Source organism: Actinoplanes ianthinogenes (assembly GCF_018324205.1).
Classification (GTDB): domain Bacteria; phylum Actinomycetota; class Actinomycetes; order Mycobacteriales; family Micromonosporaceae; genus Actinoplanes; species Actinoplanes ianthinogenes.
The window spans coordinates 5106807-5222149 of sequence record NZ_AP023356.1 but is presented as its reverse complement, the minus strand read 5'-3'; the positions used below and the strand labels follow the sequence as shown (position 1 = coordinate 5222149).

General features: G+C 71.1%; 99 protein-coding genes, 3 rRNA genes and 1 riboswitch (2 of these 103 cut by a window edge). Of the genes, 48 read left to right on the top strand and 54 right to left on the bottom strand.

Annotated elements, in window-relative coordinates:
- A protein-coding gene (locus Aiant_RS23535; RefSeq protein ID WP_425322613.1) for a sugar isomerase domain-containing protein crosses the window boundary here: on the bottom strand, window positions 1-140 show its start. 625 nt of this gene lie to the left of the window's left edge; the window shows 140 of its 765 coding nt (coding positions 1-140); the start codon lies at window positions 138-140; the stop codon falls past the left edge of the window.
- Window positions 141-447: 307 nt separating this feature from the next.
- Here Aiant_RS23535 and Aiant_RS23530 point away from each other — a divergent pair, with 307 nt between their 5' ends.
- From Aiant_RS23530 to Aiant_RS23520, 3 genes are all read left to right on the top strand, one after another.
- Entirely contained in the window at window positions 448-1224 is a 777-nt protein-coding gene (locus Aiant_RS23530) for a S1 family peptidase (protein ID WP_189329024.1), read from the top strand.
- Between the two features lie 156 nt (window positions 1225-1380).
- The gene (locus tag Aiant_RS23525) at window positions 1381-2034 is read left to right on the top strand and encodes a biliverdin-producing heme oxygenase (protein WP_189329023.1); all 654 of its coding nucleotides are present in this window, start codon (window positions 1381-1383) and stop codon (window positions 2032-2034) included.
- 191 nt (window positions 2035-2225) lie between these two features.
- Window positions 2226-3728, top strand: a complete 1503-nt coding sequence (locus tag Aiant_RS23520) for a hypothetical protein (protein WP_189329022.1) — start codon at window positions 2226-2228, stop codon at window positions 3726-3728.
- On the opposite strand, the gene Aiant_RS23515 is transcribed toward Aiant_RS23520, so the two are convergent.
- The 5 genes from Aiant_RS23515 to Aiant_RS23495 all read right to left on the bottom strand — a co-directional run bounded on the left by Aiant_RS23515 (window position 3703) and on the right by Aiant_RS23495 (window position 8933).
- Complete coding sequence (locus tag Aiant_RS23515; protein WP_189329021.1) at window positions 3703-5871, bottom strand: NB-ARC domain-containing protein; 2169 nt, start codon at window positions 5869-5871, stop codon at window positions 3703-3705. The two genes, Aiant_RS23520 and Aiant_RS23515, sit on opposite strands and share 26 nt — an antisense overlap.
- 104 nt (window positions 5872-5975) lie before the next feature.
- A complete protein-coding gene (locus Aiant_RS23510; RefSeq protein WP_425322612.1) occupies window positions 5976-7013 on the bottom strand; it encodes an ABC transporter ATP-binding protein in 1038 nt (345 codons plus the stop codon).
- Window positions 7010-7798 carry an ABC transporter permease gene (locus tag Aiant_RS23505; protein WP_189329020.1) on the bottom strand — a complete coding sequence of 263 codons (789 nt, stop codon included), beginning with the start codon at window positions 7796-7798 and terminating at the stop codon, window positions 7010-7012. Before Aiant_RS23505 ends, Aiant_RS23510 begins: the two co-directional genes overlap by 4 nt.
- On the bottom strand, window positions 7795-8505 hold the full coding sequence (modA, locus tag Aiant_RS23500; RefSeq protein ID WP_189329729.1) for a molybdate ABC transporter substrate-binding protein: 711 nt from the start codon (window positions 8503-8505) through the stop codon (window positions 7795-7797). The genes Aiant_RS23505 and modA overlap by 4 nt, the downstream gene beginning before the upstream one ends.
- 20 nt (window positions 8506-8525) lie before the next feature.
- On the bottom strand, window positions 8526-8933 hold the full coding sequence (locus tag Aiant_RS23495) for a TOBE domain-containing protein (protein ID WP_189329019.1): 408 nt from the start codon (window positions 8931-8933) through the stop codon (window positions 8526-8528).
- 167 nt (window positions 8934-9100) lie between these two features.
- Between Aiant_RS23495 and Aiant_RS23490 the strand changes: the two genes are divergently transcribed.
- On the top strand, window positions 9101-10720 hold the full coding sequence (locus tag Aiant_RS23490; RefSeq protein ID WP_229829869.1) for a rhamnogalacturonan lyase B N-terminal domain-containing protein: 1620 nt from the start codon (window positions 9101-9103) through the stop codon (window positions 10718-10720).
- A 99-nt stretch (window positions 10721-10819) separates the two neighbouring features.
- Here the strand turns inward: Aiant_RS23490 and Aiant_RS23485 are convergent, their stop codons facing one another.
- The gene (locus Aiant_RS23485) at window positions 10820-11686 is read right to left on the bottom strand and encodes a M48 family metallopeptidase (protein ID WP_189329018.1); all 867 of its coding nucleotides are present in this window, start codon (window positions 11684-11686) and stop codon (window positions 10820-10822) included.
- A 36-nt stretch (window positions 11687-11722) separates the two neighbouring features.
- Window positions 11723-12793, bottom strand: a complete 1071-nt coding sequence (locus tag Aiant_RS23480) for a Gfo/Idh/MocA family protein (protein WP_189329017.1) — start codon at window positions 12791-12793, stop codon at window positions 11723-11725.
- Window positions 12794-12857: 64 nt separating this feature from the next.
- On the opposite strand from Aiant_RS23480, the gene Aiant_RS23475 reads away from it, so the two are divergent.
- Window positions 12858-14354 (top strand): MFS transporter, encoded by a 1497-nt coding sequence (locus Aiant_RS23475; RefSeq protein ID WP_189329016.1) that lies wholly within the window; start codon window positions 12858-12860, stop codon window positions 14352-14354.
- Window positions 14355-14722: 368 nt separating this feature from the next.
- Here the strand turns inward: Aiant_RS23475 and Aiant_RS23470 are convergent, their stop codons facing one another.
- Both Aiant_RS23470 and Aiant_RS23465 read right to left on the bottom strand, forming a co-directional pair.
- Entirely contained in the window at window positions 14723-15613 is an 891-nt protein-coding gene (locus tag Aiant_RS23470; RefSeq protein ID WP_189329015.1) for an NAD-dependent epimerase/dehydratase family protein, read from the bottom strand.
- 108 nt (window positions 15614-15721) lie between these two features.
- Complete coding sequence (locus tag Aiant_RS23465) at window positions 15722-17698, bottom strand: glycosyl hydrolase family 28-related protein (protein ID WP_229829868.1); 1977 nt, start codon at window positions 17696-17698, stop codon at window positions 15722-15724.
- A gap of 77 nt (window positions 17699-17775) precedes the next feature.
- Between Aiant_RS23465 and Aiant_RS23460 the strand changes: the two genes are divergently transcribed.
- The gene (locus Aiant_RS23460; RefSeq protein ID WP_189329013.1) at window positions 17776-18804 is read left to right on the top strand and encodes a WD40 repeat domain-containing protein; all 1029 of its coding nucleotides are present in this window, start codon (window positions 17776-17778) and stop codon (window positions 18802-18804) included.
- Here the strand turns inward: Aiant_RS23460 and Aiant_RS23455 are convergent.
- The 4 genes from Aiant_RS23455 to Aiant_RS23440 all read right to left on the bottom strand — a co-directional run bounded on the left by Aiant_RS23455 (window position 18801) and on the right by Aiant_RS23440 (window position 22913).
- Window positions 18801-20384: a methyl-accepting chemotaxis protein gene (locus Aiant_RS23455; protein WP_189329012.1), complete on the bottom strand. Its 1584-nt coding sequence runs from the start codon at window positions 20382-20384 to the stop codon at window positions 18801-18803. The genes Aiant_RS23460 and Aiant_RS23455 overlap by 4 nt on opposite strands.
- Window positions 20385-20457: 73 nt before the next feature.
- Window positions 20458-21612, bottom strand: a complete 1155-nt coding sequence (locus tag Aiant_RS23450; RefSeq protein ID WP_189329011.1) for an RNA polymerase sigma factor — start codon at window positions 21610-21612, stop codon at window positions 20458-20460.
- Window positions 21605-21931 (bottom strand): YciI family protein, encoded by a 327-nt coding sequence (locus tag Aiant_RS23445; protein ID WP_189329010.1) that lies wholly within the window; start codon window positions 21929-21931, stop codon window positions 21605-21607. Before Aiant_RS23445 ends, Aiant_RS23450 begins: the two co-directional genes overlap by 8 nt.
- A 61-nt stretch (window positions 21932-21992) precedes the next feature.
- Window positions 21993-22913 (bottom strand): LacI family DNA-binding transcriptional regulator, encoded by a 921-nt coding sequence (locus tag Aiant_RS23440; RefSeq protein ID WP_189329009.1) that lies wholly within the window; start codon window positions 22911-22913, stop codon window positions 21993-21995.
- An 83-nt stretch (window positions 22914-22996) separates the two neighbouring features.
- On the opposite strand from Aiant_RS23440, the gene Aiant_RS23435 reads away from it, so the two are divergent.
- The 4 genes from Aiant_RS23435 to Aiant_RS23420 all read left to right on the top strand — a co-directional run bounded on the left by Aiant_RS23435 (window position 22997) and on the right by Aiant_RS23420 (window position 27739).
- Window positions 22997-23851 (top strand): hypothetical protein, encoded by an 855-nt coding sequence (locus tag Aiant_RS23435; RefSeq protein ID WP_189329008.1) that lies wholly within the window; start codon window positions 22997-22999, stop codon window positions 23849-23851.
- A gap of 128 nt (window positions 23852-23979) precedes the next feature.
- The gene (gene ahcY / locus Aiant_RS23430; RefSeq protein WP_189329007.1) at window positions 23980-25440 is read left to right on the top strand and encodes an adenosylhomocysteinase; all 1461 of its coding nucleotides are present in this window, start codon (window positions 23980-23982) and stop codon (window positions 25438-25440) included.
- Window positions 25441-25516: 76 nt separating this feature from the next.
- Window positions 25517-26038, top strand: a complete 522-nt coding sequence (locus Aiant_RS23425; protein ID WP_189329006.1) for a DUF4142 domain-containing protein — start codon at window positions 25517-25519, stop codon at window positions 26036-26038.
- Between the two features lie 72 nt (window positions 26039-26110).
- Window positions 26111-27739 carry a Na+/H+ antiporter gene (locus Aiant_RS23420; RefSeq protein ID WP_189329005.1) on the top strand — a complete coding sequence of 543 codons (1629 nt, stop codon included), beginning with the start codon at window positions 26111-26113 and terminating at the stop codon, window positions 27737-27739.
- A gap of 36 nt (window positions 27740-27775) precedes the next feature.
- On the opposite strand, the gene Aiant_RS23415 is transcribed toward Aiant_RS23420, so the two are convergent.
- From Aiant_RS23415 to Aiant_RS23395, 5 genes are read right to left on the bottom strand one after another with little or no spacing between them, the layout of a single operon-like run.
- Window positions 27776-29347 (bottom strand): ABC transporter permease, encoded by a 1572-nt coding sequence (locus Aiant_RS23415; RefSeq protein ID WP_189329004.1) that lies wholly within the window; start codon window positions 29345-29347, stop codon window positions 27776-27778.
- On the bottom strand, window positions 29344-30249 hold the full coding sequence (locus tag Aiant_RS23410; protein ID WP_189329003.1) for an ABC transporter ATP-binding protein: 906 nt from the start codon (window positions 30247-30249) through the stop codon (window positions 29344-29346). The genes Aiant_RS23415 and Aiant_RS23410 overlap by 4 nt, the downstream gene beginning before the upstream one ends.
- Window positions 30233-30862 carry a TetR/AcrR family transcriptional regulator gene (locus Aiant_RS23405; RefSeq protein WP_189329002.1) on the bottom strand — a complete coding sequence of 210 codons (630 nt, stop codon included), beginning with the start codon at window positions 30860-30862 and terminating at the stop codon, window positions 30233-30235. Before Aiant_RS23405 ends, Aiant_RS23410 begins: the two co-directional genes overlap by 17 nt.
- A 40-nt stretch (window positions 30863-30902) precedes the next feature.
- The gene (locus tag Aiant_RS23400) at window positions 30903-31805 is read right to left on the bottom strand and encodes an ABC transporter substrate-binding protein (RefSeq protein ID WP_189329001.1); all 903 of its coding nucleotides are present in this window, start codon (window positions 31803-31805) and stop codon (window positions 30903-30905) included.
- Window positions 31802-33760 (bottom strand): putative bifunctional diguanylate cyclase/phosphodiesterase, encoded by a 1959-nt coding sequence (locus Aiant_RS23395; protein ID WP_189329000.1) that lies wholly within the window; start codon window positions 33758-33760, stop codon window positions 31802-31804. Before Aiant_RS23395 ends, Aiant_RS23400 begins: the two co-directional genes overlap by 4 nt.
- Window positions 33761-33839: 79 nt before the next feature.
- On the opposite strand from Aiant_RS23395, the gene Aiant_RS23390 reads away from it, so the two are divergent.
- Window positions 33840-35069 carry an outer membrane protein assembly factor BamB family protein gene (locus tag Aiant_RS23390; protein WP_229829867.1) on the top strand — a complete coding sequence of 410 codons (1230 nt, stop codon included), beginning with the start codon at window positions 33840-33842 and terminating at the stop codon, window positions 35067-35069.
- Between the two features lie 62 nt (window positions 35070-35131).
- On the opposite strand, the gene Aiant_RS23385 is transcribed toward Aiant_RS23390, so the two are convergent.
- Together Aiant_RS23385 and Aiant_RS23380 are read right to left on the bottom strand one after the other, a co-directional pair.
- Complete coding sequence (locus Aiant_RS23385) at window positions 35132-35848, bottom strand: ABC transporter permease (RefSeq protein WP_189328999.1); 717 nt, start codon at window positions 35846-35848, stop codon at window positions 35132-35134.
- Window positions 35845-36537: an ABC transporter ATP-binding protein gene (locus Aiant_RS23380; protein WP_189328998.1), complete on the bottom strand. Its 693-nt coding sequence runs from the start codon at window positions 36535-36537 to the stop codon at window positions 35845-35847. The genes Aiant_RS23385 and Aiant_RS23380 overlap by 4 nt, the downstream gene beginning before the upstream one ends.
- Window positions 36538-36648: 111 nt before the next feature.
- Between Aiant_RS23380 and Aiant_RS23375 the strand changes: the two genes are divergently transcribed.
- Window positions 36649-37767 (top strand): sensor histidine kinase, encoded by a 1119-nt coding sequence (locus Aiant_RS23375; protein WP_189328997.1) that lies wholly within the window; start codon window positions 36649-36651, stop codon window positions 37765-37767.
- Entirely contained in the window at window positions 37764-38435 is a 672-nt protein-coding gene (locus Aiant_RS23370; protein ID WP_189328996.1) for a response regulator transcription factor, read from the top strand. The genes Aiant_RS23375 and Aiant_RS23370 overlap by 4 nt, the downstream gene beginning before the upstream one ends.
- 17 nt (window positions 38436-38452) lie before the next feature.
- Here Aiant_RS23370 and Aiant_RS23365 read toward each other — a convergent pair whose 3' ends face one another.
- The 4 genes from Aiant_RS23365 to Aiant_RS23350 all read right to left on the bottom strand — a co-directional run bounded on the left by Aiant_RS23365 (window position 38453) and on the right by Aiant_RS23350 (window position 43600).
- Window positions 38453-39235: an ATP-binding cassette domain-containing protein gene (locus tag Aiant_RS23365; protein ID WP_189328995.1), complete on the bottom strand. Its 783-nt coding sequence runs from the start codon at window positions 39233-39235 to the stop codon at window positions 38453-38455.
- Complete coding sequence (locus Aiant_RS23360) at window positions 39232-40278, bottom strand: ABC transporter permease (protein WP_229829866.1); 1047 nt, start codon at window positions 40276-40278, stop codon at window positions 39232-39234. Before Aiant_RS23360 ends, Aiant_RS23365 begins: the two co-directional genes overlap by 4 nt.
- A complete protein-coding gene (locus tag Aiant_RS23355; protein WP_189328994.1) occupies window positions 40251-41273 on the bottom strand; it encodes a sugar ABC transporter substrate-binding protein in 1023 nt (340 codons plus the stop codon). The genes Aiant_RS23360 and Aiant_RS23355 overlap by 28 nt, the downstream gene beginning before the upstream one ends.
- Before the next feature lie 131 nt (window positions 41274-41404).
- Window positions 41405-43600: a discoidin domain-containing protein gene (locus Aiant_RS23350; protein WP_189328993.1), complete on the bottom strand. Its 2196-nt coding sequence runs from the start codon at window positions 43598-43600 to the stop codon at window positions 41405-41407.
- A gap of 419 nt (window positions 43601-44019) precedes the next feature.
- On the opposite strand from Aiant_RS23350, the gene Aiant_RS23345 reads away from it, so the two are divergent.
- Window positions 44020-44952 carry a hypothetical protein gene (locus Aiant_RS23345; RefSeq protein WP_189328992.1) on the top strand — a complete coding sequence of 311 codons (933 nt, stop codon included), beginning with the start codon at window positions 44020-44022 and terminating at the stop codon, window positions 44950-44952.
- A gap of 5 nt (window positions 44953-44957) precedes the next feature.
- Here the strand turns inward: Aiant_RS23345 and Aiant_RS23340 are convergent, their stop codons facing one another.
- A complete protein-coding gene (locus Aiant_RS23340; protein ID WP_189328991.1) occupies window positions 44958-46382 on the bottom strand; it encodes a glycine hydroxymethyltransferase in 1425 nt (474 codons plus the stop codon).
- 20 nt (window positions 46383-46402) lie between these two features.
- Window positions 46403-46493: riboswitch (ZMP/ZTP riboswitch) on the bottom strand.
- Window positions 46480-47349, bottom strand: coding sequence for an oxidoreductase (locus Aiant_RS23335; RefSeq protein ID WP_425322611.1), 870 nt, complete (start codon window positions 47347-47349; stop codon window positions 46480-46482). It overlaps the preceding riboswitch by 14 nt.
- 131 nt (window positions 47350-47480) lie before the next feature.
- Between Aiant_RS23335 and Aiant_RS23330 the strand changes: the two genes are divergently transcribed.
- Window positions 47481-48017: a TetR/AcrR family transcriptional regulator gene (locus Aiant_RS23330; protein WP_189328989.1), complete on the top strand. Its 537-nt coding sequence runs from the start codon at window positions 47481-47483 to the stop codon at window positions 48015-48017.
- 153 nt (window positions 48018-48170) lie between these two features.
- Window positions 48171-48788, top strand: coding sequence for a hypothetical protein (locus tag Aiant_RS23325; RefSeq protein ID WP_189328988.1), 618 nt, complete (start codon window positions 48171-48173; stop codon window positions 48786-48788).
- A 130-nt stretch (window positions 48789-48918) separates the two neighbouring features.
- Here Aiant_RS23325 and rrf read toward each other — a convergent pair.
- The 3 genes from rrf to Aiant_RS23310 all read right to left on the bottom strand — a co-directional run bounded on the left by rrf (window position 48919) and on the right by Aiant_RS23310 (window position 54109).
- A 5S ribosomal RNA gene (gene rrf / locus Aiant_RS23320) occupies window positions 48919-49035 on the bottom strand.
- 106 nt (window positions 49036-49141) lie between these two features.
- Window positions 49142-52219: ribosomal RNA gene (locus Aiant_RS23315) — 23S ribosomal RNA — on the bottom strand.
- 376 nt (window positions 52220-52595) lie between these two features.
- Window positions 52596-54109: ribosomal RNA gene (locus Aiant_RS23310) — 16S ribosomal RNA — on the bottom strand.
- The 16S, 23S and 5S rRNA genes sit together here, the layout of an rRNA operon.
- A 937-nt stretch (window positions 54110-55046) precedes the next feature.
- Here Aiant_RS23310 and Aiant_RS23305 point away from each other — a divergent pair.
- From Aiant_RS23305 to Aiant_RS23295, 3 genes are all read left to right on the top strand, one after another.
- On the top strand, window positions 55047-55865 hold the full coding sequence (locus tag Aiant_RS23305; RefSeq protein ID WP_189334653.1) for an RNA polymerase sigma factor SigF: 819 nt from the start codon (window positions 55047-55049) through the stop codon (window positions 55863-55865).
- Window positions 55866-55965: 100 nt separating this feature from the next.
- On the top strand, window positions 55966-56634 hold the full coding sequence (locus Aiant_RS23300; protein WP_189334652.1) for a DedA family protein: 669 nt from the start codon (window positions 55966-55968) through the stop codon (window positions 56632-56634).
- Window positions 56635-56798: 164 nt separating this feature from the next.
- Window positions 56799-57635, top strand: coding sequence for an SDR family NAD(P)-dependent oxidoreductase (locus Aiant_RS23295; RefSeq protein WP_189334651.1), 837 nt, complete (start codon window positions 56799-56801; stop codon window positions 57633-57635).
- A 201-nt stretch (window positions 57636-57836) separates the two neighbouring features.
- On the opposite strand, the gene Aiant_RS23290 is transcribed toward Aiant_RS23295, so the two are convergent.
- Complete coding sequence (locus Aiant_RS23290; protein ID WP_229831020.1) at window positions 57837-59009, bottom strand: NHL repeat-containing protein; 1173 nt, start codon at window positions 59007-59009, stop codon at window positions 57837-57839.
- A 6-nt stretch (window positions 59010-59015) separates the two neighbouring features.
- On the bottom strand, window positions 59016-61055 hold the full coding sequence (locus tag Aiant_RS23285) for an alkaline phosphatase family protein (RefSeq protein WP_229831016.1): 2040 nt from the start codon (window positions 61053-61055) through the stop codon (window positions 59016-59018).
- 97 nt (window positions 61056-61152) lie between these two features.
- Here Aiant_RS23285 and Aiant_RS23280 point away from each other — a divergent pair, with 97 nt between their 5' ends.
- Window positions 61153-62313: a glycoside hydrolase family 18 protein gene (locus tag Aiant_RS23280; protein WP_229831015.1), complete on the top strand. Its 1161-nt coding sequence runs from the start codon at window positions 61153-61155 to the stop codon at window positions 62311-62313.
- 13 nt (window positions 62314-62326) lie between these two features.
- Here Aiant_RS23280 and Aiant_RS23275 read toward each other — a convergent pair whose 3' ends face one another.
- Entirely contained in the window at window positions 62327-63013 is a 687-nt protein-coding gene (locus tag Aiant_RS23275) for a LamG-like jellyroll fold domain-containing protein (RefSeq protein ID WP_189334672.1), read from the bottom strand.
- A 5-nt stretch (window positions 63014-63018) separates the two neighbouring features.
- Window positions 63019-63513 carry a hypothetical protein gene (locus tag Aiant_RS23270; RefSeq protein WP_189334650.1) on the bottom strand — a complete coding sequence of 165 codons (495 nt, stop codon included), beginning with the start codon at window positions 63511-63513 and terminating at the stop codon, window positions 63019-63021.
- Between the two features lie 116 nt (window positions 63514-63629).
- On the opposite strand from Aiant_RS23270, the gene Aiant_RS23265 reads away from it, so the two are divergent.
- Together Aiant_RS23265 and Aiant_RS23260 are read left to right on the top strand one after the other, a co-directional pair.
- On the top strand, window positions 63630-64070 hold the full coding sequence (locus Aiant_RS23265) for a MarR family winged helix-turn-helix transcriptional regulator (RefSeq protein WP_189334649.1): 441 nt from the start codon (window positions 63630-63632) through the stop codon (window positions 64068-64070).
- Between the two features lie 4 nt (window positions 64071-64074).
- Entirely contained in the window at window positions 64075-65886 is a 1812-nt protein-coding gene (locus tag Aiant_RS23260) for an MFS transporter (protein WP_189334648.1), read from the top strand.
- A 448-nt stretch (window positions 65887-66334) separates the two neighbouring features.
- Here Aiant_RS23260 and Aiant_RS23255 read toward each other — a convergent pair whose 3' ends face one another.
- On the bottom strand, window positions 66335-66904 hold the full coding sequence (locus Aiant_RS23255; RefSeq protein ID WP_189334647.1) for a TetR/AcrR family transcriptional regulator: 570 nt from the start codon (window positions 66902-66904) through the stop codon (window positions 66335-66337).
- Window positions 66905-66989: 85 nt separating this feature from the next.
- Between Aiant_RS23255 and Aiant_RS23250 the strand changes: the two genes are divergently transcribed.
- The 6 genes from Aiant_RS23250 to Aiant_RS23225 all read left to right on the top strand — a co-directional run bounded on the left by Aiant_RS23250 (window position 66990) and on the right by Aiant_RS23225 (window position 73417).
- Entirely contained in the window at window positions 66990-68186 is a 1197-nt protein-coding gene (locus Aiant_RS23250; RefSeq protein ID WP_189334646.1) for an MFS transporter, read from the top strand.
- 90 nt (window positions 68187-68276) lie between these two features.
- Complete coding sequence (locus tag Aiant_RS23245; RefSeq protein ID WP_189334645.1) at window positions 68277-69866, top strand: alpha/beta hydrolase; 1590 nt, start codon at window positions 68277-68279, stop codon at window positions 69864-69866.
- A gap of 237 nt (window positions 69867-70103) precedes the next feature.
- Window positions 70104-70691, top strand: coding sequence for a TMEM165/GDT1 family protein (locus Aiant_RS23240; protein ID WP_189334644.1), 588 nt, complete (start codon window positions 70104-70106; stop codon window positions 70689-70691).
- Window positions 70692-70714: 23 nt separating this feature from the next.
- Entirely contained in the window at window positions 70715-71608 is an 894-nt protein-coding gene (locus Aiant_RS23235; protein ID WP_189334643.1) for a cyclase family protein, read from the top strand.
- Complete coding sequence (locus Aiant_RS23230; RefSeq protein ID WP_229831013.1) at window positions 71608-72624, top strand: tetratricopeptide repeat protein; 1017 nt, start codon at window positions 71608-71610, stop codon at window positions 72622-72624. The genes Aiant_RS23235 and Aiant_RS23230 overlap by 1 nt, the downstream gene beginning before the upstream one ends.
- A gap of 73 nt (window positions 72625-72697) precedes the next feature.
- Complete coding sequence (locus Aiant_RS23225) at window positions 72698-73417, top strand: tetratricopeptide repeat protein (RefSeq protein ID WP_189334642.1); 720 nt, start codon at window positions 72698-72700, stop codon at window positions 73415-73417.
- Window position 73418: 1 nt separating this feature from the next.
- Here the strand turns inward: Aiant_RS23225 and Aiant_RS23220 are convergent, their stop codons facing one another.
- Entirely contained in the window at window positions 73419-74453 is a 1035-nt protein-coding gene (locus tag Aiant_RS23220; RefSeq protein ID WP_189334641.1) for a lysylphosphatidylglycerol synthase transmembrane domain-containing protein, read from the bottom strand.
- 80 nt (window positions 74454-74533) lie between these two features.
- Between Aiant_RS23220 and Aiant_RS23215 the strand changes: the two genes are divergently transcribed.
- Window positions 74534-75817 carry an NAD(P)/FAD-dependent oxidoreductase gene (locus Aiant_RS23215; RefSeq protein WP_189334640.1) on the top strand — a complete coding sequence of 428 codons (1284 nt, stop codon included), beginning with the start codon at window positions 74534-74536 and terminating at the stop codon, window positions 75815-75817.
- On the opposite strand, the gene Aiant_RS23210 is transcribed toward Aiant_RS23215, so the two are convergent.
- Complete coding sequence (locus Aiant_RS23210; RefSeq protein WP_189334639.1) at window positions 75807-77366, bottom strand: APC family permease; 1560 nt, start codon at window positions 77364-77366, stop codon at window positions 75807-75809. The genes Aiant_RS23215 and Aiant_RS23210 overlap by 11 nt on opposite strands.
- Window positions 77367-77505: 139 nt before the next feature.
- On the opposite strand from Aiant_RS23210, the gene Aiant_RS23205 reads away from it, so the two are divergent.
- The 9 genes from Aiant_RS23205 to crcB all read left to right on the top strand — a co-directional run bounded on the left by Aiant_RS23205 (window position 77506) and on the right by crcB (window position 86976).
- Window positions 77506-79749: a putative bifunctional diguanylate cyclase/phosphodiesterase gene (locus tag Aiant_RS23205; RefSeq protein WP_229831011.1), complete on the top strand. Its 2244-nt coding sequence runs from the start codon at window positions 77506-77508 to the stop codon at window positions 79747-79749.
- Window positions 79750-79810: 61 nt separating this feature from the next.
- A complete protein-coding gene (locus tag Aiant_RS23200; RefSeq protein ID WP_189334638.1) occupies window positions 79811-80872 on the top strand; it encodes a glycosyltransferase in 1062 nt (353 codons plus the stop codon).
- A gap of 4 nt (window positions 80873-80876) precedes the next feature.
- Window positions 80877-81326 (top strand): GNAT family N-acetyltransferase, encoded by a 450-nt coding sequence (locus Aiant_RS23195; RefSeq protein WP_189334637.1) that lies wholly within the window; start codon window positions 80877-80879, stop codon window positions 81324-81326.
- Window positions 81323-82339, top strand: a complete 1017-nt coding sequence (pseI, locus tag Aiant_RS23190; RefSeq protein WP_189334636.1) for a pseudaminic acid synthase — start codon at window positions 81323-81325, stop codon at window positions 82337-82339. The genes Aiant_RS23195 and pseI overlap by 4 nt, the downstream gene beginning before the upstream one ends.
- A 1-nt stretch (window position 82340) precedes the next feature.
- Window positions 82341-83900 (top strand): hypothetical protein, encoded by a 1560-nt coding sequence (locus tag Aiant_RS23185; protein WP_189334635.1) that lies wholly within the window; start codon window positions 82341-82343, stop codon window positions 83898-83900.
- Window positions 83897-84847, top strand: a complete 951-nt coding sequence (locus Aiant_RS23180) for a hypothetical protein (RefSeq protein ID WP_189334634.1) — start codon at window positions 83897-83899, stop codon at window positions 84845-84847. The genes Aiant_RS23185 and Aiant_RS23180 overlap by 4 nt, the downstream gene beginning before the upstream one ends.
- On the top strand, window positions 84844-85791 hold the full coding sequence (locus tag Aiant_RS23175; RefSeq protein ID WP_189334633.1) for a hypothetical protein: 948 nt from the start codon (window positions 84844-84846) through the stop codon (window positions 85789-85791). The genes Aiant_RS23180 and Aiant_RS23175 overlap by 4 nt, the downstream gene beginning before the upstream one ends.
- A gap of 430 nt (window positions 85792-86221) precedes the next feature.
- Complete coding sequence (locus Aiant_RS23170; protein ID WP_189334632.1) at window positions 86222-86623, top strand: fluoride efflux transporter FluC; 402 nt, start codon at window positions 86222-86224, stop codon at window positions 86621-86623.
- Window positions 86620-86976, top strand: coding sequence for a fluoride efflux transporter CrcB (gene crcB / locus Aiant_RS23165; protein WP_189334631.1), 357 nt, complete (start codon window positions 86620-86622; stop codon window positions 86974-86976). The genes Aiant_RS23170 and crcB overlap by 4 nt, the downstream gene beginning before the upstream one ends.
- Before the next feature lie 917 nt (window positions 86977-87893).
- On the opposite strand, the gene Aiant_RS23160 is transcribed toward crcB, so the two are convergent.
- The 10 genes from Aiant_RS23160 to Aiant_RS23115 form a co-directional block, all read right to left on the bottom strand.
- A complete protein-coding gene (locus Aiant_RS23160; RefSeq protein ID WP_189334630.1) occupies window positions 87894-90098 on the bottom strand; it encodes an MMPL family transporter in 2205 nt (734 codons plus the stop codon).
- 70 nt (window positions 90099-90168) lie between these two features.
- Complete coding sequence (locus Aiant_RS23155) at window positions 90169-90813, bottom strand: response regulator (protein ID WP_189334629.1); 645 nt, start codon at window positions 90811-90813, stop codon at window positions 90169-90171.
- Window positions 90814-90834: 21 nt separating this feature from the next.
- Window positions 90835-92391: a M1 family metallopeptidase gene (locus tag Aiant_RS23150; RefSeq protein ID WP_189334628.1), complete on the bottom strand. Its 1557-nt coding sequence runs from the start codon at window positions 92389-92391 to the stop codon at window positions 90835-90837.
- Between the two features lie 40 nt (window positions 92392-92431).
- Window positions 92432-93739, bottom strand: a complete 1308-nt coding sequence (locus tag Aiant_RS23145) for a sensor histidine kinase (RefSeq protein ID WP_189334627.1) — start codon at window positions 93737-93739, stop codon at window positions 92432-92434.
- 65 nt (window positions 93740-93804) lie between these two features.
- The gene (locus tag Aiant_RS23140) at window positions 93805-96099 is read right to left on the bottom strand and encodes a hypothetical protein (protein WP_189334626.1); all 2295 of its coding nucleotides are present in this window, start codon (window positions 96097-96099) and stop codon (window positions 93805-93807) included.
- A gap of 11 nt (window positions 96100-96110) precedes the next feature.
- Window positions 96111-97298 carry an acyl-CoA reductase gene (locus tag Aiant_RS23135; RefSeq protein ID WP_189334625.1) on the bottom strand — a complete coding sequence of 396 codons (1188 nt, stop codon included), beginning with the start codon at window positions 97296-97298 and terminating at the stop codon, window positions 96111-96113.
- The gene (locus tag Aiant_RS23130) at window positions 97295-98329 is read right to left on the bottom strand and encodes a LuxE/PaaK family acyltransferase (protein WP_189334624.1); all 1035 of its coding nucleotides are present in this window, start codon (window positions 98327-98329) and stop codon (window positions 97295-97297) included. The genes Aiant_RS23135 and Aiant_RS23130 overlap by 4 nt, the downstream gene beginning before the upstream one ends.
- Window positions 98326-99549 (bottom strand): AMP-binding protein, encoded by a 1224-nt coding sequence (locus Aiant_RS23125; RefSeq protein ID WP_189334623.1) that lies wholly within the window; start codon window positions 99547-99549, stop codon window positions 98326-98328. The genes Aiant_RS23130 and Aiant_RS23125 overlap by 4 nt, the downstream gene beginning before the upstream one ends.
- Window positions 99546-100277 (bottom strand): SDR family NAD(P)-dependent oxidoreductase, encoded by a 732-nt coding sequence (locus tag Aiant_RS23120; RefSeq protein WP_189334622.1) that lies wholly within the window; start codon window positions 100275-100277, stop codon window positions 99546-99548. Before Aiant_RS23120 ends, Aiant_RS23125 begins: the two co-directional genes overlap by 4 nt.
- A complete protein-coding gene (locus Aiant_RS23115; RefSeq protein ID WP_189334621.1) occupies window positions 100274-100516 on the bottom strand; it encodes an acyl carrier protein in 243 nt (80 codons plus the stop codon). The genes Aiant_RS23120 and Aiant_RS23115 overlap by 4 nt, the downstream gene beginning before the upstream one ends.
- A 189-nt stretch (window positions 100517-100705) precedes the next feature.
- On the opposite strand from Aiant_RS23115, the gene pseB reads away from it, so the two are divergent.
- The 6 genes from pseB (at window position 100706) to Aiant_RS23085 (ending at window position 107311) form a co-directional block, all read left to right on the top strand.
- Window positions 100706-101686: a UDP-N-acetylglucosamine 4,6-dehydratase (inverting) gene (pseB, locus tag Aiant_RS23110; RefSeq protein WP_189334620.1), complete on the top strand. Its 981-nt coding sequence runs from the start codon at window positions 100706-100708 to the stop codon at window positions 101684-101686.
- On the top strand, window positions 101686-102810 hold the full coding sequence (locus tag Aiant_RS23105) for a DegT/DnrJ/EryC1/StrS family aminotransferase (RefSeq protein ID WP_189334619.1): 1125 nt from the start codon (window positions 101686-101688) through the stop codon (window positions 102808-102810). The genes pseB and Aiant_RS23105 overlap by 1 nt, the downstream gene beginning before the upstream one ends.
- Window positions 102811-102813: 3 nt before the next feature.
- Complete coding sequence (locus tag Aiant_RS23100; protein WP_189334618.1) at window positions 102814-103674, top strand: hypothetical protein; 861 nt, start codon at window positions 102814-102816, stop codon at window positions 103672-103674.
- On the top strand, window positions 103671-105293 hold the full coding sequence (locus Aiant_RS23095; RefSeq protein ID WP_189334617.1) for a class I SAM-dependent methyltransferase: 1623 nt from the start codon (window positions 103671-103673) through the stop codon (window positions 105291-105293). Before Aiant_RS23100 ends, Aiant_RS23095 begins: the two co-directional genes overlap by 4 nt.
- 45 nt (window positions 105294-105338) lie before the next feature.
- The gene (locus tag Aiant_RS23090) at window positions 105339-106037 is read left to right on the top strand and encodes a cytidylyltransferase domain-containing protein (RefSeq protein ID WP_229831029.1); all 699 of its coding nucleotides are present in this window, start codon (window positions 105339-105341) and stop codon (window positions 106035-106037) included.
- A gap of 263 nt (window positions 106038-106300) precedes the next feature.
- On the top strand, window positions 106301-107311 hold the full coding sequence (locus Aiant_RS23085; RefSeq protein ID WP_189334615.1) for a PseG/SpsG family protein: 1011 nt from the start codon (window positions 106301-106303) through the stop codon (window positions 107309-107311).
- Here the strand turns inward: Aiant_RS23085 and Aiant_RS23080 are convergent.
- Together Aiant_RS23080 and Aiant_RS23075 are read right to left on the bottom strand one after the other, a co-directional pair.
- A complete protein-coding gene (locus Aiant_RS23080; RefSeq protein ID WP_189334614.1) occupies window positions 107286-108305 on the bottom strand; it encodes an NADPH:quinone reductase in 1020 nt (339 codons plus the stop codon). The genes Aiant_RS23085 and Aiant_RS23080 overlap by 26 nt on opposite strands.
- 19 nt (window positions 108306-108324) lie before the next feature.
- Entirely contained in the window at window positions 108325-108828 is a 504-nt protein-coding gene (locus tag Aiant_RS23075; RefSeq protein WP_189334613.1) for a GNAT family N-acetyltransferase, read from the bottom strand.
- An 87-nt stretch (window positions 108829-108915) separates the two neighbouring features.
- Between Aiant_RS23075 and Aiant_RS23070 the strand changes: the two genes are divergently transcribed.
- Together Aiant_RS23070 and Aiant_RS23065 are read left to right on the top strand one after the other, a co-directional pair.
- Window positions 108916-109404: a response regulator transcription factor gene (locus Aiant_RS23070; protein ID WP_189334612.1), complete on the top strand. Its 489-nt coding sequence runs from the start codon at window positions 108916-108918 to the stop codon at window positions 109402-109404.
- Window positions 109405-109439: 35 nt separating this feature from the next.
- Entirely contained in the window at window positions 109440-110918 is a 1479-nt protein-coding gene (locus Aiant_RS23065; protein WP_189334611.1) for a DHA2 family efflux MFS transporter permease subunit, read from the top strand.
- On the opposite strand, the gene Aiant_RS45880 is transcribed toward Aiant_RS23065, so the two are convergent.
- The 4 genes from Aiant_RS45880 to Aiant_RS23045 form a co-directional block, all read right to left on the bottom strand.
- Window positions 110875-111159: a hypothetical protein gene (locus tag Aiant_RS45880; protein WP_229831008.1), complete on the bottom strand. Its 285-nt coding sequence runs from the start codon at window positions 111157-111159 to the stop codon at window positions 110875-110877. The two genes, Aiant_RS23065 and Aiant_RS45880, sit on opposite strands and share 44 nt — an antisense overlap.
- 382 nt (window positions 111160-111541) lie before the next feature.
- Complete coding sequence (locus tag Aiant_RS23055; protein WP_189334610.1) at window positions 111542-112267, bottom strand: zf-HC2 domain-containing protein; 726 nt, start codon at window positions 112265-112267, stop codon at window positions 111542-111544.
- Entirely contained in the window at window positions 112264-112800 is a 537-nt protein-coding gene (locus Aiant_RS23050; RefSeq protein WP_189334609.1) for a sigma-70 family RNA polymerase sigma factor, read from the bottom strand. Before Aiant_RS23050 ends, Aiant_RS23055 begins: the two co-directional genes overlap by 4 nt.
- Before the next feature lie 151 nt (window positions 112801-112951).
- Window positions 112952-114025, bottom strand: a complete 1074-nt coding sequence (locus Aiant_RS23045; protein WP_229831004.1) for a neprosin family prolyl endopeptidase — start codon at window positions 114023-114025, stop codon at window positions 112952-112954.
- Window positions 114026-114351: 326 nt separating this feature from the next.
- Here Aiant_RS23045 and Aiant_RS23040 point away from each other — a divergent pair, with 326 nt between their 5' ends.
- A complete protein-coding gene (locus Aiant_RS23040; RefSeq protein ID WP_189334607.1) occupies window positions 114352-114825 on the top strand; it encodes a cysteine dioxygenase in 474 nt (157 codons plus the stop codon).
- Window positions 114822-115217, top strand: coding sequence for a rhodanese-like domain-containing protein (locus tag Aiant_RS23035; protein ID WP_189334606.1), 396 nt, complete (start codon window positions 114822-114824; stop codon window positions 115215-115217). The genes Aiant_RS23040 and Aiant_RS23035 overlap by 4 nt, the downstream gene beginning before the upstream one ends.
- A 27-nt stretch (window positions 115218-115244) precedes the next feature.
- On the opposite strand, the gene Aiant_RS23030 is transcribed toward Aiant_RS23035, so the two are convergent.
- Window positions 115245-115343, bottom strand: partial view of a TetR/AcrR family transcriptional regulator gene (locus Aiant_RS23030; RefSeq protein WP_189334605.1) — the 3' end only. Its footprint extends 621 nt past the window's final position; only the last 99 of its 720 coding nucleotides appear in the window; its start codon lies beyond the right edge, outside the window; its stop codon occupies window positions 115245-115247.

Genomic DNA, 115343 nt, shown 5'->3' with positions numbered 1-115343 from the left:
ACGCCCCCGTTACGCACCGTGGTGGTGAGCAGGTCGGCAGCACGTCGCTTCTCGTCGACCTGACCGGTGCCGATCCGGTCCACCACGACCCGGACCCGGTGCAGGAAGTCACTGCTGGTGACGCCGCTCTCTCCGGTCACGTCGGACATCCTTTTCATCGACGGCTGTTGCCGATGAAAATTACGACTGTTAAGACAGCTAGTCAATAAGAAATTTCCATGCTTCGATCGGCGGCATGGTGGAGAAGGTCGGCGGCTCGGGACAGGAGGTCGGCGGCTCGGGCCGGGAGGCCGGCGGCCGAGGGCCGGGGGCAGGCGGCATGACGGCGACGCGGGCGACCCTCCGGCGGTATGACCGATTTGGGATAACCGAATTCATAGATGTGAATGAAACTCTCTCCTCAGCGCCCCACCGGGCGCACCCCCCCGGCACCGAGGAGAACCGAAGATGCGCAGATGGCTGACCGTTCTCGCCACCTTGATCACTACCGCCACCGCGGGCCTGCTGACCGCGCCCGGAGCCGCGCACGCCGACGCGAACGTGGTCGGCGGCACCCGCGCGGCGCAGGGCGAGTTCCCCTTCATGGTGCGGCTGTCGATGGGCTGTGGCGGCGCCCTGTACAGCCCGAACCTGGTGCTCACCGCCGCGCACTGCGTCGGCCGGACCGGCACGAACACCTCGATCACCGCCACCCTGGGCGTGGTCGACCTGAACTCGACCAGCAAGATCACCCGCAAGTCGAACTACGTGTACCGGGCGCCCGGCTACACCGGGAACGGCAAGGACTGGGCGCTGATCCGCCTCGCCAGCCCGGTCAACGGACTGGCCACGCTGCCGATCGCGACCACCACGGCGTACGACTCGGGCACCTTCACCATCTCCGGCTGGGGCGCGGCGACCGAGGGCGGCTCGCAGCAGCGCTACCTGCTCAAGGCGACCGTCCCGTTCGTCAGCGACGCCACCTGCAACTCCAGGTCGATGTACAACGGCGAGATCATCGCGACCGACGAGATCTGCGCCGGGTACACCTCCGGCGGGGTGGACACCTGCCAGGGTGACTCGGGCGGCCCGATGTTCCGCCGGGACGCCGCCAACGCCTGGATCCAGGTCGGGATCGTGAGCTGGGGCGACGGATGCGCGCGGCCGAACAAGCCGGGCGTTTACACCCAGGTCAGCTACTTCGCGTCGACGATCGCCGCGGCCGCGGCGAGCCTGGGCGGCTGACTCCGCGCCGAAGTTAGGTTACCCTAACCTGAAGATGCCGGTGCTCGATCGAGACGGGAACCGGCCGGGAATTCCGCAACGATTCCCGGCCGGCTCTCCCCCATCGTAGGGATCACCACCGTGGCACCGGCAACCCAGGAAGGACGAACCGTACGCATGACCGGATTCGCCGCACGCCTCCGCAGGGCCACCATGTCCGAGCACCGCGACGCCGAGACCCGCGGTTTCATCACCCGGCTGCTGGGTGGCGCCGTCCCGCCCGCCGGTTTCGCCGCCCTGACCGCGCAGTACCTGATCATTTATCGGGAGCTGGAGGCCGCCGCCGTCGCCATGCGGGCGAACCCGGTCGCCGCGGACTTCGCCGATCCGGCCCTGTCCCGGATCGCCGCCCTGGAGTCCGACCTGGCCCACCTGTACGGCCCGGACTGGGCGGCACACGTCCGGCCGGTCCCGGCGACCCAGCGGTACGCGGATCGGCTGCGCGAGCACTGCCACACCTCGCCGGCCCACTTCGTGGCCCACCACTATGTCCGCTACCTGGGCGACCTCTCCGGCGGGCAGCTGGTCGGGCGCAAGGTCGCCGCGACCTACGGCCTGGGCTCGGCGGGCACCGCGTTCTACCGGTTCGACCGGATCGCCGACCCGAAGGCCTACAAGACGGCCTACCGCACCCGGCTGGACGCCCTCGGCCTGCCGGACGCCGCGCTGGACACGCTGGTCGCCGAGTCGCAGCTCGCCTTCGCCCTGAACGCGGCGGTCTTTCACGAGCTCGGCACGGCGTATCCGGAGGATCTGCCCGCCGCGGCCTGACCGTCTAGGTTGGCGGGATGCGCTAGACATCGAGCAAGCCCGTAACTTCGGCGCATGATTCATCGTTCCCCCGGACCCCGGACCCCGGACCCCGGACCCCGGACCCCGGACCCCGGACCCCGGACCCCGGACCCCGGACCCCGGGGATCCGCGGCCCGTGGACGACTGTCGGCCATGAGCGGGTCGTCCTGGTGGTGGCGCGCACCGTCACCGCACTCACCCGCCTCCTGGACGTCGTCTCACTGATCGCCACCGACCACCGGATCCAGATCGTCTTCACCGTCGACGACGAGCGCCCGGCGATCTTCGAGGCCGGCGCCACGGCCCTGCTCGACGAGCTGGCCCCCCGCCGGATCTCCTGGACGCAGGCCCGCAAGACCCGCTTCGACCTGATCCTGTCGGCCAGCGAGAACGACGGCCTGTCCGACCTGGACGGCCCGATCCTGCTGCTCCCGCACGGTCTCGCCTTCCAGAAGTACTACCCCGGCAGCACGGTCGTGGCCGGCCTCGACCCGGCCCGGCTGCCGCACACCGGCGCCGTCACCGTCGGCCTCCCGCACCCGGCACAGCACCCGCCCGCCGGCGCACCGGCCGCGGTGCTGGGCGACCCCGCCTGGGGCCGGATGCTCGCCGGCCGGCACCGGCGGAACGCCTACCGGGCCGCGTTCGGCGCGACCGGCCGGCGGCTGATCGTGCTGGCCTCCACCTGGGGACCGGACTCCCTCCTCGGCGCCTGCCCCGATCTGCCGGGACTCCTTGCCGGGCAGCTGCCGATGGACGAGTACCGGGTGGTCGCGGTTCTGCATCCGGGTGTGTGGGCGGAGCACGGCCCGTGGCAGGTACGCGCCTGGCTGTCCCCGGCCGCCGGCCTGCGTGTGCTCGAACCGGACACCAGCTGGCAGGCGGCCCTGACGGCGGCCGACTGCGTGCTCGCCGATCACGGGTCGCTGGCCGGTTACGCCGCGCTGACGGGTGTCCCGGTGCTGCTCGGCCCACGACCGAGCGACACCACCGTGCCCGGTTCGGTGGCCGATCGGCTCGGCGAGCGGTGCGCCCGGCTGGACCCGTACGCCGATCTGCGCGAACAGATCGACGTGGCGATCCGGGGGCACGTGCCGGACGCCTATCGGCCGCTCCTGGCCGGCGCGGTGGCCGAGCCGGAGACGACCGCGGCCAGGTTGCGGGCCTGGCTCTATCGGACCATGGAACTGTCCGAGCCGGCCGTGCCCGCCGAGTTCCCGCCACCGCCGGTGCCCGCGGCCGCGTCACGGCCGGTCGGCGCGTGGGTGGCCGGCGTCCAGCGGGACGGCGACCAGGTGACGATCATCCGGTTTCCGGCGCTCGGCGCGGTGCACGAGGAACTCGCCTATCGGCACGTGGTGGCCCGCCTCGAACACGCGACCGCGACGCAGGTCGCCGGAGCGGCGATCCTCGGCGTCGACACGGCACCCGAGGAGGACCTGTTCCGGCAGTGGCCACACGCCACGCTGATCGCCGCCGCGGAGCGGAACGAGTGTCGCGTCTGGACACCCGGCGGCGAGGAGGTGTTGCTCCGCGCCGACAGCGCGGTGATCGACCCGTGGGCGCTGGCCTCCTGGGCCTACTGGCGGGTCCGGCGGGGCGAGCCGCTGACCGGGACCGCCCGGCTCCGGATCGGCCGGCGACCCGTCACGATCCGGGTGTCTCCCGGCTGAGCCGGTCGGCGAACTCCCGCGCCCGCGGGTGTTCGCCGAGGAAGTACTGGTAGGCGACCCAGCCCCACCATTTCCGGGCGGCCTCGGTGTCACCGGTCAGGTGCGCCGCCCAGCCGCGCAGATCAGCCAGTTCCAGCTCGTACTGGGTCGCTCCGCTGTCCGTGGTCAGCCCGCGTGCCCGGTCCAGCTCGCCCGTGGCCTCCGCGGCGGCTCCCAGCGACAGCCAGGCCTTCGCGCGCACCAGGTGGATCCGGGCCGCGTTCCGCGCGTCCCCGGCCGGCGCCGCGGCCCCGTCCAGCAGGGCCAGTGCCTCCCCGGCACGACTCGCCTCGACCAGCACGTTCGCCAGCATCCGCAGGTGCAGCCCGAGCCCGCGCCGATCGTCGAGCGCCCGGTCGATCGTCACCGCGCGCCGCAGCATCGACTCGGCCGAGGCCAGCTCGCCGGTCGCGCCGAGCCGGGCCCGCTCCTGCGCCCAGCGCGCCCGGAACTCCAGCAGCGACGACGTCAGCTGGCGGTCGGCGTCGTCCGGGACCAGCGACTCGGCGGCGCTCAGCTCGGCGTCGGCCCGGTCCAGCTGCCCGAGCAGCACGTGGATCCGGCCCTGCAACGCGTGCAGCCGCGCGGCGGCGAGCGGGAGGCCGAGCGCCTCGGCGCCGGCGATGCCCCAGGCGTTGGCCTCGAGGCAGAGCCAGTGGTGGCCGCGCAGGGTGAGCAGCGCCTCCATCGCCCCGCACAGTTGCAGCACTTCGACGTGGTAGCCGCGGTGGTGTGCCTCGCGCAGCAGGTCGGGGACCAGGTGCGCCTCACCCTGGAGCCAGTCGACCGGCCGCAGGTGCGGGAACGGCCACGCGGCCGGCTCCGGCGCGGGGTACCGGCGCAACCGGCCCTCGCGGGCGCGGTCGGTCACCCCGGCCGGATCCATCGCCAGGTCGGCGGCCCCGGCCAGGTCCCGGAACCAGCGCAGGTACCGCGCGAAGGCGGCGTCGTCCCCGGCCGGACGCAGGTGGCGGCGGACCGACCACAGCAGACTCAGCCGGCCGTGCGGGCCGCGGACCAGCAGCGCGGCGTCGAGCAACCGGTCCACCAGATCGTCCGCGGGCCGGCCGAGCAGCGCCGCGACCCCGGCGTCGCTGATGTCCGTGCCCGGGTGCCCGGCGAGCGTCACCAGGTCGGCGGCGGTCCCGGCATCGAGCTCGGCCACGCTGAGCCGGACCGAGTCGTCGAAGAGGGTGCCCACCTCGCCCGCGCCGCGGAGCCGGGCGACCATCTCGGCGACCGCGCCCGGCTTGCCCTGCCTGCGGGCCAGCCAGGCGCCGGCCTGCCCGAGGATCGACGGGATCCCGTCGCAGCGCCGGATCAGCTCGCGGACCGCGTCCGGCTCGGCGGCCAGCATCTCCGGCCCGCAGCGGCTGGCCAGGATCAGCTCGGCGCCGTCCGGATCGACCGCGCCGAGCACCTCGGGCCGGCCCGGATGCCAGACGCGCAGGTCCTGGGTCAGCACCCGGGTGGTGACCAGCACCGTCGCGTGCTCCCACGGATGCACCAGCGCCTCGGCCTCGGCGGCGCCCGCCACGTTGTCGAGCACGAGCGCGAAGCGCCGGTGCCGCAGCGCCCGGCGGTACTGATCCGCGACGATCGGGGCGGTGTCGTCCACCTGGGGCACGCCGAGCTGCCGCAGCACCTCCTGCCGCACCTCGGTCACCCGCAGCACCGCGCCGTCGCGATACTCGTCCAGGTCCACGACGGCGTAGGCGTTGATGCTCTCCCGCAGGTCGTGGACGACCTGCCAGGCCAGCGCGGTCTTCCCGGTCCCGTGCGCGCCGCCGATCAACCGGACGCCGGGCGCCGCCAGGCGGGCCCGGACCTCCTCCCGGTCGGCGAACAGCGCCGGGGCCACCACGGCGACCGCGTCGACGCTGTCCACCGCGACCAGCTCCTGCGCCAGCTCGGCCGCGAACGTCTCGTCCTCCCGGGCCCGGCGCAGGATGAACGCCACCCGCCCGGCCGGGTCCGCCGGCAGCCGCTCGCCACGGTTGGTGAGCAGGGCCAGCAGGCGCCGGGCTCCGCCGCTGGCGGCACCCGCGACGCTGGGCGCCATGACCCGCACGGCCTCCGAGGCGAGCACCTCGATCATGGACATTCCGGCCACTCCCCCTCGTGCGCGCGGTCACCGGAAGCTAACACGTGACGCGGCACAAAAGGGGTGCCGCTGGACGGTGCTCAGGGCGTACCCAAAAAGGATCTTCAAGCGGCGGGGTAAGCCCTCGTCTCGCTCGCCTTGACCGCGGCCCACAGCTCCCGGCCGGGCTGCAGGTCCAGCTGCGCCGCCGCGGCCGGGGTGATGTCGGCGGCCACCACGATCGGGCCGGCCAGCCGGACCCGCAGGTTGTCGCCGTGCCGCTGAATGTCGGTGAGCACGGCGGGCCAGGTGTTGCGCGGACTGCCGTCCGGCTGCCGCGGGTGCAACGCGACGGCCGCCGGGGAGAAGGCGACAAACGCGTCGCCATGCACGACGTCGGTCGCGGTCAGGACGAAATCCCCGCTTATCCGTACGACGTGACCGTCCCCCCGCCCCCGGAACAGGTTCAGCCCGACCAGTTGCGCCACATAGTCGGTCCGCGGCCGGGCGGTGATCGTCGCCGCGTCGCCCTCCTGCACCACCCGCCCGCCCTCGATGATCACCAGCCGGTCGGCCAGCACCAGCGCGTCCAGCGGATCGTGGGTGACCAGCAGCGTCGCCCCCGGGTGCGCGGCCAGATGCCGGCGCAGCTCGGCCCGGGTCTCCAGCCGGGTCCGCGCGTCCAGCGCCGCCAGCGGCTCGTCGAGCAGCAGCAGTGCCGGGTCCACCGCGAGCGCCCGGGCCAGCGCCACCCGCTGCGCCTGCCCGCCGGACAGGTGCCGGGGCTTGCGCCGGGCGAACTCGGCGAGCCCGACCCGCTCCAGCCAGCGGTCGGCGATCGCGTGCGCCCCGCGCCGGTCGACGCCCTGCCGGCGCGGCCCGAACGCCACGTTGTCCCGCGCGCTGAGGTGCGGGAACAGCAGGTAGTCCTGGAACACCACGCCGACCCGGCGACGCTCCGGCGGGGTCGCCGAGAGATCCTGCCCGGCCAGCGTCACGTGCCCGCCGGAGAGCGGGGCCAGCCCGGCCAGGGCCCGCAGCGCGGTGGTCTTGCCGGCCCCGTTCGGCCCGAGCAGGGCGACCGTCTCACCCGGCTCGATCGTCAGCGCGATGTCCAGCTCGAAGTCGCCGCGCCGCACCACCAGGTGCGCGTCCACGGTCACGGAGCGGCCAGCCAGCGGTCGCGCAGCGCGGCCAGGATGGTGACCGAGACGGCCAGCAGGATCAGGCTGAGCACCACGGCGCCGTCCAGGTCACCGCTCTCCATGGTCTGATAGACCGCGAGCGGCATGGTCTGGGTGATCCCCGGATAGTTCCCGGCGAAGGTGATGGTGGCGCCGAACTCGCCGAGCGCCCGCGCCCAGCAGAGCACCCCGCCGGCCGCGATCCCGGGCGCCACCAGCGGCAGCGTCACGTGGGTGAAGGTGATCCAGCGGCTCGCGCCGAGGGTGGCGGCGGCCTCCTCATATCGGGTGTCGGCGCCGCGTAACGCGCCCTCCACCGCGATGACCAGGAACGGCAGCGCCACGAACGCCTCGGCGACCACCACGCCGGCCGTGGTGAACGGCAGGCTGACCCCGAACGTCTCGTCCAGCCAGCCGCCCAGCAGGCCGCGCCGGCCCAGAGCGAGCAGCAGGGCGATGCCGCCGACCACCGGGGGCAGCACCAGCGGCACCGTGATCAGCGCCCGGACCAGCCGCCGGCCCGGGAAGGTCACCCGGGCCAGCAGCCAGGCCAGCGGCACGCCGAGGACCAGGCAGAGCAGGGTGGCGAGGCTCGCGGTGAGCAGCGACAGCCGGAGGGCCTGGGCCACCTCCGGCTCGCGGAGCCGGCTGAGCAGGGTGGACCACGGGGTACGCCAGAGGAGTCCCGCCAGCGGCAGGACCAGGAAGAGCAGGCCCCCGATCGCCGGCACGAGCAGCGCCGGCGGGACCCTCTGTCGCGTCACGGCGCCTGGAACCCCGCTGCGGTCAGCACCTCGATGCCGTCGGCGGAGAGCACGTAGTCGACGAACTGCCGGGCGCCGGTCGGGTTGGCCGCGCCCTTGAGGACCGCGATCGGGTACTCGTTGATCGCCTTGGCCGACTCGGGGAACTCGACGGTGTCCACGTCGGCCGATGCCGTCCTGGCGTCGGTGCGATAGACCAGGGCGGCGTCCACCTCACCCAGCTTGACCTTGGAGAGCGCCGCCTTGACGTCCTGTTCCAGGGTGACCGGGGTGAGCTTCACACCGGCGGCGTCCAGCGCGGTTCCGGCCGCCGCGCCGCACGGCACCTCGGCGGCGCAGAGCGCGACCTTGAGGCCCGGCTCGGTCAGGTCGGCCACGCCGGTGATCTGCTTCGGGTTGCCCTTCGCGGTGGCGATCACGAGCTGATTCTTCACGAACATGGTGGGGGTAACAGCGGCGTCACCGATGGTCGCCATGTTCTTCGAGGCGGCGGAGGCGAACACGTCGGCCGGCGCGCCCTGGGTGATCTGGGTGGCCAGGGCCGAGCTGCCGGCGAAGTTGAACTTCACCGTGGTGCCCTGGTGTGCCGCCTCGAACTGCTTGCCGAGCGTCGTGAACGACTCGGTGAGCGAGGCGGCCGCGAAAACGGTGACGGTGCCCTTCTCCTCCGGCCCGCCGCAGCCGGACAGACCCAGCGTGAGCACCATCGCCGCGACCAAGAGCTTTTTCAACCGGTCCTCCTCGAAGTGGCCCGCTCCACCACGACGGTGGTCGACTTGATCACCGCCACCGCCACCGAGCCGACCTGGAGATCGAGCTCGTCGACGGCCTCCCGGCTCATCAGCGACACCACCCGGAACGGCCCGGCCTGGATGTCCACCTGCGCCATCACGGTGTCCTTGACCACGGCGGTCACTATCCCGCGCAGCCGGTTGCGCGCCGACGAGGCGTCGGAGCGCTCGTCCGGCTCGGCCGCCTGGGCCCGGACGAAACCGGCGAGGTCCACCCCGTCGATCACCCGGTGCCCGTGCTCGTCACGGGACGCGGCGAGCCGACCGGCATCGACCCAGCGGCGCACCGTGTCCGGGCTGACCCCGAGCAACTCGGCCGCCTCACCGATCTGGAACACCGTCATGCCACTCACCCTACTTAATCGCAGTTGCCAACCAAAAGGCCATGAAAAACCAGCACCCTCAAGGTTGGTTGCCCGTTGTTGCCTCGCACCTGCGCCGACGCCGCCTGGCTCGGAAAATTCTCCGGCGGGCGGAGCAACCTTTCCGGCGCCCGGAGACACCACCACGCATGACCCCCATCCCCACTCGCAAGCGCCGGAAGCTCCTCGCCGGCGGCATCGCCACGGTCGCGGTGCTGGCCGGCGCCGGTCTGCTCGGCGGCCAGCCCTGGGCGAACGCCGCGGCCGGCATCACGTTCGACACCGGGACCGGCGTCTCGTTCGTGGTCGACACCACCAACGGGAACATGACGTCGCTCAAGCACAACGGCATCGAGCTGACCGCCGCCGGTCAGGCCGCCGGACAGTTCGAGTCGGGCTGGTCGTCCGCGACGGTCACCGGCCAGACGTTCAACGGTGGCAACTCGATCCTGGTCAGCGCGACCAACTCGTCGATCGGCGTGACGCAGTACTACTTCGCGCGCAAGAACGACAACACGATCTACCTGGCCACGAACATCACCAAGGCGCTGAACCCGGGCGAGGCCCGGTTCATCACCCGGCTGAAGAGCTCGCTGCTGACCACGTCACCGGTCGCCGCGAGGACCGCCGGCACCACGTCGACGGTGGAGGGTTCGGACGTCTTCGCGTTCGCTAACGGGCAGACCGCGTCGAAGTTCTACAGCTCGCAGCGGCTGATCACGCAGACGCCGTTCGGGGCGAGCGGATCCGGGCACGGGGCGTTCCTCATCCCCGGCACCAACGACATGACCTCGGGTGGCCCGTTCTTCCGCGACATCGAGGTGAACGACACCGGCACCGCGGTCAACATCACCCACTACATGTTCAGCGGGCACCAGCAGACCGAGGCGCTGCGGCTGGGCCTGCACGGCCCGTACGCCCTGGCCCTCACCGGCGGCGCCGCCCCGGTCGTGCACAGCATGGACTTCCTCAGCGCGTACATTCCGGGTCTGCTCTCCAACGCCCAGCGTGGCGGCGTGAGCGGCACCGTGACCGGCAACCGCAACGGCCTCACCGCGACCGTCGGCCTGGCCGGCCCGAACGGCCAGTACTGGGGGAAGGTGAAATCCGGAAATTTCGTGATCGGGCATGTGAAGCCGGGTACCTACACCGCCACGCTCTACGCCGGCGAACTGGCCATCGGCGCCACCAAGTCGATCACGGTGACCGCCGGCGCGACCACCACGCTGGCGATGTCCGGTGACGTCCCGGCCGTCGGCACGCTGTTCCAGCTCGGCGCCTTCGACGGCACCCCGGCCGGTTTCCGCAACTCCGACAAGATCGAGACGATGCACCCGTCGGACAGCCGGATGTCGTCCTGGACGGCCGGCAGCTACAGCGCGACGGACGCCGCGAAGTTCCCGATGGCCGAGTTCAAGTCGGTGAACTCGCCGATGGCGCTGACCTTCAGCCTCTCCTCGGTCCCGGCCAACGGCGTCAAACTGCGCATCGGCACCACGTCGAGCTTCGCCGGCGGCCGTCCCGCGGTCACCGTCGGCAGCTACTCGTCGCCGGCCTCGGCCTCGCCCGCACCGGCCAACCTGGACTCCCGCAACGTCACCCGGGGCACCTGGCGCGGCGTCAACACCACCTACACCTTCACCATCCCGGCGAGCGCGCTCAAGACCGGCAGCAACACGCTGTCCATCGCCACGATCAGCGGCAGCAGCGGCGCCACGTTCCTGAGCCCGAACTTCATCTTCGACGCCCTGGCCCTCGACCCGGCCTGAAGATCAACACCATGCGGGGGACCGGCCAGGCGGCCGGGCCCCCGCTTCATTTTTTGATGCTTTCGGTACGCCCGCAGCCCCGCCCTTCCCTCCGCGGCGTCAGGCCTGCTCGTTCATGGCCCGGTGCATCGCCTCGGCATACGGGTCGATCTCCCGCTCCAGCCGGGCCGCCGTAGCGGTGTCCACCACCACCCGCGCCGCCTCGTAGGGCCGAGCACTCAGCCACTGATGACGACGCCCCGCCGGCGGATGACTCGCCAGCAGCGACGCACCGCTGCGGATGGAGAGCTGGCGATGGGCCGGCAGCGCGGGCGTCTCCCGCTCCCGCACCGCGTGCACCAGCCGCCGCCAGGTCGCCGCCGCCTCACCGGCCGGCACGTGCCGCTCGATGTGCCCGACGATCGGGCCGGCAGCCGCCAGCACGTCGAGCGTGTCGAGCACCGCCGCCGACCCGGCCGCCCGCGCCGCCAGCGCGTCGGCCCGCAGCACCGCCTCGCGCCGCTCGTCGGCGCCGAGCGCCGCGAACCACGTGTGCACCGCGGCGAACACCAACGACAGCAGCCCGGCGACGAACTGCAGGGCCAGGTAGAGCAGGTGGAAGATGCCGGACCGGCGGTGCACCCACTCCACCGAGATCTTCGGCCGGATCATCCGGGACAGCCGGCCGAAGAAGGTCCGGGCCGGATGGGTGAGCAGCGACCGGGTGCCGTCCAGATGCTTCAGCTGGCCCAGCCCGTGGCCGATCAGCGCGACGAGTTCCTGCGGCCGCAGCGCCAGCAGCATCGGCACGCCCAGCGTCAGCACCCTGGTCCGGCGCAGGCCGACCGTCGCGGCCCCGGCGTTCGCCTGGAAGTCGACGTGGATCCGGTCCGGCATGGGCGCGCCGGTCCCGGCCGCGACCCGCTCGACGAGCCGGTACAGCTCGGGCATGTGCTCGCGCCCGACCACCAGGGTGTAGTCGTTCATCGGTCGACACGACCGGTGATCTTGCAGGTCAGCGGCCTACCGGTCAAACGCCTCGATCATCTCGAGGATCTCGGCGGCCCGGACGGCGTCGTTCAGGGTCGGCCCGTGCGGGGTTCCGCCGGTGATCGAACGCAGGAACAGCGCCGCCTCGATCACCTTCAGATCGTCGTAGCTCATCGCGATCCCGGCCGCGGGCTGGAACGCGGCGTACTCACCGTCCCCCGGCCCCGCGAAGACCGTGCGACCGTCCACCAGCAACTCGCCCATCCGCCGGAAGTCCCAGCTCAGCATCCCCCGGGTGCCATGGATCGTGAACCCGTAGTGGTTCTGCTCCCCGGCCGCCACCCGGCTCGCCTCGACCACCACCCGGGCCCCGCCGGCCGTCCGCATCAGCGCCGCGAACCAGTCGTCGTTCTCCACCGGCCGCAGCGGCCCGGTGCCCCGCTCGTGCCCGGTGGTGACGCCACGGGGCGCCGGCCGCTCCGGGACGAAGATCGCCCGGTCCGCCGCCACCACCGCGTCGATCTCACCGAGCAGATGCCGGACCAGGTCGACCGCGTGCGCACCGAGGTCGCCGAGCACCCCGTTCCCGCCGCGTTCCCGCTCGAACCGCCAGGTCAGCGCCGCGTCCGGAGCTGCCGCGTAGTCGCTGAAGAAGCGGAACCGGGCATGCGTCACCGCGCCGATCCCGCCGTCCCGCAGGATCGCCCGGGCGCGCTGCACCGCGGGCGCGTGCCGGTAGTTGAAGCCGACGCAGACCTGTCCGGTCCCGGCGACGGCCCGGGCGTCGGCCGCGCTCAGGCCGACCGGCTTCTCGATCCAGATGTGCCGCCCGGTCGCCGCGAACGCCGCCCCGATCTCCCGGTGCAGGAAGTTCGGCGCGGTGATGCTGACCGCCTCGATCCGCGGGTCACCGAGCAGGTCCCGCCAGTCGGTGGTCACGCTCGCGAAGCCGTGCCCGTCCGCCCGGCCGGGCACGTCGTCGGCCCCGGCGATCAACCGGGGCGCCGGGAGATCGGGATAGTGCCGCGGCAGCCGGGCATACGCCTGGGTGTGCACCCGGCCCATCCAGCCGAGACCGATCACGCCGACGCCGATCACATCCATGCCCGTGCATGGTAATCGGCACCGTGGGTAATGCGTGAGCTACATCACGAATCATGGAGGCACCATGGCGCAAAGTCTGGGATCTCCTGCCCCGGCCTCCGACGCAGGAACGATCCGCAGCCTGATCCCCGCCCGCATCGACCGGCTCAGCTGGTCGCCGTTCCACACCCGCATGATCCTGGCGCTCGGCACCGCCTGGGTGCTCGACGGCCTGGAGATCACCATCGCCAGCGCGATCGGCCCGGTGCTGACCGAAAAGGAGACCCTCGCGCTGAGCAGCACCCAGGTGGGTGCGATCGCGACCGTCTACCTGCTCGGCGAGGTGTTCGGCGCGCTGTTCTTCGGCCGTCTCTCCGACAAGCTGGGCCGCAAGAACCTGTTCGTCGTCACCCTCGGCGTGTACCTCGCGGGCAACGCGCTCACCGCACTGACCTGGGGGAACGGCGTCGTCGCGCTGATCTTCCTGTATCTCACCAGATTCATCGCCGGCGCCGGCATCGGCGGCGAGTACGCCGCGATCAACTCGGCGATCGACGAGATGATGCCGGCCAAGTATCGGGGCCGGGTCGACATCGGCGTCAACGGCACCTACTGGGGCGGCGCGATCCTCGGCACCCTGGGCACGTTCGTGCTGCTCAACCAGATGGACCTGAACCTGGGCTGGCGGCTCGGCTTCCTGATCGGCCCGGTCATCGGCGCCTGCATCTGGAGCCTGCGCAAGCACCTGCCGGAGAGCCCGCGCTGGCTGATCATGCACGGCCGGGAGGCCGAGGCCGAGGAGAACATCCAGCAGATCGAGCGGGCCGTGGAGTCGTCCGGGCAGCAGCTCGCGCCGGTCGACGAGTCCAAGGCGATCGAGATCCGGCCGACCCAGGAACACGGGTATCTGTCGCTGCTCCGGGTGCTCTTCAAACAGCTGCCACAGCGGTCGATCCTCGGCGCCACCCTGATGATCACGCAGTCGTTCCTGTACAACGCGATCTTCTTCACCTACACGCTGGTGCTGACCAACTTCTACGGGGTGGACGAGAAGAACGCGCCGCTCTACCTGATCGCGTTCGCGGCCGGGAACCTGATCGGGCCGCTGACCATCGGGCACCTCTTCGACGTGGTCGGCCGGCGCAAGATGATCGCCGGGACGTACCTGCTCTCCGGCCTGCTGCTGGCGATCAGCGCGTTCCTGTTCAACGCCGGTGTGCTGAACGCGATCACCCAGACCATCGCCTGGTGCGTCATCTTCTTCTTCGCGTCGGCGGGCGCCAGCTCGGCGTACCTGACGGTGAGCGAGATCTTCCCGTTGGAGATCCGGGCCCAGGCCATCGCGGTCTTCTTCGCGATCGCCCAGTGCTTCGGCGCGATCGGCCCGGTCTTCTACGGCGCGCTGATCGGCGAGGGCGAGGACCCGGGCAAGCTCTTCATCGGCTACCTGATCGGCGCGGCCGTCATGGCGATCGGCGGGATCGTCGAGATCTTCCTGGGCGTCGACGCCGAAGGAAAATCCCTGGAGGACGTCGCGACGCCACTGTCCGCCGTCACCTCACGGCCGCGCGCGAGCGGATAGAAAATCTCTATTTACGCAGGTCCGCGCGGGTACAGATCGCATGCTCCCGCGCGGGCCGGGGTCGGCGATCTGGCCGCTGGCGCGTCCAGAGCGATCGCCGACCCCTTTACTGTCCGCGGGTGGTTCCGGAGATCAAAACCGGGCTGGCCCCCAGCGCCCTATCCCACTCCCGGATAGGGCCACCAGGACCAGCCCCACACTCCCCAGCTGGCCCTCAGCGCCCCATCCCGTTCCCGGATAGGGCCACCAGGACCAGCCCGACACTGCTCGGCTGGTCTTCAGCGTTCTGGGCAGACGCGGGATCGGGCCGAGCCGCTTGACACCCCTGGCAGATGGGATGCCTTACTGTCCGCGGGTGGTTCCGGAGATCAAACCCGGGGGTGCGCGGCGACGAACTTGGCGATGTAGTCGTCGAGCTGGGTTTCCGGGTGCCAGCCCAGGCTCCCCGCCTTGGTCAGGTCGGCCTGGCCGCGGACGCGCTCGCCGGGCAGCGCCGGGATCATCGTGATCTCGGCGCCGAACAGCTTGGCCACCTCGGCGAGCGGCCACTCGCGGCCGGTGCCGAGCAGGTAGCCGTCGCCGGCCCCGCCCCGGGCGACCAGCACGATGCCGCGCACGATGTCGTCGATGTGGGTGAAGTCGCGGGTCTGCGTGCCCGGGGAGACCACGGTCAGCGGCTCGCCGGCGAGATATTGCCGCTCGAAGATGCCGATCACGGTGGCGTACTTGCCGTTGCCGATCTGGCCCGGCCCGTAGACGTTGTAGAAGTACGTGATGGCGTAATCCAGCCCGTACCAGTTCGAGTAGTTCTTGATGTACTCGATGTTCTTCGCCTTGGTCCAGGCGTACGGGTTCAGGTTCTCGTCGTCGCCGTCGTTGCCGAACTTCGAGCTGGACCCGGCGTAGATCAGTTTCGCGCCCTTGCCGGCCGCGAACTTGACCACCTCTTTGGTGCCCAGCAGGTTGAAGTCCCAGGTCAGGTCGTGGTCCTCGAACGACTGCACGATCCGGCTGTACTCACCGAGGTGGAAGACCAGCTCCGGCGCCGGGAGACCGTGGTCCGCCCAGATCTTGGCGAGGTCGGCGGTGGAACCCTCCAGGTACGTCACCCGGGGGTCGTTCACATGGTTCGCCGGGCTGCCGGTGAAGTAGTTGTCCAGCGAGACGACCGCGGCGTCGGGGAACTCGGTCAACAATGACTTGACCAGGGCACTACCGACGAATCCGGCGCCGCCGGTGACCAGCAGGGTTTGACTCAACGTAGTTCCCAACTTCTCTCCAGCCGCGGCAAATGCGTCGACAAGGCTACCAAGCACAACGGCCGCACCCGAATGCTCGGGTACGGCCGCAGGCTGATTAATGAAAGGTCACCAGGACGAAGGCGGCGGAGGCGGGACGACCGCGGGACGGTCGTCACAGGTGATCACGTTCGGCAGGTACGGGCCGAGCCAGCCCCCGTCGTTGCCACCGAGGTCACTGAGGGTGAACTCGGACCCGCTCGGCGTGAAGTGGAACGAACCGCAGTTGTTCACCCCGGCCGCGCCGACGTTGCGGGCGTCGACGTTCTCGAACGAGGCGCCGCCGGCGGTCCGGGCGCTGACCACACTGGTGCCGGTCCCGTCCACCCGGACGTCCTTGAAGTGCACGCCGTTGATCGAGTACTGGTCCTTCACCCCCCACTCGGAGACCAGCATGATCGCGTTGTAGGTGTTGTCCAGGTAGTGGTCCCCGGTCACCCGGATGTCCGCGTCAATGCTGGAGTCGAGCGCCATGAACCAGATCGCGCCGAGCCCGATGTTCCAGTTCAGGTCGTACGTCCCGGCCCGCACCGTGGTGTTGTCGGTGATCCACAGGTGGCCGGTGAACGGCTCGGCCCCGAACCGCGAGCCGACGTGGATCCCGCTGCCCTCCCGGATCGGGTCGGCGATCAGGTTCCGGGACACGGTGTTGTCCGCGCCGCCGTAGATCGCGATGCCGTTCGCCAGGGTCGGCGTCTGGACGGTGTTGCGGTCGAAGGTGTTACGGCTGTCCGCGGTCTTCTCCGACCACATCGCGAGGGCGTCGTCACCGGTGTTGCGGACGAAGTTGTTCCGCACCAGCGAGTCGCTGACCCCGACGTGGAAGTTCAGGCCGTCGGCGATCTGGTCCACGACGATGTTGCCGCTGATCGTGGTGTTCGACATCGGACCGTCGAACCAGAGGCCCACCTTGGTGTGCTGGATGTGCAGCCCGGTGATGGTGGAGTCGCTCATCGCGCCGCCGATCGCGTTCACCTGGTCGGTGTCGATCCGCTCCCGGACGTCGCCCTCGATCGCGAAGTCGGCCAGGTGCACGTTGTGCGAGCCACCGTCTTTTCCGTAGAACCCGACGCCAGTGTGCACCGAGCCGTCCGCGGCAGGCGTGTCCAGGGAAACCTCGTGGCCCTTGACCGTGGTGTACCAGTTGCCGGCCCCGGTGATCGTCACGTCGTCGACGATGATGTGCCGGTTCACCTGGAACGTGCCGGGCGGCAGGTAGACCGCGCGGTGCACCTTCTTGGCGAACGCGATGGCCTTCTCGATGGCGCCGGCCGAGTCCCGCCGGCCGGTCGGGTCCGCGCCGAACAGCAGCACGTTCACCGCTTTGAGGTCGATCTTCGGAGCCTCGACCAGCTCCGAGTCGAGCAGGTCGATGGTGGTGGGCACCTGGCGCGCGGTCAGCCGGATCTTGTCACCGGCCCGGTAGGTACGACCCAGCGCCAGCCGCTGCTCGTCGTAGAAGTGCATCGGCCGGAACGGCTTGCTGATCGCCGGCGCCGGCTCGGTGGCGGCCGGCACGCAGGCACACTCGGTGATCCACCAGTCCGGGTGCAGCAACCCGGCCTGCGGGTCGTTGGTGAACGGGTACTGGTTGTAGAGCCAGGAGTACTGCGAGGTCAGCGTCATGGTGCGGGTGCCGCCCGGCGTGCCGACGGAGAGCGGCGCGGTGATCCCGCCGCCGGTCGGCGCGTCCGGGATGCTGTACCGCACGGTGATCGCGTTGGCGGCCTTGGGCAGGGTGAACTCGACGTACTCGCCCGGGTCCAGGGTGACCGCGGAGCGGCCGGAGGCTTCGGCGGCGAGCGTGTATGCGGTCCGGTCGGCGGGGAGCACGGCGCCGGTGGTGACGGCGTGCTCGGCCTCCTGCTCGGTGAACGCGACTCCTGCGCCGCGTCCGGCGACCAGGGCCGGATCGAGAGCGGCCCGGGTGGCCGCGGGTGAGATCGAGGACGGATGGGCGGCGGCGGAATCGGACAGACCGATCGCCACGCCGAGGGTGACCAGCGGTGTGGTCAGGAGAGCGGCCCAGCGGGGCGGAGCGAACATGTCGAGGACCATAGAATTCCTGTGATCTGCTCCACAAGAGCCTGTCCCGTTTTCTCGGTGAATTGCTTGGATCTTTCATGAGGGCCTGGATTTCTTGCGGCTTGCTCGTCACCGCGCTGCTCACGGCTTGCAAGAGCGAGCCGGTCGAGCCGGCCTGGGCCACGGTCGAGCTTCCGGGTGCGGCCGGCGCGACGTTGCGGGCCGCCGCCTGCGGCGATTTCTGGTACGTCGCCGGCGCGCTCCCCGCCGCCGGCGGCACCTCCCGCCCGGCCGCCTGGCGCAGCGCGGACGCCGTCACCTGGACCCCGGTCGCGTTCCGGCCGCTGCCCGGCAGCTATTACGGCCCGCAGCAGGTCATCTCGATGGTGGCCTGCGCGGACGGCCGGGTCACGATGCTCGGCGGGGCGCCCGGCGGCGCGCACGGCAACCTGCGGATCAGCTCCTGGCGCGGGCTCCCGGACGGCCGGATGGCGGAGAACCCGGCGCCGTTCGAGACCTACGGCGGGGACACCGCGGTCGACGTGGCGCACCTGGCCGCCGGCCCGGACGGGGTGGCCATCGCCGGCAACCGGTCGTCCGGCGCGGCGTTCTGGCTCTCCCCGGACGGCGGCACGTTCACCCTCTTCGAGAACGCGCCGGGCCTGGCCGGGCCGGGCACCGCGGCCCGGGACGTCGTCGAGCTGCCGGACCGGCGCTGGCTGGTGGCAGGCAGCCGGAACGGGCGGGCCGCCGCCTGGACCAGTGTGGACGGAACCCGGTGGAGCCGCCTCGACCCGCCGGACGCGGGTGTCTACACCGAGTTGCAGCGGGTGCTGATCGACGGCGAGGACGTGCTGGCGGCCGGGCCGCACGGGACCTCGTTCGGGGTGTGGCGGCTGCACGGCGGCGCCTGGAGCGAGGTGGCCACGTTCGGTGGGGCGCCGACCGGGGTGCAGTCGCTGACCAGGGCGAACGGGCGGTTCGTGGTGTCCGGCGGCGGACTGTGGGAGTCGGCTGATGCGCGTGGGTGGCGGGCGGTGGGCGTACCGGAAAGGGTCGTTAACGCGGCCGGCCGCGATCGCCACCTGGTGGTGATCGCGGCCGGCGGGGTCTATCGGTCCGGTTAGAGGCGGAAGCGATCGACGATCTGGCGCAGGTCGCTGGACATCCCGGCCAGGTGCGTGGCGGCGCGGTCCGCCTCGGCCACGCCGACCGTGGTGAGCTGCACCGACGCGGCCACTCCGGTGATCGTCCCGGCCACCCGGGAGCCGGCCTCGGCGGCCTCGGTGACGTTGCGGCTCATCTCCTGGGTGGTCACGGTCTGCTCCTCCACCGCCGAGGCGATGGTGGTCTGGAAGTCGTTGATCTGCCGGATGATCTCGCTGATCTCCTGGATCGCGGTCATCGCGCCGGCCGTGTCCGCCTGGATCGCGGCGACCCGCTGGCCGATGTCCTCGGTGGCCCGCGCGGTCTCCTGGGACAGCTCCTTGACCTCGCTCGCGACCACCGCGAAGCCCTTGCCCATCTCGCCCGCCCGGGCCGACTCGATGGTGGCGTTCAGCGCCAGCAGGTTGGTCTGCTCGGCGATCGCGGTGATCGTCTTGATCACGTCACCGATCTCCGCCGACGACTCGCCCAGCTTGGCCATCACCGCGCTGGTGTTGCGGGTGACGTCGACCGCCCGGTTGGCCACGTGCACGGCCTGGGTGGCGCTCTCGCTGATCTCCCGGATCGACGCGCCCATCTCCTCCGAGCCGGCCGCCACGGTCTGGATGTTCAGCGACATGGTGGCCGCCGAGTCGGCGACCGTCGCGGCCTGCTGCGCGCCCTGCTCGGCGCTGACCGTGCTCTGCTTGCTGGTGGCGGCGAGCGCGCCGGCCTCGGAGGCCAGCGACTCGGAGTGCGCGGCCAGGTCGGTCACGGTCTGCCGCAGCGATGTGGTGGCGGCCCGCAGGGAGTCGGCCATGTGCCCGAGCTCGTCGCGCTGGTGCACGTCCGGGTCGCCGGAGAGGTCACCCTCGGCGACCTGGTCCAGCACGCCGCTCACCTTGCGCAGCGGCACGATGATCAGCCGGGCCACGAACAGCGCGCAGCCCACGCCGAGCAGCAGCGCCGCGGCCAGGGCGGCGATCACCAGGGTCCGGGTCCGGTCCGCCGCGTGGTCGAACCCGCGCCCGGCGAGCAGCGCCTGGTTGGCCGCGCTGATCTCCTCGGAGAGCAGGGCCTCGTAGCTCTTGCGCAGGTCCCGGTTCGCCCCGAGGGCGAGTTCGACGGCCGCCCTGGGCTTGGTCTCGTAGAGGGTGAACTCGTCCTTGACCGCCACGAACCACTTGTCGCTGGCCGCCTCGATCGCGTCGACCTTCGCGGTCTCCGGGCCGGCCAGCGCACGGGCCGCGTCCAGCGACGTTTTCACCTTCTCCTGCCGCCCGAGGGCCTCCTTGGAGAATTTCGGGTCGCCGGTGATCAGGTAGCCCCGCTCGTCGTTGGCGGCGCCCTTGAGCAACAGCGCGGCGTCGTTGAGATCCGTGACGTACGGCAGCATCTGCCCGATCTCAGCGTTCCGCGTGGTCGCCATGTCGCTGATCCCGGTCACGGCGAGCACACCGGTCACCACTGTCCCGGCGATCGCCACGCCGGCGACCGCAAGCACCTTGGTCGAGACCTTACGGTCCCGGCACCACTGCCCGAGCCCACCGTTTCCGGCCATTGTCCATCCCTCTCCTCGTCGGTACCCGCTGGTTCGGCACCTCCTCGGCGGGACTGACCCCGGCAACCAAGAGTCAACCGGTTCGCTTCAGCAACGCACGCCGTTCCGCGTCCGAGGTCGCCGCCGCGGCCGCCCGGCGGAACAGCTCGGCGGCGGCCGCGCGGTCACCGGCACGGGCGGTGAGATCGGCCTCGGCCGCCAGCGCCGGTGCGTAGTCGGCGACCGCGTCCCGGATCGGCGCGAGCAGTTCCAGGCCGGCCGCCGGGCCGTACGCGTAGCCGTGCGCCACCGCCCGGTTCACCTCGATCACCGGGGACGGGTGCACCCGGGCGAGCTGGTCGTACCAGGCGGCCAGGGCGGACCAGTCGGTGGCGGCGAAGTCCGGTGCGGTCGCATGGCAGGCGGCGATGTGCGCCTGGATGGCGTACGGGCCGGTCACCGGATGGGCGGCGAGCAGGCCGACCGCCTCGGCGATCGCGATGTGGTCCCACCGCGACCGGTCCTGCCGCTCCAGGGTGACCAGGTCACCGGCCGCGTCCTGGCGGGCCGCCCGCCGGGAGTGCTGCAACAGGCAGAGGGCCAGCAGGGCGGACACCTCCGGCTCGGCCGGCATCAGCGCGGCGAGCAGCCGGGCCAGCCGGATCGCCTCCCGTTCCAGCTCCGGCTCGCCGTCGTAGCCGTGCGTGAAGAGCAGGTAGAGCACCGCGAGCACGCTGGGCAGCCGCTCGGTCAGGGCCGCGCCGGACGGCACCCGGTACGGGATCCGGGCCTCCGCGATCTTGGATTTGGCCCGGGTCAGCCGCTTGGCCATGGCCGCCTCGCCGACCAGGAAGAGCCGGGCCACCTCGGTGGTCGGCAGGCCGGCGACGGTGCGCAGGGTGAGCGCCACCCGGGACTCCATGGCGAGCGCCGGGTGGCAGCAGGTGAAGATCAGCCGCAGCCGGTCGTCCTCCTCCGGCGCCGGCGCGTCGTTCTCCTGGAGAAACGCCAGGTCACGCAGTTTCCGCTCGGCCATGGCCGCCCTCCGCAGCTGGTCGATCGCCCGGTTCCGGGCGGTGATCATCAGCCAGCCGCCCGGATTGTCGGGTTCCCCGTCGCGGGGCCAGCGCCGCAGGGCCGACTCGATGGCGTCCATGGCGCAGTCCTCGGCCAGGGTCCAGTCGCCGGTCAGCCGGATCAGCGTGGCGACGATCCGGCTGAACGACTCCCTGAAGAAGACCTCATTCACCGTGGTACGGCCGCAGCTCCACCCGTCCGCCCCAGGCCATCGGGTGGGCGCGGGCCACCTCGATCGCCTCGTCCAGGTCGGCGCACTCCAGGATGTCGAAGCCCACGATCACCTCCTTGGTCTCGGCGAACGGGCCGTCGGTGAGCAGCAGCTTGCCGCCGCGGACCCGGACCGTGGTGGCCGCCGACGGCGAGGCGAGCTGGTTGCCCAGCACCCGCCGCCCGCTGGCGTCGTTCTCGGCCACCCACTTCTCGATGTCCGGGGCCTCCAGCTCGGTCTCCGGCTCGGTGTCGGTGCAGACGAACATCATGTACTTCATCGGTCTCCCTTTCTCGGTCTCACCCGCATGTCTCACCTGCATGACGAACGACTGCCGGGGATCAGGACACCGGGACGTTGAACGGGGTGAAAATCTGCACGGCGGCCGGGTGCGAGCGGATCGGCCCGGGCAACACCCCGTGTGCCCGCAGAATCGCCCGGCACGCGTGCCGCAGGTCGGCGCGCAGATCCTGGTGCAGCACCGCGGAGATCTGCTGGGCGCGCAGCAGCGCCAGGGTGTCCGGATCCAGCCCGTGCGCCACGACCACGTCGTAGTTGCGCTGCTCGGCCGCGAACGCCGCGACCACCTCGGCGCAGCCGCCCGCGGCCGGCACGTACGCGGCCCGCACCGTCGGGGTGCCGGCCAGCGTGGCCCGCGCCTGCTCCGGCCCGCTCACCTCGTGCAGCCGCCGGGCCGGGCCGAGCACCGACCGGAACCCGGCCGTCCGTCGCTCCGCCGCCGCCCCGCCGGCCACCAGCACGTCGCCGGCCCGGTCGTGCAGCCACTGCTCGACCAGGTACGCCGCGGTCGCCCCGGCCTCGAAGTCGTCCACCCCGACGTGCGCGATCCGCTTGCCCGCCGGCAGATCCACGTTCAGCGTCACCACCGGCACGTCCAGCCGGCCCACCGCGTCGGCCACCTCGGGCAGCGGTGGCGCCAGCACGATCACGCCGTCCGAGCGGGACCGGGCGACCTGGTGGAGCGCGGCGACCGGGTCGTCGGCGAGATGCGTGCGGAGCTGGATCGGCAGGTCCAGATCCAGGGCCGCGGGCACGTCCGCGCCGGAGCCGCGGGGCAGCACCAGGTCGACGGTCAGGACGCGGATCTGCTCGAACTCCCGATCCAGCTCGGCGACCGCCTGATGGACCCGGCGGGCGGTGCTCTCCCGGACACCGCCCCGCTGGTGCAGCACTCGGTCCACGGTGGCCGGGCTGAGACCGGCCCGCGCGGCGATCTCCTGGATCCGGTGCGGGGGCTTCACGCCGTACAGAATGATGGGTTTCTGAGGTCGCATGGAAGGTCTTTGATCTCATTCCGCCCCATCGCGTGACGTACTCTTCCCGCGTGCGCGTGATCTCCCGCCGGTCCGGCGACGACGTCCAGGTGTTCGACGAGGCCCTCGAGCCGCTCCGGATCTTTCCGCTGCCGCCGGACGTCTGGAGCTGGTCGGTCTCCTCGGCCCGCGACTCGCTGGTCTACGCGACCGACGACGCGGTCGTCCGGATCGACCCGGACGGACGTGAGCGGTGGCGCTTCGAGCTCGGCCCGCAGGGCGAGTGGGCCGGCTCCTTCATGATCGACGCGGTGTTCTCCGCCGACGACACCCTGGTCTGGGTCTACGCGCCGCAGAGCGAGGCGGGCCGCGGCGACCTGGACGAGTGGATCGTGCTGGACGCGGCCACCGGCGAGCCGCGCCGCCGGTTCCCGCTGGAGACCGCCGGACAGGGTGGCGGCCAGCACGCCCTGCGCGACGGGCGGATGCTGCTCGACGTCGGCGAGGGTCAGGACGGCGGCCGGGTCTTCCTCGCCGGGCCGGACGGCGAGCCGCACGACTTCGGCTGGTACGACCGGGTGCCGATCAGCGTCGCGCCGGACGAGAGCCAGTTCATGACGGTGGAGCACGGGCAGGACGACGTCGCCTTCCACGACCTGCCCGGTGGCGAGGTCCGGTTCCGGCTGACCGCGGAGGACTTCGGGGCGGACTCGGTCGAGTTCGCCGGTGGTTACCTGGACGACGAGACCGCGATCGTGGTCGTCGCCGGCGGTGACGACTCGTGGCGGCATTTCCGGGTCGGCACCCGCACCGGTGAGGTCCTCGGCGACCTGGGCATCGTCACGATGGAGCCGGACGATCTCGAACCGCTCGGCGACGGGACCTATGTCATTACCGACACCGACGGAACCCTCAGGCGCATGTGATCAAGCGACGAAGACGATAAAGTAGTCACGCCTATCCGAGAGGCGCTGCAACGGGCAACGACGCCCGCCACGCTCGGTCTGGCGTTTTGACGTAAGGGCGCCTCCTGAGAGGGAGGAGCCCTCTTTCTATGAGCGACAAACTTCGATCCGTCAACGGTCTTGACTTCGCGATCGCCGACATCACCCTGGCCGAGGCCGGCCGCCACCAGCTCCGCCTCGCCGAGCACGAGATGCCGGGCCTGATGTCGCTGCGCGCCGAGTTCGGCGAGTCGAAGCCCCTCGCGGGCGCCCGGATCGCCGGTTCGCTGCACATGACCGTGCAGACCGCGGTCCTGATCGAGACGCTGGTCGCGCTCGGCGCCGAGGTGCGCTGGGTGTCCTGCAACATCTTCTCCACCCAGGACGAGGCGGCCGCCGCGGTCGCGGTCGGCCCGACCGGCACCGTCGACGCCCCGGCCGGCGTCCCGGTCTTCGCCTGGAAGGGCGAGACCCTCGAGGAGTACTGGTGGGCCACCACCCAGCTCTTCGACTTCGGCAACGGCCGGGGTCCGAACATGATCCTGGACGACGGCGGCGACGCCACCCTGCTGGTGCACAAGGGTGTCGAGTTCGAGGCGGCCGGCGCGGTCCCGCAGGCCACCGAGGCCGACTCGCACGAGTACTCGATCATCCTGGACACCCTGCGGACCAGCCTCGCCGAGGACCCGCAGCGGTTCACCCGGATCGCCGCCGAGATCCGCGGCGTGACCGAGGAGACCACCACCGGTGTGGCCCGGCTCTACAAGCTGGCCAAGGAGGGCACCCTGCTCTTCCCGGCGATCAACGTCAACGACGCGGTCACCAAGAGCAAGTTCGACAACAAGTACGGCATCCGCCACTCCCTGGTCGACGGGCTGAACCGGGCCACCGACGTGATGCTCGGCGGCAAGCTGGCCGTGGTCTGCGGCTACGGCGACGTCGGCAAGGGCTCCGCGGAGACCCTGCGCGGCCAGGGCGCCCGCGTCGTGGTGACCGAGGTCGACCCGATCTGCGCGCTGCAGGCGGCGATGGACGGCATGCAGGTGGTTCGCCTGGAGGACGTGGTCGGCGAGGCGGACATCTTCGTCACCACCACCGGCGGCACCGACATCATCCGGGTCGAGCACCTGCAGGCGATGAAGCACAACGCGATCGTCGGCAACGTCGGCCACTTCGACGACGAGATCGACATGGCCGGCCTGGCCAAGGTCCCCGGCGTCGAGAAGGTGGAGATCAAGCCGCAGGTGCACGAGTGGCGCTTCCCGGACGGGCACTCGGTGATCATCCTGTCCGAGGGCCGGCTGATGAACCTGGGCAACGCCACCGGCCACCCCAGTTTCGTCATGTCGAACTCGTTCACCAACCAGGTGATGGCCCAGATCGAGCTCTGGACCAAGCCGGGCGAGTACGCCAAGCAGGTCTACGTCCTGCCCAAGCACCTGGACGAGAAGGTGGCGCGCCTGCACCTGGACGCGCTCGGCGTCCGGCTCACCACGCTGACCAAGAAGCAGGCGGAGTACCTGGGCGTGGACGTCGAGGGCCCGTACAAGCCGGAGCACTACCGCTACTGAGTTATAAGCAGTAAATAGTCCCCCTATGTCGGTTTTATCGCGGTTAGCCTGCGGTCTCCGACATAGGGGGATTTTCATGCACGCTGCACGCCTTGTGGCAGTCCTCGGCCTGGCCGCCGCGATGATCGCGCCCGCCACCGCGGCTTCGGCGATGGCGCCGCCGGCCCGCCGCCTCGACCCGGACGCCGCTTTCCTGCGCACCGCCCACCAGGGCAACCTCGCCCAGATCCGGCTCGGCCGGATCGCCGCGCACAAGGCCGCCGACCCGCGGATCCGGGAGTTGGGCGCCCGGTTCGCCGCCGACAGCGTCCACCTCGACGCGGCGGTCCGCGACGTCGCCGCCGCCCTGCACGTCGAACTGGACACGGCGCCGAACAGCACCGTCCAGCAGGGCATCGCGCTCTACCAGGCGACCTCCCGCACCGATTTCGACGAGGTCTTCCTGACCAGCCAGGCGACCCTGCACGCACAGGCCGCGCGCCTGATCCGCACCGAACTGGCCGACGGCGACGAGGCCGAGGTGCAGCAGATCGCCCGGGGCGCACTGCCGATCATCAAGCGTCACCGCGCCGCCCTGAGGCGGGCCGGCCGGGATTGATTTCGGGATTACTCCCGATCACGTCATCGACCTGCCACAACGATGTGATCGGGAGTAGCGAAGAATAGGCGGATGAGCCTCGAGGAGACCCTTCTTTTCGGTCTGGGCGCCGTCGCGGTCATCGTGCTGGTGCACTGGATCACCGGGAAGACCGGCCTGCCCGCCGCTGTCCTGCTGACCGTTTTCGGAATCGCCTACGCCTACCTGCCCGGTCCGAACGTCGAACTCGAACCGGAACTCATTCTCACATTCATCCTTCCGCCACTGCTCTACAACGCGGCGCTGGACTCGTCACTGCTCGACATCCGGCGCAACATGCGTACCGTGATCAGCCTGTCGGTGGCCCTGGTGATCGCCACCGCGCTGCTGGTCGGTTACGGGTTCTCCTTCTGGGTCACCGGCGTCAGCCTGGCCGCGGGCGTCGCCCTGGGCGCGGCGGTGGCCCCGCCCGATCCGGTCGCCGCGCTCGCCGTCGGCCGCAAGGCCGGCCTGCCCACCAACCTGATCACCCTGATCCAGGGCGAGGGCCTGCTCAACGACGCGACCGCGCTGACCATCCTGCTGGTCGCCAGCGACGTGGCCACCGGGCACGAGGACTTCTCGGTCAAGGCGACGGTCGGCGAGTTCGTCGTGGCCGCGGCCGGTGGCGTGCTGGTCGGCTGGGGGGTCGCCTGGATCGTGCGGTTCCTCCGGGTGCTGCGCGCCGACCCGCTGACCGCCAACGCGATCTCGCTGGTCACCCCGTTCGCGGCATACCTGGCCGGTGAGCACCTGCACGTCTCCGGGGTGCTCGCGGTGGTGGTGGCCGGCCTGATCATCGGTCACGACACCCCGCGGTACGCGTCCGGCGCCAGCCGGCTGCAGACCAGCGCGGTCTGGCGGCTGATCGACTTCCTGCTGGAGGGCGTGGTCTTCCTGCTGATCGGCCAGCAGATGAAGACCGTGGTGCAGGAGCTGAAGCACTACGAGACCAGCACGATCGTCATCGCGCTGGCGGTCACGCTCGGCGTCGTGCTGATCCTGCGCCCGCTGTGGCTGGTGCTCACCCAGCTGCTGCCCCGCTCGCTGCACACCCGGCTGGGCGGCGAGGACGACTCCGGCACGGTCAAGGAGAGGTCGCTCAGCGGCAAGGAGTCCATCGCGCTGAGCTGGGCCGGCACCCGCGGCGTGATCACGCTCGCCGCGGTCTACAGCCTCCCGGACTTCGAGAACCGCGACCTGCTGGCCTTCTGCGCCTTCTCGGTGGTGCTGGTCACCCTGGTCGGCCAAGGCCTCACCTTCGCGCCGCTGGTCCGCCGGCTCGGCCTGCGCGCCAACGAGACCGACAAGGCCCGGCTGCGCAACGAGGCCCGCTCGGCCGCGGTCCGCGCCGCGCTGAACCGCCTCGACGACATCCAGAGCGAGCACCACGACAACGTCGAGGACGAGGCGATGGAGACCATGCGCAAGCAGCTCCAGGTCCGCCTCGACCGCTACCGGCACCGGCTCGACGTGCTGGAGCAGGCCGACTCGCCGGAGGTGCCCCCGTCACCGCAGTACGAGGCGGCCCTGTCCGTCCGGCAGGCCGTGATCGACGCGGAACGGGAGGAGCTGCTGCGCTGGCGCGACGCCGGCCGCCTGGACGACGAGAACCTGCGAGTCCTCAACCGCGAGCTGGACCACGAGGAACTGGTGCTGCCCAAACGGAGCAAGACCCACTGAGCGGATCGGCCGGCGGCACTCGCCGCCGGCCGGCCCTCACGCCGGGATGTCCCGGCGCCGCAGTCCGGCGAGTCCGACACCGCCGAGCGTCACGGCAATCACGATCAAAACAATTTCCGGTACGACCGTGAAGCTCGCCGCCGGCAGCTGCGGCACGTGCGTGAACGGCGAGACGTCCATCGCCCACTGCGGGAACTCCAGCAGCCCACCGACCAGCAGAATCAGCAGCGACACCGCCACCGCGCCCCAGGCCACCGCCGCGAACCGGGGCAGCACCCCGATCAGCAGCACGGCAACCGACCCGAGCACCCAGACGGCCGGCAACTGGGCCAGCGACCCGGCCAGCACCACCCCGACGTCGCCGAAGGTCGCCCCGGCCAGTGCCCCCTCGGCCGCCAGCGCCACGGCCGGCCCGAACAGCGCGAACAGCAGATGGCTCGCGGCCCACGAGGTGCGCCCGACGGCGGTGCTCAGGATCAGCTCGGCATGCCCGTTCTGCTCCTCGTCGCGGATCCGCAACCCGGCCTGGATCGCGTAGATCGCCACGATCAGTCCACAGAGCCCGGCGGTCGTCGCGAAGTAGGCGTCGGTCACCGACCCGGTGCCGCCGATCTTGCTGAAGGCGTCGCTCACCCCGCTGTTGCCCTCGGCCAGGTCCACCACGCTGGTGCCGACCCCGCCGAACACCACACCCAGCGCGGCGAACCCGGCGGTCCAGCCGAGCAGCAGCCCGCGGTGCAGCCGCCAGGCCAGGCCGAGCGGCGAGGACAGCCCGGCTGCGGCGTGGGCCGGGCCGAGGCGGGCGGCGAGCAGCCCGGCGCCCAGGTCCCGCTTGGTGAGCAGGTAACCCGCCACGCCCAGGGTCACCGCCGTGACGAGCAGCGACAGGATCGCCGGCCACCAGGCGTTCTCGCCGTACGGCACGATCTTCTGCACCCAGCCGAGCGGGGAGAGCCAGGCGAGCCAGTCCAGCCGCCCGTCCCCGATCGCCGAGATGTCGCCGCCCATCCGCAGCACGAACGACACCCCGAGGACCAGCACCGCGATCATCCGGGCGCCCCGGGCGCTGCCGGTGAGCTGGGCGGCGATCGCGGCCACCCCGGCGAACAGCCAGCCGCTGAGCGTGAACAGCGCGCCGAACGCCACCGAGCCGCCGGCCGGCTCCCCCGCCCCGATCATCGAGGCGGTCACGATCAGGCCCATCACCAGGCACCCCGTCATGGTGACGAGCAGGGCGGCGGCCAGCTGGGCCCACCGGCCGACCACGGTGGCCCGGATCAGGTCGCTGCGCCCGGCCTCCTCCTCGGCCCGGGTGTGCCGGATCACGGTGAGCAGCGCGGCCAGCCCGATCATCACCGGGACGAACCCGGCCCGCCAGACCACCAGCTCGCCGAGGCTGTCCCCGGAGAGCGGCCCGTACAGCCCGGTGAACCCGGCGTTGGACGCGCTGACGTGCGCGTACGCCAAGCGCTCGGCGTCGGTGGTGAACAGTTTCTGAAAGCCCGCGATGTAGACCTGCGGGAGGATGCCGAGCAGCAGCACCCAGAGCGGCAGGATCATCCGGTCCCGGCGCAGGATCAGCCGCAGCAGCTTGCCGGTGCCGGTCATCGCGCGCTCCCGGCCGCGCCGCGGGTGTAGTGCCGCAGGAACAACTCCTCCAGCGACGGCGGCTGGCTGACCAGGCTGCGCACCCCGGCCGCGACCAGGGACTGCAACGCCGGCTCCAGCGCGTCGGCGTCCACGTCGAAGGCCACCCGCCCGTCCGTGGTGGTCAGGCCGTGCACCCCGGCGAGGCCGGCCAGGCCGTTGACCGGGCCGGTCAGCTCGGCCCGGATCGTGGTGCGGGTCAGGTGCCGCAGGTCGTCGAGCGTGCCGGTCTCCACCGCACGCCCGTCGCGGATGATGGTCAGCCGGTCGCAGAGCGCCTCGACCTCGGCCAGGATGTGGCTGGACAGCAGCACCGTCCGGTCACCGCGCTGTTTCTCCTGCACGATGACCTCGCGGAAGACCTCCTCCATGAGCGGGTCCAGCCCGGAGGTCGGCTCGTCGAGCAGCAGCAGCTCCACGTCCGAGGCGAGAGCGGCGATCAGCGCCACCTTCTGCCGGTTTCCCTTCGAGTACGTCCTGCCCTTCTTCCGCGGGTCCAGCTCGAACCGCTCGATCAGGTCGTCGCGGCGTCGCGGATCGAGCCCGCCGCGCAGCCGGCCGAGCAGGTCGATCACCTCGCCGCCGGTGAGGTTCGGCCAGAAGGTGACGTCGCCGGGCACGTACGCCAGCCGCTGGTGCAGCCGGGTCGCGTCGGACCACGGGTCACCGCCGAGCAGGCGCACGCTCCCGCCGTCGTTGCGCATCAGCCCGAGCAGGATGCGGATCGTGGTGGTCTTGCCGGCGCCGTTCGGCCCGAGGAACCCGTGCACCTCCCCGGTCCGGACCGTGAGGTCGAGCCCGTCCAGGGCAGTGACCTTCCCAAACCGCTTGATCAGTCCTTCGGCATCAATCGCCTCGGCCATGGTGCGACTCCCCTTCGTGGAGTGCGAGCCGATCCAGCGCCTGCCTGGCCTGGTCGGCCTGTTCCGGGGTGAGCAGCGGCTGCCGGAAGATCTCCACCGAGGCGCGGACCATGCGCAGCCAGCCGGGCATCAGGCTGACGTCCTCGCCGAGCACGTCGCTGAGCTGCTCGTGCATGAGGAACATGCCCATCTTCATCGCCGCGAGCACGGCGACGAAGGCGCGCGGGTCGGCGCTGTCGATGCCGGTGCGCTCCAGCCAGAGGCCGCCGCGGTCGACCGACTCGGCGAACATCTTCATCCCGGTGGGCGAGCCGTCCATCAGCGACCGCACCAGGTAGCGCTGGAGGCTCATGGTGTCCGGCGGCAGGGCGCCGACCACCTGGGTCTCGGCGAACCGGAGCTGGAGCTCGGAGACGCGGCTCATGGCCCACTCGTCGCAGGCGTCGCGCAGCCCGTCCTTCGACCCGAAGTGGTGCCGGAGCAGGCCGGAGGAGACCCCGGCGGCCTGCGCGATGTCCCGGATCGTGGCGCCCGCGATGCCCCGCTCGGCAAAGAGCGTGATCGCGGCGTCGCGGATCCGGGCCCGCGCGGTCAGGTCGCTGTCGCTACTCACATGTGCAGCCTACTACACACGTGTATAGCTCCAACAGTTGTCAATTGCCGGCGTTCACCGTCGCCTGGGTCACCGCGCCGGAGTCGAGGCCCCAGCGCTTGAGCAGTTCGCCGTACGTCCCGGTGTTGATCAGCCGCTGCAAGGCGCCCCGCAGCGCGTCCCGCAGTTGCGGGTTGCTCTTCGACACCGCGATCCCGAACAGCCCGGTCTCGTACTGCATGTCCGAGACCAGCTGGTAGTACATGTTGGTCCGGGCGTCGTTGACCAGGTACGACGCCGGCGGGAAGTCGTTGAGCACGGCCACCGCGCGCCCGGTCCGCAGGTGCACCAGGGCGTCCGCGTTGGTCTTCAGCGCGGAGACGACGATCGGGTCCGGGCCGCAGCGCTTCTGCCGGCGGGCGAGCATGCCCTCCTGGTACGTGCCGGCCTCCACCGCGACCGTCTTCCCGCACAGGTCGCTCAGGTTCCGGATGCCCCGCGGGTTCCCGCGCTGCACCAGGATCGCCGTCCCGGTGCTGAAGTAGTTGACGAAGTCCGCCTTCTTCTCCCGCTCGGCGCTGTCGGTCATCGACGAGAACACCCCGTCGTAGGTGCCCTTTTTCACCTCCTCCAGCGAGGTGGCGAAGTCGCCGACCACCATCTCCAGCCGGATGCCGAGCACCGCGCCGAGCGCGGCGGCCAGGTCCGGCTCGAAGCCGATGATGGTCCGCCCGTCCGCGGCGAAGTACTCCATCGGCGCGTAGCTGGCGTCGGTCACCAGCCGGATGAACCCGCGGTCCCGGATGCTCTGCGGCAGCACGGCACGCAACGTCTGGTCGGCGGTGATCGAGCCGGTGAGGTCCAGGCCGCCGCTCTCCTCGTTCTTCATCGCGGCGTCGCAGCCACCGACTGCGAACACGGCGAGCACCCCGGTCAGCGCCAGAGCGCGGCGGAGGATGTTCATCGGGCGGTCCTCTCGGTGATCGGTTCGACGGCGACCTGCGGCCAGGGCACCGGCCGGCCGTACAGCCAGCCCTGTGCCTCGTCGCAGCCGGCCGCGACGAGCCAGCGGTGAATGTCCCGGGTCTCCACGCCCTCGGCGGTGACCCGGCTGCCCAGCCCGTGTGCCAGCTCGATGACCGAGCGGACGATCGCCTGGCTCTGCGGGTCCCGGTCGACGTCCGCGACGAACGCCCGGTCGACCTTGATCTCGCTGATCGGCAGCCCGCGCAGGTGCGACAGGCTGGTGTACCCGGTGCCGAAGTCGTCCACCGAGATGCCCACGCCGAGCTCGCCGAGCGCTTTGACCGCCCGGACCGCGGTGTCCACGTCCCCGGCCAGCGCCGTCTCGGTGACCTCCAGGATCAGCCGGTCCGCCCGGGCCCCCGTCTCGGCGAGCAGGGCGGCGACGTACCCGACGAATCCGGGCGCGTCCAGGTTGCGGGCCGACACGTTGACCGAGAGCGTCCAGTCCCGGCCGGTGGCGGTCCAGCCGGCCTGGTCTGCCAGCGCGCGGCGCAGCACCCACTCGGTCAGTGGCGCGATCAGCCCGGAGTGCTCGGCGGCCGGCAGGAACTCGCCGGGCGGCAGCAGCCCGCGCTCCGGGTGCTGCCAGCGGACCAGGGCCTCGACCCCGGTGATGGTGGCGTCCGGCAGGCCGACCTTGGGCTGGTACCAGAGCACCAGCTCGTCCCGCTCCAGTGCGTGCCGCAGCTCGGCCTGGATCTTCAGCCACTGGTGCGGGTGCCCGGCCGCGCCGCCGGCGAACACCACGATGTCCTCGGTGCCGCGCTTGCCGTGGTACATGGCGGCGTCCGCGCGCAGCTTCAGGTCCTGCAACCCGGTCCCGTGCTCGGGGTAGAGCGCGATGCCGAAGCTGGCCTCCATGCTCAGCGGCACGCCGTCCAGCACCAGCTCCTCGGCGACCCGGTCACGGATCCGCTCCAGCACCGCCACCGCCTGCGCGGCGTCCCGCCCGGGCAGCAGCATGGCGAACTCGTCGCCGCCCAGCCGGGCCAGCAGGTCGTCCTCGCCGAGCCCGGCGCGCAGCCGGGTGGCGACCACCTGGAGCAGCTCGTCGCCGGCGTGGTGCCCGAGCGTGTCGTTGACCTCCTTGAACCGGTTGAGGTCGAGCAGCACCACGGCGCCGTGCCCGCCGTCCCGCTCGGCGTCCGCGAGCACCCGCTCGGCCCGGGTCCGGTACGCCGCCCGGTTCGGCAGCCCGGTCAGCATGTCGTGGGTGGCGTGGTACTCCTGACGGGCCGCGTACCGGCCCAGCGACCGGGTGGTCCACCAGGCGAGCAGGGCCAGGACCAGGTACAGGGCGGCCAGGCCGGCCGCCACCCGCTGGGCGAACCCGGCGAGCTGCGCCCGCGACTGCGCGGCGATCCCCTGGTACGGCAGATACAGCTCCAGCACCCCGATGGCCTGCCCGGACGCGCTGGCCACCAGCGGCTGCACCACCCGGATCACTTCCTGCCCGGGCCCGCCGATCACCTTGACCCGCGATCCACCGGCCGCCGCGGCCCGGAAGTCCGGGTCCTCCACCGGCACCCCGCCGCCGGTCGATCCGTCGTCGGAGAACACCACCTGCCCGGTGAACCCGCGCACCCGCAGCCGCAGGATCGAGCCGTGGAAGACGGCCAGCTCGGTGGCCTTGCGCATGCCCTCCAACTGGCTGGTGGTCAGCCCGTGGTCGAGGTCGGCGCCGTCCATCGCCGGGGCGACCGCCATCTCGGCGATCACCGCGGCCTGCGCCAGCCCCTGCCGCCGGCCCTGCTCGGTGGCGTCCCGGCGGTAGCCCTGCCACATCACCGCGCCCAGCACCATCACCGGAATCAGGCTGGCGGCAGCATAGGTGGCGAACAGGCGGGAACTGGTCCGCGCACCTGTCCGCCGGGGGACTCGGCGCAACCGCATGCGTGACTGATCGACGCCGGACGGTACCGGCTGAGAATTTCGCCGCATCCCCGGCGGGCGCCGCGCCGTTTGACCCGGCATGCGTATCTCTCAGCGGTTGCGGGTCGCGCTCACCGCCGGCGTCGTGCTGGCCGGAACACTCCTCGGCTGGTCACCGGCCCGGGCCGCGGAAATCGGCCTGTCACCGGCCCACGCGGCGCAGGCCGGCCCGGCCCGGGCCGCGCAAGCCGGCTTGTCACCGGCCCGGGCCGCGCAGGTCGGCGCCGAGTCGCCGGCCCTGCCCGCGTTCAACGGCTCGGTCTACGCGGTCGCGTTCCGCGGCAGCACGGTGTACGTCGGCGGGAACTTCACCTCGGCCACCACGCACGGGCGCCGGGTGGCCCGGGCCCGGCTGGCCGCGTTCGACGCGCGCAGCGGCGAGCTGCTGGACTGGGCCCCCACCGCCGACCGGACGGTACGCGCCCTGGCCGCCACCGGCGACTCGGTCTACGCGGCCGGCGACTTCGGCACCGTGTCCGGCGAGGACCGCGACGCGCTGGCCCGGTTCGACGCCGGCACCGGTGAGCTGGGCGAGTTCGCGCACGAGGTGGACGGGTCGCCGCGGGCGCTCGCCGTCGCGCACGGCCGCCTCTACCTCGGTGGCGACTTCACCGCGGTGGACGACGAGGATCGCACCCGGCTGGCCGCGTTCCGGCTCTCCGACGGCGAGCTGGACGAGGACTGGACGCCGGCCGCGGACGCGCCGGTCTACGCGCTGGCCACGGCGGGACGACGGGTGTACCTGGGCGGGAGCTTCCACCGTACGAACAATGTCGCCTCGACCCGGCGGCTGTCCGCGGTCGACGCCCGCAGCGGCGCCCTGGTCCGGGGTTTCCGGCCGCAACCCGCCGCGGTCGTCTACGCGGTGGCGGTCGACGGCGACGGCGTCTACGCCGGGCTGGGCGGTCTCGGCGGCCGGGCCGAGTCGTGGACCGTGGACGGCCGGCCGCGCTGGTCGCGCACCTTCGACGGCGACGTGCAGGCGGTCGCCGCGCTGGACGGCACCGCCTACGTCGGCGGGCACTTCGACCGGGCCTGCACCAGCGCGAACGTCGACAAGTTCGGCGACTGCGACGACGACTCCCGGTCCCGCGTGAAGCTCGCCGCGATCGACGGCGACGGCGACCTGACCGACTGGGCCCCGCAGGCCAACGGCATCCAGGGGGTCCGCGCGCTGGCCGCCAGCCGGTCGCTGGGCGTGATCGCGGCGGGCGGCGACTTCACCATGATCGGCGGCGCCGCCCGCCACCGGGTGGCCACCTTCAACTGACGTCCCGGCGGATCGTGGTGGCCACCTTCAACTGACGTCCCGGCGGATCGTGGTGGCCACCTTCAACTGACGTCCCGGCGGATCGTGGTGGCCACCGCGGCCGCCACGAACGCCACGGCATAGCCGCTCAGCGCCAGCCCGGCCGACCAGGCCGACGGGAACCCCTGCCCGCCCAGCCCCTCCAGGGCCGGCCCGAGCCGGAACGGCAGCCAGCGCAGCGCGTGCTCGAACAGCTGACCGACGATCCCCTCGATCAGGGCGATCCAGGCCAGCGAGCCGGCGATCGCGGCGAGCGGATTGGTGACCAGCGCGCCCACCCCGACGCCCAGCGCGGCGAAGGCGACGTTCCAGCCGACCGCGCCGCCGGCCGTCTGCCAGAGGTCGGCGCTCCAGGCCATCGTGCCGCCCTTCGCGGCCACCCAGATCGCCGTGGCGGTCACCGCGACGGTCGCCGCGACCAGGCCGAAGACCAGACCGGCAACGACGTTGACGGCCAGCTTGGCGAGCACGACCCGCTCCCGGCGCGGCTCGGTCAGGTAGGTGTCGGTGATCGTCCGGTGCCGGTACTCGCCGGCCACGGCGAGGATCCCGAGCACCAGCGCGAAGATCGAGACCAGGCCGGCGTGGGCGATCGCGTCGCGCTGCCCTTCGGGGGTGAGCGCGTCGGCCTGGCTGGTCATCAGCCCGCTGACCCCGGCCGCCACGACCAGTTGTGCGGTGATCAGAAGCAGCCAGGTGCTGCGCACGGTCCGCAGTTTGCGGAACTCCGCGGCGATCATGACGCGCTCCCGGTCAGCCGGAGGAACGCCGACTCCAGGTCGTCCAGTCCGGTGAGCGGGCCGGCGTACCGCAGCGCCCCGTCCCCGACGATCAGCACCCGGTCCACGGTCTGTCGCACCTCGGCCAGCACGTGACTGGAGATCAGCACGGTGCGGCCCTGCGCGGCCAGGTTCCGCAGCAGGGTTCGCAGCCAGGCCACCCCGGCCGGGTCGAGGCCGTTGGCCGGCTCGTCCAGGATCAGCACCTCCGGGTCGCCGAGCAGCGCGCCGGCCAGCCCGAGCCGCTGCCGCATGCCGAGCGAGTAGCCGCCGACCCGCCGGTTCGCGTCGGCGGTCAGCTCCACCTCGTCGAGCACCAGGTCGACCCGGGTCCGGGGCAGGCCGGCCGACTCGGCGGTGGCCAGCAGGTGCTGCCGGGCGGTGCGGCCGGGGTGGAAACCGGAGGCCTCCAGCAGGGCGCCGACCACCCGGCGCGGGCGGTCCAGGTCGCGGTAGGCGCGTCCGCCGATCACGGCGGTGCCGGCGGTCGGCCGGATCAGGCCGAGCAGCATCCGCAGGGTGGTGGTCTTGCCGGCCCCGTTGGGGCCCAGGAATCCGGTTACTCCGGGGGTGATGGTGCAGGTCAGTTCGCGTACGGCGGCGACCGTCCCGAATCTCTTGGTCAGGCCCCGCAGCTCGATGTCGGTCATGCCGCCGACTGTTCCGCGTTCCCGGCCCCGGCGAGTCGCCCGGCGGGGTCATCTTGGGGATACCGCGCTCGCGGTATCCCCAGCCGGCGCCCCGGACCGTACCGTGTGGACATGCGGTTCCACGCCCGTCCACAGGTGCTGGACGCCGCGGTCGCGGCGACGATCGCCCTGGTCGTGCTGATCACCTCGGCCTTCCCGGGGCACCTGCGCAACGGGGTGGCGCTCGCCCTGATCGCCGCCACCTGCCTGCCGCTGATCTGGCGGCGCCGGCGGTCGCTGCCGGTGCTGGTGGCGAGCACCGTCGCCGCCGAGGGCTACCTGGCCCGGGTGCCCGGTGGCGCCGGGTTGCTGATCCTGGCCGCGCCGCTGCTCGCCCTGTACACCGTGGTCGAGGCGCGCGGGCGGCGGCACTCGTGGCTGGTCGCCTGCCTGGTGGTGGCCGCGATCGGCGCCTTCCACACCGCGGTCCGCGCCGATCACTGGCTGGGCCCGGAGAATCTGGCGCTGGCCGCGCTCGGCGGGGTCGCGGTAGCCGCCGGCGAGGCCGCCCGCAACCGCCGGCTCTACCTGGCCGAGGTGCTGCTGCGGGCCGAGGAGCGGCTGGCCGCCGAGCGCCTGCGGATCGCCCGTGACCTGCACGACAGCGTCGGCCACCACCTGGCGCTGATCAACGTGCAGGCTGGGGTGGCCGCCCATCTCGCGGCCGGCGAACCGGCCGGCGAGACGTTCGAGCAGATCCGCCGGGGCAGCCGGGACGCGCTGGCCGAGCTGCGCGACGCGGTGAGCCTGCTGCGCCGGCCCGGCGAGCCGGCCGCGCCGGTCGAGCCGGCGGTCGGCCTGGCCGCGCTCGACGATCTGCTCACCGCCTTCCGCCGGTCCGGGTTGGAGATCTTTTTCGTACGCCAGGAAGCCGCCCCGCCGATCCCACCGGCCGCCGACGTGGTCGCCTACCGGATCGTGCAGGAGTCGCTCACCAACGTCGCCCGGCACGCCGGCCCCACCGCGGTCCGGCTCACCCTCCGGCACGAGTCCGGCGTCCTCACCGTGGTTGTGGAAAACGACCGCCCTTCTGTGGATAAACCTGTGGACGATGCTGTGGATACCCCCGCGCACGGCCTGTTGGGCATGCGCGAGCGGGTCACCGCCCTGGGCGGCGAGTTCCACGCCGGGCCCCGCGCGATCGGCGGCTTCCGGGTCAGCGCCACCCTCCCCACCGGCCTCGCCGCATGATCAGAGTCGGTCTCGCTGATGATCAGCCGCTGCTGGTGGCGAGCTTCGCCACGCTTATCGAGGCCACCCCCGGGATGACCGTGGCCGGCACCGCCCGGACCGGGCACGAGGCGGTCGCGCTGGCCCGCTCCCCCGGCGCCGACGTGCTGCTGATGGACATCCGGATGCCGGAGCTGGACGGCCTGGCCGCCACCCGCCTGATCACCGGCGACCCGGCGCTGGCCGGCGTGCGGGTGCTGATCCTGACCACGTTCGAGATCGACGAGTACGTGTTCGCCGCGCTGCGCTGCGGCGCGAGCGGCTTCCTGGGCAAGAGCGCCGAACCGGCCGAGCTGCTGCGCGCCGTCGAGGTGGTGCACCGCGGCGACGCCCTGCTCACCCCGGCCGCCACCCGCAGCCTGATCGCGCGGTACCTGGCCCGCCCCGAGCACGGCGTCGCGCCCGCGCCGGAACGCCTGGCCGAGCTCACCGACCGGGAGCGCGAGGTGCTGCTGCTGGTCGGCTCGGGCCTGTCCAACGACGGCATCGCCGAGCACCTGACGATCAGCCCGCACACGGTGAAGACACACGTGAACCGCACGATGCAGAAGCTCGGCGCGCACGACCGGGCGCAGCTGGTGATCGCCGCCTACGAGGCCGGCCTGATCCGGCCCAGCGGATCACTCTGACGGCCTGCGCCGCCAGGTCACTGCGCCGGTTCCTCCGCCCCGGGCGGCGGAGCCGCCCCCGTCATGATCGCGACGGCGTCCGACATCGAGTGCGAGGACGGGGTGATCACCGCGATCCGGCGGCCCAGCCGCTGGATGTGGATCCGGTCCGCGACCTCGAAGACGTGCGGCATGTTGTGGCTGATCAGAATCACCGGCAGGCCCCGGTCCCGGACGTCCCGGATCAGCTGGAGCACCCGGTTGCCCTCCTTGACGCCGAGCGCCGCGGTCGGCTCGTCGAGGATCACCACCTTGCTGCCGAACGCCGCGGCTCGCGCCACCGCGACCGCCTGCCGCTGACCGCCGGAGAGCGACTCGACGGCCTGCCCGATGTTCTGCAGGGTGGCCACACCCAGTTCGCTCATGTGCCGGGCGGCCTCGTCGCGCATGTGCCGCCGGTCCAGCATCCGGAAGATCGATCCCAGCGGTCCGGGCCTGCGCTCCTCCCGGCCGAGGAACAGGTTGTCGGCGATGTCCAGGCCGGGCGCGACGGCCAGGGTCTGGTAGACCGTCTCGATGCCGGCCGTACGGGCCTCCATCGGGTTGCGGAACTGCACCGGCTCCCCGTCCAGCCGGATCTCGCCGCTGTCCGGGATCAGCGCGCCGGACAGTGCCTTGATCAGGCTCGACTTGCCGGCGCCGTTGTCCCCGATCACCGCGAGGATCTCGCCCGGCATCAGCTCCAGGTCGCTGCCGTCGATCGCGACGACCCGCCCGTACCGTTTGGTGAGGCCCTTGGCTTGCAAAACCGGCGAGGTCATCCCTTCACCTTCCTGATCCACTGGTCGAGGGAGACCGCGATCAGCACCAGCAGGCCGATGGCGAAGCCCTGCCAGACCACCTCGACCCCGGCCAGCTGCAACCCGTTGCGGAACACCCCGACGATCAGCGCGCCGATCAGCGTGCCGAGCACCCCGCCGCGACCGCCGAACAGGCTGGTCCCGCCGAGCACCACCGCGGTGATCGAGTCCAGGTTGTACTCGGTGCCGACGTTCGGGCTGGCCGAGGCGAGCCGGCCGATCAGGATCCAGCCGCCGATCGCGTACAGCAGCCCGGCCACCGTGTAGACCGAGAACAGCACCCGGCCGGTCCGGATGCCGGCCAGCCGGGCCGCCTCCACGTCGTCGCCGGTGGCGTAGACGTGCCGGCCCCAGGCGGTCCGCCCGAGCGCGTAGAAGAAGTATCCGAACAGCAGCAGCATGATGATCGAGCCGTAGGTCAGCTGGAAGCCGCCGATCCCGAACGCGTCCCCGGTCCAGGTCATCAGCGGCGGCATGTCCGACCCGCGTACCGTCTCGCTGTTGCTGACCACCGAGTTCAGCGAGAAGAAGATGGTCAGCGTGCCGAGCGTGACGATGAACGGCGGCAGCTTGATCCGGGTGACCAGCATCCCGTTGAGCGCGCCCATCGCGGTGCCGCAGGCGAACCCGAGCAGCAGCGCGAGCACCGCCGGCATCCCGGCCTTGACGCAGAACTGCGCCATCAGGACCGACGAGAAGACCGCGATCGCGCCGGCCGACAGGTCGATCCCGGCGGTCAGGATGATCAGCGTCTGCCCGAGCGCGATCGTGGCGATCACGGTGACCTGCAACAGCACCAGGGACAGGTTGGCCGCGGAGAAGAAACGGACGTTGACGATCGAGAACGCGATGATCGCCAGGATCAGCACGGCCAGTGGCCCGAGCACCGGGTTGCCGTGCAGGGTGTGCTGCACGCGGAGGCCGAACGAGTCGTGCCGGCGTACCTCGAAGTCGGCGGCGGTCGTCGCCATGTGGCTCACCCCCAGCAGTTCTGCTTGCCCCACGCGGAGTCCTTCGCCTCCACGCCGGCCTGCGGGTCGTCGGTGATCAGCTGAACGCCGGTGTCCACGAAGTCCTTGCCGGCGGTGTTCTGTGGTTTGGTGCCGTCCTTGGCGTACTGCGCGATCGCCTCGACGCCGAGCTCGGCCATCTTGATCGGGAATTGCATCGAGGTGGCCCCGATGACGCCGTTCGCCACGTTGTCGACACCCGGGCAGCCGCCGTCGATCGAGACGATGGTGACGTCCTTCTCCCGGCCGGCCGCCTTGAGCGCCTGATACGCCCCGGCCGCGGCGGGCTCGTTGATGGTGTAGACCAGGTTGATCGACGGATCCTTCTGGAGCAGGTTCTCCATCGCGGTACGCCCACCCTCCTCGTTGCCGTCGGTGACGTCGTGCCCGGAGATGCGCGGATCGTTCTCGTCGCCGATCTTGTTCGGGTCGCCGTTCGGGATCCCGAACCCCGCGAGGAAGCCCTGGTCCCGCTTGACGTCGACGGAGACCTGGTTCGGGTTGAGGTCGAGCATCGCGATCTTCGCCTGCTTGCCGTCCTTGGCGAACTTCGCCTTGGCCCACTCGCCGATCAGCTTCCCGGCCTGGTAGTTGTCGGTGGCGAAGGTGGCGTCCGCGGCGTCCGGCGGATCGACCGGGGTGTCCAGCGCGATCACCAGCATGCCGGCCTTGTGCGCCCGGTCCAGCGAGGGCACGATCGCCTTCGAGTCGTTCGGCGTGATCAGGAAACCGATGGCGCCGAACGAGATGAGGTTCTCGATCGCCTGGACCTGGCTCTCGTTGTCGCCGTCCACCTTCCCGGCGAACGTCTGCAACTCCAGCCCCTGCTGGTCGGCGGCCTGCTGGGCGCCCTTCTTCATGGTCACGAAGAACGGGTTGGTATCGGTCTTGGTGATCAGCCCGGCCACCGGTTCCCCGGTGCCTCGATTGCAGGCGGCGCCGGCCAGCGCCAGCGTCACGCAGCCCGCGACCGCCATCAGCCTGCGCATGTTGCCTCCGCTACATCGAGGGACAACGTTGTTTGTGGAGTAGACGCCTCCCGGCTACGAGATGTCAACAAGCTGTTGCGCAAAGTGATCGGGGGCCGCCGGACGGCGACCCCCGATCACTTACGGACCTGTCAGTTGAAGCTGTTCAGGTAGACCGGAACGGTCGCGGTGCCCTGCGCCGCGGCGCCGGTGTTGTTCACGACGTGGTCGATCGTGCCGTTGCCGCCGAGCGAGACGGTCAGCAGGTTGTGCAGCTTGACGCCGGAGTTCACCGGAACCTCGAAGCCGTTGTTCGAGTGGATGCTCGGGTCCACGTTGAAGTAACAGTAGCTGCCCAGCGCCCAGGCCTCGTGGCTGGTCACCGAGTCCGCCACCTTGTACGCGGCGTACCCGTTGGCGCCACTGCGCCAGGCACCCTGCGACGGCGGGTCGTACGGCTGCTCGTTCTGGAGGAAGAACGTCTTGCCGCCGTTGCCGTTCCAGACCACCTCGTACTTCTGGTAGTGCTCGACGAAGAGGCCGTACGCCGTCACGTTCTGACCGTTCACGATCAGGCCGCTGTCAGCCGTGTTGACGTTCCAGCCGTACGTCCCGGCGTTGCCGTGGTCGGCCCGCCACGCCCAGATGTGGTCGATGATCGTGTTGTTGCTGTTCACCAGCAGGCTGTTGGTGGCCTTGCCGGCGATCGAGCCGCCGATCCGGAAGAACACGTCCTGGACCGTGGTCGGGTTCGCCGCGTGGTTGGCCGACGACCCGTTCGGGCCGATGACCAGCAGGTTCGCCGAGTTGGTGGTGCCCGCGTCGAAGAGCAGGCCGGCCACCTTCACGCCGTCCACATCGGCCACCTGCATCGGGGTGACGCCGCCGTCCGGGATGATGGTCGCGTATCCGAGACCCATCACCACGGTGTTCGCCCGGGTCACGTTGATCGTCTGGTTCACGTGGTAGACACCCGGCTGGAAGATCAGGTTCAGGCCCTGCGCGAGCGCCTGGTTGATCGTCGCCGCGCTGTCGCCCGGCTTCGCCACGTAGAACTGGCTCAGCGGGATGCTGGTGCCCGGGGTGTTGCCGTTCGCCCAGCTCACACCGGACGAGTTGGTCGACAGGCTGGGCACGAAGACCGCGTAGTCACTGCCGTTCAGGTACAGGTACGGCTTCTCCCGGATCACCGGGGTCTGCCCGATCGTGGTGTAGGGCGGGTTCGGGAAGCTGCTCGCCGGGGCGCCCTGCACACCGACGAAGGTCTGGTTCCACACCGCGTTGGAGTTCGAGCCGATCTGGCTGTTGCGGGTGAACCACTGCTGCTGCGAGTACTGCCCCTCGACCCCGCTGATCCGCGAGTCGGCGATGTAGCCGCCGGACGCCCAGCCGTAGCCGTTCGGCGCCAGGTTCAGGTCACCGTGCACGTCCATCCGGCGGAACGGTGCCGCCTGGGAGACCGCCCACCGGTTCGCCCCGGAGACCGGGTAGAGCGAGATGTTCTCCACCGACCGCCAGAAGTTCTGGGTGGCGTTGCCGTTGAACCAGCCGGCGTCGACGGTGATGTCCCCGTTGATCCGCACGTCCTGCGGGTTCTGACCGAGACCGATCACCGAAGTGTTGAACCCGACCTGGATGTTCAGGCCGCTGTAGACACCCGGCTTGAACGCCAGCAGGTTGCGCTGGGTGCCGAACTGGTTCGTCTCCTGCTGCTTGAAGATCGCGTCGGCCTGGGCCTGGATGGTCGCGCTCGACATGCTCGGGTCGAAGACGGTCACCTGGGCGCCGAGGCTGCCGCCACCGGGCAGGACCGGGCCGGACGGGGTCGTCGACGGCGTCGGCGAGGTCGGCGTGGTGGTCCCGCCGCCGTAGACCTTGAACTCCCACAGCGAGTAGCCGTAGCCGGTGGTCCGCTGGGTGCCGTACATCCGCACGTAGCGACCGGTGCCGTTCACCGTGAGGTTCTGGTTGCCACCGGTCGAGGTGGTGGTCGAGTAGATCGACGTCCAGCTCGACGCATTCTCCGAGACCTGGATCTGGAACGCCTTCGCGGCGGCCGTTTCCCAGTTCAGCTCGACGCGGCTGATCGACTGCGAGCTGCCCAGGTCCACCTGGAGCCACTGCGGGTCGGAGAAGGCGGAGGACCAGCGGCTGCCGAGGTTGCCGTCGACGGCCTCGGACGCCAGGTAGGCGCCGGACGCCTCGGTGGACGAGGCGGTGGCCGGCTTGCCCTGCGACAGCAGCGTCTCCGCCGCCGAGGCTCCGGTCATGGTGATCGCGGCATAACCGGCGACGACAGCGGCTGTCACGCCGACGATCGCGCCGCTCCGCCAGCGGGAGCGTCTCATGGGGGTCTCCTAGGGGGAGGACGAGAAGGGGGGTCTAGCAGGTTGGGGACCAGCAATGGGAGAGCGCTCACCCAGGCCACGACGCTAAGAGCCGTTACCAACAGATGTCCAGGATGTTGCGAGGTTCCGGAACCGGTACCGGCCAGCCCCTCTGTTACACCTCCGACGCACCCGCCCCGATCGTTTTCGCAGGTCAGCGCCTCGGTAACAATTGTCATGACGTGTTTCATCGCGATCGATAACACCTCTTCCGAAACCGGTTCCGCCGAGTCTCGCCACAACTCTCAAAAGCCTTCACAACCCTCTATTTCCGTACGAAACCAGCCCCCGTGGGAGCGTGCACCGTCGAGGCCGCCCCCGCGCCGCCGCGAGCAACCCGCTCGACGGTCCGGCGCTCCCGACCCGGGCATCATGATCCGGTGACTTTCCCTCAGCCGTCCGTGACCGACCCCGCTGCCGCCGGCGCCCGCCTCCTGGCTCTCGCCACGGAGCTGGCCCGCCACCCCGACCCCCTCTCCGGGCGCCGGCTCGACGACCTACTGGTCGCCCTGGGCTGGGAGCCGGGCCGGTTTCTCCGGGCCGCCGGGATGATCGCGCTGACCAGGGACGGCACCATCGAGGTCTACCTGGGCAACTTCGGCGACCCCCGGGAGCTCGACCCGGACGACCACCCGGACGCCGATGCCCTCGACACCGCGACCGACCAGCCCTACCTCGACTCCGACGCACTGGTCGACGCGGTCGCCGAGCACCTCGACCTGGCGCCGGCCGATCCGTTCGCACCCGACCCGCTCGGCGTCTGGGGCCCGGTGCCCCACCGCCTGCGCGCCGGCCACTGGGCGGTCAGCCTGGCGACCGTGCAGCACGACAGCGGCCTGGACATCCTGTCCATGGTGGACTTCACCTGGGGCGCGGACCTGACCGGACGGCTCACCGCCCTGATCCCACCGCCGGCATCGGTCACCCCGGCCGACGCGAGCGCGGTCGCTCAGCCGCTGCCGTCCGACTACCGCTGGCTGCTGGACACCTACGGTTTCGCCACCCTCGGCGATCTCACCCTGGTCCCCCCGGACCAGCTGCGGAAGCCGGACGCGGCCGGCCCCGCCCTGCGCCACCGGTTGCCGGACAGCGTCATGGCCACCACCGCCGACGGTGGCGAACTCTGCTGGCTCATGGAGCCCGACCCGTCCCGGGAGGACCCGGACAACCCCGACCACTGGTCGCTGGAGCTGCGCCGGCCCGGACACACCGAGCGGATCCACAGCACCCTGCTGCACTTCCTGGTCACCCGGATCCTGGAAACGCGGAAACCCGCCACGGCCGGGGAGGCCGTGACGGGTTTCGACGGGTGACGCGATCAGCCGAGGCTGACCGAGGGGTAGAGCGGGAACGGCGCCAGCAGGTCGGACGCCTGCTTCGCGATGCCCTCGGAGAGCGCCGGGTCCAGCGTGAACTTCGCCTTCGAGGTGGCGTCCGGCGTGGTGCCGGCCAGCACGGTGTGGATCAGCTCGGCGATCTGGTCCATCTCGGCGACGCCCAGACCGCGGCTGGTCAGCGCCGGGGTGCCGACCCGGATGCCGGAGGTGTACCAGGCGCCGTTCGGGTCGGACGGGATGGCGTTGCGGTTGGTGACGATGCCGCTGTCCAGCAGGGCCTGCTCCGCCTGCCGGCCGGTCAGCCCGAACGGGTGCACGTCGATCAGCACCAGGTGGTTGTCGGTGCCGCCGGAGACCAGCTGCACGCCACGCTTGAGCAGGCCCTCGGCGAGCGCCTGGCTGTTCGTGACGATCTGCTGGGCGTAACTCGCGAACTCCGGCCGGCGCGCCTCGGCGAACGCGATCGCCTTGGCGGCCATCACGTGCGGCAGCGGGCCGCCGAGCACCATCGGGCAGCCGCGGTCGACCTGCGACGACAGCTCCGGCTGGCAGAACACGGCGCCACCGCGCGGGCCGCGCAGGCTCTTGTGCGTGGTGGTGGTGACGATGTGCGCGTGCTCGATCGGGTTGTAGTCCCCGGTGAACACGCCACCGGCGACCAGACCGGCGAAGTGCGCCATGTCGACCATGAAGGTCGCGCCCACGGCGTCGGCGATCTCCCGCATCTTGGCGAAGTTCACCTTCCGCGGATACGCCGAGTACCCACCGACGATCACCGCCGGCTTGAACTCCTTCGCGGTCTCCAGCAGCGCGGCGTAGTCGATCTGGCCGGTCGCCGGGTCCACCCCGTACGAGCGCTGGTCGAACATCTTGCCGGAGATGTTCGGCCGGAACCCGTGGGTGAGGTGACCACCGGCGTCCAGCGACATGCCCAGCAGCCGCTGGTTGCCGAAGGCCTGGCGCAGCTCGGCCCACTCGGCGTCGGTCAGGTCGTTGATCTGCCGCTTCTCGAACTTCTTGAGATACGGCACCTCGACCCGGTCGGCCAGGATGGCCCAGTAGGCGACCAGGTTCGCGTCGATGCCGGAGTGCGGCTGAACGTACGCGTACGGCGCGCCGAACAACGCCTTGGCATGCTCCACGGCAACCGACTCGACGGTGTCCACGTTCTGGCAGCCGGCGTAGAACCGCCGCCCGATGGTGCCCTCGGCGTACTTGTCAGACAGCCAGTTGCCCATGGCGAGCAGGACGGCCGGGGAAGCGTAGTTCTCGCTCGCGATCAGCTTCAGCGACTCGCGCTGATCGGTCAGCTCCTTGGCGATCGCGTCCGCGATACGCGGCTCGACAGACCGGACCACCTCAAGGGCAGAACGGAAAGCGATCGACTCGGCATTCAACTCAGACATGGGACCTCCCTATCACGTAGGTAAGAGGCCCAGGCGCACGGCAAGTCGTCGTCTCGACGAGGCCGCTCCCCGATGGTCAACCATCCGAACGCGCCAGTCACGGCCCGTCCGCCAGCATACCGGCGCCCACCGGGTAGGTCACACCGGTTAGCCGCTCCGACTCGATCCAGAGCCGCCGACTCGAAATTGGCTCGTACGCCTCCTCGGCCGCGGCCACCCGCGTCGCCCGCCCGGTGAACTCGCCCCACCCGTCCGGCCCGAAATACTCCCCACCCCGGACCCCCGGGTCGGTCGCGGCCCGCAACACCGGTTGCGCCCCGTCCCCTTCACTCTGGATCAACCACGAGAACAACCATTTCGTACGCCGGGAGGCCACGAACCGGAACAACCAGGGGCTGGTCCGCATCAGCCCGGTCCGAGCCGCCCCCGGATGCGCGGCCACACTCACCACCCCGGGATACCGCCGCTGCAACTCGAAGGCGAACAGCAGATTCGCCAGCTTCGACTGCCGATAGGCCCGCATCCGCCGGTAATCCCGCTCCGATTGCAGATCGTCGAACCCGATCACCCCGCCCCTGTGCCCATTGCTGCTCACGGTCACCACCCGGGCCCCCGCCGTCCCCAGCACCAGATCCAGCAACAACCCGGTCAGCGCGAAATGCCCCAGATGATTGACCCCCAACTGCAATTCAAACCCGTCTTCGGTACGCCCATACGGCGGAATCATCACGCCCGCGTTGTTGATCAGCAGGTCCAGCCGCTCGAACCGGCTCCGGAACTCGCCGGCCGCCCGCCGCACCGATCTCAGCGACCCGAGATCGAGGTGCAGGGCCTCAGCCCGCCCACCCAGCTCACCGGCGACCGCGTCGGCACGCTCCCGGTCCCGCCCCGCGATCACCACCGTGGCCCCATGCGCGGCCAGCTCCCGAGCCGTCTCCCGCCCGATCCCGGAATTCCCCCCGGTCACGAGCGCGACCCGTCCCCCAAGGTCAGGGATGTCAGTGGAACTCCACATGCCACACCTCCTAGAATCGGGACGCACGTCCCGCTTATTCGACGATACGGGACGGCCATCCCGTTTGTCGATGGAGGTTGTCCATGCGAGCCGACGCCGAGCGCAACCGCGCCAAGGTCATCGAGACCGCCATGCAGGCCTTCGCCACCGAGGGCCTCACCGTCTCGATCGCCGAGATCGGTCGCCGGGCCGGCGTCGGAACCGGCACGGTCAGCCGCCACTTCCCGACCAAGGAGTCCCTTTACGCCGCGATAGTCCTGGCCAAGGTCGAAGAGATCGTCGCCAAGGCCCACACCACCATGGCCACCGAACCACCGGGGACCGCCTTCTACACGTTCTTCGCCTACCTGGCCGGCCAGGCCACCGCCAACCGAGGCCTGGCCGAGGCGCTGACCGGCGCGGGCTTCAACGTCGAGGCCGCGGCCGCCGCCACCCCCGGCCACGACCTGGAAGGCGCCGAACACCAGCTGTTGACCGCCGCCCAGGCCGCCGGCACCGTCCGCCCCGACGTGACCCAAGCCGACCTCAAGGCTCTCCTGACCGCCTGCATAGCCGCCCCGGACCAGAGCCGGATGCTCACCATCGTCACCGCCGGCCTTCGACCGGCCCCCGCCGCGTAGCGCAACCGAGTCCGCCGTGCGCCCTGAGTTCTAGGACAACCGGGCCGCATTGACGGCGGTCGTTATCTTTCCGTTATGAATTCTGGAGAACTCGTCAAGGCGCGCCAGCATCGGACCCTATGACAGCGAGACAGAGCCGACTGGGGGCAAGCGATGCGACGTCTGGTCTCGATCCTTGCGGCAGCAGCCGTGGTGAGCGGATGCGCCGCCGGGCCACAGCACCTGGACGGCGCGGCAGTACCTGTCGGAGCCGCAACTCCCACTTCCTCGGCCTTTTCCGCGGCGAAGCCCCCGACTCCGGGCAGTTCTCCACCGACGACTCCAGCGCTACCGCCGGCCTTGCGCACCATCGGCCCCACCGGTCTCGGCGCCCTGAAGATCGGAATGACCCTCGCCCAGGCAACGGCTACCGGCCTGATCACCGGGTACGAAAACTACGACGGCCCCGAGGCCTGCGGAAACTCCCACCTCAAGGGAGCGCCTGAAAGCCCCGCGGGCGCGGTGACGCACTCGCCGCGACTCGGCGTCGTCGCGATCCAGGCCTACGGAGACATGCAAACCCCCGAAGGAATCGGCTTCGGCAGCACACTGGACCAGGTCCGTGCTGCCTACCCCTCCTTCGAGGGCAGCGACATCGACGAGCCAGAACGAACCGGAGACGGCCGCGCCTGGGCCCGGGCCTCCGGCGCCGTGAACTACCGCTTCACCTTCGACAACGACAAGGTCATCGAACTGGGCCTCGAGCACAAAGACCAAGACTGTTACGAGTAACCGCCACAAATGGAGCCGGCCACGCTGAGCCCCAGCCGGCACGGGGCTGCTGGTGCTCAGCGTGGCGCCTTTTCCGGGCATAAAAAAGGAACGCCCACCCCCGAAAGGGTGGGCGTTCCATTCACGTTGAGTCCGGCGGCGTCCTACTCTCCCACACCCTCCCGAGTGCAGTACCATCGGCGCTGGAGGGCTTAGCTACCGGGTTCGGAATGTAACCGGGCGTTTCCCCTCCGCTATGACCACCGAAACAGCCATCAGCAGAACCAACCAGCAACCCAGGTGGCTGTTCACCAACCGGGGTGGTTGTTCGTTTGCTGTGAATCACACAGTGGACGCTAAGCATAAAATTTAGGGTGGTTAAGCCCTCGGCCTATTAGTACCGGTCAACTCAACACGTTACCGTGCTTACATCTCCGGCCTATCAACCCAATAGTCTCTTGGGGGCCTTACCCACTCAAAGGTGGTGGGATACCTCATCTCGAAGCGAGCTTCCCGCTTAGATGCTTTCAGCGGTTATCCCTTCCGAACGTAGCCAACCAGCCGTGCCCTTGGCAGAACAACTGGCACACCAGAGGTTCGTCCGTCCCGGTCCTCTCGTACTAGGGACAGCCCTTCTCAAGTATCCAACGCGCACGGCGGATAGGGACCGAACTGTCTCACGACGTTCTAAACCCAGCTCGCGTACCGCTTTAATGGGCGAACAGCCCAACCCTTGGGACCTGCTACAGCCCCAGGATGCGACGAGCCGACATCGAGGTGCCAAACCATCCCGTCGATATGGACTCTTGGGGAAGATCAGCCTGTTATCCCCGGGGTACCTTTTATCCGTTGAGCGACACCGCTTCCACACGCAAGTGCCGGATCACTAGTCCCGACTTTCGTCCCTGCTCGACCCGTCAGTCTCACAGTCAAGCTCCCTTGTGCACTTACACTCAACACCTGATTGCCAACCAGGCTGAGGGAACCTTTGGGCGCCTCCGTTACCCTTTAGGAGGCAACCGCCCCAGTTAAACTACCCACCAGACACTGTCCCTCGACCCGATCAGGGCCGCAAGTTAGATACCCAAACCCAACAGAGTGGTATTTCAACAACGACTCCACCCGAACTGGCGTCCGAGCTTCACAGTCTCCCACCTATCCTACACAATCGAATTCAGATACCAATGTCAAGCTATAGTAAAGGTCCCGGGGTCTTTCCGTCCTGCCGCGCGTAACGAGCATCTTTACTCGTACTGCAATTTCGCCGGGCCTGTGGTTGAGACAGTGGGGAAGTCGTTACGCCATTCGTGCAGGTCGGAACTTACCCGACAAGGAATTTCGCTACCTTAGGATGGTTATAGTTACCACCGCCGTTTACTGGCGCTTAAGTTCTCCGCTTCGCCCTTGCGGGCTAACAGGTCCCCTTAACGTTCCAGCACCGGGCAGGCGTCAGTCCATATACATCGTCTTACGACTTGGCATGGACCTGTGTTTTTAGTAAACAGTCGCTTCCCCCTGCTCTCTGCGGCCATACCACGCTCCACCCGCAAAGGGGCTTCACGCGTCCGGCCCCCCTTCTCCCTAAGTTACGGGGGCAATTTGCCGAGTTCCTTAACCACAGTTCACCCGTCGCCTCGGTATTCTCTACCTGACCACCTGTGTCGGTTTAGGGTACGGGCCGCTCGAAACATCGCTAGAGGCTTTTCTCGGCAGCATAGGATCAATGACTTCACCAGAACGGCTCGGCATCACGTCTCAACCTATATGTGTCACGGATTTGCCTATGACACGGCCTACACGCTTACCCCGGCACAACCACCGGCCGGGATCATCTACCTTCCTGCGTCACCCCATCACTAAACTACTACCACCCGAGGTCCCAGACTCCACACCATTGGTCCGAAGACCGCCGGCGCTTTGCGTGGTTAGTACAGATAGGTTCGTCTTGGGCGTTTCTTTGCGGGTACGGGAATATCAACCCGTTATCCATCGACTACGCCTCTCGGCCTCGCCTTAGGCCCCGACTCACCCAGGGCGGATTAGCCTGGCCCTGGAACCCTTGGTCATCCGGCGGAAGGGGTTCTCACCCTTCATTCGCTACTCATGCCTGCATTCTCACTCGTACAGCGTCCACGACTGGATCACTCCGCCGCTTCACCCGCTGCACGACGCTCCCCTACCCATCCACACACAAAGTGTGAATGCCACAGCTTCGGCGGTGTGCTTGAGCCCCGCTACATTGTCGGCGCGGAACCACTTGACCAGTGAGCTATTACGCACTCTTTAAAGGGTGGCTGCTTCTAAGCCAACCTCCTGGTTGTCCATGCGATCCCACATCCTTTTCCACTTAGCACACGCTTAGGGGCCTTAGCTGGCGATCTGGGCTGTTTCCCTCTCGACTACGAAGCTTATCCCCCGCAGTCTCACTGCCGCGCTCTCACTTACCGGCATTCGGAGTTTGGCTGATTTCAGTAAGCTTGTGGGCCCCCTAGACCATCCAGTGCTCTACCTCCGGCAAGAAACACACGACGCTGCACCTAAATGCATTTCGGGGAGAACCAGCTATCACGGAGTTTGATTGGCCTTTCACCCCTAACCACAGGTCATCCCCCAACTTTTCAACGTTGGTGGGTTCGGTCCTCCACGCAGTCTTACCCACGCTTCAACCTGCCCATGGCTAGATCACCCCGCTTCGGGTCTAGAACATGCGACTAAAAACGCCCTATTCAGACTCGCTTTCGCTACGGCTACCCCACACGGGTTAACCTCGCCACATGCCACTAACTCGCAGGCTCATTCTTCAAAAGGCACGCCGTCACCCCTAAAGGCTCCGACGGATTGTAGGCGAACGGTTTCAGGTACTATTTCACTCCCCTCCCGGGGTACTTTTCACCATTCCCTCACGGTACTAGTCCGCTATCGGTCACCAGGAAGTATTCAGCCTTACCAGGTGGTCCTGGCAAATTCACAGCAGATTCTAGGAGTCCGCTGCTACTCGGGAACACTGCAAAGAGGCTAGAAACTTTCGTTTACGGGACTCTCACCCTCTACGGTCGGCTTTCCCACACCGTTCAACTAGCAGCTAGCTTTGTAACTCTTTGAATGCATGTCAGTACATTCGAGCAGGTCCCACGACCCCGAAACCGCAACCCCTGACAGGTATCACACGGTCTCGGTTTAGGCTAGATCCGCTTTCGCTCGCCACTACTCACGGAATCACGGTTGTTTTCTCTTCCTACGGGTACTGAGATGTTTCACTTCCCCGCGTTCCCCTCACACACCCTATGAATTCAGGTGCGGATGACACGACATGACTCGTGCCAGGTTTCCCCATTCGGACACCCTGGGATCACAGCTAGGTTGACAGCTCCCCCAGGCCTATCGCGGCCTCCCACGTCCTTCATCGGCTCCTGGTGCCAAGGCATCCACCGTTCGCCCTTGACAACTTAACCACAGAAAACAAGATGCTCGCGTCCACTGTGCAATTCTCAACCAACGACCAACCCACAACCCGATCAGCAGCTCACCAGACACCATCCACAGATGATCGGTATGGGCTGCCAGGCCGTGCCTGGCATTGAAAAACAACCACCCCGCCTCGCGGAGCTCGCCGGCCTCAGCCAGCAGGTTGTTCTTTCAGATACCCAACAGGGTGCTCATCACCGTGATCCAGCCGCACCAGCCCTGTTCCACGCTGCCGAAGCAGCTGTACTAGGAGGCCGGCCGTTGCCAGTCCCGATTAGCCAGTGTCTCCGCCTATGAGCTCCTCACCACCACATTCGGGCAGTGCAGGATTCTGTCCATCTTTCGATGGAAGATGCTCCTTAGAAAGGAGGTGATCCAGCCGCACCTTCCGGTACGGCTACCTTGTTACGACTTCGTCCCAATCGCCAGCCCCACCTTCGACGGCTCCCTCCCTTGCGGGTTAGGCCACCGGCTTCGGGTGTTGCCGACTTTCGTGACGTGACGGGCGGTGTGTACAAGGCCCGGGAACGTATTCACCGCAGCGTTGCTGATCTGCGATTACTAGCGACTCCGACTTCACGGGGTCGAGTTGCAGACCCCGATCCGAACTGAGACCGGCTTTTTGGGATTCGCTCCACCTTACGGTATCGCAGCCCTTTGTACCGGCCATTGTAGCATGCGTGAAGCCCTGGACATAAGGGGCATGATGACTTGACGTCATCCCCACCTTCCTCCGAGTTGACCCCGGCAGTCTCCCATGAGTCCCCAACTGAATGCTGGCAACATGGGACGAGGGTTGCGCTCGTTGCGGGACTTAACCCAACATCTCACGACACGAGCTGACGACAGCCATGCACCACCTGTGAACGGCCCCGAAGGACCCTGTATCTCTACAGGATTTCCGTACATGTCAAACCCAGGTAAGGTTCTTCGCGTTGCATCGAATTAATCCGCATGCTCCGCCGCTTGTGCGGGCCCCCGTCAATTCCTTTGAGTTTTAGCCTTGCGGCCGTACTCCCCAGGCGGGGCGCTTAATGCGTTAGCTGCGGCGCAGAGAACCGGAGAGGTCCCCCACACCTAGCGCCCAACGTTTACAGCGTGGACTACCAGGGTATCTAATCCTGTTCGCTCCCCACGCTTTCGCTCCTCAGCGTCAGTATCGGCCCAGAGACCCGCCTTCGCCACCGGTGTTCCTCCTGATATCTGCGCATTTCACCGCTACACCAGGAATTCCAGTCTCCCCTACCGAACTCTAGCCTGCCCGTATCGAATGCAAGCCCGAAGTTGAGCCTCGGGTTTTCACATTCGACGCGACAAGCCGCCTACGAGCTCTTTACGCCCAATAAATCCGGACAACGCTCGCGCCCTACGTCTTACCGCGGCTGCTGGCACGTAGTTGGCCGGCGCTTCTTCTGCAGGTACCGTCACTTACGCTTCGTCCCTGCTGAAAGAGGTTTACAACCCGAAGGCCGTCATCCCTCACGCGGCGTCGCTGCATCAGGCTTCCGCCCATTGTGCAATATTCCCCACTGCTGCCTCCCGTAGGAGTCTGGGCCGTGTCTCAGTCCCAGTGTGGCCGGTCGCCCTCTCAGGCCGGCTACCCGTCGTCGCCTTGGTAGGCCATTACCCCACCAACAAGCTGATAGGCCGCGAGTCCATCCCAAACCGAAAAACTTTCCACCACCTGCCATGCGGCAAGAGGTCATATCCGGTATTAGCCCCCGTTTCCGAGGGTTATCCCAAAGTCTGGGGCAGGTTACTCACGTGTTACTCACCCGTTCGCCGCTCGAGTACCCCGAAGGGCCTTTCCGCTCGACTTGCATGTGTTAAGCACGCCGCCAGCGTTCGTCCTGAGCCAGGATCAAACTCTCCAACAAAATCTGTCAGAAAACATGAATCCCGGCAACAAAAATGTTGCCAAAGGAATCTCCCACCCATCCCGAAGGACAGGCCGGGGTATTGCCATAATTGGCACTGGCTTTTCAAGCACCCTGTTGAGTTCTCAAAGAACAACCGCACACCATCAAACGATCCGCTTTCGCGGCCCGCCCTCCGGGGCACTCGTTCAACTTTACCCTTACGTTTCCGTTCCGCCAAATCCGGGGTTTCCCTCGGTTTTGCCAGAAGCGAATCTCGCTCGAGTCCCGCAGAATCGTACACGACGAAGCGTCGTGCTCGATCTTGGGGGGTTCGGCAGGACGGCCGCTTGCTCGTCCGTTTCCCTGCCGGCTCGGAGAACATTACCCGGCCGCCCGCGCGACACCAAATCGACCCCCCGGGTTCGACACGGCTGTTGTGGATGAGCCTGCTGCGAGCCGCGGGACGCAATGGAGAGGTGGCCCGTATGAAAAGCGTTCACCGTGTGATTAAGCCATTCCGCACGGTCACAACGGCCCCCGCCATCGCCGGTCGGGCGAGACGAACCGAAGGACGGCTCGCCGGAGGCATCGCTGTCGGACACGCCCAGGACCGGCCGGCCCCGGCTCGCCGAGCAAACCGGATGACGACCCGCGGGCGACGGCGCCACACGTCCATCTTGCTGGGACGGAAGGAAGGCTGGCCGGGATGGCCGGAAAGCGCAACGGCCGGTCGGATCGCGAACATCGACGCACAGCACGCCAGCCTGAGGAGTGTCACTCATACTTTCGGCTAGTCTTTCGTCAGACATCAGGCTAGGGTGGTCCCAACTGAACGGACACCCATGCTCGGGTGTCGCCGATTGATCAGTCGGCGCCGCCCGGGGAAATACGCCCGACCGACCGGGTCCACGCACAGTGGACCGGCTCTCCGGAAAGGTGCCAGGGAGGACCTCGCATGACCGTCATGGAGACTTCGACTTCGACGACCGTCGCACCGTCGACGGCTGCCAGCGCCGAAAGCCCCGTGGACAGCGCTGCGGAACTGCTCAACGCGATGGCCGCGATGCCGGCCGGCCACCCGTCCCGCCCCGCGCTGCGGGACAAGGCGATCGAGGCGTGGCTGCCGCTGGCCCGCCATCTCGCCAACCGTTACTCCGGTCGCGGTGAGCCCACCGACGACCTGGTGCAGACCGCCACGGTCGGCCTGATCAAGGCGGTCGACAAGTTCGACCCCGAGCGCGGCGTCGACTTCGCCGGCTACGCGATCCCGACCATCATCGGCGAGATCAAGCGGCACTTCCGGGACCGCACCTGGTCGGTGCGCGTGCCGCGCCGCCTCCAGGAGCTGCGCCTGGCGATCACCGAGGCGAACGCCACGCTCACCCACTCGCTCGGCCGTTCCCCGACGGTGCCGGACATCGCCACCCACCTGGGGATCAGCGAGGAGGAGGTGCTGGAGGGCCTGGAGGGCGCCCGTGCCTACAACGCCACCTCGCTGTCCACCCCGATCAGCGCCGACGGCACCACCGAGCTCGGCGACACCCTCGGCGGCGAGGACTACGAGTACGAGCTGGCCGAGACCCGCGTGGCCCTGGGCCCGGCGCTCGCCACCCTGGACGAGCGCGAGCAGCGGATCCTGACGCTCCGCTTCTACGGCAACCTGACCCAGTCGCAGATCGCCGACCAGATCGGCATCTCTCAGATGCACGTCTCCCGCCTGCTCACCAAGGCTCTCGCCAAGCTGCGTAACCAGCTGGCGAGCGAGACGATCTGACCTTTCGCACGCAGACGGCCCCGGTCCTCCTCGACCGGGGCCGCTCGCTTCTCCGGCCTCCGTGCGACCCACGTCACCATGTCCGGCTACCGTAGGTCCGATGCCACCTTCAGCCGAGCTTCCCGGGTTCCTCCACAGCGTCGCCCCGATCCTGGACCGCTGGGGTTACCTGGCCCTTGCCGCAGTGATCGGCGTGGAGAGCTTCGGTGTCCCGGCCCCCGGCCAGACGATCATGGTGGCTGCCTCGATCTACGCCGGCGCCGGCCGGATGAACATCTATGTGGTCGCGCTGATCAGCTTCGTGGCCGCGGTGGTCGGCGACAACATCGGTTACTGGATCGGCCTGCGCGGCGGCCGCAAGGTCGTGCACCGCTGGGGCAAGTACATCTTCGTCACCCCGGAGCGGCTGGAGAAGGCCGAGCAGTTCTTCGCCCGGCGCGGTAACCGGATCATCGTGGTGGCCCGGTTCATCGACGGGTTGCGGCAGCTCAACGGCGTGATCGCGGGCATCACCAAGATGCCGTGGAAGACCTTCCTGCTCTACAACGCGATCGGCGCGGCGCTCTGGGTCGGCTGGTGGACCACGGTGTCGTACCTGCTCGGCGCGAACCTCGTGACGATCATCGACCACGCGCACCGGTACAAGTGGCCCGCGATCGCGCTGGTGGTGCTGGCGGTCGCGACCTACGTGGCGTTGCACGTCCGGCACGTCCGGCGGCGGCGGGCCCGTGCCGCGGCCAGCGCTCCGGTCGAGGAAAACCCGGCGTAGCCCACCGGGGTCGTACGCGGTCATCGGTGCTCCTCGGTCGGTTGCTTCGCTGGGCAGAGCCTGGCCACCGTTCCTCTGCGGATCCTGTGCGACCGGTAAGGGCCGGTTGTCAGCCGTGGCCGGGATACTCTCCGGGGACGGAGGCTTACCCGGAGGGGTTTGGGGTGCGACGGTTCACCTTCGCAGGGCGTACCTGTGTGATCACCGGCGCGGCCAGTGGGATCGGCGCCGCGCTCGCGCTCGACCTGGCGAAACGGCGGGCGGTGCTGGTGCTGATCGACCGGGACGCCGAGGGGTTGGCGCGGGTCGCGGCGATGGCGCGTGAGCTCGGCGGGACGGACGTCGTGACGTACGTCGTAGATCTGGCCGACGGTGGCGACCGCGGTGACCTGGCAGCGGAGATCGCCTCCCGCCTCGGCGGGGTCGATCTTCTGATCAACAACGCCGGCGTGACGCTGTCCGGGACGTTCGAGCAGAACACGATCGCCGACGTCGAGTGGCTGCTGGAGATCAACCTGCACGCGGTGCTCCGGATGACCAAGGCGTTCCTGCCGCAGCTGCTGGCCCGGCCCGGCTCGCACCTGGTGAACGTATCGAGTCTGTTCGGCCTGATCGCGCCGCCCGGCCAGGTGGCTTACTCGACCAGCAAGTACGCGGTGCGTGGCTTCACCGAGGCGCTGCGGCACGAGATCGAGCCGCGCGGGGTCGGGGTGACCGTGGTGCATCCCGGCGGGGTGCGTACCAACATCGCGCTGAACGCCCGGCTCAGCGGCCCGGACCCCGACGGCGTGCAGGCGGCGGAGAACAGGCGGTTCCACGAGACCGCGCTGACGCTGCCGCCGGAGGAGGCGGCCCGGCAGATCGTGGCCGCGATCCAGTCCCGCCGCCCACGCCTGGTGATCACCAAGGCGGCGCGGGCCGCGGACTTGCTGGCGCGAGTGCTGCCAGGCCGTTACTGGGCGATCAGCGAAGCGGTCGCTCGCCGCCGCAAACTCACCTGAGACGTCGGTCGGGCTGGGTCGTTGGACGGTGGTCGGGCCTACTTTCCAGCCCCCACCCGCCCTCAGGGGGCCGCCCCGAAGACAGTGTGACGCGGAAGCGGATTTCTCCGTGGCCGGCCTGTGGACAACGAGCTGATGTGGATGACTCGCCGCCGTACCGAATATGACGGTCGGCGGCGTCCGCGCCGGCAGCCAGCCGGGCTAGCGGGAGAAGCTGGCGAACCGGGCCTGTGGCCGACGGCCGATCGTGGTGAAGTCGCCGCCCGCTTCCAGCGTGGCCGGGTTACGGCCGGCGGCCAGTGCGCGGACCCCGATCACTCCGTTGGCTTGCGGGTTCCAGTCGGCGAGCCGGCCGTCCGGGGTGATCGCGGCGAGCTTCACCCGGGGCAGGGCACCGTCCAGGCAGGCGCCCTGAGGGCCGTTGCGCGGGGTGTTGCAGGCACGGTCGAAGTGACCGCCCACATAGGTCACCCCGGCAGCGGTGGTGATCGCGGTGGCGTCGCCGTCGAAGACGCGCTGCCAGCGCATCCGGCCGTCGAAGGCGTAGGCGACGGCCCGGCCGCCCTGCCCGCCGGTGGCCACGTAGACGCCGGCGCCGTCCACCGCGATCGCGGTCACTTCGGCGACGGGACGGGGCTGGAACCACGGGTCGATCACTCCGGTGCGGCCGTCGGCCACGGCCAGCCGCAGGGAGCCGCGCACATCGTCCACAGTGTGGAAACCGCCGCCGAGATAGATCCGGTCGCCGCTGACCGCGAGGGCGTGCACCCGGTCGTCGGTGGCCGGCTTCCAGGTCTCGTCGAGACGGCCGGTGGCCAGCGAGAACGCGGCCAGGTTGGCGCGCGGTTCGCCGTCCACGCGGGTGAAGCTGCCGGCCAGGTAGAGACGGCCGTTCGCGGCGGCCAGCGCATACGGGGTTCCGTCCACCTGGTGGGCGAACGGCAGGACCGAGCGGTTCGGTGGAAGGGCGCGGCCGGGGTCGGGGCTGAGGCGGGCGATCGCGTCGCGCCGCCTGCCCGCCACGGTGTGGAAGAAGCCGGCGGCGTAGATCGCATCCGGGGTGGAGATCAGCGCGCGGACCGTACCGTCGGCGGGCGGCGCCCAGCTCAGCAGTGCTCCGGTGCGGGCGTCGTAGGCGGCCAGGCGCCGGCGCGGGTAGGTCCGGCCGGCCGAGGTCGCGGTGGTGAACTCGCCGCCCACGTAAACGGTGGTGCCGCGGTGCGCGATGGCGTAGACGCTGCCGTTGAAGGTCGGCGCGGCCCGGCCCGGGACCGGAGCGGGCAGGGGGCCGGATCGGGTGCCGGCGTCCGCTGTCGCCGGGGCGCTGACCAGGGCCAGGGCGAGCAGGACGATCGTCAGGTCACGCAGGCGCACATCGGACTAACCCTCCCGGGTCGGGGAAAGTCGCGGTGAGCTGTTGCGGTCCAGGTCGGCGGCGTGGATCGCGTCGCCGGCCGTGACGCCGGGGCGGACCTCGTCGCGCAGGCCCAGCATCACCAGCCACTCGACCAGTTGGCGGTGCACGGCGTCCGGCCCGTCCAGGTCGACGGTCACGGTCCAGGCCGCCGGGTGCACCAGCATCGCGTCGGTCTGCCAGCCACCCAGGCCGCCGTGCGAGCCGACCAGCTCCTCGAACGCGGCGACCTCCGCGGTCTCCGGGTCCACCGAGCTGATCACGACCAGGTCGCCGACGTGCGCGGCCTCCTGGTGACGCAGCAGGTCGGCGCGCGCCTGCCGGCCGTACGGAAGCAACGGGTCCTGCCCGGACACCTCGCCGTCCCGCAGCCGATGGCTGCCACCCGGACCGAAAGCGATCGGCCCTTGATCGTCCCCGACCACCACCAACCCGATGCCCGGATGGGCGGCCAGCCCGGCGATCAGCCGGGGGTAGGTCTTCTCGATCTCGGCGCGCAGCACCCGGTGCGGGCAGCGGGTCAGATAGATCAGCGACAGGTTGCCCGAGGACAGGACCAGCAGCGGCGCCGCCTCGGGCACCGGATCGGGCTCACGTTTGCCCTGCTCCTCGGCGGGTTCGCGGGGCGCGGCCGCGGTTTCGGCGGTGAGTCGCTGCACCACCTCGTCCAGCGTCTCGCCGTGCCGCTGGCGGAATGTGGCGCCCTGGCTCTGCCCGTGGTCGGAGAGCACCACCAGGTGGTAGCGCCGGGCCGCCTCGGGCGACAGCCGCTCCAGCACGCCGAGCATCCGGTCCAGGCTCTCCAGCTGGCGCATCGACTCCGGCCGGGCCGGGCCGGCGTGGTGCGCCACCTCGTCGTAGTCGACCAGGTCGCAGTAGATCACCGGGACGCCGCGGGCCATCTGCTCGGCGACCAGCGACACGTTCACGTCGCGCAGCAGCATGGCGGCCGGGCGCAGGGCCAGGTAGGCGCCGGAGCGGCTGACCCGGGGCAGCAGGTTGCGGCGGCGCTGCAGGCGGGCCTGGTGCAGCTCGGTGAAGACCTCGGCGACACCGAGGACCAGGGCGCGGGTGAAGCCGTAGGGCGAGGCCATGAACGCGGCCCAGCCGCGCGCCGACCGGCCGGGCAGGGCCGCGTGGCTGACCGTCAGCAGGTTGGTGGCGGCGTCCCCGCCGAACGCGTTGCCGATGCTCACCCCGCCGTCGCGGAGCAGGCCGCGGCCGTCGCTGAGCCGCCGCTCGATCACCGCGGCGTCCCGGGGCCGGTTGGCGACCAGCACCTTGCCCGAGTCCTTCTCGAACCAGCGGAACGCCGGGATCTGCCGGGACGCGCCGTGCAGGATGCCGGCCTGCGACGCCGGGGTGGTGGACGGCAGCCCGGTGTGCCAGCGGCGCACGGTGTGACTGCCGGACCGCAGCCACTGGCCGAGGACCGGCAGGTTGCCGGCCCGGACCGCCCAGCGCAACACCGGCTCGGCGACCCCGTCGAGCTGGACCACGAGCAGGCCCGGCTCGGTGCCCGGGCGCGGCCGGCGGGTGGTGAACAGCGGTCCCCCGGCGCGCCGGGCCGCCCGGCGCCGGACGCCGCGCATCAGCCGCCGGGCCTCCCGGACGAACATGTCGTCGCTGCCGGCGTCGACCATCCAGTCCAGCAGGGCCGCGAAGATCACCGCCAGGATCGCCGCGATGACCAGGGTGGGCAGGCCGCTGATCCGGTTCGCCGGGTCCAGGTCGAGGGCCACCACCATCACCGCGACCTGGGCGACCACGCCGAACAGCATGGCGCCCCAGCCACCCAGCGCGGTGACCCCGAGCAGCAGCAGCGGCCGCAGCACCGCGCCGGTCACCGCGACCAGCACCACCAGGCTCAGCGTGTCGACGATGTCGGCGCTGGCCACCCCGGGCATCAGCCACAGGGTCAGGGTCACCACCACGAAGGTGATGAGCGCGCTGCGCAGCACGGCGCGCGCCCGGCCCAGGACTCGGCGCCAAGCGAATACGGCCACGGCTCGACGATCGCACAGCCGGGCTCGGGCCGCGCAGTGGCACACGATAGGGGGAACGTGGGGCCGATCACCCCTGCGGGCGGCTACTTTCGTGCCGGTGCGTGCCTTTCTCGCCCTGCTGCTCCTGTTCCTGACCGCCTGCTCGGCTCCGGCCCGCCCGTCGCCTCGGGTGCCGGACGGTCCAGTGGTGGCCGGGTACTTCACCGAGTGGGGGGTGTACGGGCGCGGCTTCCGGGTGAGCGACGTCCAGGCCGGGCGGCTGACCCACCTGCTGTACGCGTTCGGCAAGGTCGACCGGGGACGATGCTCGGTGGGTGACGCGTGGGCCGCGTACCAGAAGCCGATCACCGCGGCGAACAGCGTGGACGGGGTGGCCGACGCCGCCGATGCCCCGCTGCGGGGGAACTTCGGGCAGCTCCGGAAGCTGAAGGCGGCCCACCCCGGTCTCAAGATCCTCTGGTCGTTCGGCGGCTGGACCTGGTCGGCCGGGTTCACCGCGGCGGCCGCCGACCCGGCCGCGTTCGCCAAGTCCTGCCACGACCTGGTCACCGACCCGCGCTGGGCCGGGCTGTTCGACGGCGTCGACGTGGACTGGGAGTACCCGAACTCGTGCGGGACGACCTGTGACACCAGCGGGCGGGAGGCGCTCGCCAAGGTGCTCGGCGGGCTGCGCGCCGCCTTCGGCACCGACGCGCTGGTCACCGCCGCGGTCCCGGGCGACCTGCGCAAACTGGCGGCCACCGACTACTCCGCGGCGGCCGCGCAGGCGGACTGGCTCGGTGCGATGACCTACGACTACTTCGGGGCCGACGCCGGGGTCCGGACCGCGCCGCACTCCGCGCTGACCGATTACCCGGGGATCCCGCGCACCGGGGCGAGCACCGAGGCGACCGTGTCACGGCTGCTGAACCAGGGGGTGCCGGCCGCCAAGGTGCTGGTCGGGATCGGGTTCTACGGCCGGGGGTGGACCGGGGTGCGCAGCCCGGCGCCGGGTGCGACGGCGACCGGACCGGCGCCCGGGAAATACCAGAAGGGGATGGAGGACTACAAGGTGCTGGCCACCCGCTGCCCGCCGACCGGGACGGTGGGCGGGACCGCGTACGCCCGGTGCGGGGCGCAGTGGTGGTCATATGACACCCCCGACACCGTTCGCGGCAAGGTGGCGTATGCCCGGAGCCGGGGGCTCGGCGGTGTCTTCGCCTGGGAGTTGTCCGGGGACACGCCGGACGGCGCCCTGGTCACCGCCCTGGCCGGCTGACGATATCGACCCCTCATCCGATCTGGACCCAGACGTTGTCCAGAGCGCCGTTGAACTGGTCGTTGTCCCGGTAGGCACCCTTACCGCCGATGCTCAGCGGCCGGTTGTTGGCCACCGCGAGGCTCGCCGGGATCCGGGTGCTGCCCCGCAACACCCCGTCCACATAGATGGCGAACCGGCTGCCGATCCGCTCGCACCGCACCGCGTGCCAGCGCCCGTCGGCGGCCGAGACCGAGCTGCGGACCATCCGGATCCCCGGCCGGCGCACGTCCACCAGCACGCAGCTGGGCTGCCCGGCGATCCCGTCGATCTGCAACTTGTACTGGCTGCTCGTCTTGGAGTAGCCCTTCTGCACGACGTTCTGCCCCTTGCTGGTCGCGGCCGGGTCGAGCAGCACGTCCGCGCCGTACGCAAGGTTGCGGGTGCCCGGATTCAGATCCGCGGTGCCCGGGCTCTGCAACGCGACGTGCGGGCAGACGGTCAGGTCGCAGCGGGCGGGGAAGGCGATCGCGTTGCCGGCGCCGTGCACCACCAGCCGGACCTGGCCGCCGTGCCCGGAGATGACCCGCAGGTCGTGGCCGAAGCCGGAGTCGTCGAGGACCATGCCGGCCCGGCCGTTGAAGTCGTACCGGGCGATGGTGACCGGGACCGGCGCGCTGATCGACAGTCCGGCGCTCACCGCCAGCAGGGACAGCAGCATCGGGGTCACCCGAAGAAGTTCTGCACCTGGGTGAGCGTCAGGTAGCCCTGCTCCTCCAGCTCACGCGGCACCGACGGAAGCGCCTTCTCGATCACCGGCAGATCGTCGCGGCCGCTCGGCGGCAGTGCCGGAACCGGGTCGGGTGGCAGGTCGGGCAACGCCATCGCCTCCCGGATCACCTCGAACATGGTCCGCACCTCGGTCACCGCGCGCCGCATCAGCTCGGTGTCGGAGCAGGCCGGCGGCAGCGCGCAGGTGAAGTTGGCGCGCAGCTGGCCGTCGACCCGGCGGATGTCGGCGCTGGGTCGCAGGTGGTCGCGGCCTTCGGTGACGATGCCGAGCTGACACTCCGGGATCCCGCTCCGGTGCCACCACTGCTGCCAGCGCGGGTCCGCGTCGATGGTGTGTACGGCGTGCTGGAGCGCGACCAGGTAGTGCCGTGGCGCCCGGCCGTCCCGAGTTGCCGTCCCCAGCCGCGGATGGAGCCAGAACTCGTCCATGTTTCGCATGGTCCCAGGCTTCTGCGGCGCCTCGTGGGAATTCCGGGGTCGCGCGTCGGAGTGGAAACCGCCACGATCCATAACGTGCTTGTATAAGTGCGTGATATAAATTTCCGGTGCGCATCCCGAACGAGGACGCGGCCGTCGCGGCCGCTTTCGAACGTCTCTACGCGGGCCTGCGACGGATCACGCCGCGGACCGCGCTGAGCCTCACCGCCGCCTCCACGCTGGCCCGCCTGGAGCGCTCGGGACCGCACCGGCTCTGCGAGCTGCACGCCCCCGAGGGGGTGACCCAGCCGGCGATGACCCAGCTGGTCACCCGCCTGGAACGGGACGGGCTGGCCACCCGGAGCAGCGATCCGGCCGACGGCCGGGCGGTGGTCGTCAGCATCACCGACGCCGGGCGCGACGCGATCGCCCGCCGCCGGGCGGGGCGCGCCGAGGCGCTCTCCGGACTGCTGAGCCGGCTCCCGGAGGATCAGCGGGCCGCCATCGTCGCCGCCCTGCCGGCCCTGGACCACCTGAACGACCTGCTCATGGACACCCGGAAGGACTGATCGCATGCTGGCGGTGGATCATCCGCGCTACAAGTGGGTCGCGCTCTCCAACACCACGCTCGGCAACCTGCTCGCGACGATCAACTCGTCGATCGTGCTGATCTCGCTGCCCGCGATCTTCAAGGGCATCGACATCAACCCGCTCGCTCCCGGCAACGTCAGCTACCTGCTCTGGATGCTGATGGGCTACATGCTGGTCACCGCGGTGCTGGTGGTCACCCTGGGCCGGCTCGGCGACATGTACGGCCGGGTCAAGATCTACAACGCCGGGTTCGCGATCTTCGCGCTCACCTCGGTGATCCTCTCCGTCGACCCGTTCCACGGCTCCGGCGGCGCGATCTGGCTGATCGGCTGGCGGGTGTTGCAGGCGATCGGCGGCGCGATGCTGATGGCCAACTCGGCCGCGATCATCACCGACGCGTTCCCCGCCGAGCAGCGCGGCATGGCGCTCGGCGTCAACATCGTCTCGGCGCTGGCCGGCTCGTTCATCGGCCTGGTCGCCGGTGGGGTGCTGGCCGAGTGGGACTGGCGCTCGGTGTTCTGGGTGAACATCCCGCTCGGCATCGTCGGGGCGGTCTGGGCGTACCGGTCGCTGCACGACAACGGGGTTCGGCGGCAGGCGAAGATCGACTGGTGGGGCAACGCCACGTTCGCGATCGGGCTGACCGCGGTGCTGGTGGCGATCACCTACGGCATCCAGCCGTACGGCGGGCACACCCAGGGCTGGACGAACCCGTGGGTGCTGACAGGGCTGATCGGCGGCGCGCTGGTGCTGGTGCTCTTCGGGGTCATCGAGACCCGGGTGGCCGAGCCGATGTTCCCGCTCACGCTGTTCCGCGATCCGGCCTTCACCGGCGGCAACCTGGCGAACCTGCTGGCCAGCGTGGCCCGTGGCGGCCTCCAGTTCATGCTGATCATCTGGCTGCAGGGCATCTGGCTGCCGCTGCACGGCTACGACTACGAGCAGACCCCGCTCTGGGCCGGCATCTACCTGGTCCCGATGACGATCGGCTTCCTGGTGGCCGGCCCGCTCTCCGGGTTCCTCTCCGACCGGTTCGGCGCCCGCCCGTTCGCGGCCGGCGGCCTGCTGGTGATGGCGGTGTCGTTCGCCGGACTGCTGCTCATCCCGGGTGACTTCAGCTATCCGGTGTTCGCGATCCTGATCTTCATCAACGGCCTGGGTGGCGGCCTGTTCTCCGCGCCGAACACCTCGCTGCTGATGTCCAGCGTCCCGGCCACCATGCGCGGCGCGGCCTCCGGCATGCGGGCCACCTTCATGAACGCCGGCCAGGTGCTCTCCATCGGCGTCTTCTTCTCCCTGATGGTGGCCGGTCTGGCCGACTCGCTGCCGGCCAGCCTGCACGCCGGGCTGACCGCGCAGGGCGTGCCGGCCGACGTGACCGCCCGGGCCGCCGAGCTGCCGCCGGTGGGCACGCTGTTCGCCGCGTTCCTCGGCTACAACCCGATCGGCGAGCTGCTCGGCCCGTCGGTGCTGGGTGCGCTGCCGCCGGAGAACGCGGCGCAGCTGACCGGGCTGGAGTTCTTCCCCCGGCTGATCGCCGACCCGTTCCACGACGGGCTGGTGGTGGTCTTCTGGATGGCCATCGGCATGGCGGTCCTCGGCGCGCTGGCGTCGCTGATCCGCTCCCGGCCGGTCGCCACCCCGGCCGCCGGGCCGGAGTTCGTGCCGGCGGGCGGCGACGAGGACCTCGTGGCGCACTCGGCGGAGGTGGGTGCGGAACTGGCCGAGGCTCAGCCGTTGCTGCCCGCGGCACGGGTGCCCGAGCCGATCGACCGGCCAGCGGCGCGGGACTGACAGGCTCAGCGCACGAGCCCGCCCCGCCCGGCTGGCCCTGGTGGCCCTATCCCGGGCGTGGACAGGGCCATAGACACCAGCCCGGCACCACGGGCTGGCCCTGGTGGCCCTATTGACGCCCGGGATAGGGCTCTGGGCGCCAGCCCGGATTGCTTGGTTGGCCGCGCGCCGCACGGCGGGCCCTGACTGCCTGGCCAGCCCCATCCACCGCGCGGGATAGGGCTCTGGGCGCCAGCCCGGCGCCACGGGCTGGCGCTGGCGGCCCTGCCCGGGCCCGGGATAGGGCCATGGGCGCCAGCCTGGTGCCACGGGCTGGCGCTGGCGGCCCTGTTCGGGCTTGGGATAGGGCCATGGGCGCCAGCCCGGTTGTGGGGCGCTGATTCGGGGCGGGACTGCGGCGGGGCAGGTGAGCGGGGTACGACGCGGTGGGCGTACCGGAAATTGGGTTTCAGACGGCGGCGGCGAGCAGCGTGGCGGCGATGGCGCGGGCGTTGTGCGCAGCGGCGGGTCCCTGGTCCTGGCGGGCGCCGACGGTCGCGCCGTCGTAGAGGATGACCAGCTGGGCGGCGAGGGCGGCCGGATCACGGGCGCCGGCCTCGCGGGCCAGATCGGTGAAGAGCTGGCGGGTCCAGGCTCGGCTGGCGGCGGACTCCTCGCGGACCACACCGTTGGGGTCGGACTCGGCGCCGGCGTTGTAGAACGCGCAGCCGCGGAAGCCCGGCTTGGCGGCCGAGTCGGCGAGTGAGTCGAAGACGGCGAGCAGGCGCTCGCGCGGATCCCGGTGCTCCTCGACGCGGCGCAGGATGCGGCCGCGGCGCTCCTCGTGCCGGCCCTGGAGATAGGCCCGGACCAGGCCGTCCTTGCTGCCGAACGTGGAGTAGAGCGACGCCTTGGCGACGCCGGCGTGCTCGATCACCCGGTCGATGCCGACGGTGTGCACGCCCTCGGCGTAGAAGAGCTCGTCGGCGGCGGCCAGCAGACGCTCGCGGGCCGACCGGCGGGGTGACGCGACTGACATGCGATTGACGGTAACAGACAGATCTGTCTAGTGTCTGCATCAGCAACTAGACAGACCTGTCTGTTCAATCACTGGGGGAATCCTCATGACACTCGTCGCCGACCGCGCGGCCGCAGCGCGTCTGAGCCGGCCCGCCGCGTTCACCGCGATCGCCGCCATCCTGGTGACCTTCGCCGCCGCGTCCGCCGTCCCGTCCCCGCTCTACGTCGTCTACCAGCAGCTCTGGGGCTTCTCCCCGGCGGTGCTCACGGTGATCTTCGCGGTGTACGTGGTCGCCCTGATCGCCACGCTGCTCACCGTCGGCGCGCTCTCCGACCACGTCGGCCGCCGCCCGGTCCTGGCCGGGGCGATCCTGCTGGAGGCGGTCTCACTGGTCCTCTTCCTGGCCGCCGGCGACGTGTCCGTGCTGCTGGTCGCCCGGATCGTGCAGGGCGTGGCGACCGGCGCCGCACTGAGCACGCTGGGCGCCACGCTGATCGACCTCAACCCGGCGCACGCGCCCGGGCGGGCCGGGCTGATCACCGGCATCGCCCCGGTGGCCGGGCTCGGGCTGGGCGCGTTCGGCGCCGGCGCGCTGGTGAAGTTCGCGCCGTTCCCCACACACCTGGTCTACGCGGTGCTGCTCACCGGCATGGTGATCGCCGGCTTGGCGGTGGCCTGGATGCCGGAGACCTCGGTCCGCCGCCCGGGCGCCGCGGCCTCGCTGATCCCCCGCCTCGGGGTGCCGGCCCGGCTCCGCGGTGACCTGTTCGCCCTCGTCCCGATCATCGTGGCGAGCTGGGCGCTGGGCGGGCTCTACCTGTCGCTCGGCCCGTCGGTGGCGTCCGACGCGTTCGGCATCCACGACCACCTGCTCGCCGGACTGGTCGTCGCGCTGGTCACCGGCACCGGGGCGATCACCTCGTTCCTGCTGCGCGGGACGGCGACGGCGCGGGTACTGACCGTCGCCGGGGCCGGGCTGCTGACCGGCGGGGCGCTCGGGGTGGCCGGGCTGGTCACCGGGAGCCTGGGGCTGGCCACGGCCGGCACGGTGATCTCCGGGGCCGGGTTCGGGGCGGCGTCGCTGGCCTCGTTCAGCACGCTGGCCCGGATCGCCGAGCCGCACGAGCGGGGCGGGTTGCTGGCGGTGGCGCTGACCATCTCGTACGCGGCACTGAGCATCCCCGCGGTGATCGCCGGGCAGGCCGCGACCCGGATCGGCCTGCACACCACCGCTCTCTGGTACGGCACGGTCGTCGCCGCCCTCGGCCTGGTCGCGCTGCTGACCCGGCGCCGCGCCTGATCCCTTTCGGGGCCACCGTCGGCGTGGACGGGTGGAAAGTGCCCGAGAACGCTTCAGCATATGGGGCGAATCGGACACAAGGGGCGAGTGATGAAGAGAATCTGGGCGGCCGCGACCGTGGTCGTGCTCACCGCGGTGGGCGCCGCGGTCACCTCGGCGGAGGCGGCGCCGCCGCGGGGCACGCCGAGCTATGTGCCGGCGCCGATCACCTGGAGCCCCTGCACCGACACGTCGCTCAAGGCGCAGGGCGCGGAGTGCGGGTTCGTCACCGTGCCGATGGACTACGCCAACCCGGGTGGCACCACGATCGAGCTGGCCGTCGCCCGGATCAAGCACACCGTCGCGGCCGGCAAGTACCAGGGCCCGATCCTGGTCAACCCGGGTGGGCCGGGCGGCGCCGGGCGGGGCATGGCGACGCTCGGCTCGCACGTGCCGAAACAGGCCGGGGACGGGTACGACTGGATCGGGTTCGACCCGCGCGGCGTCGGCGCCAGCAAGCCGAAACTGACCTGCGACAGCGACTACACCGGGTACCGGCGGCCGGCGTACGTGCCGGTCACCGCGGCGCTGGAGGACGCCTGGCACGTCCGGAGCAGCAAGTACGCGGCGGACTGCGCCAAGGCGGGCGGGGCGCTGCTGAGCCACCTGCGCACCGAGGACTCGGTCCGCGACATCGACAGCATCCGGCAGGCCCTGGGCGCCGAGAAGATCAGCTTCTACGGGTTCTCCTACGGGACGTACCTGGGCCAGGTCTACGCGACCCGGTTCCCGCAGCGGGTGCACCGGATGGTGCTGGACGGCAACGTCAACCCGACCCGTGTCTGGTGGCAGTCGAACCTGGACCAGGACGTCGCGTTCGACCGGAACATCAAGATCTACTTCCGGTGGCTGGCCAAGAACGACGCCGTGTACCACCTGGGCAAGACCCGCAAGGCGGTCGAGCGGCGGTATTACCAGCAGCTCGCCGAGCTGGGCACGAAGCCGGCCGGCGGGGTGATCGGGCCGGCCGAGCTGACCGACATCTTCCTCCAGCCCGGGTACTACATCTTCGGCTGGGAGCAGGTCGGGCAGGCGTTCTCGAACTGGGTGACCAAACATGACCCGGCCGGGCTGAAGAAGCTCTACGACGACAACAACCCGCAGACCCCGGGCAGCGACAACAACTACGCGATCTACCTGGCCGTGCAGTGCACCGACGCGCCCTGGCCGGCGTCCTGGGCCACCTGGTCCCGGGAGAACTGGAAGGTCTACCACCGGGCGCCGTTCGAGACCTGGGGCAACGCCTGGTACAACGCGCCGTGCCGGCACTGGGCCGCCCCGGCGAAGCCGGCCGTCCGGGTGGACGGGTCGAAGGTGCCGCCGATCCTGCTGCTCAGCGAGACGCTGGACGCGGCCACGCCGTACACCGGAAGTCTCGAGGTCCGGCGCCGGTTCCCGCGCGCCGCGCTGATCGAGGGGGTGGACGGCACCACGCACGCCGGGTCGCTGTTCGGCAACGCGTGCGTGGACGACGCGGTCGCCGACTACCTGGCGAGCGGGACGCTGCCCAAGCGGACCGCCGGCGACCACTCCGACAAGCAGTGCAAGCCGCTCGCCGCGCCGGATCCGGGTCAGCCGGCGCTCAAGCGCTCGGCCGGGCGGGGCGACCGGCTGCGGCTGCAACGACTGATCGGATTCTGAGGGCCGGGCCCGGTGACGTATCTCGCCACCGGGCCCACCTGCTGTTCGGGTAGAGTCGATCGCGCGAAGGGGAGTAGCTCCCAATGTCGCGGTCGACATACTGACGTTCTGCGGATCGTCCGGCCGCGCGGCCTCACTGCGAGGCGAGCGAGACCTTCGACCAGGCCGTTTTCAACGATGGCCGGGTCGAGGTCGCCCCGCGTCTGAGACCCGGTCATGCTCTACCGGGAGATATCCGTGGAAGTTTTCTTCACCGCGCTGGCCGTCAGCTTCGCGGTCATCTTCGTCGCCGAGCTCGGCGACAAGTCCCAGCTCATGGCGATGACGTTCGCCACCCGGTTCCGGCTGATGCCGACCCTGATCGGGATCACCGCGGCCACCGCGCTGGTCCACCTGGTCTCGGTCGGCATCGGGTACGGCCTCGGCGCCGCCCTCCCCACCGACTGGATCTCGCTGATCGCCGGCATCGCCTTCCTCGGCTTCGGCGCCTGGACGCTGCGCGGCGACAAGCTGACCGACGAGGAGAAGAGCAAGGCGGAACGCTCCACCGGCTCCGCGATCTTCGCCGTCGGCGGCGCGTTCTTCCTGGCCGAGCTGGGTGACAAGACGATGCTGGCGACCATCACGCTGGCCACCCAGTACGGCTGGTTCGGCACCTGGCTGGGCTCCACCATCGGCATGGTGGCGGCCGACGCGCTCGCCATCCTGGTCGGGCGGCTGCTCGGCAAGCACCTGCCCGAGCACATCATCAAGTGGGGCGCGGCGGCACTTTTCGCTATCTTCGGCATCTGGCTGATCGTCGAGGGCGTGATCGGCCTCTCCTGACCTTCGCCGCCGAGGAGGCGCAAGTGTTGCGGTATCGGGCCGAGTTCGACGCGGAGGTCACCTTCACGGACGGCGGTGACCTCAGCGCCCGGCGCTTCCAGGTCGACGTGCCGCATGCCGACGTCACCGAGGCGGAGATCACCGAACGGCTGATCGCCCTGCTCGCGCCGCGCCCGGTCGACCGGGCGCGGCTGAGCGCGGTCCGGGTCTTCGGCGAGCCGGCGGTGATCCCCGGGCCGCGCCGGGCGCGGACCCGGTTCGTCGAGCTCAGCCACGTGATCCGGGACGGGCTGACCACCTATCCGGGGCTGCCCGCCCCGCAGATCAGCCACTACCTGAGCCACGCCGAGTCCCGCGACCGGTACGCGCCGGGCACCGAGTTCTCCATCGACCGGATCAGCATGGTCGGCAACACCGGGACGTACCTGGACAGCCCGTTCCACCGCTACGCCGACGGGACCGACCTGGCCGGGCTGCCGCTGGAACGGCTCGCCGAGCTGCCCGCCGTGGTGGTCCGGACGGCCGGCGGCCCGCGCGGGGTCACCGCCGAGACGCTCGGCCAGGTCGACGTGGCCGGGCGGGCGGTGCTGCTGCACACCGGCGGCGACCGGCACTGGGCCACCAGGGACTACGCGGTGAACGCGCCCTACCTCACCCGGGAGGGCGCGCAGGACCTGGTCGACCGGGGCGCGGCGCTGGTCGGGATCGACGCGGTGAACATCGACGACATCTCGGCACAGGCGCACGGCGAGCGGCCGGCCCACAGCCTGCTGCTGGCCGCCGGGATCCCGATCGTGGAGCACCTGACGAACCTGGCGGCGCTGCCGGTGCACGGCTTCCGGTTCACCGCGACGCCGCCGCGGGTGGCCGGGTTCGGCACCTTCCCGGTGCGGGCGTACGCCACGGTGCCCGCCTGATGAGCGCCCAGCCGGTCGCGCTGGCCCGGTTGCAGTTGCAGCGGGGCGAGCCGGCCGCCGCCGCCGACCTGCTCGGGCCGGTGCTCGCGGCCGAGCCCGACCACCTGCCGGCCCTGGTGCTGATGACGCACGCCCAGCTGGCGCTGGACAAACCCGAGCTGGCGCACGAGGTGGCCGGCCGGGCGGTACGCCAGGCGCCCGGTTCCGCCGAGGCGCTCACCGCGCTGAGCCGGACACTGACCGCGCTCGGGCGGCACGACGAGACGATCAGCACCGCGCGGGAGGCGGTGGCCCGGCAGCCGGAGAACCCGTACCGGCACAACCGGCTCGCCTGGGCGCTGCTGGAGCAGGGCACCCGGTCGGTGGAGGCGGAGCACGCGGCGCGCGAGGCGGTCCGGCTGGACCAGGACGAGGCCGACTTCCGGATCACCTACGCCGTCGTGATGAAGCAGCTGAACCTGCCGAAGCGGGCTCGGGAGGCGCTGCTCGACGCGCTCAAGCTGGACCCGGAGAACGCGGTCGCCCGGCACGAGCTGGCCGCGTTCGACGTGGTGCAGCGGAACCCGTTCGCGCTGAGCCGGCTGGCGCGCGGCGCGACCGGGCTGGTGGCGGCGCTGCGGGCCGATCCGCGGCAGGAGGCGAGCCGGAACCTGCTGGACGCGGCGCTGCGGCAGTTCCTGGTCTACACGGCGATCATCATGGTGGTCTTCGCCTACCTGGGCTGGCGGGTGGCGGACGACTCGCCCGGGTGGGCGCGGGTGCTGGCCGCGGTGGCGGCACTCGCCCCGGCCGGGTACGCCGGATACTTCCTGCTGCGGGTGGATCGGGTGCTGCGGGCGTACCTCAAGGAGGTTGTCACCCGGCAGCGGGCCGCGACGCTGGCAGCGGCCCTGAGCCTCGCCCTCCTGCTCGCCGCGACCGTGGCGCCCGTCGATTGGCTGCCCGGCCTGCTGGGCGTGGCCAGCCTGGCCGGATTCGCGGTCCGCCTGCTGACCTCGCTGGTGCCGCGCTTCTAAGCACTAATAAACCGGGCGGTCCTGCCGAAGGGGTGCTTGTGCGCCCCATCCCTCGGCTACCCGGAGCGGCTCGATGACCGACCTGGCCCCACCCGCCTACCCCCCGTCGCCCGCCCCCGGCGTCGCCGAGCGAGCGTTCGCCGACCCGACCGACATGGCGATCGCGCGGTCGGCCGCCCTCTTCGAGAACCTGCAACCGGCCGAGGCCGCCGCGATGCTCGAACCGGTGCTGGCGGGCAACCCGCAGGCGGCCGCCGGCTGGATCCTGATGGCCCGTATCCGGCTCGCGCTGGACCACGTCGAGCCGGCGCTCGCCGCCGCCTACCAGGCGATCGAGCTGGCGCCCGAGGACCCGCGCCCGCTCGCCATCGCCAGCCGCGCGCTGACCCTGCAGGGCAAGCACGACGAGGCGATGTCGATGGCCTACCGCGCGGTCATCGTGGAGCCGAAGAACCCGCTCTGGCACGACCGGGTGGCCTGGGCGCTGCTCGCCGCCGACCGCCAGCTCGCCGACGCCGAGCAGGCCGCGCGCACCGCGATCGGGCTGGACCCGAACGAGGCGCACTACTACTTCACGCACGGGGTGGCGCTGGCCGCGCTCGGGCACGTCGACCAGGCCCGGCAGGCACTGACCACGTCGCTGCGGCTGGAGCCGAACAACCCGGTGGCCCGGCAGCGGCTGGACATCCTGAACGGCGACGCGGTGCCCGTGGTGGAGAAGAAGAAGCGCGGCTGGAAGCTGTTCGGCCGCAAGAACGACGGCGCGCCGATCCGTCCCGAGGAGCGGACCTGACCTACGGCCGCTTCGCGCGGTGGCGCAGCAGCAGCCAGACCAGCCAGCCGGCGCCGATGATGAAGCCGAAGCTGATCAGCCGGTAGAGGACCACGGCGGCGACCGCGTTGGCGCTGGTCAGGCCGCCGGCGACGAGACCGAGCACGAGGGCCGCGTCGACCACGCCGAGACCGCCGGGGATCACCGGTACGCTCGCCGCGGCCATCCCCGCGCAGTACGCGATCAGCAGGTGCACCGGCGTGATCCGGTCCGCGCCCACCGCCACGCAGCACAGCCACAGGCACAACGCGTCGAACAGCCAGTTGGCCAGCGCCAGCAGCACCGCCACGACGAAGTGCCCCGGGTGCACCCGGATCGCCCGCAGCTGGGTGACGAACCCGAACAGCCGGTCCGCGCCGTGCTCCGGCGGCCGGCGGCGGACCTTGTTCACCCCGCCGATCAGCGCCCGCACCGGCCGGTCCAGCCACAGCGGGTGCTTGGCGAGCAGCCGCACCCCGACGCTCACCGCGATCGCCGCGCACCCGTAGCCGAGCAGGCCACGCCAGCTGCCGCTGTTGCGGGTCAGCAGCCCGCCGACCGAGCCGACCAGCACCAGCGCGCCGGTGGAGAGCACCCCGCTGAGCGCGATGCACCAGGACGCCTCGGCGGGCGAGACCCCGTATCGGCGCATCTGCCGGAAGTTGAAGCTGCTGGAGAAGACCGGCCCGCCGGGCAGCGTCACGCTCAGCGAGTGCGCGGCGTACGCCATCGCCACGTGCCGCCGCACGCTGACCTTGGTGCCCGCGCCCCGCAGCAGCGCCCGCTGCATCCGCGCGTAGGTACCCATCGAGACGATCTCGGCGGCCAGCGCCGCACCCACCCAGCCCCAGTGCGGCGCGGTCAGCTGGGCGAACGCCTCGGTCAGCGCGGGCCAGCCGAACACCAGCTCGGTACCGATGACGATCACCATGACGGCCGCCACCAGCGGTCCCCGGCTCCACCGTCGCGGTGGGCCGGTCGCCCTGGTGGCCGACGCCGAAGTGCCGGTCGCGGTCATCAGAGACGATGCTGCCAGCTCCGCGAGGAATTCTCGGCAACTTCGCCGCTAAGGTTTGCGCTGGTGGCACGCTGTTCCGCATGGCTCGCCCGCGGATACTCATCGTCGGCGCCGGCTTCGCCGGTCTCTCGGCCGCCCGCCGGTTGTCGCGGATCGCCCGTGGCCGCGCGGAGGTCGTGCTGCTCAACCCGACCGACTACTTCCTGTACCTGCCGCTGCTGCCGGAGGTGGCGACCGGGGTGCTGGAGCCGCGGCGGATCTCGATCCCGCTCGCGGCGGCGCTGCCCGGCGTCCGGGTGCTGCTCGGGCACGCCGGCGCCTTCGACCTGAACGCCCGCACCGTCCAGTGGGCCGACCCGGAGGGCAACCGCGGGATCCTCGGCTACCACCGCCTGGTCCTCGCCCTGGGCAGCGTGAACAAGCTGCTGCCGGTGCCCGGCCTCACCGAGTACGCCCACGGCTTCCGCGGTGTCGCGGAGGCGCTCTACCTGCGGGACCACCTGACCCGGCAGATCGAGCTCGCCGAGCAGGCCCAGGACCCGGCCGAGCGCCGGGCCCGGTGCACGTTCCTGGTGGCCGGCGCGGGGTACACCGGCACCGAGGTGGCCGCGCAGGGCGCGCTGTTCACCGCCGCGCTGGTCGCCCACCGGCCGAAGGTGCGGGACCTGCCGCGCTGGCTGATCGTGGACACCGCCGACCGGGTGCTGCCTCAGCTCGACCCGCGGCTCTCGCACACCGCCGCCGAGGTGCTGCGGATGCGCGGGGTGCGGGTGCTGACCGGGACCGGGGTGGAGCGGGCCGGGCCGGCCGGGGTGCGGCTGACCAACGGCGAGCAGGTGCCCACCCGGACGCTGGTCTGGTGTGTGGGCGTACGGCCGGAGCCGATGGTCGCCGGGCTCGGGCTGGCCACCCGGGAGGGACGGCTGCTGGTCGACGAGTTCCTCAACGTGCCGGGCCGGCCGGACGTGTTCGCCTGCGGGGACGCGGCGGCGGTGCCGGACGTGCTGCATCCGGGCTCGCTGACCGGGATGACGGCCCAGCACGCGGTGCGGCAGGGCCGCCTGGTGGCGGGCAACGTGGCCGCGTCCTACGGGCACGGGCGGCGGCGCCCCTACCGGCACCGGGATCTGGGCTTCGCCGTCGATCTGGGCGGCTGGAAGGCGGCGGCGAACCCGCTCGGGGTGCCGCTGGGCGGGGTGGCCGGCAAGGCGGTCACCCGCGGCTACCACCTGCTGTCGATGCCCGGCAACCGCACCCGCGTGATCACCGACTGGCTGCTCGACGCCACCCTGTCGCGCCAGCCGGTCCAGCTCGGCCTGGTCCGCGGCAGCGCCGTCCCGCTCGCCTCCGACCTCAACCGTTGATCTCGGGGTGCACCCGCTCGGGGCGGTGGGCGCCGGGGGTGCGCTGCTGCGGGACCACGGGCGGCGCGCCCGGCGGGACGGGCCGCGGGGTGATCACCAGGGCGGCGCCGCCGAGGCCGATCCCCGCGTAGCGCACCGGACGCGCCTGCCGCAGCACCAGCGCGTGCGCCACCCCGGCCAGCACGCAGCCGGCGAGCCCGCCGAACACCATCACCACCCAGGGCGAGCCGGGGCGCACCAGAAGCAGTGCCGGGAGGTTGCGGCAGGCGAGGTAGAGCAGCACGCCGAGGGACACAGTGGACAGAAACGGCGCGAGGAAGCGGGTCCAGACACCTTCGCTCTGCGGGCTGCGGTTCAGGTGCAGCAGCGCCGCCACGCCGGTGAGCAGCAGCACCAGCAGGATCGCCAGGCCGCCGCCGACCACCAGCCAGCGGGCGGTGCGGGCCGAGGCCGCCGCGCCGGCCAGGTAGGCGCCGGTCAGGGCGGCCCCCGCGACGAGCGACTGGGTCAGGGAGGCGGCGCGCGGCGCGCCGGTCCGCGGCGAGACATTTCCCAGTACGCCGGGGAGCACGCGTTCGCGCCCGAGCGAGTACAGGTACCGGGCGATCGCGTGGTGCATCGCCAGGATGGCCGCGAGCGCGCCGGTGACCAGCATCAACCGGCCGAGCGTGACGGCCCAGGGCGCGAGCCGCTCGGCGGCCAGGGCGAACAGCAGCTCGGGTCCGCGGGCGGCGGCCCGGCCGGCCACCCCGGCCGGACCGGCCGCGACGAGGAAACTCCAGGTGACGCCGGCCAGCAGCACGGCGAGCAGCACGATCGCGACGCGGACGGCCCGGCCGGTGGTGCGGCGCGGGTCGCGGGCCTCCTCGGCGTACGTCGCGGTGGTCTCGAAGCCGACGAAGGCCAGCACCGCGACGGCGAGCAGCAGGCCGAGCAGCGGGCGGTCGATCCGGGCCGGGTCGGCCGGCAGGTAGGTGCCGGCCGGGATCGGGCCGCCGCCGGCCGGGCGCAGCACGTTGGCCGCGGCGAGACCGGCCAGCACCGCCGTCTCGGCGGCGGTGAGCAGGGCGACCACGCCGGCCGCGACCTCGATGCGCAGGATGCCGCCGAGCGCGACCAGCAGCCAGCCGGCGGCGGCCACCAGCCACCACGGTGCAGTGACGCCGAACCAGCTGTCCAGCAGGGGCGCGGCGGCCTGGCCGAGCATGGCGTAGAGACCGAATTGGATCGCGTGGTAACCGGCCAGCGCGAGCCAGGCGCCGGTCAGCGCGGCGGGGCGGCCCAGACCCCGGGCGAGTTGCGGGTATGCGGCGCCGGCGCCGGGGGTACGGCGGATCATGGCGGCGTAGGGCGTACCGAAAAGAAGCAGGACAACCGTGACGGCGGCGACGGAGAGTGCGGCCGGCGGTCCGGCGCCGGTGGCCAGGACCGGCGGGATCACGGTGACCACGGTGACGATCGGGGCGGCCGCGGCCACGCCGAACAGTGCGGCGGAGACCGTGCCGAGCCGGCGGTGCGCGAGTTCGTCCTCGGTGCCCACGGACTCCATTCAGCCCACGGAAGCCGACTTTGACAACCATGCGTGACGAGACACTGACCGCTCGTGACCAGATTGGCACATCCGTCACCCGGGCACCGGCTGGGTTGCAATTCCTCAACTGGGGTGCGCGGCCGCCGACTGCAACGACGTGCTCGCCACCCAGCAGCTGACGGAGTTTCTCGCCGTCGTCGCCGACCGGCCCGATGAGGCCGCCGCCCAGCATGCCGCCGTCGAGTGCGCGGTACGCGCGCTCAGCGCCGACCTCGCCGTGCTGATGGTCGACGGAGGTGTGGTCGCGGCGGTCGGTCTGCCGGTGGACCGGATCCCGGCCCGCGACCTGGCCGAGATCGCCGCCGGCCGGCGCGCCGGCCTCACGATCGACGGCCGCCGCTACGCGGTCACCCTGGCCCAGCTCGGCGGCATCGCCCCGGGCGTGCTGGTGCTCGGCCGGGAGACGCCGTTCACCGTCGAGGAGGTCTGCCTGCTCCGCGGCATGGCGCGGGTGCTGGAGCTGAGCCTCCAGGCGCTGCACCTGATCGAGGAGGAGCGCCGGCAGTCCGCCGAGAACGACCGGCTGATCAGCTCGTTGCAGCGCCGCCAGCGACTGTTCGACGAGCTCAGCTCGGTGCAGCGGGCGATCGCCCGGCGCGAGCCGCTGCGCCGGATCCTCGACCAGATCACCGCGAGCGCGGCCGAGCTGCTGGACGTGGAGATGTCCGGGCTGACCGTGCTGGACGTGGACGACCCGAGCCGGACCAGCCTGATCGCCAGCCGCGGCGTGCCCGAGGAGGGCGTGCTGCGGATGCAGTCGGTGCCGGTCGCCGCGCTCGGCGTCGCCGGACTGGCGATCATGGGCGACGAGCTGGTCGCCGTGGACGACTACGCGAACTCGCCGATCGCGGTGCCGGAGATCGTCCGGGCCCGGCTCAAGAGCGTGATGGCGGTGCCGGTGCACGAGGACGGCACCGTGGTCGGCGCCCTGTTCGTCGGTGGCTACCAGGAGATCCGCGAGTGGGACCGGGCGTCGCAGGAGATCCTCCAGGCGTTCGCCGAGCACGTCAGCCTGGCCATCACCGACGCGCGCACGCTGCGCGAGATGAACCACGCGTTCCACGACTCGCTCACCGGGCTGGCCAACCGCTCGCTGTTCATCACCCGGACGGAGAACGCGCTGGCCACCACCCGCAGCGGCGGGGTGGCCACGCTGCTGGTCGACCTGGACCGGTTCAAGGTGGTGAACGACTCGCTCGGGCACGGGGCCGGTGACCGGCTGCTGGCCGCGGTGGCCGACCGGCTGCGGGAGTGCCTGCGCACCGGGGACACGGCGGCCCGGCTGGGCGGGGACGAGTTCGCGGTGCTGCTGCCCGGGGTGGCCGGGGTGGAGGCGGCCGTGCCGGTGGCGCGGCGGATCGTGTACGCGATGCGGGACCCGTTCGACCTGGACGGGCGGGAGGTGTTCGCCACGTGCAGCGTCGGGGTGGCGTACGCCGAGCCCGGCGCGGTCGACACCGAGGATCTGCTGGTCCGCGCCGACCTGGCGATGTTCGAGGCGAAGAAGCAGGGCAAGGACCAGGTCGCGGTCTTCGAGCCGGCCATGCGCGAGTCGTTCCAGAAGCACCTGGAGCTGGAGGCGGACCTGCGCCGGGCGGTGCTGCGGCACGAGTTCGAGCTGCGCTTCCAGCCGATCGTGCGGCTGCGCACCGAGGAGATCTCCGGCCTGGAGGCGCTGGTCCGCTGGCAGCACCCGGAGCGCGGGATGATCCCGCCGCTGGAGTTCATCCCGCTCGCCGAGGAGACCGGGCTGATCGTGCCGATCGGTGAGTGGGTGCTGCGCGAGGCGTGCCGGCAGGCGGCCCGGTGGAACGCGCAGCGCGACGGGCAGACGCCGCTGACCGTCAGCGTGAACCTGTCCGCGGTCCAGCTCGAACGCGCCGACCTGCCGCAGCTGGTCGAGGCGGCGCTGGCGGACAGCGGGCTGCCGGCCAAGTGCCTGATCATCGAGCTGACCGAGTCGCTGCTGGTGGACCACCGGCCGGAGACGTTGCGCCGGCTGGAGGAGATCAAGGCGCTCGGGGTACGGCTGGCGATCGACGACTTCGGGACCGGGTACTCGTCGCTGGCGTACCTGCGGAACTTCCCGGTGGACATCATCAAGATCGACAAGTCGTTCGTGGACGACATCGGCGACATGCCGGCCGCGGCCGCGCTGACCCTGGGCATCATCCAGCTCGGGCAGGCGTTGCAGCTGTCCACGGTCGCCGAGGGGATCGAGGACGCCGGGCAGCTCAGCGAGCTCGCGGGCGGCAACTGCGAGCTGGGACAGGGTTACTACTTCGCCGAGCCGCTGACCGCCGCGGCGCTGGACAACCTGCTGTTCCCCCCGCGGGAGTGAACTCACCTGCGCTTCAGGCACGGTTCGCCTCGGCGTCACGTTGATCCCCCACGGTTGACGGATGGATGTTCTGCTGACCGTCGTGGTGCCGGTCTACGCGGTCGAGGGTTTCCTGGCGGCCTGCCTCGACTCCATCCGGGCCGGCCTGACGCCGGAGGCGAACGCGTCGGTCGAGGTGATCGCGGTCGACGACGCCTCGCCGGACCGCTGCGGCGCGATGCTGGACGCCTACGCCGCCGAGCACGGCGGTCTCCGCGTGCTGCACCTGTCCAGCAACGTCGGTCTCGGGCTGGCCCGCAACGCCGGGCTCGCCGAGGCCACCGGGCGCTACGTCTGGTTCGTCGACAGCGACGACCGGCTGCCCCCGGGCTCGGTGCACGCCGTGCTGGAGCGGCTCCGCGAGTCCGCGCCCGACCTGCTGCTCGTCGACCACCTGCGCGAGCACGCGGACGGCCGGCTGGAGCCGGACGCCAGCTCGCCGCTGCTGGCCGGCCCGGCCACCGTGGACCGGCTGCTCGGCGTCCAGCACACCGCGTGGAACCGGATCACGCGCCGCGGCCTGCTCACCGAGCACGGTCTGCGCTTCCCCGCCGGGTGGTACGAGGACATCCCGTTCAGCAACCCGGTGCTGATCGCCGCCGAGCGCGTCGAGGTGCTGAACCGGGTCTGCTACCACTACCGGGTCGGCCGGCCGGGCGCGATCACCGCGACCCGCAGCGAGCGGCACTTCGAGGCCTTCGAGCAGTACGACGAGCTGCACGAGCGGCTCGACCGGCTGGGCGCGCCGCCGGCCGTCCGGTCCCGGGCGTTCACCTTGATGATCAACCACCTGCTGGTGGTGGCCGGCAACGACGCCCGGATGCACCCGAGCTGCCGCCGCCGCTTCTTCCGCGGCATCGTCCGGCAGTACCGGCGGCACCTGCCCTCGGGGTACCGGCGCCCGGCCGGCGCCGCCGGGCTCAAGCACCGGCTGGTCGAGGCGAACAGCTACGCGCTGTACTCGGCACTACGGGGGATGTACCGGCTGACCGCCCTCCGGCAGCGGTCCACCGAACGGACACCTGCGGTTTCCCCGGACCTCTCCTCAACTCCACGGCCGGTCCAAACCACATCCCTACGTTGACCGCGTGCTACGACCCGCCACCGATTCCGACCGCGACCAGGTGCTGAACTGGCGCAACCATCCGGCGGTCCGCGCCGTCAGCCTCACCACCCACGAGATCCAGCCGGCCGAGCACGCGGCCTGGTGGGCGACCCACAGCGGCGACGTCCTGATCTACGAGGAGGACGGCGTCCCGGCCGGGGTGGTCATCTTCACCGGCGCCACCTGGTCGTTCTACCTCGACGTCGAGGGGCTCGGCCCGCGCCTGCTCCCGGCCTGGATGCGCCTGGAGAAAGAGGCCGTCGAGTACGCCTTCGGCACGCTCGGCCTCCCGAGGCTCGGCGGCGAGACGCTCGAGGAGAACACGCAGGTCCTCGCCCTGCACCGGCGCTTCGGCTTCCGCGAGACACGCAGATACGAACGGCTGGTCGACGGGGTGCCGAAGACGGTCGTCTGGACAGAGAGAGCGAAATGAGCACAACGAGGCCCTACATCGTCGCGGAGATGTCCGGGAACCACAACGGTTCCCTCGACCGGGCGCTCCGGCTGGTGGACGCCGCCGCGGACGCGGGCGCGGACGCCATCAAGATCCAGACGTACACCGCCGACACCCTGACCGTGGACGTCAAGCACCCGCGGTTCCAGCTCTCGGCGGGCCACGAGCTGTGGGGCGGCGAGTACCTGTACGACCTGTACACCCGCGCGCACACCCCGTGGGACTGGCACGCGCCGATCTTCGAGCGTGCCCGGGAGCGGGGCATCGAGGCGTTCTCCAGCCCGTTCGACCCGACCGCGGTCGAGTTGCTGGAGAAGCTGGACGCGCCGCGCTACAAGATCGCCTCGTCGGAGATCACCGACCTGCCGCTGATCCGGCTCTGCGCCTCCACCGGCAAGCCGATCATCATCTCCACCGGGATGGCGACGCTCAAGGAGATCACCGCGGCGGTCGACGCCGCGCAGGGCGCCGGGGCCACCGACGTCACGGTGCTCAGCTGCACCGCGTCGTACCCCGCGCCGCCCGAGTCGACCAACCTGCGGCGCATCCCGGTGCTGGCCGAGGCGCTGCGGCTGCCGATCGGCCTGAGCGACCACACGCTGGGCATCGGCGTGCCGATCGCGGCCGTCGCGCTCGGCGCCGTGCTGATCGAGAAGCACGTCACGCTGGACCGCGCCGACGGCGGGGTGGACTCGGCGTTCTCCCTCGACCCGGGCGAGCTGGCCGCTCTGGTAGTCGAGTCGGAGCGGGCCTGGCAGGCACTCGGCACCACCGCGATCGGCCCGACCGAGGCGGAGAAGGAGGGCCTGCGGTTCCGCCGGTCGCTCTACGTGGTGACCGACGTCCGGGCCGGCGAGCCGGTGACCGAGGCGAACGTCCGCTCCATCCGCCCCACCGGCGGCCTCGAACCGGACGCGATCGGCAGCGTGCTCGGCCGCGTCTTCCGCGCCGACGCCGCCAAGGGAACTCCGCTGACCTGGGATCTGATCTGACGTGCTGCTGAACGCGAACAAGCAGGAGTGGAAGCACTTCCTCAACGCCGCCGAGGTGTTCTGGCAGAAGAACCTGCCGCCCGCCACCGACGACGGGGTGATCCTGGTGGAGGCGTTCCACCAGGACCTCCGGGTGACGCTGCGCAACCTCGCGGTGGCCAACGCGATCCGCCGGGTACGCCCGTCCCGGATGATCGTCTTCACCGGGGTCGAGGAGACCTGGGCGAAGACGCTCTGGCAGGGTTTCGACGTGTCGCTGGTGCGGGAGTTCAGCCTCTCGTACGGCGCCTGCGAGGTCATCGACGTGTGGGACATCGTTCGCAAGTCGGATGCCCAGCCGTCCTTCGACGTGTCGGACACCATCAGGGCGACCGACGCCCGGCTGGCCAGGCTGCCCCGGATGCGGGCGAACCCGCCGGCCGAGCGGGTCCGGTACGGCAACGCGCTGGCCGCGTACTACGAGGACGTCTTCGCCGAGCACGACGTGGTCGCGCTGGTCACCAGCCACGTCGACTACGACCAGTGGGGGCTGGCGGTGGACGTGGCCCGGCGGGCGGGCGTCCCGGTCATCCACACCCAGCAGACCGGCTGCCTCAAGGCGTACGCGCTCTTCCCCGAGCACGACACGCACACCGAGACGTTCCGCGGCGAGCTGACCCGGCAGATCGGCGAGGTGTTCGAGAAGCAGGTCTGGCCGCGCCGGGAGAAGCTGCGCCCGACCACCGAGCTGATCGCCTGGCGGGCCAAGGTCAACCTGGGCCGGCCGAGCTGGTGGCGGGGCGGCACGAACGCCTCGGTCGACCTGAACAGCCCGGCCGAGCGTGCCCTGCTGCGCAGCCACGCCGCGGCCCGGTTCGGCTTCGACCCGGACAAGCCGATCATCGCGGTCTTCAACCACGCCGTCTCGGACGCGCTGGGCACCAACCGGGAGCTGTTCCCGAGCCTGTCCGAGTGGTTCACCGACACCGCGGCCTGGGCGGCGTCCCGCACCGACGCGCAGTGGATGTTCCTGGACCACCCGAGCCAGAAGCTCTACGACTCGACCGGCTTCTTCGACGACCTGGCGAAGCAGCACCGCAGGTCGAAGCACATGATCTTCCAGCCGAGCGCCACGCTCAGCAAGAACGCGCTGTGGAGCCTGACCGACCTGGGCGTCACGGTGCGCGGCAGCGTGAGCAATGAGCTGCCGGCGTACGGCATCCCGGTGGTGCAGGCCGGCTGGTCGGAGTGGAGCTCGTGCGGACTGTCCACGGTGGTGGACTCGGCGGAGGCGTACTTCAAGACGCTGGACGAGAGCATCAAGGCCATCCGCGACGGCGCCACCCTGGTCACCGAGGAGCAGGTACAGCGCGCCCGGCTCTGGCTGTGGCTTTACCGCAGCGGCTCGGACGTGGTCACCCCGCAGGTGCCGCAGTGGGAGGTCTGGGGCGCGAACGTCCTGCTCAAGTCGATGCGAGCGACGTTCCGGCACATCGAGAGCGACGCCGACCCGCTGTTCGAGACGGTCGAGCGGATGTGGACCCGCCGCGAGCCGCTGCTCACCCGGACCGACCTGTCATGACGATCGGCGCGCACTTTCGCACCGACTTCGACGAGCCGTCGGCCTCCGCCCCGCTCCCGATGGAGCTGACCAGCGGGACCAGCTCGTCGATCCTGATCCTGGACCAGATGATCCGCGGCACCGGCATCGTCGGCCGGGTCAACGGCGAGTTCGGCGCGGTCGCGGTCAAGGTGGACGCCACCGGCGGACCGGTCCGGGTCGCCGTCTCGATCGGCCTGGACGAGATGGCCACCCGCTGGTGGTCCGACCGGGTACGCCCGTCCCGCCTCGCGCCCGAGCTGCCCCGGCTGGTCCTGCTCCGGGTGCAGGGCAGGATCCGGGGCGCCGTGGTGCTGTCCCGGCGCCAGGGCTGGCGGGCCGCCGCGCCGGCCGACGCCACCCTCGCCTTCGACCTGGAGGCCGGGGAGCTGGCCCGGGACGGCATGCTGATCGTGGAACTGGCCGAGGCCGCGCACCCGGAGTGGGCGGCGGCACGGCTCAGCCCGCGCTCGGCGATCGGCCTGCGGCTCAACAGCATCGTGCTGCGCGAGGCGGAGCAGCCTGCCCCGATCGGCGGGCCGGACGAGCACACCGGCTGCGACTTCGCGGTCGTGCAGCCGGGCGGCGGGCTCGCCTACCGGCTGGAGGGTGCCGGCGTGCCGGCCGCCCCGCCGCTGCCGATCAGCCCGCGCAACCGGTGGACCCGGCAGAAACCGGCCCGCGCGGTGTTCAAGCTGTCCCGGGCGGCCCGGCGGGTGGCGGTGCGGGCGCTCCCGCAGCGTCCCGGCGAGGTGGCCGGGGTGCTGGCCACCGACCTGATCACCGGCGAGCCGGTGCCGGTCGAGGTGGCCCGCGCCGGTGACGGGACGGCCACCGTCCGGCTGGCCGCGCCGGCCGCGAACCCGGTGCTGCTCGGCTCGGCGGAACCCCAGCCCACCCTGTCGTGGCGTCTGACCGTGCCGGCATGAGACTCGGCGACGATCCGGTGGCGAACCACCGGACCCTGCAGGACCTGCTGGACTCCCGGTCGCCGGGCAAGCTGGAACTCCCGCCCGGCGAGCACCGGATCGCCGAGGGCCTGCGGGTGCCCGGCGGCTGGACGATCCGCGGCTCGTCACCCGCGGACACCCGGCTGGTCTGCGAGTCACGGACCGGGCACCCGGTGCTGCACGTGCTCGGCGGCGAGGTCTCGATCAGCGACCTGGGCCTGCGGCCGGCGCCGTCCGACCCGGGCGAGCACGGCGGCGACCGGGGCACCGGCCTCACCATCGGCGAGTACCTATACGCGGCCGCGCCCGAGTGGATCACCGACGTCGACGTGCGCCGGGTGCATGTCGATCACGGCTCCTCCCGGGCCGCGAACGCGGTCGGCGTGATGGGCGCGGTCCGCGGTGTCACGCTGCACGACGTGCTGGTGACCGGCGGATACACCGGGGTCGCGGTGCACTGGGGCGCGGTCGGCGCGGACGTGTCGTCGATCGTGGGCCCGACCTACCACCCGCACCGGCTGACCGTTTCTGATCTGCGGGTGCGGGACGCGGTCGAGGGGTTCTACCTCAGCTCGGTGCACGACGTCCGGGTGACCGGCGCGTGCCTGCGCGACGTGGAGATGGGCTTCCGGCTGCTGCCCGGGGACAACACCAACCGGTTCGTCTCGTCGTCCGAGGACGTCGGCGCGCGGATCGAGGTCAGCGACGTCAGCGTGCGCTGGGACGGGCCGCGCTACGCGGTGCGGATCGCCGGCTGGGGGCGCAGCGAGGTGGACGGCGTGGTGACCGTGCTGGCCTACCGCGACTGCGTGGTCCGGGACTGCCGGATCGCCGGCGCCGGGACCGGGGAGAACTGGTCGCCGGTGCTCGTCGAGAGCGCCTCCGGCGTCACCCTCGACAACATCACCGTCACCACCCGCTGAACGATCACCGTTAACATCCGCCGAAAGCGAGCGGAATTCACACGCAGCGGAGTGGCGGCGCTACCCCCGGCACCCGTGCGGGGTCGGGTTTCCACCCTGCAAGATCGTCGCCTACAGTGGACGTTGAAACCGCTGAGGCACAGGTCAACAGGCATTTACATCGCCTGTTTCAGGTCGTTTCATGCGATCGGTGGATCTGCCCCGAAGCGCCCGGAACCGGCCGGGGAGGACGCCGCCACGTCCCCCCGGCCGCCCGCGCGCCCGCCACCTTCCTCGCGGACCCCCGCGGCAACCCACCCGACGCGCCCCTTACTGACCCGTGCGGCAACCCCGCCCGCCGCGCCCTCTGCGGACCCGCGCGACGACGCGCCCGCCGACTCGCGGCCGACCCGCGCGATGACGCGCCCGCCCGCGCGATACCGTCCCCGTGATGGATCTCGACGTGGATCGCCGGGCGGTTGCCGCCGTCTCGGCCGGTGGCGTGCTCGGCGCGCTGACCCGTTACGCCATCGGCGCGGCCTGGCCGCACACCCCGAATGACTTCCCCTGGTCCACCTGGCTGATCAACGTCTCCGGCTGCTTCCTGATCGGCATCCTGTTCACCCTGCTCGCCCGCTTCCGCCCGGAACACCGGCTGACCCGGCTCTTCCTCGGCACCGGCGTGCTCGGCGGTTACACCACGTTCTCCACCGCCGAGGTCGAGGTGCAGCACGCCGCCCCCACGATCGCGATCACCTATCTGGCCGCGACCATCGCCGGCGCGCTGCTCGCCGTCTGGGCCGGCAGCGCCCTGGCCTCGATCAGCACCCGCTCCCGGAGCGCCGTGCGATGACGTTTCTGCTGGTCGCACTCGGCGCGGCGGTCGGCGCGCCACTGCGCTACCTGACCGATCGCTACGTCCAGGCCCGGTACGGCACCGGTTTCCCGTGGGGCACCCTCGCGGTCAACGTGGCCGGTTCGCTGATCCTCGGCTGCGTGCTCGGCCGCCCCTTCTCCCCCGGCTTGACCGCGCTGCTCGGCACCGGTTTCTGCGGCGCGCTCACCACGTATTCCACGTTCTCCTGGGAGACGCTGACCTTCGCCCGCCGCGGCGAACAGGCCACCGCGATCGCCTATGTCCTGGTCAGCCTGCTCGCCGGCCTCGGCGCCGCGGGCCTCGGCGCGATCCTGGCCCAGGCCCTCTGACCCGCCGTCTTCGCGACCCTCAAGATCAACCCCGGTTTTCGGTACGCCCGAAGCGCCCCCTTGAGCCGCCCGCTCACGGATGCCCCGCCAGCTCCTGCATGCTCAGGTCCTCGCCCGCTCACACCGCCGTCCGCTCAGGTCCCGTCCGCTCAGGTCCCGTCCGCTCAGGTCCCGTCCGCTCGGGTCCCCGCCCTCCCAGGGGGCGCCAGCCCATGAAGCATCATGGCCCCGACGGCCAAGATCCCGCACGGCGCCTGTGGACAACGTAGAACTGTGCATTTCCTCCGGAGTCCCGGTTCCCGATACGCCGATCGTGTGCGCGCCACGCCCTACCTGGCGCCTCGGCTCGCCTCGGACCCCCATCTCGGCCGAATGCAAGGCCCGGGGCGGCAATCCGAACCCCGGGCTGGTGCTCACGGCCCTATCAAGCGCCCGAATACGGCCACCAGGACCAGCCCACAAACGTCGAGCTGGCGCACACCGCCCTACCAAGCGCCCAAATAGGGCCACCAGGACCAGCCCACAAACGTCGAGCTGGCGCACACCGCCCTACCAACCGCCCAAATAGGACCACCAGGACCAGCCCACAAACGTCGAGCTGGCGCACACCGCCCTACCAACCGCCCAAATAGGACCACCAAGACCAGCCCACAAACGTCGAGCTGGCGCACACGGCCCTACCAACCGCCCGAATAGGGCCACCAGGACCAGCCCACAAACGTCGAGCTGGTGCTCACGGCCCTATCCACGGTTCGGAAAGGGCCATGAGCGCCAGCCGGAAACCGCACGGCGGGCCGGGACGGTGCCAATCCGGGTTCGGGGCCTTCACGGCGTACCCCGAACTGGGCGCTTCGGGCGTACCGCAAAAAGCGAAGCGGTCCGGGTGCGCAGCGCACCCGGACCGTTTCAGCGGATCCTCAGCCGACCGGCGTCAGCCGGCGCTCCTCGTCCTCCCGCGGCGCGGTGACCAGCGCGGGCGGCTCGTGGGCGATCTCCGGGAGCCAGCGCAGGCCGCGCGGGAGCCACCAGTTCGCCTTGCCGAGCAGGGCCATCACGGCCGGCAGCAGCACCGCCCGGACCACCGTGGCGTCCAGCAGCACCGCGGCCGCCAGTCCCACCCCGAGCTCCTTCGTCGAGGTCAGCGGCAGCGTCGCGAACAGGGCGAACACCGCCATCATCACCACCGCGGCGCTGGTGATCACGCCGGCCGTGCGGCCGATGCCCTCGCTGACCGCCTGCCGGGTCGGCAGACCGCGGTCGTGGCCCTCCCGGATCCGGCTCAGCACGAAGACGTGGTAGTCCATCGAGAGTCCGAAAAGGATGACGAAGAGGAAGAGCGGGATCCAGTTGATGATGCCGTCCGAGGGCAGGAAGCCGAGCTGCTCGTCGAAGTGGCCGTACTGGAAGACGAAGACCAGCATGCCGTAGGCGGCGGCGACCGAGAGCAGGTTGAGCACCACCCCGGTGATCGCCACGGTCACCGACCGGAACGACACCAGCAGCAGGATGAAGGCCAGGCCGAGCACGAACCCGAACACCCAGGGCAGGCTCTTCTGCATCTGGTGGTTGAAGTCGGCGTTGCCCGCCGCGGCGCCGGTGACCAGCGCGGTCGTCCCGGACAGGCGGCCGAACGTGGCCGGCACGACTTCGCCGCGCAGCAGGTTCAGCGCGTCCGTGGACGCCTTGTTCTCCCCGTTGCCGGCCAGGCCGACCGAGACGATCGCGACCGTGCCGGCCGGGTTGACCTCGACGTCGACCGGCTCGACCAGCTTGCCGCCGCTGCGCCCGACCGCGGTCCGGAAGTCGGCGAGGGCCTGGTCGAACTGCTTGCCCTGGACGACCGGCGCCTGCACCACCACCTGCCCCGGCGAGGTCTTGCTCGGGAACGCCTCGCTGATCGCCTGGTACGCCTGCACCATCGGCGATTTCGGGGCGACGTCCAGGATGTTCTGCCCGCGGGTGTACATGTCGAGGACCGGGGCGGCCAGCGCGCCGAGCACGCCCACCGCGACCAGCGTGGAGATCAGCGGCCGGGCCAGCACGATCCGCAGCAGCCCGTTCCAGAACCGGCCGTCGGAGCGCCGCCGGTAGAGACCGGGGATCTTGATGGCGTCGACCCGGTCGCCGAGCGCCGAGAGCAGGGCCGGCAGCACGGTCAGCGAGCCGAGCACGGCGGTGGCCACCACCAGGATGGTGCCCAGGCCGAAGCTGACGAACGTGGTGTCCTGGGTGAGGAACATGCCGGCCATCGCCACGATGACGGTGAGCCCGGAGATCCAGATCGAGCGGCCGGAGGTCTGCGCGGCGATCATCAACGCCCGGTCCGGATCGGCGCCGGCCCGGCGCTCGTCGCGTTCCCGGCGGATGTAGAACAGGCAGTAGTCGACCCCGACGGCGAGCCCGACCAGCAGCATCACGTGCGTCGTGGCGTCCACCGTGTGGGCGAAGCGGCTGCCGGCCGCCATCAGCCCGATCGCCGCGATCACCGCGGTCACCGCCAGGCCGACCGGCAGCAGCGCGGCCACCACCGCGCCGAAGGCGACCAGCAGGATGCCGAGGGTCACCGGGATGGAGAGCATGGAGAGCCGGGACAGGCCCGCGTCCAGCTCGTCGCCGATCAGCTTGTCGCCGCTGGCGTCGCCGGCCTCGGCGACGTAGAGCTCCGGGTGCGCGGCCTGCACCGCGGCCACCGCGTCGAGCGCCGGACCGACCCGCTCCTTGGCGGTCTCCGGGTCGCCCTTGACGCTGAACGCCACGAGCGTCGACCGGCCGTCCGGCGACTGGATGGCCGGCTGCACGTCGGTGACGTCGGCCAGCGTCTTCAGCGTGCGGGTCACCTCGGCGGTGACGGCGGCCCGGTCGGTGCCGGCCCGGTTCTGGATCAGCACCATCTCACCGGCCGGCCGCACCGGGAAGCCGGCCGCCTCGACGATCTTGTCGGCCCGGCCGGAGTCGCCGTTGCCCTGCTCGGCGGAGGTCGCCGTGCGGGTGCCGATCTGGGCGCTGAGCACCACGGTCGCGGCCACGAAGGCGATCCAGCCGACTATCGCGAGCACCCGGTGCCGGGCACTCCACATCGCGGCGCGCGCCGCGATGCCTTTCACTTTCCCCCTGGTCTCCATGGCAAGAACGCTATGGATCACGGAGATCGGGTTGAATCCGGCGAGCCCCCGAGCCGGGGTAGGGCTAACCCTACGTCTGGAGGTAGGCCAGCACCGCCAGGACCCGTCGGTGCTGCTCCTCGTCCTGGTGCAGGTCGAGCTTGGTGAAGATGTTGCGGACGTGCTTCTCCACCGCGCCGTCGGTGACCACCATCTTGCGGGCGATCGCGGTGTTCGACATGCCCTCGGCCATCAGGCCCAGCACCTCCCGCTCGCGCGGGGTGAGGCTGCGCAGCGGGTCGTCCCGGCGGCGCCGGACCAGCAGCTGGCCGACCACCTCGGGGTCGAGCACGGTGCCGCCCTCGGCCACCCGGCGCAGCCCGTCGAGGAAGTCGGCGACCAGCGAGACCCGGTCCTTGAGCAGGTAGCCGACCGCGCCGCGGCGGTCGGCGAGCAGGTCGTCGGCGTACGACACCTCGACGTACTGGGAGAGCACCAGGATCGGGGTGCCGGGCACCTCGGCGCGGGCCGCCACGGCGGCCCGCAACCCTTCGTCGGTGTGCGACGGGGGCATCCGGACGTCCACGATGGAGACGTCCGGACGGTGCTCCCGGATCGCCGCGACGAGGGACGGCCCGTCACCGACGGCCGCCACCACGGTGTGCCCGTTCTCCTCGACGAGCCGGACCAGTCCCTCGCGCAACAGCACGGCGTCGTCGGCAATCACCACCCGCATGCCGCCATGCTGTCAGATCGATCAGCCCCGCGCGGCCGGCTGGTGCTGAGCGGGGGTGATGACGCTCGTCTCACCGGCGCCGAACGCCTGCGCCGAGGCGCTGGCCGGCTTCCAGCCGCTGTGGCCCGGCATCGGCGGAACCTTCTTGCCGTACAGCCACTTGGTCAGGAACGAGTTCAGGTTCTTGCCGGAAATCTTCGAGGCCAGCTTGATGAAGTCCTGGGTCGAGGCGGACTTGCCCTTGTACTTGCTGACCCAGGCGCGCTCCAGCTGCTGGAACTTCTTGTCGCCGATCTTCTGCTGAAGGGCGTACAGGACGAGCGCGCCGCCGGAGTACACGTTCGGGTTGAACACGTCCCAGACCGACTTCGAGCTCTTCGGGCGGGCCACCGGGCCGTACTGGGCACGCCACTGGTTGGCCAGCTTGTAGACCGCCTTGAAGTACGCCTCACGGTTGGCGAAGCCGGTGTACTTCTTGAAGGTCTTGGTGTCGGCCGCGTACAGCAGCTCGTACCAGGTCGCGTGGCCCTCGTTCTGCCACACGTCGCTCCACGCGTTCGGCGCCACGCTGTCGCCGAACCACTGGTGCGCCAGCTCGTGCGTCATGATCGGGTTCCGGACGGCCGCCGGGTAGGCGAAGATGCCGGTGTCGTACAGGGAAAGGGTCTGGGTCTCCAGCGCGAAGCCGAGGTCGGCGTCGATGACCAGCGACCCGTAGTTCTCGAACGGGTACTTGCCGACCTTCTTCGTCATCCAGGCGATCTGCGAACGCTCGACCTTCGCCTTGTCCAGCAGCTTCGAGGCGAGCCGGCGCGGGACCACGTCGCGCACCGGCACGCCGCCGACCGCCTTGCGGTTCTTCACCACGAAGTCGCCGGCGACGACCTGGACCAGCTCGCTGGCCATCGGCTTCGACTCGCGGTACGTCGACGAGACGTACCCGGTGGTCTTGGTGTCCCGGACGTGCTTGCCGTTGGCCACGCCGATCCAGCCCTGCGGGGTGGTCAGCGTGATCGTGTAGGTCGCCTTGTCCCGGGGGTGGTCGTTGCTCGGGAACAGCTCGTGCGAGGTGTTCGGCTGCCCGGCGAGCACGGTGCCGTCGGCGGTCGACACGAAGCCCTCCGGCTCCAGGGCGCTGGCCGAGGTCGGGGTGGCGGTGAAGTTGCCGACGAAGACCTTGAAGGTCTTGCCCTTCGGCAGGTAGGAGGCCGGGGTGATGACCAGCTCGTCGCCGGAGCGGCGGAAGCCGGCGGCCTTGCCGTTCACCCAGACGCTGCCGACGTTGTCGCCACCGAAGTCCAGGTCGAACCGGGACAGGTTCTTGGTGGCGACCGCGGTGATCGTCACGTTGCCGGTGACGGTCTGGGTCGGGCTCTTGGCCGGGTACTTGAGGCTGAGGTTGTAGTTCTTGACGTCGTACCCGCCGTTGCCGAGCAGGGGGTACAGACGGTCGCCGAGACCGGCGGATCCGGGGGTGCCCGCGGCGGCGAGGGCGGGAGACGCGCTCCCGGCGACCGCGACGAGCACGGCGGTGCCCGCGGCGAGGACCGCGGGCAGGCCATTGAAGATCTTGCGCATGTCGGCGACGATACGGCCCCGTCGCAACCCCGGGCATCGGCTACACAGGCAGGGCCGCGGTCAGGCGGGTGCCCTCGCCCTCGGGGCTCTCCACGGCCAGCACGCCGCCGGCCGCCTTGACCCGGTCGTCCAGCCCGGCCAGGCCGTGCCCCTTGGCCAGGCTGGCCCCGCCCACCCCGTCGTCGGCGACGGTGATCAGCAGGCCGGTGGCGATCCGCTGCACGCTCACCTGCACCTCGGTGGCGTGGCTGTGCTTGGCCACGTTGGTGAGCGCCTCGGCCACCACGAAGTACGCCGCCGACTCGATCGCCGGGTCCAGCCGCTCGACCATCGGGGCGTCCAGGTCGACCGGCACGGTGCAGCGGCCGGCCAGGGCGGTGAGCGCGGCCTGGAGCCCGCGGTCCACCAGGATCGGCGGGGCGATCCCGCGGGACAGCGCGCGCAGCTCGTCGAGCGTCTCGCGGGTCTGGGTGAGCGCCTCGGCCACGGTGGCCCGGGCCGCCTCCGGGTCGCTGGCGAACTGCTGCTCGGCCCGGCCCAGGTCCATGGCCAGCCGGACCAGCCGCTGCTGCGGGCCGTCGTGGATGTCGCGCTCCAGCTTGCGCAGCGCGGTCGCCTCGGCCGAGACGGCCGCCGCCTTCTGCTCCTGCGCCACGTCGCGGGCCTCGTTCGCCTCGGCCACCTGCCGGCGCAGCTCGCCGACACCGCTGAGCAGGCCCCGGGCGAACTGCGCCTCGAGCAGCGCGGAGCCACGGACCACCGGGATCAGGGTGAGCGCGAAGAACAGGCCGACCGCCAGGTTGAAGACGATCCGCACGGTGGCGGTGTCCGGGAAGCCGAGCAGCTCGGGCAGCTCCTGGTTGTCCGCCGGGTGCGGCAGCGCCCAGTCGTAGAGCGGGTAGGTGAGGCCGGCCAGCGCGCCCACCCACCAGGTGAAGGTGAAGCAGAAGGCGATCGTGCTCGGGATGAACCGGAAGATCCCGTGCACCAGGTCGAGCCAGGACTGTCCGTCGGCGATCGGGGCGACCATCTTGCCGATCCAGCTGGTGGCCCGGCTGCTCCGGTATCGCGGGTGCGGAATCCTGCGGCGCACCACCGGGCCGATCCGCATCCGCTCCAGGTGGGCGAACCCGCGGGACATGGCGAGCGAGCCGGCCAGGATCGGCAGGCCGATCCAGATGATCAGGGTGCCGAGGCCGAGCGCGAAACCGGTCACGCAGAGCACGATGGTGATCAGCCCGAGCGGGAAGCCGACGAGCACGTACTGGGTGTCGATGCCCAGTTGACGCAGACGCCGGGCCGGGGCGATGGGGTAGGTGGCCGGGGCTCCGGCATACGTCGTTTCCATGCCCTCGACGCTAGGCACCGGAGCCCTCCGATCCGATCCTGTGGACCGCCGGATCGACGGTAGGGTTAACCCGACTGCCGGCCCAGCTCATAGATGGTCACCGTACCCAGACGCAGCCGCTCGGTGGCGACCTGTGCCAGCGCCGGCGCCACCGTGCCCGCCCGGCTGTCGGCGAACAACCAGCGTACGCCGTAATCGTCACGCAGCCGGGCGACGACCGCCGGGTCCCCGGTGCTGAACGCCCGCTGGTTCAGGGCGAACAGCGCCCGGTCCGGCGCCGGTTGGTAGAAGTAGACCCGGTCGCGCACCCCGTTCCTGGCCACCGCCTGGTCGCTGTATCCCCAGCTCTCCACCAGGGTGCGCCGCCCGCCCAGGCCGGCCACCCAGAACGCCCGGGCGTCGCACGGCGTGGTGGCGCTCATCGGGCGGCAGTGCACGTTGGTGGCCACCAGGTCGTTCTCGCCGGCATGCGCGTCCAGCCAGAACGCGGCCCGCATCTCCAGCGGGGTGACCTGATATCTCGGGTCACCCCGCGGCGCCGCCGGGACGGTGACCGCCTCGGCGTTCTGCACGGTGTACGAGGCCACCCCGGCGCCCAGCGTCGCGGCGATCAGCGCCACCGGCAGCGCCCGCCGGGCACGGCCCCGCCAGACCACCAGCACCACCACGACGACCACCGCGGTGATCGCCGCGAGCCGGAGCAGCGGCACGGCGAGCGTCCAGGCCCACGCGCTGACGGTCCGGGCCGGCGGGTCGACGCCGGGCAGCAGCACGGCGCAGAGGGCGCCGGCCACCGCGCCGGCCACCGGGACCCGCCAGGAGCGTGCCCGGTCGGCCAGCGACCAGGCGGCCAGCACCGCGCCGAACGGGATCACGCCGGCGAAGAAGTAGACCTGGCTCGCGGTCGGGTGCCAGAACACCCAGGTCGCGCCGAGACCGGCGAGGAGAGTACCGGCGATCAGTGGCAGCGCAGGGTCACCGGTCCCTCGCGAGCGGGGCGGCAGCGCCAGCCCGATCAGCCGGGGAGCTTGCAGCAGCAAGGCCCAGATCAGCACCCAGGCGATGAACGCCCGGCCGGTGGTGCCGGCGTTCTGGATGCCCGGCGGGACGAGGCCGCCCCACCGCGGGCCGTCGTCGACGCCCAGCGTCTGCGTGTAAGGGGCCAGCCAGCGCAGCGTGCCCAGCGGCTGCGGCTGGAGCACGCCGGCACCGCCACCGGCGAAGAACCGGGCGCCGAAGAGCATGCCGGACACCGCCACCCCGAACAGCCCGGCGGCCGCCCACGGCAGCTTCCGGGTCCGCCACAGGGTCACCACCCCGGCCGCCGCCAGCCCGGCCGCCAGCGGTGGCAGCACGCTCGCCTTCGACCCGGCGCAGGCCACCGCCAGCGGCGGCAGGAACGCCCAGCCCCAGCCGAGCGGCCGGCCCCGCAGCCGGTCCACGGCGATCACCGTGAACAGCGCGATCAGCGGCATGGCGATGTCCTGCGACGGGCTGAGCAGGGACACCGGGCCGCCGCTGTTGAAGGTGGCGGCCGCCGAGCCGAACGACACCGCCTGCCCGGCGAACCCGGCCGCCGCCGCGACCGGCGCGGCCCACCAGCGGCCGCTGACCACCCGGGCCAGGGTGGCGAAGGCGAACACGCCGGCGACCGTGACGGCCAGGAACCACAGCCGGAACAGCAGCGTGGCCGGTGCGATCCCGGTGACCATGCTCGCGGTGGCGAGGTCCGCGTCGGAGAGGTAGTGGTAGCGCAGCTCGTACCCGGCCAGCTGCGGCACCTGGAACGGCATCGAGCGGGTCATCTCGTGCACCAGCGCCAGGTGGTAGTACAGATCCTTGTAGTACTCGAAGCGGACCGGCGGCAGCGGGAAGTCCTGGAAGACCGTGGCCAGCCAGAGGATCACCAGCAGCAGCACCGCCGCCATCGCCCAGTGCCAGCCGAGCGGCAGCGGGTCGCCCGCGCCGCGCCGCCAGCACCGCCGCAGCCCGGGGACCAGCAGGAACGGCAGCACCACCAGCACCGGCCAGCCGATCAGCAGCGACTGGAGGCCGAACGCGGCGCCCAGGGCCCAGCCGGCCAGCATGACGACCAGGCCGGCGGCGGTGCCGAGGGTGAGATCCTCCGGCCAGTTGCCACGGCTGCCGAACAGGGCACGGAAGACCAGAGTTCCCGGTACGACGATCGCCAGCAGGAAGTAGACGCCGTAGAGAGCGATGTCCCGGGCCGGCGTACCGGTGCCGAGCAGCGCCCACAGGGCCGCCGCCACCGGAAGGATCCAGGGCAGCGGCGAGCGCCACTCGCGGGCGTCACGGGACGCCGTCTCCGTGGCCGCGGGGGCCACCAAGGTAGTTGCCATCGCTCGCTTGATCAGCTGTGCAGAGTGGTGAGGCGGGTGAACTCGGCGGGCAGGTCGTACCCGTCCCAGATCGCGCCGAAGGTCAGCGCCGAGCCGAACGGCACGATCCGGTCCACCCCGCGGCCGGCCAGCGCGAGGGCGAACTCGTGCAGCTCGGCGGGGGTGAAGCCGAAGTGGCTCACGGTCTGGTCCTGCCGGGTCATCGCCGGCACCAGGTCGATCAGCGCATCGGCCCGGGCGAAGGGAAAGGCGCCGGCCCCGATCCAGCGCCGGGGCACCTGATCCGGTCCGGTCAGGGTGAGCGAGGTGATCCGGTTGTCCGGGAACGCCACCGAGGTGGCCGCGCCGGTCGCCGCCAGCCCGTACGCGTTCACCCGCTTCTCCACCGCCATCGCCGCGTCCACCGTCCAGCCCCGCTGGTCGACGGCCGCCAGCAGCAGCTCCAGGAACTCCGCCCGGACCGCCTCGGCGTCGCCCGCACCGACCAGGAACACGGTCCGCGGGGACGAGCAGGCGGCCTGGTCGAACCAGTACGCGTCGTTGGCGAACCCGAGCGCCGCGGCCCGGCGGGCAGCCGGGTCGGCGGCGCGCCAGCCGGGAATCGAGAGCACCGCCCAGGACGTCCGGTCGGGGAACGTCAGGTCCCGCCCGGACGGCCGCAGCGGGTGCTCGCGGATCGCCTCGACGGCGGCGTCACCGCCCCAGATCACCCGCAGGTCCGCCCAGCGGCTGAGCGCGCCGGTGATCGCGTCGTCCCGGCCGTAGGTGACCATCCGCTGGGTGCGGGCGATCACCGGGTCGGCGTCGACCTCGTGCAGCGCCTGGAAGATGGCGTCCGCCGCACCGGCCGACCGGCTGGAGATCCGGACCACGTTGTGGTTGCCGGCCAGCGCGGAGAGCGCCCACGAGTACACGAAGATGGTGTCCACGTTGGCCGGTGGGACGTGGAAGACATTGCCCCGGGGGAAGACCAGCGCGTCGTCCCGCCGCATCTTCTCGACGGCCCGGGTGAGCTCGGCCGGCCGCAGGAAGTAGCCGAGCGAGCCCAGCTCCGGGTGCCGCCGGGCGAGGGCCGGGGCGAGCAGCTTGCGGGCCAGCTTGCCGAGGAAGTCGACGACGCGCGGGTCGCCGACGGCGAGCCGGTCGTCGGACGGCGCGGTGAGGTCTCCCGGTGCGCCGAACCGGAATTGGATGCTCACGCGGCCTCCCGATAGGTGTCGGAGCAGCCCCGGGCCTCGGCGCGCGGCAGCCGGCCGAGCACCGAGAAACGCTTGCCGGGCCAGGCGCCGTCGTCGATCCCGTGCACCACCCCGAGGTCCTCGGTGAGCAGCACGTGCCCGGGGTACGAGGTGGGCAGTGTGCTGATCACCTCGATGAGGCCCGGTTCACCGGGCGGGAGCTCCGCCCAGGTCCGCGGGTCGCGGATGACCACATCCGCGAAGTCCGGGCAGTACAGCGCGCCACCGTCCGGTCCCTCCAGGAAGATCGTGCCGATCTGCTCGACCATGCCGTAGTAGTTGTGCACCCGGGTGAGGCCGACGCCGGCCAGTCGCGCGCGGAACTCGTCGGGCGAGACGGCCTGGTCGATCAGCTTCTTCCAGCCACCGGAGTGGATCAGGATGCCGTTCGACAGGTCCAGGCCGTTGTCCCGGGCCACCTCGTACAGGTGCAGCCAGACCAGGAAGGTGAAGCCGAAGATCAGGAACGGCGCGTCGCCGTGCTTGTCCAGGAAGCCGCGGATCGCCGCCAGGTCGACCTGTCCGTCCGGGTCCAGCGCCCACACGTGGTCCCGGCCGAACGTGGACATGCCGAGCACGCCGGCGCCGCGAGCGCTGAACGAGCGGCGGTCCTTGAGCATCGCCTTGGTGTCGACCAGCAGCATCGGCAGCCGTTTCGGCCCGAGCACGGTCTGCACCGTGGCGGCGAGCCGTTTCTGCTGCTCGGCGGCGGCCGCCTTGTCCAGGTGGATCCGGCTGACGTCGCCGGTGGTGCCGCTGGAGGTGAGCACCTTGAACACCTCGTCGTCCGGGATGCTCTTGAGTTCCAGCGTCTTGAACAGCCGGACCGGCAGCCACGGCAATGCGGAGATCTCCGAAGCGCCGGCGTAACCGGAAGCCGCCAGGATGCGGGCATAGGGCTCGCACCGGTCGCGGTGATGATCAACCAGGGCCGAGAGCTCGTTGAGGAGACGTTCCTCTTTGACGGCCTGCGGCAGGGTGAAGACACTCACAGCGACGCCTCCAGCGCCCGATAGTCCGTCTTGCCGTTCGGCAGCAACGGCAACGCCTCGATCACGCGCACGTCGATCCCGGTGAAGTGACTGCCCAGCCACTCGGCGATCTTCGTCCGCAACGCGCGGGCCTCGTCGTCGCCGATCCCCTCGGCGAACACGTGCAGCCTGTCGTCGCCGGCCACCGCCGTCACCGGGAAGTTCCGCTCGACGTCGTCCAGGTTGATCCGGACGCCGAACACCTTGCCCATCCGCTTGAGCCGGCCGGTGATGAACAGGAAGCCGTCCTCGTCGAGCCGGCCCAGGTCACCGGTGCGCAGCACGCCGCCCAGCTCGTCGCCCTTGACCAGGTCGGCGGCGGACTCGGCGTAACCCATCATCACGTTCGGCCCGCGGTAGACGACCTCGTCGTCCTCGATCGCGAAGCTCGCGCCGGGCATCGGCAGCCCGACCGAGCCGAGCTTGTCGGCGATCCGCTCCGGGGGCAGCGCGGCCATCCGCGGCGCCGCCTCGGTCTGCCCGTACATCACGAACATCCGGCCGCCCACGGCCGCCATCCGGGCCGCGAATTCAGACACCATTTCGGTACGCAATCGGCCGCCCGCCTGCGTGATCGTCCGCAGCGAGGGGTACGTCGCCGGGTCGAAGCGCAGCCGTCGCAGCATCTCGTACTGGTACGGCACGAACGCCATCGAGGAGACCCGGTGCTCGTTCACCGCCGCCCAGAAGTCGCGCCGCATGATGCCGGTGCGTTCGAGGACCACGGTCGCCCCGCGCAGCAGGTGCGAGTGCAGCACCGACATGCCGTACGAATAGAACAGCGGCAGTGTGGTGATCGCGACGTCGGCGCCGGCGACGCCGAGGCTGTCGGCCACCTGCCCGGCGTTGGCCAGCACGGCCGCGCGGGACAGCCGGACCAGCTTGGGGTTGCCGGTCGACCCGCTGGTGGTCAGCAGCAGCGCCAGGTCGGGGTGGACCCGGTCGGTGGCGTACCGCTCGATCAGGCCGGTGTGGTCGGCGTCCGGGTCGAGCGGCACGACCGGCACGCCGAGGCGCAGCGCCGCGAGGTAACGGGCGACCGCCGGGACCGTCGACGGCATCGGCAGGAAGACCAGCCGCTCGCCGGCCAGCTCGGCGGCAGCCGCGTCGATCAGCTCGGGGGTGAGTTCGTCGCCGGTCGCGGCGTCGACCACGCGAGCGTCCGGGTGCAGCAGGTTCACAGCGTCAGTCCCCCGTCGACCCCGACGATCTGGCCGGTCACGAAGCGGGCCTGGGTGGAGAGCAGGAAGGCGATCACGTCGGCGACCTCCTCGGCGGTGCCGAGCCGGCCCAGGGCGGTGTCCGCGATCCGCTCGGCGCGGCCGGCCTCGTCCAGGGTGTCCAGCATGTCGGTGGCGATGAAGCCGGGCGCGACCGCGTTGACCCGGATCCCGCGCGGGCCGAGCTCCTTGGCGGCCGATCTGGTCAGGCCGACCACGGCGGCCTTGGACGCGGCGTAGACGGCCTGGCCGGCCGCGCCGTGCGTGCCGGTGATCGAGGCGGTCAGCACCACGGCCGGGTTCTCCCCGCGGGCCAGCAGGCGCACGGCGTTCTGCAGGGTGTACGCCGCACCCGCCGCGTTCACCGCGAACAGCCGCTCGATGGTGTCGTCGGCGGTCATCCCGAGCATCCCGGCGGCGTGCGTGCCGGCGTTGACCACCAGCGCGTCCAGCCGCTTGAAGTGCTCGAAGGCGAGCCGGGCCAGGGCCTTGCCGGTCTGCGGGTCGGCGATGTCGCCGGCGCCGTGCAGCACGGTCACGCCGAACTTGCCGGCCACCGACTCGGCCGTCTCGGCCACCCCGGCCGCGCCGTGCCCGTGCAGGACCAGGTCGTAACCCTGCTCGGCGAGACGGTGCGCGACCGCCCGGCCGATGCCGCGCGACGCCCCGGTGACCAGGGCGACGCTCACTTGACGTCCACCCCGTATTTACCGAGGATTCGCACGGCCTCGGCAAAGCTGGACATATTGATGACGTCGTCCGTGTCGATCATTACCGAGAATTCATCTTCAATTGTCGCGACGAGCGACATGTGCGCCAGGGAGTCCCACTTCTCGTTGTCCTGGTAGCGCAGGTCGTCCACGGGCGCGTCCGCCGGAAGATCCAGTGCGGTGCGGAACGCGTCGCGCAGTCTGGCCAGCTCAGTCACGGTGTTACTCCCAGGGGCGGTGAATGGAGGACTTCACCTTCCCGCAGGCGCTCGGTCGTCGCGACCAATGCCGGTTGAACTGAAAATGAATTGCCATTGGCTGTTCTCCGCGACCCGCGGAATTGCCGGGACAGGTGGTTATGCTTCCGCCCCGTAGCGCTTTGCTGCCCAGTCCCCCGGAGAAAACACGTGTCTGAAATCAGCGGATCCTCGATCCTTGTCACCGGCGCCACCGGTTCGTTCGGCAAGGCATTCCTGAAGTACGCGCTCACGCACCTCGACCCGCACCGCATCGTGGTGTTCTCCCGTGACGAGCTGAAGCAGTACGAGGTCCGGCAGACCTTCGGCGACGACCCCCGGCTGCGGTTCTTCCTGGGCGACATCCGCGACCGCGCGCGCTTGGACCGGGCCATGCACGGGATCGACCACGTGGTGCACGCGGCCGCCCTGAAGCAGGTCGACACCGCCGAGTACAACCCGTCGGAGTTCGTCGCGACGAACATCAACGGCACCCAGAACGTGATCGACGCGGCCATCCACGCCGAGGTCAAGAAGGTCGTCGCGCTCTCCACCGACAAGGCGTCCAGCCCGATCAACCTGTACGGCGCGACCAAACTGGCCGCCGACAAGATCGTGGTGGCCGGCAACCACTACGCCGCCACCCACCCGACCCGGCTGGCCGTGGTCCGTTACGGCAACGTGATGGGCAGCCGCGGCTCGGTGGTGCCGTTCTTCCGCAAGCTGGCGGCCGAGAACAAGAGCCTCCCGATCACCGACAAGCGGATGACCCGGTTCTGGATCACCCTGGACCAGGCGGTCGAGTTCGTCGTCAACTCGTTCGACGTGATGCGCGGCGGCGAGCTCTACGTGCCGCGGATCCCGAGCATGCGGATCCTCGACCTGGTCGAGGCGGTGGCCCCGGGCTCGCCGATCCACGAGATCGGCATGCGCCCGGGCGAGAAACTGCACGAGGAGATGATCGCGGCCGACGACAGCCGCCGCACGCTGCGCTTCAAGGACCGCTACGTGGTCCAGCCGGTCGCCGCGAGCTGGGGTTACCAGACGCCGGACGGTGGCGAGCAGGTCGCCGACGGCTTCAACTACCGCTCCGACAACAACGACCTGTGGCTCTCGGTCGACGAGATGCGCCACCTGCTGTCGGAGAAGTGATGCTGCCGTACGGACGCCAGTCCATCGCGCCGTCCGACGTGGACGCGGTGGTCGCCGCGCTGGGCAGCGACTGGCTGACCACCGGCCCCCGGGTCCGCGAGTTCGAGGCGGACCTGGAGCGGGTCGCCGGCGCGCCGTGCGTGACGGTCACCAACGGGACCACCGCGCTGCACGCCGCCTACGCCGCGGCCGGCATCGGCCGGGGCGACGAGGTGGTCACCACGCCGATGACGTTCGTGGCCACCGCCTCCGGCGCGGCCATGCTCGGCGCGACCGTGGTCTTCGCGGACATCGACGAGGACACCGCGAACCTGGACCCGGCCGCCGCCGAGGCCGCGGTGACCTCGCGTACCCGGGCGATCACCGCGGTCGACTACGCCGGCGTCCCGGCCGACTACGACCGGCTGCGCAAGCTCAGCGACAGCGCCGGCGCGGTGCTGATCGCGGACGCGGCGCACGCGATCGGCTCGACCTACCACGGCCGTCCGGTCGGCTCGGTCGCCGACCTGACCACGTTCTCGTTCTTCCCGACCAAGAACCTGACCACCGGGGAGGGCGGCGCGGTCGCCTCGATCCACCCCGACCTGGTGGAACGGGTCCGCACGTTCCGCACGGTCGGCATGGTGAAGCAGCCGGAGAAGCTGCGGCACGCCGACGAGGGCCGCTGGTTCTACGAGGTGCACGAGTTCGGCCTGAACTACCGGCTGCCGGACGTGCTCTGCGCGCTGGGCACCTCCCAGCTGCGCCGGCTGGACGCCTTCAAGGCTCGCCGCCGGTATCTCGCCGCCCGGTACGACGAGCTGCTCGCCGGCGTGCCGGGCCTGCGCCTGCCGGTCACCCCGGACGACGTCGACCCGATGCGGCACCTCTATCCGGTACGCGTGCTGGACGGCCGCCGCCGCGAGGTGTTCGACCGGCTGCACGCGGCCGGGATCGGGGTGCAGGTCAACTACATCCCGGTGTACTGGCACCCGGCGTTCGAGGATCTCGGGTACCGCCGGGGCATGTGCCCGGTCGCCGAGGCCTTCTACGCCGAGGAGATCTCCCTTCCGCTCTTCGTCGACCTCAGCGACGCCGAGCAGGATCGCGTCATCGACACCCTGCGCGGCATTCTCGGGAGTTGAGCCGTGCACCACGGCAACCATTTCTACGGCCACGCCCACGTTCTGGCCGAGTACTGCGGGCTCGACCCGGCGGACCCGCCCCGGATCGACGGCTACCTGCAACACGGCTGGAACGTGGTCGACGGGCTGGGGGCCGGCACGCCGTACGCGCCCGGCCTGCCGATCTTCGTCTGGTCCGAGCGGACCCGGCGGCGCGCGTGGTCGATGGGCCGCCCGCTGGCCACGGTGATCGGCGCACCCTTCCTCTACCTGCTGCGGTCCACACCGGACGCCGGCGAGCCGGCGCGGCGCGACGGCACCATCTGGTACCCGTTCCACGGCTGGGAGGGCCAGCACGTCAGCGGCGATCACCGGCGACTGATCGACGAGATCGTGGACACCGAGCCCGGCCCGATCACCTTCTGCCTGTACTGGCAGGAGTTCCGAGACGACCGGGTGCGGGCGTTCTACGAGCAGGCGGGCCGGGTGATCTGCCACGGCTACCGGGGCTACATGCGGATGCGGACGGACACCCGGTTCCTGCACCACCAGCTCGCCGAGCTGCGCCGGCACCGGCGGGTGGCGTCCAACCGGCTGAGCAGCGCGGTGCTCTACGGGGCGGTGGCCGGCTGCGAGCCCGCCGTCTACGGCGACCCGATGCGGCTGGCCTCGGAGGACACCGCCACCGCCACCCGGATCCGCCGGGAGTGGCCGGAGCTGCACGGGGTCGCGCCGGATCCGGTCGCGGCGCGGGTCACCGCGCTCGCCGAGCTCGGCGACGGCCACCTGGCCGGCCCGGCCGAGCTGCGCGCGATCCTGGGCTGGACCGCGCCCCGCGGCCGCGCCGCGGAGCAGCACACCGCGGCTCGGGAGGCGACCGCGTGATCCAGCTCATCGGCGGCGAGATGCCGGATTACGCCGAACAGCTCCCCCCGGCCGGCGGCCCGCTCCTGCGGCACCTGGTCGAACACCTTCCCACCGGCGCCCGGGTGCTGCTCGCCGGCCCGCACGATCCCGGCCTGGTCGCCGCGCTGGCCCCGGGCCGTGAGCTGACCTGCCTGGTCCGCTCGCACCCGGACGCGCTCGCCCAGGATGCGCGGGACGTGCCCGGGGTCCGGATCCTCTGCGGCACCCTGCCCAAGCTGACCGAGACCGATCGGTACGACGCGGTGCTCGCGCTGGACGGCGTGGCCCGGCTCTGCTCCCCGGAGGGCCCGCAACTCGACTGGCTGGACGCGGTCCGCGCGCTCAAGCGGGTGCTGCGCCCGGGCGGCGCGCTGCTGCTCACCGTGGAGAACGAGCTGGGTGTGCACCGGCTGGTCGACCCGGGCGCGGCGACCGCGGCACGGACCGAAGACGCCTGGCGGCCGCTCGGCGAGTTCGGCACCGCGCCGGGCCGGGCCGACCGGGTGGCGGCGGCACTGGACGCGGAGGGCCTGGTCGTCTCCGGTCTGGCGGCCGCCTGGCCGGCGGCACATCACCCGACGTTGCTGGTCACGCCGGAGACGCTGGGGCATGGGCCGGTGCACGCGCTCGCCGCGCTGGTCACGGCGGCGGTCGGGACGGCGTACGCGAATCGTCCTGTGCTCTGTGATCCTCGCCGGCTGGCCGGCGCGGCGGTCCGGCGCGGTCTGGGCGCGGAACTCGCACCGGCCTGGCTGGCCGTCGCCCACCGCGCCCCGATCGCGGCCCCGGCCGTGACGCTGCCCCCGGTGCTGCGCGCCGGACCGGGAACGATCACCGAGCTGACCGGCTCGCCGGAGGCCGGCTGGGCGCAGCGCACCGTCGGCCATCCCGGCGACCGGCCGCTGCCGTCGGAGCGGCCTCTTCCCACCGCGCAGCCTCGTCCGGCCGAGCGGCCTCTTACCGCCGAGCGGCCTCATATCGCAGAGCGGTCTCTTCCGGCCGAGCGGCCTCTTACCGCAGAGCGGCCTCTTCCGGCCGGGCGGTTGCTGGAGGAGCTGCTGCTCACCGCGGCGCTGCGGCATGAACTGCCGACCCTGCGGCGGCTGCTCACCGGCTGGATGGTCGCGCTGCCCACCGCCGACGCCGGCAACGTGCTGGTCGACGGCGACCGGTTCGCCCTGCTCGACCCGGACGCGCCGGACTGTCCCGACGCGCTGACCCGTTTCGCGCGGACACTGACCACCGGTGGCTACGCCCACCCGTGGCAGGCGATCGCCGACCTGCCCCGGCTCACCGCGATCCTGGCCGGCGCGGCCGGGCTGGACGAGCTCCCGGAGCAGTCCGAGGCGCAGGCCCTCCCGGACGGCCGCCGGGAGCACGAGGAACAGCTGTCGGCCCTGCGCCGGCGGCTGGCCGACGCCGAGGCCCGGGCCGGCTTCTTCGAGCACGAGCTGGAGAAACGGGACGCCGAGCTGGGCCGCGCCCGGATGCAGATCGCCGCGTTCAGCGGCGGCCTCGGCTACCGCGCCGCCAAGGCCGGGCTGGCCATGGCCCGCAAGGCCCGCAACCGACTCCGTCAACAGACCACCCGTCGATAGAAGCTAGGACGCACCGTGACGACGCTCGGCATCATCCAGGCCCGGATGGGCTCCACCCGCCTTCCCGGCAAGGTTCTGCGCCCGCTCGGCGGCCGGACCGTCCTGCACCGGGTGGTCCGCGCCGCCCGGGCCGGCGGGGTCCTCGACGACCTGGTCGTCGCGACCACCACCGAGGCCGCCGACGACGCGGTCGAGGCGGAGTGCGCCCGGATCGGGGTGGCCTGTCACCGCGGGCCGGTCGACGACGTGCTGACCCGGTTCCTCGGGGTGCTCGACGGGCGGGACGGGGTGGACACCGTGCTGCGGTTCACCGCCGACTGCCCGCTGCTCGACCCCTCGCTGGTGAGGCGAGCGTTCTCCGTCTTCGAGGCGTCCGGAGTGGACTATCTGACCACCTCGATCACTCGGACGCTGCCGCGCGGGCTGGACGTCGAGGTGGTCAAGGCCGGAGTGTTGCGGGAGATCGACGACCGGGCCACCGCGCATCACCGGACGCACGTGACGTCGTACATCTACTCGCACCCGGACGAGTTCGACGTGATCGGGCTGACCGTGCTGCCGGACCGGTCGCACCTGCGGCTGACCCTGGACACCGAGGACGACTGGAAGCTGATCGAGGCGATCGTCGACCGGTTCGGTGACCAGCCGGTCGGCCTCGGGACCGTCGCCGACTGGCTCGCCGAGCGTCCTGAACTGGTGGAGCTCAACGCGCACGTACACCAGAAGGAGCTCGCCCAGGCATGATCGACTGCACCGAGCGGCAGCGACCGCAACCGACCAGCGAACCCCGCCGGCGAGGGCCAGGAGAGCATGCCAAAGCAGGCACAGCATGATCGACTGCACCGAGCGGCAGCGACCGCAACCGACCAGCGAACCCCGCCGGCGAGGGCCAGGAGAGCATGCCAAAGCAGGCACAGCATGATCGACTGCACCGAGCGGCAGCCACCGCAACCGACCAGCGAACCCCGCACGCGAGGGCCACGAGAGCACGCCAAAGCAGGCACAGCATGATCGTCATCGGCATCCGGTGTGACGCGGGGCCGAAGATCGGGGTCGGGCACCTCGTGCGGTGCGTGGCGCTGGCCGAGGAGCTGACCGCGCGCGGCGTCGACGTGCACTTCCTCGCCGACCTGGGCGGGGTGGCGTGGGCCGGGGCGCAGCTCGACCAGCGCGGACTGCCCTGGCACCCGGCGCCCTACGACGAGGTGGGGCTGGTCGCCGCGGCGCGACGGCTGGGGCTGGACGGGCTGGTGGTGGACTCGTACACACTGCCGCCGCGGCACAGCGCGGCGGTCCGGGCGGCCGGGATCCCGGTGCTGGCCATCGTCGACGGGGACACCCGCGGGCAGAGCGCCGACATCTACGTCGACCAGAACCTGGACACCGCGCTGAAGGCCGACGGGGAGATGCTGATCGGGCTCGACTACGCGCTGCTGCGCTCGGCGGTGCGCGAGCTGCGACCGATCGCGGCGCCGGTGCACGGCGCTGTGCGTACCCCGAAGGTCGTCGCTTTTTTCGGCGGCACCGACGCCTACCGTGCCGCGCCGCAGGTCGCGCGGCTGCTCGCGGACACCGGCGTGCCCTTCGAGGCGACCGTGGTGGCCGCCGACGACGGCCTGCGCGCCGACCTGCTCGCCGTCCCGCCCGGGCCCGGGCAGCGGTTCGAGATCATCGCGCCCACCGACCACCTGCCGAAACTGCTGGCCGGCGCCGACCTGGTGGTCAGTGCCAGCGGCACGTCGACCTGGGAGCTGCTCTGCCTCGGGCGGGCGGCCGCGCTGGTCTGGGTGGTCGACAACCAGATACTCGGGTACGACAAGACGATCGCCCGTGGATACGCCGCCGGACTGGGCCGGCTGGGCGCGTTCGACGTCACCGCCGTCGACGTGCTGCGCACGCTGCTCACCGACCCGGCCGCACGCACCGCCCTGGCCGCCGCCGGCTGGGCCGCCGTCGACGGCGACGGCGTGCGGCGGGTGGCCGACGCCCTGCTCAGTACGGCGCGGTCACGTCGATGACGACCTTGCCCACGACGTGGTTCTCCACCGCCTCGTGGGCCTCGGCCACCCGGTCGAGAGGGAACCGGATGATCGGCAGGCCGTACTCCTCGCCGACCCGGAACGCGCCCGCGTTCACCGCCTCGGCGACCGCCGCCACCGCGTGCGCCTTCTCCTCCGGCCTGGTCGTGTAGGTCAGCACGAAGTCCAGGCTGGCGTTTTTCAGCATGGCCTTGAAGCTGGGCACGGTGATCTTGCCGCCGACGTAGATCGCGATGTTGCCGCTGGGGGCGATCACGTCCAGGTCCAGGTCGAGGTTCTCGGTGTTCACCTCGACGATCAGGTGCGGGCCGGTCGTGCTCAGCTCGCGGATCCGGGCGGCCACGTCCTCCTCGCGGTAGTCGATCACCGCGTCGGCGCCGGCCGCGGTTGCCAGCACCGCTTTCTCCTTGCTGCTCACCGTGGTCAGGACGGTCGCGCCGGCCCACTTGGCGAGCTGGATCGCGGCGTTGCCGACCGCACCGGCGCCACCCGCGACCAGCACGGTCCGCCCGGCCAGGGCGCCCGGCGCCAGCCGGGCCGGGCCGTCGGCGGCCACCGTGAGGCAGCGGTGCGCGGTCAGCGCCGGGATGCCCAGGGCCGCGCCGACCTCGAACGCGACGTCGTCGTTCATCCGGACCACCTGGTGGCGGGGCAGGACCACGTACTCCTGAGCGGTGCCGTTCGCCCGGCCGTAACCGGCGTCCCACACCCAGACCCGGTCGCCCGGCTCCAGGTCGCCGACCCCCTCGCCGAGGGCGTCGACCACGCCGGCACCGTCCTGGTTCGGCACACGGGGCGGGGCGACGCCGTCCGGCACACCGCGGCCGGCCCGGGTGCCGGTGTCGGTCGGGTTCACCGCCGACAGCACGATCCGGACCCGCACCTCCCCGGCCGCGGCCAGCGGAAGCCCGCGTTCGGCGATCTCCAGGACGGCGGAGGCGGGACCGGGCTCGGCGAAGACGGCAGCGCGCATTCCCCCACCCTATGCCGCCTCAGAGCGCCCGGCGCATGGCCAGACGCGGCCACTCGTCCAGCCCGTGCGCGGCCTCCTCGGCCCGGATCGCGCGCAGCCCCGGGGTCAGTTCGGCGTCCGGCAGGCGGTGGAACCCGAGCCGCTCGTAATACGGCGCGTTCCACGGGACGTCGGCGAACGTGGTCAGGGTGAGCGCCGTCGAGCCGTGCTCCCGCCCCCAGGCGGCGACCCGCTCGATCAGCGCCGCGCCGAGCCGGCGACCGGCCGCCACGGGATGCACCGAGACCTGTTCCAGATGCGCGAGGCCGTCGACCCACAGGGCCAGCGCGTAGCCGATGGCCCGATCCGTTTCGTCAACAGCCACCCAGGCCCGGTCGTCCGACAGGTATCCCCGCAGCTCCGCATCGGAAAACGGATCATCACCGGCGACCCGGTCCATGTGCAGCTCCAGGAACAGCCGTCCGGCCTCCACCTCGATCCGCTGCATCTCCGGAACGTCGGTCTCGCGAGCCACTCTGATCACTCCAGGATTCAAACCCACAACGGCTCAGCGGTTCCAGCACCGGGCCGAAGAGGAGAAGGCACGTCGTTGCCCGTCCAGGAGGTCCGCGTGTTCACCGTTCTTATCGCCGACGACGAGGCCGACCATCGCGACCTCCTCACGCTCGCCCTGCGCCGCATCGGTTACGAGGTCGTGACCGCCGCCGACGCCCCCACGGCGCTGACCGCGCTGGCCGGCGGCGGCATCGACGCCGCCCTGATCGACGTCCGGATGCCCGGCCTGTCGGGTATCGAGTTGTGCGCCCGGATCCGCAGCGACCCCGCTCTGGAGGCCTTGCCGATCATGGTGGTCAGCGCGGACGTGCACCGCAGTCAGGTGACCGCCGCGTTGCACGCCGGGGCCGACGACTACCTGGCCAAGCCGTTCTCCCGGGACGAGCTGGTCACCCGGCTGGGCGACCTGCTGCGCCGCCCGGGCTGCGGGGCCGTCCGCTCGGCGGCCGCGGCGCGGGCCGCGCTGGCCGCCGCCCGGCACGCGGTCCCGACCCCGATGCCGGCCACCCGGCACGCGGAGATCCCGGTCCGGCACATCGCCTGACCCGCCCCGGACCGGCTGCGGCGTAGGGTCGCGGAATGGAACCGGTCCGATACGGCACCGCCGCCGGCCGCTGGGTGCTGCTGGCCACGGTGCTCGGCTCCAGCCTGGCGTTCGTCGACGCCACCGTGGTCAACCTGGCGCTGCCGGAGCTCGGCCGCGATCTCGGCGCGACCGCCGCCGGTCTGCAATGGACGATCAACGGTTACGGTCTCGCGCTCGCCTCCCTGATCCTGGTCGGCGGCTCGCTCGGCGACCGCCTGGGCCGTAAACGGGTGTTCCTGGCCGGCGTCTCCTGGTTCGCGGTGGCCTCCCTGCTCTGCGGCCTGGCCCCGAGCATCGAGCTGCTGGTCGCCGCCCGGATCCTGCAAGGCATCGGCGGCGCGCTGCTCACCCCCGGCGCCCTCGCCATCCTGGAGGCGTCGTTCGCGTCCGGCGACCGCGCCCGCGCGATCGGCGCCTGGTCCGGCCTGGGCGGTGTCGGCGGCGCGCTCGGCCCGTTCCTCGGCGGCTGGCTGCTGGAGCTCGGCAGCTGGCGGTACCTCTTCCTGATCAACGTGCCGGTCGCCGCGCTGGTCCTCTGGGTCGGCGGCCGGCACGTGCCGGAGTCGCGGGACCCGTCCGCGGCCCGCCGGTTCGACGTGGCCGGCCTGGTCACCGGCGTGGTCGGGCTGGCCGGCCTGACCTACGGCTTCACCGCCTGGCCGGCACACGGCGCGGGTCACCCGACGGTGCTGATCCCGCTGGTCGCCGGGGTGCTGGGACTGGCCGCCTTCGTCCGGGCGGAGATGCGCTCGGCGCATCCGATGGTCCCGCCGGAGATCTTCCGGCATCGCGCCTTCACCGGCGCCAACCTGGTCACCTTCCTGGTGTACGCGGCCAACGGCGGCGTGTTCTTCCTGGTGGTGGTCAACCTCCAGGTCGTCGCCGGATACCCGGCGCTGGCCGCCGGCCTGGCCATGCTCCCGGTCACCCTGATCATGCTGCTGTTCTCGGCCCGGGGCGGCGCGCTCGGCCAGCGGATCGGCCCGCGCATCCCGATGACCGCCGGCCCGCTCGTCTGCGCGGCGGCCCTGCTGCTGATGTCCCGGATCGGGCCGGACGCCGACTATCCGACCGAGGTGCTGCCGGGCGTGCTGCTCTTCGGGGCGGGGCTGGCGCTGCTGGTCGCCCCGCTCACCGCCACCGCGCTGGGCGCCCTGGACGACGCGCACGCCGGGATCGCCTCCGGCGTCAACAACGCGGTCGCCCGGGCGGCCGGCCTGCTCGCGGTCGCGGTGCTGCCGCTCGCGGCCGGGCTGGGCTCGGGGTCGCTCACCGAGCCCGCCCAGCTCCAGCCGGTGTATCGCAACGCCATGCTGATCTGCGCCGGGCTGCTGGCCGCCGGGGCGCTGGCCGCGTACCTGACGATCCCCGGGCGCCCGGCCGCACCGGTGCCGAACCACCGATTCTGCGACCCGGCCGCGCCGCCGGTCAGAAGTGCGCGACGATCCGCCGAGACGGCCCGTCCACAGTGATCCGCCCGCCGTACGGCAGCACCCACTGCGGGTCGGTGTGTCCGAAGTCGACGCCGAAGACGACCATCGCCTCCGGGTGATAGTCGGCGAACGCCCGCAGGATCGCCGCACGCTGCTCGTCGCGGTACGTCGACCGCTCGGCGACCGGGCGCGGGCTGGTGAACACGGTGGCCTTCGCGGTGCCGGCCAGCACCGCCGGGAACTGCTGGAGCAGGCCGCGCTCGCCGAAGTTGCGGAGCATCCGGAACCTCCTCGGCCGGCGGCATCTCCTCGGAGGTCTCCAGCAGCAGCACGCCGCCGGCGTAGTCACCGACCGGCCGGAGCCACCGGCTCGCCGCCAGGTTCCAGTGCAGGATCTCCAGGTTGCCGCCCCAGGCCGGGCCGGTCACCACCCGGTCCGGCCGGTGCCAGACCCGGCCCGGGTGCGGCACCGGCGCCGGCAAACCGGTCTGCGCGGCCGGCTGTGCCCAGTCCGTCTCCTCCTCGCTGAACTCGGCGACCGGCTCGATCACCAGGTCGCCGCCGTCGAAGAGGGCGGCCCGCAGCGAGGCCAGGTGCACCCGGTCGCCGGGACGCAGTTTCGGGGGCATCCGGAGATTGATCGGCATGCCCCCGATTCTGCGCTAGGCCACCTTCGCGGTGCCCAGTTCTTTTCCGTTGCTGTCGGTGATCACGATGGCGGACACGTCGGTCGCCTTGATCGAGCTGGCGCCGCTCACCTTCGCCGTGTGCTCCGGTGTCTCGCCCCAGGCGGCGGCCTGCTCCATCGTGCCGTCGGTCCGTTTGACCATGCAGAAGAAGGGCGCCTTGCCCTCCATCCGGCTCATGTTCAGCGCGATCTCCACCCCCCAGGCCTTGGGCGTGAGCGTCGCTTGGCCGCCCAGCCCGTTACCGGTGGTCGGCACGAAGTTCGCGGTGGTGACCCCGGCCGCCACCGGCGGTTTCTGCTCCGGGCCGCCCGGCGTCCCGTTGTTGCTGAGGACGCCGTACCCGATCGCGCCGGCCGCGATCAGCGCCACCGAGGCGGCGGCCAGCCACCGCACCCGGCTGACCCGGGTCTCCCGGGTCTTCTCCGCCCGCATCCGGCTGAGCAGGTTCTCGATGTTCTGCGGTGTCGGCCGCGCGGCCGGGGCGACCGTGAGCGGCGGAAGATCACCACCTATCTGCCGGGCATCCGGCAGATGCTGGAGCATTTCCGGTACGGGTGCCAGCCGGTCCAGCTCAGCCCGGCAGTCGGCGCAGTCGTGCAGGTGCGCGTCCAGCCGATCGGTGTCCGCCTCGTCCAGCCCACCGAGCAGATAGCCACCCAGCAAGCGGTGGAGGTTGTCGTGTTCGTCGAGGTCGCTCATGCCGCACCTCCACTCCGCAGCATCCCCATCTCCTCGAATACCGCGCGGAGCGCACGGACCGCGTAGTAGGCGCGCGATTTCACCGTGCCTTCCGGCACCGAGAGTCGTCGTGCCGCATCGGCCACGCTCTGGCCCTCGTAGTACATCGCCTGTATCACCGCCCGATGCTCCGGGGAGAGCCGTTCCAGCGCTTCCGCGACCAGCCAGCCCTCCACCATCTGATCCACATTGTCCGCCGACGGCACGGAGTTGACCGCGGTCTCGTCGGAGACCAGCCGCGGGCGGCGCTGTTCCGCACGCCAGGCGTTGGTCACCACGTTACGAGCGATGGTGAGCAGGTACGACCTGGTTCGCCCGGGTTCCGGGTCGAGGTGGTCGATGTGCTTCCAGGCCCGTAACAGCGTCTCCTGTACCAGGTCCTCGGCCTTGTGCCGATCGGAGACGTATCGCGAGACGAAATTGATCAGCACGGAGTAGTGCTCCGTGTAGAGCGCGGTCATCAGTTGCTCGTCGGGGCTCACCCGTCGCTTCATCGGCGCCAGCTCCCCTCGGGTTCCGCCCGGCCACCCGGATGTACATCCTGGCACGGCAACCGGTTCACCGCGGGGTCGAAGAACCGCAAAACGTCGATGCCCGATCCCTTACGAGGGACCGGGCATCGTCCGGTTGAGCTGCGAAGATCAATTACCCACAGGCACCGGGGCCGCCGTAGCGGAACGTCCGGTTGCTGAGCGCGGTGACGTTGTAGTACTCGCTCGTGCTGCGCACGAACATCTCCACGGCCGGGCCGTTCAGGTACGCCAGACTCCCGATCCGGGCGGCGGTCCCGTCGGTCGACGGCTTCCCGTTGCCCATCTGGGTGCACGGCTTGCCGGAGGCCGCGGCCACCTCACCGAAGACCTGGACCAGCCCACTCTTGGAGAAGTCGACGTCACCCCAGAGCTTGACCGGGAAGTACCCCACCCACTCCGTGTCGTACGCGATCCACCAGGCGCCGTTGAAGTACTGGATGCCGAACCGCTTGGCGGTGTCCATCGGCAGGGTGTCGCCGGCGATGGCGGTCTTGCTGTACTGCACGAAGCCGCAGCCGTTGTAGCAGGACGTCTCCCGGTTGACCCAGTGGTAGACGAACAGGTGCGGGTCGTCGTCCCCGTTCACCACCCGGTCCACGTTCCACCCGACCTCGACGATCTGCTTGCCGTCCGCGGACTGCACCGCGATCTCGGCTAGCGTGTGATAGTCGCTCTTGTCGAGCACCGGCTTGTTGATCGTCAGGTTGGCGTAGACGCCGTCCGTGACGGCGGCCTGCGAACCGACGTTGTAGTGGAAGTTCACCGTCGGCGCGGAGCTGGTCGGCGACGCGGACGGGGTCGGGTCGGCGGTGGACGGGGTGGAGGCGGACGGCTCCGGCGGGACCACGTTGGTCTTCGCCGACTTGAGGAACGTGCCCCTGGCGGTCCGGCCCTTCGGCGCGTACTCCGGCTCGGGGTGGTCGGCGCCCGCGTCCGGGGCGGCCACGCTCAGCCCGGCCGTCTTCAGCGACCGGCTGGTGGCGCCGTCGCGGCCACGCCTGACCCGCTGCGGCCGCTCCCCCCACGGCAGGATCTCCGGCGGCGTCACGGCGGCCGGCGCCGCCGCGGGCGCGATCGCGTCCGGGATCTGCTCAGCGCCCGCGTTGAGGGTGGAGGCGACTCCGATCGCACCGATCACCGCAACAGCGAGGCCGGCGGCGAGCAGACCGCGGCGTGACTTCAACACGTGTCCGTCCTCGTTCATCGCAGGGGCTGGGGGAACCGGCTCACCATATAGCTTTCTCAATTGCCCAGGGACGTCCTGACCAGGAACTCTGCCGTAACGGCTGAGGCCGTCGGCCATTCCGGTGACAACCGGACCACTTTGTTCCACGCAGCGTGTTCCTACCAATGCGTATCGAAGTTTTTCGCATCAGGTCACGAAAGAGGCAAAGCCGTTTATGCCTCTTTCGGGGGACGCGCCGGATCCGGGAAAGTCACCCGCCCGCCGAAGATCTGTGATAAAACCTATCTTGCCGATAGGTTATGTATGTCAGACCAAGGGGGGTACCCATGAGCGCCGCCACCGCTGTCCGCCTCGACCATCTCGCCGTCGCGCGGCAATTCGCCAACGCGCCGGAGGGGTGGGTGGTGCCGCCCCGGTTCGACCCGGCCGAGCGGTGGTACCACCGGCTGGCGGTCGCTGACGACTACGAGGTCTGGCTGCTCACCTGGCTGCCCGGGCAGCAGACCGAGTTGCACGACCACGGCGGCTCGGCCGGCGCCTTCCACGTCTACAGCGGCACCCTCACCGAGGACACCGTCGGCGGTCCCGCGGACGCGCCCCGGGTGGTCACCCGCGACCTCGGCGAGGGGGCCGGCCGCCGGTTCGGCGAGCACCACGTGCACCGGATCGTCAACCGCGGCCTGGACCCGGCGATCAGCATCCACGTCTACGGCCCGGCGCTGACCAGCATGACGAAGTACCGCCTCGGCCCGGCCGGCCTGGAGACCCTCAGCGTCGAGCGGGCCGGTGCGCAGTGGTGACCGCCGCCCCGCCCGGCGCCCGGAGCATCGCCGAGATCCTCGACGAGGCCCGCGCCCGGCTGGTCCGGCTCGGCCCGGCCGAGACCGACGCAGCGGTCCGTGACGGCGCGGTCCTGATCGACATCCGCCCGGCCGCCCAGCGCGCCGAGCACGGCGAGATCCCGGGCGCCCTGATCATCGAACGCAACGTGCTGGAGTGGCGCCTCGATCCGCGCAGCGACGCCCGCCTGCCGTTCGCCGACCGCTACGACCTCCAGGTGATCATCACCTGCCAGGAGGGATACACCAGCAGCCTGGCCGCCGCCGCTCTCCAGGACCTCGGCCTGCACCGCGCCACCGACCTGGCCGGCGGCTTCAAGGCCTGGCGGGAAGCCGGTCTCCCGACAGTTTGAGAAAAGCGGGCACCGGTGAGCAACGTCTCATCCGGTGGGTTCCCTGACGACGTGCCGGGCGAGGCCGTCGATCAGCAGGTCCAGACCCCACTCGAAGCGCTCCTGCACGGTGCCCGAGGTCATCGC

What these genes read in the sequence shown, in the direction of transcription:
- Aiant_RS23530 (WP_189329024.1), top strand. Translation starts at nt 448, where the DNA reads ATGCGCAGATGGCTGACCGTTCTCGCCACCTTGATCACTACCGCCACC.
- Aiant_RS23525 (WP_189329023.1), top strand. Translation starts at nt 1,381, where the DNA reads ATGACCGGATTCGCCGCACGCCTCCGCAGGGCCACCATGTCCGAGCAC.
- Aiant_RS23515 (WP_189329021.1), bottom strand. Translation starts at nt 5,871, where the DNA reads ATGTCCATGATCGAGGTGCTCGCCTCGGAGGCCGTGCGGGTCATGGCG.
- modA (WP_189329729.1), bottom strand. Translation starts at nt 8,505, where the DNA reads ATGGTGCTCACGCTGGGTCTGTCCGGCTGCGGCGGGCCGGAGGAGAAG.
- Aiant_RS23495 (WP_189329019.1), bottom strand. Translation starts at nt 8,933, where the DNA reads ATGACGGTGTTCCAGATCGGTGAGGCGGCCGAGTTGCTCGGGGTCAGC.
- Aiant_RS23490 (WP_229829869.1), top strand. Translation starts at nt 9,101, where the DNA reads ATGACCCCCATCCCCACTCGCAAGCGCCGGAAGCTCCTCGCCGGCGGC.
- Aiant_RS23485 (WP_189329018.1), bottom strand. Translation starts at nt 11,686, where the DNA reads ATGAACGACTACACCCTGGTGGTCGGGCGCGAGCACATGCCCGAGCTG.
- Aiant_RS23480 (WP_189329017.1), bottom strand. Translation starts at nt 12,793, where the DNA reads ATGGATGTGATCGGCGTCGGCGTGATCGGTCTCGGCTGGATGGGCCGG.
- Aiant_RS23475 (WP_189329016.1), top strand. Translation starts at nt 12,858, where the DNA reads ATGGCGCAAAGTCTGGGATCTCCTGCCCCGGCCTCCGACGCAGGAACG.
- Aiant_RS23465 (WP_229829868.1), bottom strand. Translation starts at nt 17,698, where the DNA reads ATGTTCGCTCCGCCCCGCTGGGCCGCTCTCCTGACCACACCGCTGGTC.
- Aiant_RS23460 (WP_189329013.1), top strand. Translation starts at nt 17,776, where the DNA reads ATGAGGGCCTGGATTTCTTGCGGCTTGCTCGTCACCGCGCTGCTCACG.
- Aiant_RS23455 (WP_189329012.1), bottom strand. Translation starts at nt 20,384, where the DNA reads ATGGCCGGAAACGGTGGGCTCGGGCAGTGGTGCCGGGACCGTAAGGTC.
- Aiant_RS23445 (WP_189329010.1), bottom strand. Translation starts at nt 21,931, where the DNA reads ATGAAGTACATGATGTTCGTCTGCACCGACACCGAGCCGGAGACCGAG.
- ahcY (WP_189329007.1), top strand. Translation starts at nt 23,980, where the DNA reads ATGAGCGACAAACTTCGATCCGTCAACGGTCTTGACTTCGCGATCGCC.
- Aiant_RS23425 (WP_189329006.1), top strand. Translation starts at nt 25,517, where the DNA reads ATGCACGCTGCACGCCTTGTGGCAGTCCTCGGCCTGGCCGCCGCGATG.
- Aiant_RS23420 (WP_189329005.1), top strand. Translation starts at nt 26,111, where the DNA reads ATGAGCCTCGAGGAGACCCTTCTTTTCGGTCTGGGCGCCGTCGCGGTC.
- Aiant_RS23415 (WP_189329004.1), bottom strand. Translation starts at nt 29,347, where the DNA reads ATGACCGGCACCGGCAAGCTGCTGCGGCTGATCCTGCGCCGGGACCGG.
- Aiant_RS23410 (WP_189329003.1), bottom strand. Translation starts at nt 30,249, where the DNA reads ATGGCCGAGGCGATTGATGCCGAAGGACTGATCAAGCGGTTTGGGAAG.
- Aiant_RS23400 (WP_189329001.1), bottom strand. Translation starts at nt 31,805, where the DNA reads ATGAACATCCTCCGCCGCGCTCTGGCGCTGACCGGGGTGCTCGCCGTG.
- Aiant_RS23395 (WP_189329000.1), bottom strand. Translation starts at nt 33,760, where the DNA reads ATGCGGTTGCGCCGAGTCCCCCGGCGGACAGGTGCGCGGACCAGTTCC.
- Aiant_RS23390 (WP_229829867.1), top strand. Translation starts at nt 33,840, where the DNA reads ATGCGTATCTCTCAGCGGTTGCGGGTCGCGCTCACCGCCGGCGTCGTG.
- Aiant_RS23385 (WP_189328999.1), bottom strand. Translation starts at nt 35,848, where the DNA reads ATGATCGCCGCGGAGTTCCGCAAACTGCGGACCGTGCGCAGCACCTGG.
- Aiant_RS23380 (WP_189328998.1), bottom strand. Translation starts at nt 36,537, where the DNA reads ATGACCGACATCGAGCTGCGGGGCCTGACCAAGAGATTCGGGACGGTC.
- Aiant_RS23375 (WP_189328997.1), top strand. Translation starts at nt 36,649, where the DNA reads ATGCGGTTCCACGCCCGTCCACAGGTGCTGGACGCCGCGGTCGCGGCG.
- Aiant_RS23370 (WP_189328996.1), top strand. Translation starts at nt 37,764, where the DNA reads ATGATCAGAGTCGGTCTCGCTGATGATCAGCCGCTGCTGGTGGCGAGC.
- Aiant_RS23365 (WP_189328995.1), bottom strand. Translation starts at nt 39,235, where the DNA reads ATGACCTCGCCGGTTTTGCAAGCCAAGGGCCTCACCAAACGGTACGGG.
- Aiant_RS23355 (WP_189328994.1), bottom strand. Translation starts at nt 41,273, where the DNA reads ATGCGCAGGCTGATGGCGGTCGCGGGCTGCGTGACGCTGGCGCTGGCC.
- Aiant_RS23350 (WP_189328993.1), bottom strand. Translation starts at nt 43,600, where the DNA reads ATGAGACGCTCCCGCTGGCGGAGCGGCGCGATCGTCGGCGTGACAGCC.
- Aiant_RS23340 (WP_189328991.1), bottom strand. Translation starts at nt 46,382, where the DNA reads ATGTCTGAGTTGAATGCCGAGTCGATCGCTTTCCGTTCTGCCCTTGAG.
- Aiant_RS23330 (WP_189328989.1), top strand. Translation starts at nt 47,481, where the DNA reads ATGCGAGCCGACGCCGAGCGCAACCGCGCCAAGGTCATCGAGACCGCC.
- Aiant_RS23325 (WP_189328988.1), top strand. Translation starts at nt 48,171, where the DNA reads ATGCGACGTCTGGTCTCGATCCTTGCGGCAGCAGCCGTGGTGAGCGGA.
- Aiant_RS23305 (WP_189334653.1), top strand. Translation starts at nt 55,047, where the DNA reads ATGACCGTCATGGAGACTTCGACTTCGACGACCGTCGCACCGTCGACG.
- Aiant_RS23300 (WP_189334652.1), top strand. Translation starts at nt 55,966, where the DNA reads ATGCCACCTTCAGCCGAGCTTCCCGGGTTCCTCCACAGCGTCGCCCCG.
- Aiant_RS23275 (WP_189334672.1), bottom strand. Translation starts at nt 63,013, where the DNA reads ATGCTGCTGTCCCTGCTGGCGGTGAGCGCCGGACTGTCGATCAGCGCG.
- Aiant_RS23270 (WP_189334650.1), bottom strand. Translation starts at nt 63,513, where the DNA reads ATGGACGAGTTCTGGCTCCATCCGCGGCTGGGGACGGCAACTCGGGAC.
- Aiant_RS23260 (WP_189334648.1), top strand. Translation starts at nt 64,075, where the DNA reads ATGCTGGCGGTGGATCATCCGCGCTACAAGTGGGTCGCGCTCTCCAAC.
- Aiant_RS23255 (WP_189334647.1), bottom strand. Translation starts at nt 66,904, where the DNA reads ATGTCAGTCGCGTCACCCCGCCGGTCGGCCCGCGAGCGTCTGCTGGCC.
- Aiant_RS23250 (WP_189334646.1), top strand. Translation starts at nt 66,990, where the DNA reads ATGACACTCGTCGCCGACCGCGCGGCCGCAGCGCGTCTGAGCCGGCCC.
- Aiant_RS23245 (WP_189334645.1), top strand. Translation starts at nt 68,277, where the DNA reads ATGAAGAGAATCTGGGCGGCCGCGACCGTGGTCGTGCTCACCGCGGTG.
- Aiant_RS23230 (WP_229831013.1), top strand. Translation starts at nt 71,608, where the DNA reads ATGAGCGCCCAGCCGGTCGCGCTGGCCCGGTTGCAGTTGCAGCGGGGC.
- Aiant_RS23225 (WP_189334642.1), top strand. Translation starts at nt 72,698, where the DNA reads ATGACCGACCTGGCCCCACCCGCCTACCCCCCGTCGCCCGCCCCCGGC.
- Aiant_RS23220 (WP_189334641.1), bottom strand. Translation starts at nt 74,453, where the DNA reads ATGACCGCGACCGGCACTTCGGCGTCGGCCACCAGGGCGACCGGCCCA.
- Aiant_RS23215 (WP_189334640.1), top strand. Translation starts at nt 74,534, where the DNA reads ATGGCTCGCCCGCGGATACTCATCGTCGGCGCCGGCTTCGCCGGTCTC.
- Aiant_RS23210 (WP_189334639.1), bottom strand. Translation starts at nt 77,366, where the DNA reads ATGGAGTCCGTGGGCACCGAGGACGAACTCGCGCACCGCCGGCTCGGC.
- Aiant_RS23200 (WP_189334638.1), top strand. Translation starts at nt 79,811, where the DNA reads ATGGATGTTCTGCTGACCGTCGTGGTGCCGGTCTACGCGGTCGAGGGT.
- pseI (WP_189334636.1), top strand. Translation starts at nt 81,323, where the DNA reads ATGAGCACAACGAGGCCCTACATCGTCGCGGAGATGTCCGGGAACCAC.
- Aiant_RS23180 (WP_189334634.1), top strand. Translation starts at nt 83,897, where the DNA reads ATGACGATCGGCGCGCACTTTCGCACCGACTTCGACGAGCCGTCGGCC.
- Aiant_RS23175 (WP_189334633.1), top strand. Translation starts at nt 84,844, where the DNA reads ATGAGACTCGGCGACGATCCGGTGGCGAACCACCGGACCCTGCAGGAC.
- Aiant_RS23170 (WP_189334632.1), top strand. Translation starts at nt 86,222, where the DNA reads ATGGATCTCGACGTGGATCGCCGGGCGGTTGCCGCCGTCTCGGCCGGT.
- crcB (WP_189334631.1), top strand. Translation starts at nt 86,620, where the DNA reads ATGACGTTTCTGCTGGTCGCACTCGGCGCGGCGGTCGGCGCGCCACTG.
- Aiant_RS23160 (WP_189334630.1), bottom strand. Translation starts at nt 90,098, where the DNA reads ATGGAGACCAGGGGGAAAGTGAAAGGCATCGCGGCGCGCGCCGCGATG.
- Aiant_RS23155 (WP_189334629.1), bottom strand. Translation starts at nt 90,813, where the DNA reads ATGCGGGTGGTGATTGCCGACGACGCCGTGCTGTTGCGCGAGGGACTG.
- Aiant_RS23150 (WP_189334628.1), bottom strand. Translation starts at nt 92,391, where the DNA reads ATGCGCAAGATCTTCAATGGCCTGCCCGCGGTCCTCGCCGCGGGCACC.
- Aiant_RS23145 (WP_189334627.1), bottom strand. Translation starts at nt 93,739, where the DNA reads ATGGAAACGACGTATGCCGGAGCCCCGGCCACCTACCCCATCGCCCCG.
- Aiant_RS23140 (WP_189334626.1), bottom strand. Translation starts at nt 96,099, where the DNA reads ATGGCAACTACCTTGGTGGCCCCCGCGGCCACGGAGACGGCGTCCCGT.
- Aiant_RS23105 (WP_189334619.1), top strand. Translation starts at nt 101,686, where the DNA reads ATGCTGCCGTACGGACGCCAGTCCATCGCGCCGTCCGACGTGGACGCG.
- Aiant_RS23090 (WP_229831029.1), top strand. Translation starts at nt 105,339, where the DNA reads ATGGGCTCCACCCGCCTTCCCGGCAAGGTTCTGCGCCCGCTCGGCGGC.
- Aiant_RS23085 (WP_189334615.1), top strand. Translation starts at nt 106,301, where the DNA reads ATGATCGTCATCGGCATCCGGTGTGACGCGGGGCCGAAGATCGGGGTC.
- Aiant_RS23080 (WP_189334614.1), bottom strand. Translation starts at nt 108,305, where the DNA reads ATGCGCGCTGCCGTCTTCGCCGAGCCCGGTCCCGCCTCCGCCGTCCTG.
- Aiant_RS23065 (WP_189334611.1), top strand. Translation starts at nt 109,440, where the DNA reads ATGGAACCGGTCCGATACGGCACCGCCGCCGGCCGCTGGGTGCTGCTG.
- Aiant_RS45880 (WP_229831008.1), bottom strand. Translation starts at nt 111,159, where the DNA reads ATGCTCCGCAACTTCGGCGAGCGCGGCCTGCTCCAGCAGTTCCCGGCG.
- Aiant_RS23055 (WP_189334610.1), bottom strand. Translation starts at nt 112,267, where the DNA reads ATGAGCGACCTCGACGAACACGACAACCTCCACCGCTTGCTGGGTGGC.
- Aiant_RS23050 (WP_189334609.1), bottom strand. Translation starts at nt 112,800, where the DNA reads ATGAAGCGACGGGTGAGCCCCGACGAGCAACTGATGACCGCGCTCTAC.
- Aiant_RS23040 (WP_189334607.1), top strand. Translation starts at nt 114,352, where the DNA reads ATGAGCGCCGCCACCGCTGTCCGCCTCGACCATCTCGCCGTCGCGCGG.